This is a genomic window from Methylocaldum sp. GT1BB (assembly GCF_051027545.1).
Taxonomy (GTDB): Bacteria; Pseudomonadota; Gammaproteobacteria; order Methylococcales; family Methylococcaceae; genus Methylocaldum.
In genome coordinates this window covers 2,180,606-2,295,948 of sequence record NZ_CP194902.1, presented here as the reverse complement: position 1 = coordinate 2,295,948, position 115,343 = coordinate 2,180,606, and the positions used below count along the sequence as shown (strand labels likewise).

General features: G+C 58.1%; 99 protein-coding genes (2 of these 99 running past the window's edge). 66 read left to right on the top strand and 33 right to left on the bottom strand.

Going from position 1 to position 115,343, the window contains the following annotated elements:
- The 3 genes from ACR2TX_RS11570 to ACR2TX_RS11560 form a co-directional block, all read left to right on the top strand.
- Positions 1-1,050: the 3' portion of a heme biosynthesis HemY N-terminal domain-containing protein gene (locus tag ACR2TX_RS11570; RefSeq protein ID WP_077727917.1), read on the top strand. It extends 234 nt beyond the left edge of the window; only the last 1,050 of its 1,284 coding nucleotides appear in the window; its start codon lies off the left edge, out of view; it ends in the stop codon at positions 1,048-1,050.
- 446 nt (positions 1,051-1,496) lie between these two features.
- Positions 1,497-2,291, top strand: coding sequence for an FRG domain-containing protein (locus tag ACR2TX_RS11565; protein WP_077727916.1), 795 nt, complete (start codon positions 1,497-1,499; stop codon positions 2,289-2,291).
- Between the two features lie 90 nt (positions 2,292-2,381).
- Complete coding sequence (locus tag ACR2TX_RS11560; RefSeq protein WP_077727915.1) at positions 2,382-3,617, top strand: ABC transporter ATP-binding protein; 1,236 nt, start codon at positions 2,382-2,384, stop codon at positions 3,615-3,617.
- Positions 3,618-3,797: 180 nt separating this feature from the next.
- On the opposite strand, the gene ACR2TX_RS11555 is transcribed toward ACR2TX_RS11560, so the two are convergent.
- The 3 genes from ACR2TX_RS11555 to ACR2TX_RS11545 form a co-directional block, all read right to left on the bottom strand.
- Entirely contained in the window at positions 3,798-4,625 is an 828-nt protein-coding gene (locus tag ACR2TX_RS11555) for an endonuclease/exonuclease/phosphatase family protein (RefSeq protein WP_240502353.1), read from the bottom strand.
- Between the two features lie 65 nt (positions 4,626-4,690).
- Positions 4,691-5,338, bottom strand: coding sequence for a DsbA family protein (locus ACR2TX_RS11550; RefSeq protein ID WP_156879481.1), 648 nt, complete (start codon positions 5,336-5,338; stop codon positions 4,691-4,693).
- 157 nt (positions 5,339-5,495) lie between these two features.
- A complete protein-coding gene (locus ACR2TX_RS11545) occupies positions 5,496-6,224 on the bottom strand; it encodes a c-type cytochrome (RefSeq protein WP_434101741.1) in 729 nt (242 codons plus the stop codon).
- Here ACR2TX_RS11545 and yihA point away from each other — a divergent pair.
- On the top strand, positions 6,223-6,849 hold the full coding sequence (gene yihA, locus ACR2TX_RS11540; protein WP_086133070.1) for a ribosome biogenesis GTP-binding protein YihA/YsxC: 627 nt from the start codon (positions 6,223-6,225) through the stop codon (positions 6,847-6,849). The genes ACR2TX_RS11545 and yihA overlap by 2 nt on opposite strands.
- A 215-nt stretch (positions 6,850-7,064) precedes the next feature.
- Here yihA and polX read toward each other — a convergent pair whose 3' ends face one another.
- Together polX and rtcA are read right to left on the bottom strand one after the other, a co-directional pair.
- Positions 7,065-8,789 carry a DNA polymerase/3'-5' exonuclease PolX gene (polX, locus tag ACR2TX_RS11535; RefSeq protein WP_434132216.1) on the bottom strand — a complete coding sequence of 575 codons (1,725 nt, stop codon included), beginning with the start codon at positions 8,787-8,789 and terminating at the stop codon, positions 7,065-7,067.
- 9 nt (positions 8,790-8,798) lie between these two features.
- Positions 8,799-9,872, bottom strand: a complete 1,074-nt coding sequence (gene rtcA, locus ACR2TX_RS11530; RefSeq protein WP_077727910.1) for an RNA 3'-terminal phosphate cyclase — start codon at positions 9,870-9,872, stop codon at positions 8,799-8,801.
- Between the two features lie 387 nt (positions 9,873-10,259).
- Here rtcA and ACR2TX_RS11525 point away from each other — a divergent pair, with 387 nt between their 5' ends.
- The 3 genes from ACR2TX_RS11525 (at position 10,260) to ACR2TX_RS11515 (ending at position 12,065) form a co-directional block, all read left to right on the top strand.
- Positions 10,260-10,607, top strand: coding sequence for a hypothetical protein (locus ACR2TX_RS11525; RefSeq protein WP_240502352.1), 348 nt, complete (start codon positions 10,260-10,262; stop codon positions 10,605-10,607).
- A gap of 215 nt (positions 10,608-10,822) precedes the next feature.
- Positions 10,823-11,524: a TVP38/TMEM64 family protein gene (locus ACR2TX_RS11520; RefSeq protein WP_086133068.1), complete on the top strand. Its 702-nt coding sequence runs from the start codon at positions 10,823-10,825 to the stop codon at positions 11,522-11,524.
- 118 nt (positions 11,525-11,642) lie between these two features.
- On the top strand, positions 11,643-12,065 hold the full coding sequence (locus ACR2TX_RS11515; RefSeq protein ID WP_077727908.1) for a hypothetical protein: 423 nt from the start codon (positions 11,643-11,645) through the stop codon (positions 12,063-12,065).
- Positions 12,066-12,070: 5 nt separating this feature from the next.
- Here the strand turns inward: ACR2TX_RS11515 and ACR2TX_RS11510 are convergent, their stop codons facing one another.
- The 4 genes from ACR2TX_RS11510 to ACR2TX_RS11495 all read right to left on the bottom strand — a co-directional run bounded on the left by ACR2TX_RS11510 (position 12,071) and on the right by ACR2TX_RS11495 (position 18,575).
- The gene (locus ACR2TX_RS11510; RefSeq protein WP_434132213.1) at positions 12,071-13,084 is read right to left on the bottom strand and encodes an FAD:protein FMN transferase; all 1,014 of its coding nucleotides are present in this window, start codon (positions 13,082-13,084) and stop codon (positions 12,071-12,073) included.
- A gap of 32 nt (positions 13,085-13,116) precedes the next feature.
- Entirely contained in the window at positions 13,117-14,892 is a 1,776-nt protein-coding gene (locus ACR2TX_RS11505) for an SLC13 family permease (RefSeq protein ID WP_077727907.1), read from the bottom strand.
- A gap of 108 nt (positions 14,893-15,000) precedes the next feature.
- Positions 15,001-17,808, bottom strand: a complete 2,808-nt coding sequence (locus ACR2TX_RS11500; RefSeq protein WP_434132211.1) for a class I adenylate cyclase — start codon at positions 17,806-17,808, stop codon at positions 15,001-15,003.
- On the bottom strand, positions 17,805-18,575 hold the full coding sequence (locus tag ACR2TX_RS11495) for a GGDEF domain-containing protein (protein WP_434132208.1): 771 nt from the start codon (positions 18,573-18,575) through the stop codon (positions 17,805-17,807). Before ACR2TX_RS11495 ends, ACR2TX_RS11500 begins: the two co-directional genes overlap by 4 nt.
- 131 nt (positions 18,576-18,706) lie before the next feature.
- On the opposite strand from ACR2TX_RS11495, the gene ACR2TX_RS11490 reads away from it, so the two are divergent.
- Both ACR2TX_RS11490 and ACR2TX_RS11485 read left to right on the top strand, forming a co-directional pair.
- Complete coding sequence (locus ACR2TX_RS11490) at positions 18,707-19,093, top strand: DUF504 domain-containing protein (RefSeq protein ID WP_240502351.1); 387 nt, start codon at positions 18,707-18,709, stop codon at positions 19,091-19,093.
- 15 nt (positions 19,094-19,108) lie between these two features.
- Complete coding sequence (locus ACR2TX_RS11485; protein WP_434132206.1) at positions 19,109-19,501, top strand: DoxX family protein; 393 nt, start codon at positions 19,109-19,111, stop codon at positions 19,499-19,501.
- A gap of 21 nt (positions 19,502-19,522) precedes the next feature.
- On the opposite strand, the gene ACR2TX_RS11480 is transcribed toward ACR2TX_RS11485, so the two are convergent.
- The 4 genes from ACR2TX_RS11480 to ACR2TX_RS11465 form a co-directional block, all read right to left on the bottom strand.
- A complete protein-coding gene (locus ACR2TX_RS11480; protein ID WP_077727902.1) occupies positions 19,523-19,996 on the bottom strand; it encodes a DUF2231 domain-containing protein in 474 nt (157 codons plus the stop codon).
- Between the two features lie 114 nt (positions 19,997-20,110).
- On the bottom strand, positions 20,111-20,347 hold the full coding sequence (locus ACR2TX_RS11475) for a galactosyldiacylglycerol synthase (RefSeq protein ID WP_077727901.1): 237 nt from the start codon (positions 20,345-20,347) through the stop codon (positions 20,111-20,113).
- Positions 20,348-20,399: 52 nt separating this feature from the next.
- On the bottom strand, positions 20,400-21,011 hold the full coding sequence (gene wrbA, locus ACR2TX_RS11470) for an NAD(P)H:quinone oxidoreductase (protein ID WP_077727900.1): 612 nt from the start codon (positions 21,009-21,011) through the stop codon (positions 20,400-20,402).
- Positions 21,012-21,098: 87 nt separating this feature from the next.
- Positions 21,099-22,097 carry a ribonuclease Z gene (locus tag ACR2TX_RS11465; protein WP_077727899.1) on the bottom strand — a complete coding sequence of 333 codons (999 nt, stop codon included), beginning with the start codon at positions 22,095-22,097 and terminating at the stop codon, positions 21,099-21,101.
- Between the two features lie 90 nt (positions 22,098-22,187).
- Between ACR2TX_RS11465 and ACR2TX_RS11460 the strand changes: the two genes are divergently transcribed.
- From ACR2TX_RS11460 to ACR2TX_RS11410, 11 genes are all read left to right on the top strand, one after another.
- Positions 22,188-22,754, top strand: coding sequence for an IMPACT family protein (locus tag ACR2TX_RS11460; protein WP_347257401.1), 567 nt, complete (start codon positions 22,188-22,190; stop codon positions 22,752-22,754).
- Positions 22,755-22,768: 14 nt separating this feature from the next.
- Positions 22,769-23,176, top strand: coding sequence for a CoA-binding protein (locus tag ACR2TX_RS11455; protein ID WP_434132201.1), 408 nt, complete (start codon positions 22,769-22,771; stop codon positions 23,174-23,176).
- A gap of 166 nt (positions 23,177-23,342) precedes the next feature.
- On the top strand, positions 23,343-23,768 hold the full coding sequence (locus ACR2TX_RS11450; RefSeq protein WP_077727896.1) for a hypothetical protein: 426 nt from the start codon (positions 23,343-23,345) through the stop codon (positions 23,766-23,768).
- Positions 23,769-23,924: 156 nt separating this feature from the next.
- Positions 23,925-24,434, top strand: coding sequence for a small metal-binding protein SmbP (gene smbP / locus ACR2TX_RS11445; protein ID WP_077727895.1), 510 nt, complete (start codon positions 23,925-23,927; stop codon positions 24,432-24,434).
- A gap of 159 nt (positions 24,435-24,593) precedes the next feature.
- Positions 24,594-24,932, top strand: coding sequence for a small metal-binding protein SmbP (gene smbP / locus ACR2TX_RS11440; RefSeq protein ID WP_240506766.1), 339 nt, complete (start codon positions 24,594-24,596; stop codon positions 24,930-24,932).
- 742 nt (positions 24,933-25,674) lie between these two features.
- Positions 25,675-26,016 carry a hypothetical protein gene (locus ACR2TX_RS11435; protein WP_240502350.1) on the top strand — a complete coding sequence of 114 codons (342 nt, stop codon included), beginning with the start codon at positions 25,675-25,677 and terminating at the stop codon, positions 26,014-26,016.
- Positions 26,016-27,671, top strand: a complete 1,656-nt coding sequence (locus ACR2TX_RS11430) for a GAF domain-containing protein (protein ID WP_086133063.1) — start codon at positions 26,016-26,018, stop codon at positions 27,669-27,671. The genes ACR2TX_RS11435 and ACR2TX_RS11430 overlap by 1 nt, the downstream gene beginning before the upstream one ends.
- Complete coding sequence (locus ACR2TX_RS11425) at positions 27,668-28,288, top strand: response regulator (protein WP_434132198.1); 621 nt, start codon at positions 27,668-27,670, stop codon at positions 28,286-28,288. Before ACR2TX_RS11430 ends, ACR2TX_RS11425 begins: the two co-directional genes overlap by 4 nt.
- Positions 28,289-28,375: 87 nt before the next feature.
- Positions 28,376-29,860: a PAS domain S-box protein gene (locus ACR2TX_RS11420; RefSeq protein WP_434132196.1), complete on the top strand. Its 1,485-nt coding sequence runs from the start codon at positions 28,376-28,378 to the stop codon at positions 29,858-29,860.
- Entirely contained in the window at positions 29,857-30,321 is a 465-nt protein-coding gene (locus ACR2TX_RS11415; protein WP_086133062.1) for a response regulator, read from the top strand. Before ACR2TX_RS11420 ends, ACR2TX_RS11415 begins: the two co-directional genes overlap by 4 nt.
- On the top strand, positions 30,311-31,993 hold the full coding sequence (locus ACR2TX_RS11410) for an ATP-binding protein (protein WP_434132193.1): 1,683 nt from the start codon (positions 30,311-30,313) through the stop codon (positions 31,991-31,993). Before ACR2TX_RS11415 ends, ACR2TX_RS11410 begins: the two co-directional genes overlap by 11 nt.
- Positions 31,994-32,258: 265 nt before the next feature.
- On the opposite strand, the gene ACR2TX_RS11405 is transcribed toward ACR2TX_RS11410, so the two are convergent.
- Positions 32,259-32,918 (bottom strand): hypothetical protein, encoded by a 660-nt coding sequence (locus ACR2TX_RS11405; protein ID WP_205780626.1) that lies wholly within the window; start codon positions 32,916-32,918, stop codon positions 32,259-32,261.
- Positions 32,919-33,107: 189 nt separating this feature from the next.
- Between ACR2TX_RS11405 and ACR2TX_RS11400 the strand changes: the two genes are divergently transcribed.
- Positions 33,108-35,783, top strand: coding sequence for a cation-translocating P-type ATPase (locus tag ACR2TX_RS11400; RefSeq protein ID WP_434132191.1), 2,676 nt, complete (start codon positions 33,108-33,110; stop codon positions 35,781-35,783).
- Between the two features lie 292 nt (positions 35,784-36,075).
- On the opposite strand, the gene ACR2TX_RS11395 is transcribed toward ACR2TX_RS11400, so the two are convergent.
- From ACR2TX_RS11395 to ACR2TX_RS11375, 5 genes are all read right to left on the bottom strand, one after another.
- A complete protein-coding gene (locus ACR2TX_RS11395; RefSeq protein ID WP_077727889.1) occupies positions 36,076-36,270 on the bottom strand; it encodes a hypothetical protein in 195 nt (64 codons plus the stop codon).
- Positions 36,271-36,541: 271 nt separating this feature from the next.
- Entirely contained in the window at positions 36,542-38,050 is a 1,509-nt protein-coding gene (locus tag ACR2TX_RS11390) for a helicase HerA-like C-terminal domain-containing protein (RefSeq protein ID WP_077727888.1), read from the bottom strand.
- A 257-nt stretch (positions 38,051-38,307) separates the two neighbouring features.
- The gene (locus tag ACR2TX_RS11385) at positions 38,308-38,817 is read right to left on the bottom strand and encodes a TPM domain-containing protein (RefSeq protein WP_077727887.1); all 510 of its coding nucleotides are present in this window, start codon (positions 38,815-38,817) and stop codon (positions 38,308-38,310) included.
- A complete protein-coding gene (locus ACR2TX_RS11380; protein ID WP_205780625.1) occupies positions 38,817-39,656 on the bottom strand; it encodes a TPM domain-containing protein in 840 nt (279 codons plus the stop codon). The genes ACR2TX_RS11385 and ACR2TX_RS11380 overlap by 1 nt, the downstream gene beginning before the upstream one ends.
- A 25-nt stretch (positions 39,657-39,681) precedes the next feature.
- Positions 39,682-40,311, bottom strand: coding sequence for a LemA family protein (locus tag ACR2TX_RS11375; protein WP_077727885.1), 630 nt, complete (start codon positions 40,309-40,311; stop codon positions 39,682-39,684).
- Between the two features lie 442 nt (positions 40,312-40,753).
- Between ACR2TX_RS11375 and leuS the strand changes: the two genes are divergently transcribed.
- The 5 genes from leuS to nadD all read left to right on the top strand — a co-directional run bounded on the left by leuS (position 40,754) and on the right by nadD (position 46,960).
- Entirely contained in the window at positions 40,754-43,351 is a 2,598-nt protein-coding gene (gene leuS / locus ACR2TX_RS11370) for a leucine--tRNA ligase (protein ID WP_434132187.1), read from the top strand.
- A 3-nt stretch (positions 43,352-43,354) separates the two neighbouring features.
- Positions 43,355-43,879, top strand: a complete 525-nt coding sequence (gene lptE, locus ACR2TX_RS11365; RefSeq protein WP_077727883.1) for an LPS assembly lipoprotein LptE — start codon at positions 43,355-43,357, stop codon at positions 43,877-43,879.
- Positions 43,876-44,907: a DNA polymerase III subunit delta gene (holA, locus tag ACR2TX_RS11360; RefSeq protein WP_077727882.1), complete on the top strand. Its 1,032-nt coding sequence runs from the start codon at positions 43,876-43,878 to the stop codon at positions 44,905-44,907. Before lptE ends, holA begins: the two co-directional genes overlap by 4 nt.
- Positions 44,908-44,956: 49 nt before the next feature.
- On the top strand, positions 44,957-46,219 hold the full coding sequence (locus ACR2TX_RS11355; protein ID WP_077727881.1) for a glutamate-5-semialdehyde dehydrogenase: 1,263 nt from the start codon (positions 44,957-44,959) through the stop codon (positions 46,217-46,219).
- Between the two features lie 111 nt (positions 46,220-46,330).
- Positions 46,331-46,960 carry a nicotinate-nucleotide adenylyltransferase gene (gene nadD, locus ACR2TX_RS11350; protein ID WP_077727880.1) on the top strand — a complete coding sequence of 210 codons (630 nt, stop codon included), beginning with the start codon at positions 46,331-46,333 and terminating at the stop codon, positions 46,958-46,960.
- Here the strand turns inward: nadD and ACR2TX_RS11345 are convergent.
- Positions 46,951-47,082: a hypothetical protein gene (locus tag ACR2TX_RS11345; RefSeq protein WP_276205317.1), complete on the bottom strand. Its 132-nt coding sequence runs from the start codon at positions 47,080-47,082 to the stop codon at positions 46,951-46,953. The genes nadD and ACR2TX_RS11345 overlap by 10 nt on opposite strands.
- Positions 47,083-47,187: 105 nt before the next feature.
- A complete protein-coding gene (locus tag ACR2TX_RS11340; RefSeq protein WP_434132185.1) occupies positions 47,188-47,880 on the bottom strand; it encodes a VPLPA-CTERM sorting domain-containing protein in 693 nt (230 codons plus the stop codon).
- Positions 47,881-48,133: 253 nt separating this feature from the next.
- Between ACR2TX_RS11340 and ACR2TX_RS11335 the strand changes: the two genes are divergently transcribed.
- Positions 48,134-50,020, top strand: a complete 1,887-nt coding sequence (locus ACR2TX_RS11335) for a PhoX family protein (protein ID WP_168175304.1) — start codon at positions 48,134-48,136, stop codon at positions 50,018-50,020.
- Positions 50,021-50,197: 177 nt separating this feature from the next.
- Here ACR2TX_RS11335 and ACR2TX_RS11330 read toward each other — a convergent pair whose 3' ends face one another.
- The 5 genes from ACR2TX_RS11330 to ACR2TX_RS11310 all read right to left on the bottom strand — a co-directional run bounded on the left by ACR2TX_RS11330 (position 50,198) and on the right by ACR2TX_RS11310 (position 56,995).
- Positions 50,198-50,581: a hypothetical protein gene (locus ACR2TX_RS11330; RefSeq protein WP_077727876.1), complete on the bottom strand. Its 384-nt coding sequence runs from the start codon at positions 50,579-50,581 to the stop codon at positions 50,198-50,200.
- Between the two features lie 12 nt (positions 50,582-50,593).
- On the bottom strand, positions 50,594-52,264 hold the full coding sequence (locus ACR2TX_RS11325; protein ID WP_077727875.1) for a SulP family inorganic anion transporter: 1,671 nt from the start codon (positions 52,262-52,264) through the stop codon (positions 50,594-50,596).
- Positions 52,265-52,744: 480 nt separating this feature from the next.
- Positions 52,745-54,139 (bottom strand): sigma-54-dependent transcriptional regulator, encoded by a 1,395-nt coding sequence (locus ACR2TX_RS11320; RefSeq protein ID WP_077727874.1) that lies wholly within the window; start codon positions 54,137-54,139, stop codon positions 52,745-52,747.
- Between the two features lie 7 nt (positions 54,140-54,146).
- On the bottom strand, positions 54,147-55,592 hold the full coding sequence (locus ACR2TX_RS11315; protein ID WP_434132182.1) for a sensor histidine kinase: 1,446 nt from the start codon (positions 55,590-55,592) through the stop codon (positions 54,147-54,149).
- Between the two features lie 116 nt (positions 55,593-55,708).
- Positions 55,709-56,995, bottom strand: a complete 1,287-nt coding sequence (locus tag ACR2TX_RS11310) for an oligosaccharide flippase family protein (RefSeq protein WP_434132179.1) — start codon at positions 56,993-56,995, stop codon at positions 55,709-55,711.
- A gap of 345 nt (positions 56,996-57,340) precedes the next feature.
- Here ACR2TX_RS11310 and ACR2TX_RS11305 point away from each other — a divergent pair, with 345 nt between their 5' ends.
- The 5 genes from ACR2TX_RS11305 to ACR2TX_RS11285 all read left to right on the top strand — a co-directional run bounded on the left by ACR2TX_RS11305 (position 57,341) and on the right by ACR2TX_RS11285 (position 62,053).
- Entirely contained in the window at positions 57,341-57,691 is a 351-nt protein-coding gene (locus tag ACR2TX_RS11305) for a hypothetical protein (protein ID WP_143735027.1), read from the top strand.
- A 299-nt stretch (positions 57,692-57,990) separates the two neighbouring features.
- Positions 57,991-58,182, top strand: coding sequence for a YezD family protein (locus ACR2TX_RS11300; RefSeq protein ID WP_077727870.1), 192 nt, complete (start codon positions 57,991-57,993; stop codon positions 58,180-58,182).
- A 140-nt stretch (positions 58,183-58,322) separates the two neighbouring features.
- A complete protein-coding gene (locus tag ACR2TX_RS11295) occupies positions 58,323-59,894 on the top strand; it encodes an OprO/OprP family phosphate-selective porin (protein WP_086134948.1) in 1,572 nt (523 codons plus the stop codon).
- Positions 59,895-59,908: 14 nt separating this feature from the next.
- Positions 59,909-60,952 carry a sulfate ABC transporter substrate-binding protein gene (locus ACR2TX_RS11290; RefSeq protein ID WP_077727868.1) on the top strand — a complete coding sequence of 348 codons (1,044 nt, stop codon included), beginning with the start codon at positions 59,909-59,911 and terminating at the stop codon, positions 60,950-60,952.
- Between the two features lie 243 nt (positions 60,953-61,195).
- Entirely contained in the window at positions 61,196-62,053 is an 858-nt protein-coding gene (locus ACR2TX_RS11285) for an EAL domain-containing protein (protein WP_434132176.1), read from the top strand.
- On the opposite strand, the gene ACR2TX_RS11280 is transcribed toward ACR2TX_RS11285, so the two are convergent.
- The 4 genes from ACR2TX_RS11280 to ACR2TX_RS11265 form a co-directional block, all read right to left on the bottom strand.
- Positions 61,967-62,902 carry a hypothetical protein gene (locus ACR2TX_RS11280; protein WP_077727866.1) on the bottom strand — a complete coding sequence of 312 codons (936 nt, stop codon included), beginning with the start codon at positions 62,900-62,902 and terminating at the stop codon, positions 61,967-61,969. The two genes, ACR2TX_RS11285 and ACR2TX_RS11280, sit on opposite strands and share 87 nt — an antisense overlap.
- Before the next feature lie 79 nt (positions 62,903-62,981).
- Positions 62,982-67,037: a tetratricopeptide repeat protein gene (locus ACR2TX_RS11275; protein WP_077727865.1), complete on the bottom strand. Its 4,056-nt coding sequence runs from the start codon at positions 67,035-67,037 to the stop codon at positions 62,982-62,984.
- Positions 67,038-67,775: 738 nt separating this feature from the next.
- Positions 67,776-69,713, bottom strand: coding sequence for a polysaccharide deacetylase family protein (locus ACR2TX_RS11270; protein WP_166642502.1), 1,938 nt, complete (start codon positions 69,711-69,713; stop codon positions 67,776-67,778).
- Entirely contained in the window at positions 69,713-71,047 is a 1,335-nt protein-coding gene (locus tag ACR2TX_RS11265) for a glycosyltransferase family 2 protein (protein WP_077727863.1), read from the bottom strand. Before ACR2TX_RS11265 ends, ACR2TX_RS11270 begins: the two co-directional genes overlap by 1 nt.
- Positions 71,048-72,586: 1,539 nt before the next feature.
- Here ACR2TX_RS11265 and cysT point away from each other — a divergent pair.
- The 16 genes from cysT to ACR2TX_RS11185 all read left to right on the top strand — a co-directional run bounded on the left by cysT (position 72,587) and on the right by ACR2TX_RS11185 (position 86,905).
- A complete protein-coding gene (gene cysT, locus ACR2TX_RS11260) occupies positions 72,587-73,408 on the top strand; it encodes a sulfate ABC transporter permease subunit CysT (RefSeq protein ID WP_086134954.1) in 822 nt (273 codons plus the stop codon).
- A 19-nt stretch (positions 73,409-73,427) separates the two neighbouring features.
- Positions 73,428-74,306 (top strand): sulfate ABC transporter permease subunit CysW, encoded by an 879-nt coding sequence (cysW, locus tag ACR2TX_RS11255; RefSeq protein WP_077727861.1) that lies wholly within the window; start codon positions 73,428-73,430, stop codon positions 74,304-74,306.
- A gap of 106 nt (positions 74,307-74,412) precedes the next feature.
- Positions 74,413-75,507: a sulfate ABC transporter ATP-binding protein gene (locus tag ACR2TX_RS11250; protein WP_156881875.1), complete on the top strand. Its 1,095-nt coding sequence runs from the start codon at positions 74,413-74,415 to the stop codon at positions 75,505-75,507.
- Positions 75,508-75,520: 13 nt separating this feature from the next.
- Positions 75,521-76,111: an RBBP9/YdeN family alpha/beta hydrolase gene (locus tag ACR2TX_RS11245; protein WP_077727859.1), complete on the top strand. Its 591-nt coding sequence runs from the start codon at positions 75,521-75,523 to the stop codon at positions 76,109-76,111.
- Between the two features lie 290 nt (positions 76,112-76,401).
- Entirely contained in the window at positions 76,402-77,763 is a 1,362-nt protein-coding gene (gene chrA / locus ACR2TX_RS11240; protein WP_077727857.1) for a chromate efflux transporter, read from the top strand.
- Positions 77,764-78,200: 437 nt separating this feature from the next.
- Positions 78,201-78,986, top strand: a complete 786-nt coding sequence (locus ACR2TX_RS11235) for a ParA family protein (RefSeq protein ID WP_077727856.1) — start codon at positions 78,201-78,203, stop codon at positions 78,984-78,986.
- Positions 78,987-79,003: 17 nt separating this feature from the next.
- On the top strand, positions 79,004-79,408 hold the full coding sequence (locus ACR2TX_RS11230; protein WP_077727855.1) for a DUF1992 domain-containing protein: 405 nt from the start codon (positions 79,004-79,006) through the stop codon (positions 79,406-79,408).
- A 19-nt stretch (positions 79,409-79,427) separates the two neighbouring features.
- Complete coding sequence (locus ACR2TX_RS11225; protein WP_240502348.1) at positions 79,428-80,237, top strand: RMD1 family protein; 810 nt, start codon at positions 79,428-79,430, stop codon at positions 80,235-80,237.
- A gap of 167 nt (positions 80,238-80,404) precedes the next feature.
- Entirely contained in the window at positions 80,405-81,097 is a 693-nt protein-coding gene (locus tag ACR2TX_RS11220) for an RNA polymerase sigma factor (protein ID WP_205780624.1), read from the top strand.
- A gap of 10 nt (positions 81,098-81,107) precedes the next feature.
- Complete coding sequence (locus ACR2TX_RS11215; protein ID WP_077727854.1) at positions 81,108-81,539, top strand: hypothetical protein; 432 nt, start codon at positions 81,108-81,110, stop codon at positions 81,537-81,539.
- Positions 81,536-81,976, top strand: a complete 441-nt coding sequence (locus ACR2TX_RS11210) for a periplasmic heavy metal sensor (RefSeq protein WP_077727853.1) — start codon at positions 81,536-81,538, stop codon at positions 81,974-81,976. Before ACR2TX_RS11215 ends, ACR2TX_RS11210 begins: the two co-directional genes overlap by 4 nt.
- A 6-nt stretch (positions 81,977-81,982) precedes the next feature.
- Positions 81,983-83,503, top strand: coding sequence for a TolC family protein (locus ACR2TX_RS11205; protein ID WP_434132169.1), 1,521 nt, complete (start codon positions 81,983-81,985; stop codon positions 83,501-83,503).
- 36 nt (positions 83,504-83,539) lie between these two features.
- Entirely contained in the window at positions 83,540-84,673 is a 1,134-nt protein-coding gene (locus tag ACR2TX_RS11200; RefSeq protein WP_434132166.1) for an efflux RND transporter periplasmic adaptor subunit, read from the top strand.
- Positions 84,674-84,677: 4 nt separating this feature from the next.
- Positions 84,678-85,397: an ABC transporter ATP-binding protein gene (locus ACR2TX_RS11195; RefSeq protein WP_077727850.1), complete on the top strand. Its 720-nt coding sequence runs from the start codon at positions 84,678-84,680 to the stop codon at positions 85,395-85,397.
- Positions 85,397-86,617, top strand: coding sequence for an ABC transporter permease (locus ACR2TX_RS11190; RefSeq protein ID WP_086135004.1), 1,221 nt, complete (start codon positions 85,397-85,399; stop codon positions 86,615-86,617). Before ACR2TX_RS11195 ends, ACR2TX_RS11190 begins: the two co-directional genes overlap by 1 nt.
- 78 nt (positions 86,618-86,695) lie before the next feature.
- On the top strand, positions 86,696-86,905 hold the full coding sequence (locus tag ACR2TX_RS11185) for a type II toxin-antitoxin system HicB family antitoxin (RefSeq protein ID WP_077732749.1): 210 nt from the start codon (positions 86,696-86,698) through the stop codon (positions 86,903-86,905).
- 92 nt (positions 86,906-86,997) lie between these two features.
- Here ACR2TX_RS11185 and ACR2TX_RS11180 read toward each other — a convergent pair whose 3' ends face one another.
- Positions 86,998-87,387 (bottom strand): type II toxin-antitoxin system VapC family toxin, encoded by a 390-nt coding sequence (locus ACR2TX_RS11180; protein ID WP_086134956.1) that lies wholly within the window; start codon positions 87,385-87,387, stop codon positions 86,998-87,000.
- A complete protein-coding gene (locus ACR2TX_RS11175) occupies positions 87,374-87,637 on the bottom strand; it encodes an AbrB/MazE/SpoVT family DNA-binding domain-containing protein (RefSeq protein WP_086134957.1) in 264 nt (87 codons plus the stop codon). Before ACR2TX_RS11175 ends, ACR2TX_RS11180 begins: the two co-directional genes overlap by 14 nt.
- Before the next feature lie 430 nt (positions 87,638-88,067).
- Here ACR2TX_RS11175 and ACR2TX_RS11170 point away from each other — a divergent pair, with 430 nt between their 5' ends.
- From ACR2TX_RS11170 to ACR2TX_RS11125, 10 genes are all read left to right on the top strand, one after another.
- The gene (locus ACR2TX_RS11170) at positions 88,068-89,687 is read left to right on the top strand and encodes a B12-binding domain-containing radical SAM protein (RefSeq protein ID WP_086134958.1); all 1,620 of its coding nucleotides are present in this window, start codon (positions 88,068-88,070) and stop codon (positions 89,685-89,687) included.
- Positions 89,688-89,821: 134 nt separating this feature from the next.
- Positions 89,822-90,181 carry an exosortase system-associated protein, TIGR04073 family gene (locus ACR2TX_RS11165; RefSeq protein WP_077732753.1) on the top strand — a complete coding sequence of 120 codons (360 nt, stop codon included), beginning with the start codon at positions 89,822-89,824 and terminating at the stop codon, positions 90,179-90,181.
- Between the two features lie 243 nt (positions 90,182-90,424).
- Positions 90,425-91,594 carry an acyl-CoA dehydrogenase family protein gene (locus tag ACR2TX_RS11160; RefSeq protein ID WP_077732754.1) on the top strand — a complete coding sequence of 390 codons (1,170 nt, stop codon included), beginning with the start codon at positions 90,425-90,427 and terminating at the stop codon, positions 91,592-91,594.
- A 97-nt stretch (positions 91,595-91,691) separates the two neighbouring features.
- Complete coding sequence (locus tag ACR2TX_RS11155; RefSeq protein ID WP_240502680.1) at positions 91,692-92,540, top strand: class I SAM-dependent methyltransferase; 849 nt, start codon at positions 91,692-91,694, stop codon at positions 92,538-92,540.
- 1,270 nt (positions 92,541-93,810) lie between these two features.
- Positions 93,811-96,024, top strand: coding sequence for a GMC oxidoreductase (locus ACR2TX_RS11150; RefSeq protein ID WP_205780901.1), 2,214 nt, complete (start codon positions 93,811-93,813; stop codon positions 96,022-96,024).
- Between the two features lie 27 nt (positions 96,025-96,051).
- On the top strand, positions 96,052-97,080 hold the full coding sequence (locus ACR2TX_RS11145; protein WP_156879629.1) for an esterase/lipase family protein: 1,029 nt from the start codon (positions 96,052-96,054) through the stop codon (positions 97,078-97,080).
- Positions 97,081-97,103: 23 nt separating this feature from the next.
- Positions 97,104-97,997, top strand: a complete 894-nt coding sequence (locus ACR2TX_RS11140) for an acetoacetate decarboxylase family protein (RefSeq protein WP_077732756.1) — start codon at positions 97,104-97,106, stop codon at positions 97,995-97,997.
- 11 nt (positions 97,998-98,008) lie between these two features.
- Positions 98,009-99,502, top strand: coding sequence for a patatin-like phospholipase family protein (locus tag ACR2TX_RS11135; protein WP_434132161.1), 1,494 nt, complete (start codon positions 98,009-98,011; stop codon positions 99,500-99,502).
- Positions 99,503-99,590: 88 nt separating this feature from the next.
- On the top strand, positions 99,591-101,162 hold the full coding sequence (locus tag ACR2TX_RS11130) for a hypothetical protein (protein WP_434132159.1): 1,572 nt from the start codon (positions 99,591-99,593) through the stop codon (positions 101,160-101,162).
- Positions 101,163-101,694: 532 nt separating this feature from the next.
- Entirely contained in the window at positions 101,695-102,195 is a 501-nt protein-coding gene (locus tag ACR2TX_RS11125) for a hypothetical protein (protein ID WP_139841133.1), read from the top strand.
- A gap of 86 nt (positions 102,196-102,281) precedes the next feature.
- Here ACR2TX_RS11125 and ACR2TX_RS11120 read toward each other — a convergent pair whose 3' ends face one another.
- On the bottom strand, positions 102,282-102,803 hold the full coding sequence (locus ACR2TX_RS11120) for an REP-associated tyrosine transposase (protein WP_086134960.1): 522 nt from the start codon (positions 102,801-102,803) through the stop codon (positions 102,282-102,284).
- Positions 102,804-103,314: 511 nt separating this feature from the next.
- On the opposite strand from ACR2TX_RS11120, the gene ACR2TX_RS11115 reads away from it, so the two are divergent.
- The 8 genes from ACR2TX_RS11115 to glgA all read left to right on the top strand — a co-directional run.
- On the top strand, positions 103,315-105,672 hold the full coding sequence (locus tag ACR2TX_RS11115; protein ID WP_434132156.1) for a protein kinase domain-containing protein: 2,358 nt from the start codon (positions 103,315-103,317) through the stop codon (positions 105,670-105,672).
- A gap of 295 nt (positions 105,673-105,967) precedes the next feature.
- The gene (rapA, locus tag ACR2TX_RS11110) at positions 105,968-108,817 is read left to right on the top strand and encodes an RNA polymerase-associated protein RapA (protein WP_434132153.1); all 2,850 of its coding nucleotides are present in this window, start codon (positions 105,968-105,970) and stop codon (positions 108,815-108,817) included.
- 195 nt (positions 108,818-109,012) lie between these two features.
- Complete coding sequence (locus tag ACR2TX_RS11105; RefSeq protein WP_077730405.1) at positions 109,013-109,690, top strand: TIGR00730 family Rossman fold protein; 678 nt, start codon at positions 109,013-109,015, stop codon at positions 109,688-109,690.
- Positions 109,691-110,051: 361 nt separating this feature from the next.
- A complete protein-coding gene (locus ACR2TX_RS11100; RefSeq protein WP_434111646.1) occupies positions 110,052-110,969 on the top strand; it encodes an NAD(P)-dependent methylenetetrahydromethanopterin dehydrogenase in 918 nt (305 codons plus the stop codon).
- A gap of 193 nt (positions 110,970-111,162) precedes the next feature.
- A complete protein-coding gene (locus ACR2TX_RS11095) occupies positions 111,163-111,618 on the top strand; it encodes a globin (RefSeq protein WP_077730403.1) in 456 nt (151 codons plus the stop codon).
- 48 nt (positions 111,619-111,666) lie between these two features.
- The gene (locus tag ACR2TX_RS11090) at positions 111,667-112,572 is read left to right on the top strand and encodes an NAD(P)-dependent methylenetetrahydromethanopterin dehydrogenase (RefSeq protein ID WP_077730402.1); all 906 of its coding nucleotides are present in this window, start codon (positions 111,667-111,669) and stop codon (positions 112,570-112,572) included.
- Positions 112,573-113,213: 641 nt separating this feature from the next.
- Positions 113,214-114,476 carry an alpha-amylase family glycosyl hydrolase gene (locus tag ACR2TX_RS11085; protein ID WP_156879636.1) on the top strand — a complete coding sequence of 421 codons (1,263 nt, stop codon included), beginning with the start codon at positions 113,214-113,216 and terminating at the stop codon, positions 114,474-114,476.
- A gap of 509 nt (positions 114,477-114,985) precedes the next feature.
- On the top strand, positions 114,986-115,343 hold the 5' portion of the coding sequence (glgA, locus tag ACR2TX_RS11080; RefSeq protein WP_434132150.1) for a glycogen synthase GlgA. Its footprint extends 1,595 nt past the window's final position; the window shows 358 of its 1,953 coding nt (coding positions 1-358); it begins with the start codon at positions 114,986-114,988; its stop codon lies off the right edge, out of view.

The window sequence follows — 115,343 nt, the reverse complement described above, 5'->3', positions numbered from 1 at the left end:
AAAAAGCGCGGTGGCGAACTTCGTAACAAGCGTTCCCAGGAAGCCTTGATCACAGGGCTCATCGAAACGGCCGAGGGCAATTGGGAGAAGGCGGAGCGGAATCTGATCCGCCATGCCGCAGACAGCGGCGCGCCGCTCATCAACTATCTGACCGCCGCACGGGCCGCACATGCACGAGGCGCCGTCGAACAGCGGGACGAATATTTGAAGCTGGCCCGTGAAATCGCGCCCGAGTCGGAGCTAGCGGTCGGCCTGACCCGCGCGGAATTGCAGTTGTCCAACAAGCAATTCGAGGAAGCGTTGGAGTCTCTGACTCATCTGAACAAGATCGCCCCGAGCCACGCCGCTGTCTTGAGGCTGACTCACCAAGCCTATGCCCAAATGGAAGATTGGGAAAGTTTGCGCAGCCTGCTTCCCGCCTTGCACAAGAACAAGGTTTTGATGGAAGCGGAGGTCAAACTGCTCGAAACGGAAACCTACAGCGCTCTGATCAGACAAAAATCCGAATCTCGCGACGTTACCGCCTTGCGGGAGGTTTGGGCGACCGTTCCCGAGCACATTCGCGCATCCACGGGAATTCAGTCCCTCTATTTCGCCGCCATGATCGAAGCCGGTGCCGGCGAGGAAATCGAGGACGAGCTGCGCCGCGCTCTCGGCGACGAGTGGGACGAGACCCTTCTAGTTCTCTACGGTTGCATCCAGCTATCCGACCGGGAAAAGCAGCTCAAGCATGCGGAAACCTGGCTGGGACCGCATCCGAAAGATGCCGTTCTGTTCAGGGTACTGGGCAAACTCGCCATCCACTGCAAGCTTTGGAATAAGGCCAAAGACTACCTGGAAAAAAGCCTCAACGTGGAACCCAGCGTCGAAGCCTACCAGCTCTTGGGTGACGTGCTGCATCAGCAAAACGACTTCGCCGCCGCCTGCCATTACTATCGCAACGGATTGATGTTCGCTTCCAGCGAAGTGGTCGCTCAGATCGAGCAGAATCCGTCCGGGGAGGCTATGGAGCCGGTGGAGGAAGAGCTTGTTTCGAGCGCGGCTCAGTAAAAGAGATGTGTTTTGCGACCAACAGAGCAGCCATCCGGATTCCCCCCGTTGAGACACACGCATCTTGCTGCTTCGTAGAGTATACACAAGCGCGGCATGCTATTGTTCCGGCCGTTTAGTGGAATCCTGTTTTGTGCGGCTTTCCGCTTTCCAATGATGGCCGGTATAGGATGGGCTGGGCCTGCGAAGAACGATGCGTGTCCTGAGCCCTGTCGAAGCTGGTATAGGGCGGAGTAGCGTACTCGCGTATTCCGCCGCATGGGGAGCCGTCCCATTCGGCGCATTACGCTAAAGCTAATGCGCCCTACACCAAGGTGCCCTAAGCGATCTGCAAGATGGGCGTAAGGAAGTGTACCCCATAGTCGGTACATCGAACTAGAATGTGCTCTACGATACGAATCGATATCTCTTGACCATCGCCTGCTCCCCCCGACATGGAAAACGTCATGAACGACATTCGAGTTGCGAATTGGTCCGAGCTGATGCGGGCTCTGTACGACATCCCGAAAAATGCTCTTCAACGTTATCGATCGGATCTCGTCTACCGAGGCTTGGCCGACGCCTCTTGGGGACTCGAAAACAGCCTGTTGCGGCTCGGGGGTGATTACATCAACGTCGAGAAGCCGATGTTGCGGGGCTTCCGGAAATATGCGGAGCCCGGATCCATACCGGCGGAAACGCTCTGGGTGCAGTTGGCCGTTGCTCAGCACTACGGCTTACCGACCCGCCTTCTGGATTGGACCATTTCGCCTAAGGTCGCGGTGCATTTTGCCACTGCCGAGGAGCAATATTACGACCGGGATGCTGCGATCTGGTGCATCAATGTCGTCGAGGCCCGATCCCTGTTGCCGGAAAAGCTTCGCGAAGTGCTCAACCGCGAATCCGCATTTTTGTTCTCGGTCGAAATGCTGGAATTCATCCAGTCTCTAGACGAATTCGACCGCTTGGCCGAGAATGGCCGCTTCGTGCTGTTCTTCGAGCCGCCGTCGCTGGACGCCCGCATCGTCAACCAAGGCGCGATCATGTCGGCAATGCCCGGCGCAACCTTGGTCCTCAGCGAATTTCTTTTGAATCATCCAGCCCTTTATTACCGCATCATCATCCCGAAAGAAATTAAATGGGAAGTACGGGACAAACTCGATCAGGACAACGTCACCGAACGGATGCTCTTCCCCGGCCTCGACGGGTTGAGTCGATGGTTGAAACGCTATTACGGACCGGGTCCCTGCCGTACGCACTAAACGGACAGCCGGCTTAAGCATCGCGTTTACAGCCTTACATCAAGCCTTTAATCGCTGACGCCTTACTTGTTTTCACAATCCAGACCAACCGTGTCTCAGCCAGCAATTCTGTTCGATGGCGTCGGAAAAAAATTTCGCCGGTCACTGAAAGCCGATCTGCTCTATGGCTTCCAAGACGCATCCCGGAGCATGCTCCGCCTGAAACCGTTGGAGCGTTTGCGAAGCGAAGAGTTTTGGGCGTTACGCGATGTCTCCTTTGCCGGACGGGTCGGCGAATGCATCGGAATCATCGGCCCCAATGGAGCCGGAAAGAGCACGCTGCTGAAACTGGTGAATCGGGATTACCGGCCCGATCGAGGCCGCATAGCCATGCGCGGTAAGATCAAGTCCTTGATCCGCCTAGGCACGGGGCTTCAGCCCATGCTGACCGGCCGGGAAAACATTTATATCCAGTGTGCGCAACTGGGACTCGACAAACGGGAAACCGACGCCAAACTGGACGACATCGTAGCCTTTGCCGGACTGGAAAAGTCGATCGACGCGCCGGTCAAGCATTATTCCGACGGCATGTACGCACGACTCGAATTCTCGATCGCCACCTGCGTCCCGACCGATGTCCTGCTCGTCGATGAAGTCCTGGCCGTTGGCGACGTCGCCTTCCAGTTGCGTTGCCTGGAGCGGCTCAACAGCCTTAAATACAACGGGACGACGATTCTGTTCGTATCCCACTCGGAAATGAATATTCGGCATGTAGCCGACCGCTGCCTGCTCCTCTTCGATGGCGAGGCGCTGGCGTTCGGGGAAACCGACCAGCTGTTTCTCAAGTATTACGAATCGATAGGCTATCTCAATCGGCAACTCAAGCCGTTGGAAAACGCTCCCGAGATGCCGGCGGATTTTACCGGAGCGGCTTCGATACGAACGTTAGCAGTCAAAGGACAGGAAAACACGGACAGCGTGAAGGTTTTCACCGGGCAATCCGTGGATTTTGAACTGAGCTATGCTGCCGCGGTACCGGTGGAATCCGCCGGCTTAGTGCTCCAATTTTGGACCCAGACCGGCATATTGCTCGCTTCCATCTATTCCGAAATGGAGGGCAACCGGGGTTCACTTAAACCGGCTGGCGGACAGTTACGGCTAACGTTGCCGTTCCTGTCGCTGACGCCCGGAATTTACCGCGTCGCGGGCGGCTTCGCCTCGGCCGGAGGCTGGCTCGGCTATTGCGGGAGTCTGCTGACGCTGACCGTCACCCAGAAAGACGAGCGAGCTTACGAAGGACTATTTGTGATGAATGCGACAGTCTCGGGTGCGGATGGGATGGGCTAGTACAATTTTCGCCGCAGCGGTGCGAATTGAGAACTCGGCACGCCCCCCAGAAGTCAGGCCAAAATAAGTCGTAGGTCGGCAATCCTGTGCCGACAAACCTGCTGTCGACCTGCGGCTTACATCCAAAATGCACACATAGCCCGCAACAAGGGATTGCCGACCTACCTCCGGTGCGGCCTCTCAGGCAGCGACCGCCAACTGATCGGGCAATTCGACTTCCATCGCGATGGGCAGGTGATCCGAGCAGGCAAAATTGATCACCTGGACATTCGTCACTTGAAGACTCGGCGTTACCAAAATGTGATCGAGCATTTTATGCGGGCGCCAGCTCGGAAATGTCTTCAACTCACACATCGGGTCGCAGAGCTCGGTTGCGGAAGTTAAAAGATTGAGCTCCGGCGAATTCGGCTCACAGTTCAGATCTCCCATCAAAACGACATACGACAGATCGCGGATCAATTCGCTGATAAACGCGATCTGCTTGAGCCGGGCACGCCTGCTCAACGCCAGATGCAGAATACACAGATATAACGCATCGTCGCCCACCGCCCCGAAGCGGGCCAGCAAGGCGCCCCGACCGGGCAGGCCAGGGAGCTTATAGTCATGAATGAAGTCGGGCTTGATGCGGCTCAACAGCCCATTGCTGTGCAGGGCCAGATTGCCGATGCGTCGGTTGACCTGGTTGTGCCAATAGGCAAAACCGGCGGTTTCCGCGAGATATTGGGTTTGAACGATGTGATGGCTGCGTGCGCCGCCGCCGTCGACTTCCTGAAGACCAACGATATCGAAAGGCTTGAGAAGATGAGCGATTCGAATCAGATTCGGAAGTCTCTTCTGAGAGGGCCAGATGTGCCGCCAGCTTCCGGTGATATAGTCCCTATAACTGGACGTTGTGATGCCCGTTTGAATATTGAAACTTGCGAATCTGACACGCCGCTTGTTAATCGGCGCAGTAGCCTCCAAAGAACTCGCAACAGCCCGAGATGTCATGACAGTACTAAGTGACACGATACCCCCAACCTGCTCGCCGGTAACCCCGGCTGCATAATGTTGATTCTTTCATGTAAACACAATTATTGGGCACCCTTTGCCCCACTGGATTCCTTTTCGATTAAATCGTTCATAATAGCGATCATCCGAGGAAACGATTTGGCCTGCTGAGGAGCGATTCGGTATTTCCCGTTGACAATGACGTTGGGCGTTCCCGTCACACCGTAGCGCGCCGCCATGGTTTCGGCCTGCCTCATCTTCGTATCCACGGCAAACGATTTATAGGCCTTGCGAAAATCGCCGTCGGCGACGCCATGGTCGGCGAAGAACTTGGCCAACTCCGCCTCGCTCTCCAGAGCTTGCTTCTTGTTTTGGATGGCGTCGTACAAATCGGCATGGACCTTATCGAGTACCCCGAGCGCTTCGGCCGTATAGTATGCCTTGGCGTGAGCCGCCCAGCGTGCATTGAAAACGGCAGGTTGTCGAATAAAAACCACGTTATCCGGCTTCTTCTTCAGCCAGGCATTTAAATCCGGTTCGAAGTGATAGCAGTGGGGGCAGCCATACCAGAAGAACTCCATGACCTCGACCTTGGAGGGATCGACAGTTGTTTGCGGCGGATTCACCAACTCGTAATCGACGCCTTGTTTGAACTCCTCCGCCTTAGCCGCTCCAAAAGCCGTAGCCGAAAACAACACCAAGCAAGCCAGCAAACTCAACGCCGATTTCATTAAACAAGCTCCGCTCTGAAATGATCCGAACCGCAAAAATGATCGAGAATCGAGCCGAACTTTCGCCCGGACTCGCCCAATGGTAGGGATTTTAAACCGAAAACCATAAAAAATGTGCCGACAATACCGAAAAATGAGCGATTTCGACTGGCGGATCTCATCGTAATCCCGACGTATAACTGGACACAGCGGTAATTTCTTCGTCGCTCAACTTAGCCGCGATCGCGCGCATGATAGAATTTGCATCGTTGGCTCGAGCACCTGCCTTGAAATCACTCAAAGTCTTTTCGAGATAAGCGGCGTACTGGGCGCGCAGAGCAGGAAATTTCGCGGACGGATTGCCGGCGCCGTCCGGGCCATGGCAACCGGCGCAAGCCGGAACGCCGGACGAGGCATTGCCGGTGCGGTAAATCGTCTCTCCTAGCGGATTAGGCGCCTCTGCCTTTTCCAGCGTGGTCTTTTGCTGGGCATAGTAAGCGCTGATGTCGTCTATATCCGCGTCGGACAGAGGCTCAGCCATCGCGGTCATGGTCGGATTGGCTCTTTTCTCGCTTTTGAATTCGTGCAACTGCTTCGCAAGATATGAAGCATGCTGACCGGCCAACTTGGGAAATATAGGCGCATTGCTGTTTCCGTCGTCACCATGGCAACCGGCACAGGGCTCCGATTTTTCCTTTCCTGCCGCCGCATTTCCTTGAGCATAAGCGAGGGAATGACCACTCAACAAAATGAAACAAACCCATAATGCACACTTCCCCATCATTGACTCCTCGCTCTGGCAAACCAAATAAAGTTCTCTCACGCCGACCTGCGGCTCGTTTTTTAGAGCGCCAATCAAATACAGGTAGACTACAAAAGTCAACAGCTTTCCCGATTCGATTCTCATGAAAACCGCTTATCAAAATACCCGGTACCTGACGAGTGCGCCGAGCGTAAAAAATGCGCCGCCGGACGAAGGCTTCGAAATCGCCTTCGCGGGCCGCTCCAACGCCGGAAAATCGAGCGCGATCAATGTCATCACGCAGCAGAAATCGCTGGCGCGGGTCAGCAAAACGCCGGGGCGGACCCAGATGCTCAATTTTTTCCAAGTGGACGATCAGAGACGATTGGTCGATCTCCCCGGCTACGGCTATGCCCAGGTACCCGAGGCGATCCAGAAGAACTGGCGCCAGGCTCTGGAGTCTTATTTCAGCGAGCGCCGATCATTACGCGGGGTATTTCTGGTGATGGACATCCGCCATCCTCTGACGCCTTTCGATCACCGCATGATCGAGTGGTGCCATCACTGGAAGCTTCCGCTGCACATCGCCTTGACCAAGGCGGACAAACTCAGCCGGGGGGCTGCGCTCCAAACCTTGCGCAAGGTTGAAGCCGAATTGAACGCGCAAGAGGGATTAACGGTCAGCCTTCAGCTCTTTTCGGCACTCAAGCGGTTTGGATTGGAGGAAGCCTGGTCCGTGTTGGACCGCTGGCTGGAGATACCTCAATCGCAAGAGGCCAAAGCCCCATAAAAAGAAAAAGCTCCGAGGCAAATGGGGGGACATACCTCGGAGCGAAGTCCCGGCTTGGGGGGGATGCCGGGCGAATGACACTACTCAAAGGGAGGAGATGAGTAGTTCGCGTCGTTCCTGACACTTAATCGTTGTGACCGCCCCTATGGATAAAAGTTCAACCGCTTTGTCATGAGCTCTCACTTTTCGGGAGACGATGCGCCTCGTTTCGGACGCTAAAAGGTCTGGCGAAGCAGCAGACGCAGTTCCTTCAAGCTGCGGGAATTCAGCACGTCACGGGACTCCAGCCAGCCGCGTCGGGCCTGTCCGACGGCGTAGCGCAGATTCCTGAAGTCCAGGGTGCTGTGCGCGTCGGAGTTGAGACTGATCAGCACACCCTCGTCCTTGGCTAATTTGCAATGAGTATCGGCAAGATCGAGGCGCTCCGGATTAGCGTTGAGCTCGAGAAAACACCTTCGCTCTCTGGCCTTGCGGATGATGCGAAGCATGTCGACATCATAGGGCTCTCGGCGACCGATCAATCGCCCGGAGGGATGCGCCAGAATGGTGAAATAGGGATGATCCATCGCGCGAAGAATCCGCTCGGTCTGTTTGTTCCGGGGCAGATCGAATCGGCTGTGTACCGCACCGACGACGATATCGAGCCGGCTGAGCACATCGTCCGGCAAATCCAGATCGCCATCCTCCAATATGTCTACTTCGATGCCCTTGAGGAGAACGATGCCGTCCAAGGTTTCGTTCAGCCGATCGACCTCGTCCATATGCTTGAGCAAGCGGATCGGATCCAGCCCATGGGCTACCGTCAGCCGGCGGGAATGCTCGGTGATGGCGAGATATTCCAGGCCATGGCATCTCGCGGCTTCAGCCATCTCCGGGATAGTATTGTGGCCGTCCGATGCTTTGGTATGGGCGTGAAGATCGCCCTTGAGATCGGACAGTTCGACCAGCTTCGGCAAACGACCCGCTCGGGCCGCTTCGATTTCGCCCCGATCTTCCCGCAATTCCGCCGGGATAAAGGGCAATCCCACAGCGGCAAAGACCGATTCTTCGGTATCGCCCGCAACCCGCTCGTCGCCTCGAAACACCCCGTATTCGTTGATTTTTAGGCCTCTCTCCTGCCCCAAATGCCGAATGGCGATGTTATGCGCTTTGCCGCCGGTGAAATAATGCAGAGCCGCGCCGTAGCTTTCCGCCTGAACCACTCTGAAATCCACTTGCAGTCCGCCGCGCAGCAACACACTGGCGCGCGTGGGACCTTGTGACAAAACCTCCGCAACGTCCTCGTACTCGACGAAACGCTGCATTACGGGGCTTCCCGATTCCGCCGCCGCCAAGATGTCGAGATCGCCCACCGTCTCCTTGGCACGGCGATAGCTGCCGGCAATCACAACCCGCTCGACGCCGGGAACCCCGTTCAAATAATCGAGCAAAGGCGCCGCGTATTGCTCGGCGGCGACGCGCGTGTAACGCCCGGCTCCGCCACCATGAGCCTCCAGCGCGTCGGCGATGTGCATCTCGGTTTTTTCACCAAAGCCGGGAAGTGCCTGTATTCGATGATCGCGTACCGCACGCCGAAGCTGAGCCAGAGTTTGAATACCGAGTTCGCGGTAGAGCGCTCTGACTCGCTTTGGACCCAATCCGGGGATTTTCAAAAGTTCCGCGATGGCCGGCGGCAGCCGTTTGTGAAGCTCGTCCAGCGTCTTGCAGTGGCCAGTGTCGACGATTTCTTTGATCTTGCCGGCCAAGTCGGCGCCGATGCCCGGCAATTCGGTCAGGTCCTCGCCCTTTTGCACCATCGCGCGAACGTCCTTGCCCAATTCCTGGAGTATGCGGGCCGCGTTGTGATAGGCGCGGACCCGAAACACGTTCGCACCGTCGATTTCCAGAAGATCGGCGATTTCCTCGAAGATCGCGGCAATGTCGGCGTTACGGACGGGCATAGCGGGTACTCACGGATTCGGAAAGACGCGCACCAAACCGGCGGTGGCCGAGGTCGATATCAATTCGACTTCGGCGATACCGAAACGCTCCACCACCCACGCATTGGTCGAAAGATGCCGGGTCATCGGATCGACCGAAAAAACGGACTCGCCGTCGGCCAGAGCGCAAGGCAACACCAATTGATCCGCCAGATGCTCGTCCACCGAGGCATTCGTATGATGGTGCTCCAACAGTTTTGCGCAGGCATCTTCGGCGACTTGCTCCGCCGGCTTCCCCCGCTCGCCCAAGGCGCTGAAACCGGCCAGAGAACGCTCGTAGCGCGCGACGAGGAAAATCCCCGCCCCCGGACAGGCCGCCTGAACGGAAACTGCGTCGATCTCGCAAGACATGTTTTTTCGTCGCAGTATGGTCTCTGCTCGGTCCGCCATGCGTTTGACCACATGCTCGGGAAGATTGGCGGCAAGCGCCCGGCCGGAAATCTCGACGAGTTCGCCTCGATCCGGCACATTAAGAGAGTGCAGCCTCTTTCTCGTTCCTACTCCGGTTCCTCTCGTCTCCAGCAGCACTTCACCCTTTCCGACCGGGTACCAGCCGGATCGTTCCAGACTGAGTTCGGCGCGTACGCCCATGAGCTTCAAATAAGGGAGCCACACGTCATGAAGATAATCGAACGGCGGGCTCAAGGGCACGTGCGTTCCGCCCCGCAACTCGACCCGTGAGCCGCCTTCGGTCAACGCCAAAGGCAGCAGCACCGTTTGCAGTACCAGCGACACTGCTCCCGCGCTGCCGCCTTGCCTCGCTTTCGCGACATCGAAGAGATAGTCGCCGGCCTTTGGCTTTGTCCGCGGCGTGAACGTCAGAGTCCTGGAACCCAATTCGGTCCCGCTCAGCTCGGCATCGCAAAGCTTAGCCGCCGCAAACACCGCCGTCAGATGCTGGGCAGCCAATCCCGGCTTTTTCCGCCTCGCACGGATGTTTTCGATACGTACCGGACGGCCGGTAATGGTGGACAGGCAGAGCGTGGTCCTAAGAATTTGCCCGCCGCCTTCGCCGTAGGAACCGTCAATAACGATGCGATCCATGGTCTCAGTCATCTATTCCTCAAGAATTTTGATCAATAGAACGAGCGTTCATCATTGCAATGAAATACTCCTCGGTGGCTTAATTAAGATGCTAGGCAAGGCGCCGCATACTTCCCGAGACTGCCGAGCGAATGCTGCCCAGGATAGAAACCACCGGGGCGGTGGTGGTTTATTAATCAGGCCCGTAAATACCCTCCTGGTATTTCGGGCCGCCGCCCAGGCCGCGGTACACACCCGGCCTGGGCTCACGCGGCTTGTCGCCGCGCCGGGGCATCCCTGCCCCGGATTAACCCGGCCTATATTTATAGGCCGGGTTAATAAGTCTCTAGGAATGAGGGTCACCGACCGATTTGGCCCTCACCGGACAGAACCAAGGAGGATTTTCCCATGTCCACAAGAAACTTCGTTATTCCCTTCTTCGCCTGCTTGTTGATGAGCAGCCTGCCCTTCAACGCCTCCGCAGCAGCACCCAGCATGTGGTGGGATCACTTGGACGGAGGAACCATGAGTCAAGCCGATTGCGTCAACAAGGGCGAATCGATATTAAACGCCGAGAAAGCAGGCAGAATCAGCAAGGACGAGGACTCGGTCCGCTCATGGAGCGAACATATCACCGGAGTGGTTGAATGTTTGAAGACGGACGGCGGTTTGATGATCATGGTTTTGGTAGGCAGCGATAACACGGTTGCAGGCAATGCCCTGTTCAACGCGCTGAAAAACGGAATGAAGCGGTAATTTCACTTGCCGGCCTGCCCGACCGCCGGGCGGGCCGGCGGAAACACGGATACCATTCTTTTCGGCCATCGCGCCTGAAAAAGATGGTTCGCGAATACCCGTCGAGTTCAGTAGCGCTTCCTTGAAAACGGACTCGGCGAAGCAGTCTGTCGCCCAATTTTCGCGTTACTCCGACCGCCTGTATACTGACCTCGGCTTCCCCCGGAGAACGCGTCATGCCCGACCAACTAAAGCGCTTCTACGGCAGAATCGGACTGGTCCTGCTGTTCGTCGCCGTGCTGTCCGCCTTCTTCGCTCTCGGAGGAAATCAATGGTTTAGCCTCGAATTCATCAAGGAAAATCGTGATCGGCTCATAGAATTTACCGAGCGGCATTACCTACTCATGCTGCTCGCCTCGGCATCCCTCTACGTCGCTTCGACGGCATTCAGCATTCCGGGTGGAGCGATACTGTCGCTGACGATGGGTTTGCTGTTCGGACGTTGGCTGGGCACTTTGGTGACGGTGATCGCGTCGACCCTGGGCGCTTTGCTGGTGTTTTTGGCGGCACGCTTCGTTTTTGCCGACCTCGCCCGCGCCAAATTGTCGAAGTCTCCGATGGCTACGAAAATCGTGAAAGGATTCGAGGGCGACGCTTTCCGCTATTTGCTTTTCCTGAGACTGGTTCCGCTTTTTCCGTTCTGGCTGGTCAATCTGGCGCCGGCCGTAACCAACATTACTGCCCGCACCTATTTCCTCGCCACGCTGATCGGCGTCATTCCCGGCAGTTTCGTTTACGTCAACTTGGGACAGGCTTTGGGCGAAATCAGCGACATCAAAGATATCTGGTCGCCGGAAGTGATTCTCAGCTTTACGCTCCTCGGCCTCCTGATCGTGCTTCCCGCTCTATTACGAAAAAACCACACTGAACCCGAGTAAACGACGCGGCCGCAACGATACGGCAAACGTGGTTCCACCGTCTTGACAGGGTCGGGAACTCATCGCCTTCCCGCTCTCTCGAAGGAACGAGCCATTCAACAAGCGATCGGAAAAATCCATGAACCGCGCGATCACCCTCAATTTCCATTTTGCCGTCTGGTTGTCGATCCTGGGCGGTATCGCTGTCCTCGGCAATCTCAACCTCGTCATTCCGGAAGCGGAGGGATTCTACGGCCCTATGCGGAACAACCTATTCATCGTCGTCGGCTATCTATTGATCAGCCAGATAGTGCTGTGGTACTTCCGTTATCGCCGGGGGAGCCGCATCGAAGCGCTGCTCATGGGACTCATCTTTCTTCTGACCGCAGGCGGCGTCGAGCTGTACGCCATGCTCAACGACCTGCCCATCAGCCAGATTTTCGTCTTCGCCTTGGTTTACCTGGGCGCCTCGCACATCCTGTATTATTTCGGCGAGCACATGATGGCCGAACCGCGCACGGAACGTACTTCCGAACCGAAGCGGCGGGGCTCAGGGATCTAAAAAAACTAAGGCGCGGGAGCACTCATGAATTGGCTGCTCATATGCTCCTTGAGTTCCTGACCGTCCCGGTAAATGAACAGGGCTTTAAGTCCCTCCGTTTCGGCAATCCGGGCTCCCTCGATTTCACCCACGCATAACAGAGCCGTCGACCAGGCATCCGCCAAAGTCGGATCGTCATGCAGAACGGTGACGGACAGCAGATTGTGGGTCACGGGACGACCGGTCTTCGGATCGATGATATGGGAGTAAGCTTGCCCGCCCGACTCGAAAAAGTTTCGGTACGTACCGGACGTCATCACGGCCGCGCCGTTTTCCTGATGGATGTCCAGAATGCGCTGGACCTCCCGCACCAGCGGCGTGGGCTTTTCGATAGCCACCCGCCAAGCCGCCCCGTTGGCTTTGCGCCCCTTGACCTTCATCTCGCCGCCGATTTCCGCGAGATAATTGTGAATCCCCCGGCTTTCGAGCCGATCGGCCACGGCGGCCACGGTATAGCCCTGCGCGATGGACGACAAATCGATGGTGAGTTCGGGATCCGATTTGCGGATACGCCCGTTTTCCGCATCGATTTCCAATTTGCTCATGCCCACATGAGCCAAGGTCCGGTCGATTTCGCCCTGTTCCGGCACCCGGTTTTCGTGCTTGGAAAAACCCCACAGATCGAATAAGGGCTTTACCGTAAGATCGTAGCAGCCTGCCGAGCGCTGGTTGATCTCCTTCGCGATCGCCACCAGCCGGATGATTTCCGAAGAGACCGAAATCCAGTCGGTCGTTTTCTGCTGGTTCACTCGGGAAATTTCCGAGTCCTCGCGCCAATTCGACAGTTTTTCGTCGACCAGCTTGAATACGGCTTCGACGTCGGTCTTGACCTGTTCCGGCGTCGCCTCGACCTTATCCATCACCATCTTGATGTGGTAGGTCGTACCCTGAATCGCCCCGGAAAGCTCGGTTTCGGCCGCTCGTTCGCAGCCGGTAAAGCTTAAGATGATCAGCAGACAAGAGATGTATCGAAACGTCATGAGAAAAAACCGAATGAAACGTGCGGCCGGTGCTATGGATGAAACGGCCACACCCAGGGAATGATACTCAGCGCCACGATCCCCATCAGAATGTTCAAAGGAACGCCGAAGCGAACGAAATCGCTGAAATGATAACCGCCGGGACCGTAAACCATTAAGTTGGTCTGATAGCCGATCGGGGTAGAAAAGCCCATGGACGCCGCGACCATTACGGCAACGATGAACGGCCAAAAACTGACATCCAGTTTGTCGGCAATGGCCAAAGCCAGGGGAAACATCAATACCGCTACCGAATTATTGCTGAGCAGTTCGGTCAGCACGACGGTCAAGAAATAAAACAGCACCAGCACCAAAAGCGGATTGTCTCCGGCGAGATTCAGAAAACCCTGCGCGATTCCCGATGCCGCACCGGATACCTCCAGGGCTTTGCCGAGACCGAACGAAGCCGCTATGGCAAGCAACACCTGACCGTCCAGGCTTTTCCTGGCGGTCGGCACGGAGCAGCACCCCGTCAGCAGCATGGCGGCCGCACCGAGCAGGGCCGCTTTCAGCATGCTCAACCATTCGAAAGAAGCGCTCAGCACCACGGCGGCCAAAATCAACCAGGCCATGCCTGCACGCTCGTGACGAACCGGCAAATACTCGGATACCTGACTTATCAGAAGAAAATCGTTGGAATTCCGATGCCGCTCCAGGAAAGGCGGGCGGACATCGAGCAACAGCGTGTCCGCCGGCTCCAAGCGAATTTCGCCGATTTTACCGGAGATACGCTGACCGTTGCGCGCCACGGCGATCACCGAGCCGCCGTAGACCATGCGGAAACGGCCTTCCTTGATGGTTTTGCCTACCAGCGCGCATTGCGGCGAAACGACTACCTCCACCAATACGCGCTCGCGGTGCTTTCTGTCCTCCAGGGTAAACGACTTGTCGGCCGACGGGAGCAGACCCTTGATCCGCTGCAATTCCACCACCGAATCGCTCACGCCCGCGAAAACCAGTTGATCGCCGGGCTGGAGGCGCTCGTAAGGTCCGACCGCCGCCAACACTTCATCGCCACGTTCGATTTCGACCAGATAGAGCCCTTGTAAATGGCGAAGACCGGCCTCTTCGATGGTTTTACCCACCAAGGCTCCATTGTCCTCGACCGACATTTCGACCGTATATTCCTTGGGATTTTCGAACACGGCGCTGGCGGGTTTGCGCTCGGGCAACTGCTTGGGCGCCAACAACAAAATGTAGATCATCGTGAGAATCGAACACGGAATACCAACCCAGGCGATGTCGAACAATCCTAGCCCCGGCCTATTGCTGTGCAGTAGAAGCCCGTTGACGATCAGGTTGGTGCTGGTGCCGATCAAAGTGATCGTTCCGCCGACGACCGCCGCGTAACTCAGCGGAATCAGCAGTTTCGAAGGCGAGATTTGCAGGCGCTTGGCCCAGGTGAGAACGGCAGGCAGAAAAACAGCCACCAAGGGCGTATTGTTCATGAAGGCGCTAACCGACGTGACCGGCACGATCAGCCTCAGCAACGCCCCCCGCAGGGACTTCGGACGCCCGAGCACATGCTGGACCAGCATATCGACGCCACCGGTCTCCCGGATACCGGCCACCACCACGTACATCAGCGCGACGGTAATCATGCCTTCGTTGGAAAAACCGCTCAAGGCTTGATCCGGCGTCAGTACACCGGATACGAGTAGCATCACGACTCCGCCCAGCAGTATCAGCTCAGGCGCGGCGGACGTGAAAAGCATTAAGCTTAAGCACCCCAAAACCACGCCGACCGCGAGCCAAGCTTGTCCACCCATAACCGTTTTTTTGCCTCGGGAAAGATCGTTGCCGTTGAAAAACGGCCCATTTTAGACGGGATTCAAATTACAAAAAAGAATAGAAACACTTTTTTTTATAACAGATAATCAGGCATTCAAGCGTTCCTCGACCTTCTCTTTGAATTTGAGAAAGTGAACGGTTTGCAGCTCTTCCGGCGTGTCCACGCCCAGAATGGAAAGCGGCAAGTCGATGTCGGTGATATAGATGGGATAGCGTTCCCCGCTCTGACGAAGCCGCATGATATGGGCCGCCGCCATGGAAAATACGTCCTGTCCCGCATCCATGGAAGAAAACTCCGAGTCGTTGCAGAAAATCGTGTAGGCCACGCGGCCAGGCGCAGTCTCTTGAGCGAATACTCGAATTTCCAGCATGCGACTGTCCGGGTTGGGCTGGAAACCGGCGGATTTCACGCTGTATCCGCCGGACGCCTGATGTTCCACCACGTAATATTCGATCCCGCCGGCGGCCAGTACATAGCGCTGCAAGATGTCGCCGAGAAACGAGGCATAAGGCCCCAGCAAGAGTTGGGGTCCGACCGCCTCGTGGCTACGGTAGAACAACGAACCCCGCTCGTCCAGAATGTAAACCTTTACCTGCGAGGATTCCGGTTGGCAAAAGATTTGAATAACTCCCGGCCGATTATGAGCGTATATCAAAGGCAAAGGGTCATTTTCGAGGGCGGCGCGATCGAAAATGACCGGCGAAAACATAGATCGGGGAGCGGACAGCTCGCTATACAAGCGATCCACGTCGGGTACGCCCCAAAAACGGACGCTCGTTCCCTGATTATCGAATAGGTAGAATTCCGAACCGCCCCGCAGGATATAGCGCAGCGATCGGTCCGAACTCGAAAACGCCGCCCTCAAATCCCGATAAAGCTCCTGAACTCTCAGGGCGATGGTTCGGGCCCGCCCGGCAACGAAACAGAAGCACTCGACGTGCGATTCATTGGAAAGCGATTCGTTGATGAGATCCGCCAGACAATCGAGGAATCCGACCAAACCTTGGTAACGCTTGACCAGGGTTTCCCGCCACGACGTCAAAATGACGGCATCGACTTGATGAATCAGGTTCGTCCGCTCGTAGCCATAACTCAGCGCATCATGACGATCGCTGGCCAGTCTGATTCCGTCGCGGCGCTCGGCATCGACGTCGATCCCCAGGTTGACGAACAACGCTGCGGCAATCACGCGCGGGGCTCGGCCGTAGTCGTCCAGATGTTCCGGCTCGCTCTGGTGCGACGCGAGAAAACGGTTCAACGCACGCAAATTGTTCTTGAGTTCCAAAAGCGTCAATGCGCTTTCGACGGTTTCCAGAAAGAGGTTGGCGCTCCGATCGTAAAGTCCGTTGAACGACAGCCAGGCCAAAAGCTCGACCAGGCTGCGCGCCTTTTTCAGATATGGCGCCTTGCCCGCATCCGCAGATGCCACCCGTCCGGAGTATAAGATCCATCCCATTTCGCCGTCCGCCAGGCGGACTTCGTGCATTGAGAAATCTTTAGGTTCGATGCAGTCGCCGCTATCGAGGCTCAGCCTTTCCACTTTACCGGGTTTAAGCTCCAAAGCGGCTGAAAGTCTGCGCCCCAAAAGCTTGATTTCCTCTCCGGCCGGACCTCCGATCTCGGAATGCTCCGCCGCGAACTGCCTCACGGTTCGATAACTCCGGGTCAATTCGTGGCCGATGACTTTTTGCTCCTGCAAAGCCTTGACCACGGTCCAGTGACGCCGCTCGTCCAGATCCCGGATGCGTTGACGCGGCCATCCCCAGGCGTGGACCATGGCGGTCAAAATCTCTTGCCGACGGCGTTTCTCCGCTTCCGTGCCCCCGCCAAATCTCACCAATTCGTTGAGCTTGAGATAAAAGCATTGCCGCGCCAACTCCAGCCGCTCGCGCTCCCCCCCCGCCAAAAAATAACGCTCGACGTCCCGATACATGAGGATATATGAGTCGAGCTCGCGGTCATCCAGACTCCCCTCGTACACCGCCGCCTTCAACCGGGCGCAGAGCCATCGGGTGTGGGGATACTGGCTGGCGTAACTCTCCATCAGAAATAGCTTGAGCAATGACTTGTGCGGTGCATCGATCGCCTTGTGCAAATGCCACAGCGTGCCGCCGAGAAATTCGTCGGGCGGGATATATTCAAGCCCTCCGAAATCGATGAAATCGTTTTCGTTGACGAAGCGTTTTTCTCTCAAGTGGTTCAGATATTCTCCGTACCGCGCCTCCTGGTCGGGCGGCACCAGCCACCAGGCGGTGGCGCGACCGGCCAGCCAGACGCTGGTGCGGTAGAACTCTTCGAGCAACAGATGATGCTGCACGCTGCCGCAGCTTTCGGAAGAAATCGGGGTGCCGATGCCGAGACGGAACCGTTCGCTATCGATGAAGAAGATATGGGCCTCCAATCCAAGGGATTGGGCCCATTTTTCCACGCCGGCCGCTTTGCGACGCAATTCGTCCAGTTGACTTTCGTCCAACGAGCCCGAATGACACAGCCAGATATCGAGGTCGCTTTTCCTGGAATAGGCAACACTGCTGACACTGCCCATCAGGTATATGCCATGGATCGGATATTCGGTCAGCGCGCGCCGCTTGTATTCGAAACTCTTGGTTAGCCGCCTGACGGCGAGCAGCGTCCGGCGCGCGGGAACATAGTCCTGGATGCCGGCCGGCGTCTCGGACGAGACGTAACCGGGCAGCATCGGGTGATTGCAGTGAAACAAGAGCGGCAACAAATCGAGAAAATCCCGCTGACGCGGCGTTTGATATTCCTGAATGCGCTGCAACTGAAGCCGATGCAGGTTTTGGAAGCGCCGAACGATGGCGGCCAAACTCTTCCGATCGATTTCCTCGCCGGGTCCGCCGAGCCTTATCGCTCGCAAAGTGGTCGCTGTCACGATAATTTCGGTCCGTATGGCTCGGAATGAAGACGCTGCATGAGTTTTCGCGCGTCGTCTCCTTTTTGCCAGGAGGCGACCGCGCAATCGATCCGCCACATTTCCGCGCCGGCCAAGGCCACGCGTTCTGCGCCGAACTTGGTGGCAAGCGCTTCCGCATCGGTGCGGACGGTTTCGGGAAGAATCAAAAGGAAAGCCGTCTCATCGAGGCGGCCGATTTGGTCGGCCCATCGCAGCTGCGCATTGAATTCCTGAGCGAATTCGCGCAGCGTGGTTTCCGGCAGCGATGCGCCACGGGGCGGCTGCAGGGTGACGCGAATCACCGACAAGGCATTGCCATAGCGCCGGCTGCGGCTCACGTGACCTTCCAAAGCCTGAAGAATCGCGTTCCGGTTCAGAAGCCCCGTTTCCGAGTCCTTGGTGTGCAGGGTGTTGACCAATTCTTGAAGACGGCCGCGAGCCGTTTCGATCCGCACGTTTTCGGTCACATCCTGGAAAAAATAAGCCTCGCTGCCGTCGGCGAGAGCGGCGCACTCGCGCTGCAGCCAAAACTGCTCGCCACCGCGCGTGACGCAAAGCCTATCGTCGCCAGCGAACAGAACGGCCAGCCCGATATCCTCCGCAGTCTTCGGGGCCCATCCGTCCAAATGATGCGCCAATTCGAACCACTGGGCCAAACGTTCGTTCACCCATAAAATTCGCCGATCCCGCATAATCGCAACGCCCATCGGCGCCCGATCCAGCGCCTCGACCAAGGCTTTCTGCATGGGGTTACTCACTAAATTCGATTCAACAGGTTTAATTTTAATCGGCCGCGAAAGTTCTGCCCGCCACACGACCCGAGTAACGGTCTATTAACCCGGCCTATAAATATAGGCCGGGTTAATCCGGGGCAGGGATGCCCCGGCGCGGCGACAAGCCGCGTGAGCCCAGGCCGGGCGTGTACCGGGCCTGGGCGGCGGCCCGAAATACCAGGAGGGTATTTACGGGCCTGATTAATAAAGAGCGATCGAAACGACAGATTACGGCGATGCTTCCCATCCGAGATCTACTCAACCGCATCCGCTGGGATGAAGACTTCGCGCGGGCCGAATTCGCTATCGGCTACTACGACCGCATCGAAAAGACGATTGTGGTGACACCGTTAAAACGGATCGACTTTCCTGGGGATCGCCCCGGCGTATTCGAACTCACCGATTCCGAAGGTGAAACGCACACTATTCCACTCCACCGCATTAAAGTGGTATATCGAAACGGAGAGCTTATCTGGCAACGTACGCACTAATTCAAAGGGGGCCGCATGTCCGCGAATATGTCTCGTTACGCAGAACTTATCGGACGAATTTTCATGTCCATCATCTTTCTGTTGTCGGGCTTCAACAAGATCGGCGGTTTTGCCGGAACCCAAACCTACATGGAATCGATAGGGGTACCGGGCATGCTGCTGCCGCTGGTTATCGCATTGGAAATCGGAGGCGCGATAGCCATCATGATCGGCTGGTACACGCGGTGGTTTGCCCTAGCCCTCGCCGGTTTCTCCATCGCGGCGGCCTTGCTCTTCCACCTTAATTTCGGCGACAAGGTGCAAACCATCATGTTCTTGAAGAACATAGCGATCGCCGGAGGCTTCATGGTCATTTTTTCCCATGGCCCCGGCGATCTGAGTTTGGACAAGCGACAGGGCCGGTATTGAGATTTGCCCGGTCCCATCTGATCAGTGCGTTTTGTGCAGAGAGCTCGGCGCGTTCAGATCGGCGTCGTCGTCGACACCGACGCCCAGCCGGTCTACCAATTCGCCGCCCAGCCATCCGGTGATCAAGACCAATGCGAAACCAGCAAACGACAGAACGAAGGCCCAAGCTCCGGGGAAATCGATATTCCGCCGGAGCCACCAACTGGCGATGAAAAGCAGCAGTACCACCACATTGCCGACACCGTGCATCAGTCCGATATACTTGGCGCGGGTATTGGGCGGTATGGCCAGCCAGTCGATCAAGCCGAACGGCGCAGCAATCAGCCCGCCTATGATTCCTGCCGCGATCATCCAGAAGGCGACCGTCACAAAACTCGGCGAACCCGTCATCAGATAAATGATGTCGAAGACAACACCTGTGGACAGCAACCCGAGCGGAAATACGATCAGTATCGGATGGGCCGGGTGGCCGAGAATCTTAGCTTTGCTTTGCATACTGCCTCCTTGGAACTGGAACACCAGTCGCACGATTTGATGAGTTGAAAAGTCACCGCGGCAATCGCAGCCGTATCGAAGGCGGCTTGCGATACGCCTAAGCGACCCCTCGATTCATGATTTCCCCCAAACGATCTCCATGCCTTCCCTGTTACCCAAAGCCGTCCGCAGCAGACCGATCAACGCTCTATCGAGTCCCTGTTCCTCCAAAAACTCCAGCTGGGCTCGATTGACGAAATAGTCCCTGTCGATCGAGCTTTCTTCCTCCAATACATCCATCAACTGTTGAAGCTGTTGGTCGCTGATTTCTCCGACGAACGCGCCGGTTTCCTTGTCGTGAAGCTTCACCATGGCTGTTTCTCCAACCGCTCGCTGAGCCATTTAACCGGCTCCGGTCGGCTTACTACTGTTTTTGACCAGCAAGGAACTGCGCCGTTACCGCGACCACGCGCCTGCCCTGAAATTTTGCCGCGGCCATGGCCACATCGTCCGGCTTGAGCTGCCCGTTGTTGCTCGTGAACGATACACCGTAAGGATTCCCGGCTTGGAACTGTATGGGATCGATGTAGCCCGGCGCGACGATGATGGCGCCCCAGTGATAGAAGGTATTGTTGAGGGCGACGATCGTCGTTTCCTGCCCGCCGTGAGGCGTCGCGGTACTGGTAAACGAGGAGACGATCTTGTTCACCAATTGTCCTTGAGTCCACAAAGGTCCCGTCCTGTCGATGAACTGCTTGAGTTGAGCGGTAGGCAGTCCGTAGCGGGTCGGTGTCCCGAAAACAATGGCATCGGCCCACACCAGATCGTCCAGGCTCGCCTCCTCCACATCCCGAGCTTCCTGCCGGTGCTCGGCCCAAAGAGGGTTGGACGCAATGGCATCCTCGGGAGCGAGCTCCTGCACCCTCCTAAAACGCACTTCGGCGCCCGATTGCTCAGCCCCTTCCTCGATACCGCGCGCCAATCGGTAAGTGGTTCCGGTGGCGCTGTAGTAAATGACCGCGAGCTTGACAGCCATGTTTCCTCCTTGACTGTGGGGTATATCCCTTAGAAACGAGGCGGGCCGGAGAGTTTAAGGAACTTGTTTCAAAAAGGGTGAATAGGTCTAGCCACGAAACGCCCGCTCGAACTCCTCCCTGAGTTCGTACTCGCGGTCGTGGTAGATCGGCGAGAAATGGAACGGCACGGGAAACTTGACCCCGGCGCGCTGAGCCAGGCTGCCTGCTTGGCGGGCGGTCAGGTGGTATTTCTGCGCGGCGCGCTCGACGAGTTCTTCGCCGAAAACCGCTTCGATGAAGAACTGGTCGGCGCCCTTGGCCAGTTGAACGATGCGCTCGGCATTGGCGTCGTGATAGACGGCATCGGTCACGTAAGCAATTTTCTGTCCGGTCGAGATGTGGGCGATGGTTCCGGCCAGATAGTCCAGGCGGAACGTAATTTCGCCCCGTCCGCGCCGCCGGGCGGTGATCGGCGTATCGCCGGGCAATCCGTCGAGCACCGAGCGCTTGAAACTTTGAAGCCAGGGCCCTGGCTCGAGATCCAGATCGTCGAGGCGGTTCTTCCAGATATTGACGTGCAGCTTTTCCTGGAGCGCAAAAGCGAGACACGGGATCTTATGATCCAACAGGCCAAACCGGACGGTGTGGTTCTCCTCGTCGAGCAAAACGCCGTCCCTGATAGTCCATTCGTGCTCATTTTCGCGGCGAAATTCGGCCCGACAGCGGAAACGGGCGCTTCGCGCCTCGGTTTCGCTCAAGACCTCGGTCGCATCCAAGGTAAAATCGGTGTCGTAGTTTTCCACCAGATTCCAGGTATAACCCGCGAGCTTGGCTTCCACCTGGCCGAGAAAACCGGCCGGCCCGAACAACCGGATGCGGATTTCCCGCCCTAGGCACAGGCGCAGCAACCAATCGAAACCGAAGAAGTGATCCATGTGAGCATGGGAAACGAACACATCCCGAACCCTGAGGATTTTTCGCGTCGCCAGATTTCGCAAATCGCCCAGATCGAACAGCAGAGCACGCTTCTCGAACAGAAAATCGACATAAACCGCCGGATCGCCGAACACGTCGTTCACCAGCGCGGGATGAAACACCGGTTTCATGGAAGTCTCTCTGTTAAAGCTTTAAAGCCGGCTACGGTATGATGGGTTTGGGGCACGATATTAGACTCACCGGTTCGATCTTTCTCATCCATGTATCTCATCGAAAAAGGTTCGGAAGCCAGCTTCACCGTCAACCATTCGCGCTTCATCGGCTACGCCCTGCCCTGCGCCGACGAGTCGCAGCTGCGGTCGCGGCTGTACGAAATCGCATCGGCTCATCCGATGGCGCACCATCTCGCCTTCGCCTATCGGATCAAGACCGAGAACGGCATCATCGCCCATTTCAACGACGCCGGAGAGCCGAGCGGAACGGCCGGAAAGCCGATACTCGCGCATATGTCCGGCTTCGATCTCGTCAATGCGCTGGTCGCCGTCGTTCGTTATTTCGGCGGCATCAAGCTGGGAGCCGGCGGGTTGGTCCGCGCCTATGGCGGCACGGCCAAACTTGCCCTGGAGAAAGCCTCCCTCATGCCCTATGTTGAATATGCCGAACTCAAATTGAGGATCGATTATCCAAAACTTCAGCCGCTCGCTTATCATGTCGAGAAAGCCGGAGGAAAGATCGTCTCGCGCACATTCGGCGAAAAGATCGACGTGGTCGTGCGTTTGCCGGCTTCCGAAGCGCCTGCCATTGATCGGCAGTTTAATGATTCGTAATTTTCAGTGAGACAATGGCATTGTCACCCGACGCTCTGCTCGACCTTTTGGATGCACCGGACACCGTTATCGCCGTAGTAGGCGCGACGGACGACGAACGAAAATTCGGCCATGCCATCTATCGCGATCTGAAAGGCAAAGGATACAAAGCTTATGCGGTCAACCCGAATCGCGCGTCGGTGGATGGCGATCCCGCATATCCGGATCTTGCGCAACTTCCCAGCACACCGACCCTGGTCAATTTCGTCATACCGCCCGAGGCTACCTTGTCCGTCCTGAAGCAATGTCTCGAACTCGGTCTAAGGAACGTGTGGCTGCAACCCGGAGCGGAGAATGCCGAAGTCCTGAATTTCCTGGCCTCCAACGACTTCAGCTATCTGGCCAACACTTGCATCATGATCAAGAGCCACATCAAACGTTAAAGCCAGAAGGCTCTTACTTCATCTCGCCGAGTTTTCCGGAGTTACAGGATTAGCCCACGGTTCTTAGTAAATTTCCCTAGAGACTGGGAAACTGCCGTGTGTTAACAATGACTTTCCCGGTCGCGCCGGGAACATGGAACGAACTTTGGTGCAAAGGAGGCACGCCATGCGCTCGAAATTTCTAATCGGCTTACTTTTAGGCGCATTTATCTCATTGCTCGGCCTGAATCCGGCCCTTGCCGCGGACCGACCCATAGGGATCGCCGCCTACGTAAAGGCAGAATTCCAAAACGGCACCATGAAAGGCGATGTCATAGAGATCGTCAGAGAGGCGGCCGGACGGGAAGGGAACGATAACGGCCAATCGGGCGCCGGCAAGCGCCGGAATAACGAAAAAGGAATGTCCGGCACGGGCAAACGCAAGAATGGCGAACGCGGCACGCCGGAATCGGGCCAACGCCGAGGCACCGAGAGCGGAACCTCTGAACCGAGCCAACGCAAAACTCCCCAACGTCCGACGCCGGGTTCCGAGGAACCGTCGATGCCCGAAGAAATGCCCGAACCCGAAACCGGGAGCGGCGATTTCGAGTAAGCGCATCAGCCCTTGATTCCTGCCGCATTCCTTTCTCGTCCGAGAAAAGCGGCAACCGAGGGCTCCCCAATGACCGTGGAGTATAGGTATGGCCTGTGCCACGCCCGCTGATACGGCGATTTAGCCGTCCGAACATTTTTCACGGAGGAAAAAGCAATGTATTCCAAAATTTTGCTTTGTCTGCTTGCCGGCATAACTACGCAAACACTGAGTCCGGCTGCGGCCGCAGAACGATCCGGAGACAGCGCCGCATATTATGCGCAGTCGCAAACCGAAACCGGCCAAAGCGGAACAGGCGTTCGCGGGACGACCGGCGAAAGTAGCGGAGGCGGTCAACCCTATCCCGGCGGTACCGGGATGACCGGAACCGAAGGAAAAGGCAAGGCCGAAACGGAGGGTATGGAAAGCCATGTCAAGGAAGCGATGAAGCACGCAAAAGCCGCTGCCGACAGCGGCAAGAAGGGCGATGCCGCAGGCGTAGGCAAACACGCCGAAGCCGCAAAACCCCATGTCGAGGCCGCCATGCAGCAAAATCCCAATGAGCATCTGACCGCTGCGATGAAAAGTCTGGACAGCGCGATTCAGCACAGCCAAATGGGCCACGCCGATATGGCAGGGCAGGCCGCTGAGGAAGCGGTTACCCATCTCAAACAGGCCAAAAAATAGTTTTCATGCTGTCGCGACAAAACGGCAGACCGGATGGCATTCCATTCGTGGCTGCCGTTTTTCGTATTAACGATGGACTTGAAATTGACGTCGTGATATTTGTAACCCGCCCCATATTGGGGCATTCAAGAAGAACAACCCTTTAACGGAGAAATGGTTATGCGTGGAAAAATCTTGTCCGGATTACTCGCCGGCCTGTTCACATTGTCGCTAGGTTTCACCGCCGTTGCCGCCGAAGATCACAAAGGGGAAGCGATGAAGCATGCCCAAGCCGCCGTCGATAGCGGCAAACAGGGCGATGCCAAAGGTGTGGCCGAGCACGCGGAAGCCGCGAAAACTCACGCCACGGCGGCAAATCAAGCAAACCCCAATCCACACTTGGATGCGGCAATCAAAAGCCTGGACGGCGCGATCGAACACGGCAAGATGGGGCATGCCGATATAGCCGGAAAAGCGGCCGAAGAAGCGATGACCCATCTCAATGCCGTAAAACAGTAACAGCCACGCTTTCGTACTTTAAAGGAGCGGCAGCTATTTTCACTGCCGCTCCTTTTTTGCCCGATTGCTCCCGCCAACAACGCGGATTTTCTTTGATGATTCGACCTCTGATTCCAAGGTCGCTTTCGATAAAAAATTGGTTTTTGTAGGTTATTCGGCGGGTTACGCGGAGCCTGTCCTGAGCTTGTCGAAGGGCCTGTCCCGAGCGGAGCCGAGGGGCTAACCCGCCATCGATGGGTTTCGCTTCGCTCTACCCATCCTACGATGAATGTTCACTTGAATGTCGAATGGAATAAGCTCGACGTCTATTCATTCAGGCCGCTCAAAACCTCGTCGGATGTCAGTCGCCATTGGTCGCACTAAACTAAATTGCGAGAGCTCGATCCAAGCAAGATAGAAGACTCCGAGGCGGACACCGAACGATTATGAGTATTAACATCTGCCGTCACGGAACTGTTGATTGCCTCTCGTTAGCGATATTGTGGGTATTTAATATCGAAAAATCCTTCTTAGGCTCAAGGGATTCCTGAACGCTTCATCGGATGTTCATCCCGAAAATAGAAACCGAACCCCTTGCTTATTTTCACCCTATTCCTATTCGGCCCTGGAATGATGAAAGTTATCGATCCCGAAGATTTACGTTCTGGAGTCGCTGACTTAATCTAAGTCTCTTTAGACGGAAGGGGTGACTTTTCCGCGCTAGGAGTCTTATAACGGTTGACTAGCAAACAGAAGACCAGCAGTGCAAGACAATAAATTGACGACCAAATATACCCTGCGTGCTCGCATCAGAGAATTCAAGATTCCGCCCGTTCACGAAGGCTTGGTGTTGGGGCGCCGCGCTACCATAGGCTGCAAAGCCATCCGAAAATCCCTGGAGCTTTTAATGACTTATCCGTTCGCTCACCTCGAATTGGAGGACGAGGTCATCAGCGACATTCTGGTACGCGAAGCGGTTCTGCGGCGTGTCCCCAAGGAACAACTCATCGAATTCGTGCTCCAGCGAATCAAGCCCTTCATGGACGACACCGAAATTCTTCACCTCGATGTCGAAACGGAATTGCACCTAGAGGAAACGTTTTAGTGCAACCGACCATCCTGGACGCTTTGGCGGACGGGCTGATCAAAGTCACTGACGAAGAACGCCCCAGACTCGGCCCAACTTCTACGCCGGCCCTCTTCGCCGTCTTTTCCTCCGGAAACGACCGTTTTCTGGGCTTTGTAACCAGTGAAGAAATCGCCCAATCGCCTCACCGAATCTTTGCCGATCTACTCCCGAGAACGATACCGCCGGCCATCGGACGGGATACATCCATCGTCGCGGCGCTCGCTCTCATGGAACGGGAGAACCACTGGATCTTGCCGGTTACGGACGATAGCGGCGCCTTCGTCGGAGCGGTTACCCGTCCGCGTTTGCTCGAGTTGCTGCTCGATCACTATCAAAAGCTGTCGGCCGAACTCGAAGAGGAGCAGCGGCAGCTTCGCCTGTGGTCGACGCGACTCGGCGAACTGAATCAGGCGTCCCGCACGCTGATGGCTTTGATGGCCCATGTCGAAGGAGAGGAAAACATGGCGCAAAGCGGCATCAACGTGCTGGCGACTCTGCTGCGCGCACGGTACGGCGCCGTCGGGATTATTGACGAAAACGGAAAGCTGGACGGCTTTTTCGTCACCGGCGTCAGCCAGGAACAGATCGAACGAATCGGCCGCTGGCCGGAAGGGAAAGGACTGCTCGGCGTAGTGGTTCAAACAAACCAGTCGTTGCGGCTCGACGACCTGACCCGTGATCCGCGATCGGCGGGATTTCCGCCCGGCCATCCGCCGATGAAGAGCCTTCTCGCGGTGCCGATCGCCGACGATGGCAAGGTGTACGGCCGCGTTTATCTCTGTGACAAACTCAACGGGGAGCCCTTTTCCGAGGAGGACGAGGTTTTGGCCACCACTTTCGCGCATAGCCTGGCACTCGCTCTGATCCAGTCGCGCGAGCAAACGCAAAGGCGTAAAGCCGAGCAGGAAACCCGGCGGTTGCTGAATGAAAACCGCCAGCTGACCCGAAAATTGCTCAAGGCCCAGGAAGAGGAGCGCAAGAGAGTAGCGCGCGAACTGCACGACGAGCTTGGGCAATATTTGACTGCCATGCAGGCGGACCTCGCGATGATGTCCTCGCTCAGCGAACGAAGCCACCCGGAGATCCATCACAGCGCTCAAACCGTCGAAGCCTTGCTGATCCGCTTTCATGACACCGTCCGCAGCCTGATCGAGAATCTGCGTCCGCCCTTGCTCGATCAACTGGGACTGGCCGAAGCCCTCGAAGAATTAGTCAACGAATACCGATCGCATTATCGCGACATCAGTTGGAAACTGACCATCATCGGCGATCTCGGCGTCCTGGATGAAACGCTTAAGATTACGGTGTATCGAATCGTCCAGGAGTGCATGAATAACATCGGCAGGCATGCCCGGGCGACGCAAGCCGAAGTCATGGTCTGCGAGAGTATCGCGTGCCAGGGAGAATCGTGTCAGCGGCATTTTGGACCTGTGCCCGGCGAGTCGGTTTCCGTCCGCCTGTTGATCAAGGACAATGGCGTCGGTTTATCGTCCCGGGAAACGAAGCGGGGACTGGGATTGATGGGCGTCCGCGAACGGGTCGAGGCGCTTGGAGGACTCTTCAGCCTGGAGAGCCAGAGCGGACAGGGAACCTGCGTAGCGATCGAAATTCCTAGCCAAGCCAGACCATGATCTCCGTACTGCTAGTCGACGATCATCCGGTAGTGCGCAGCGGCTACCGGCGCCTATTGGAGCAAGCGCCCGATATCACCGTCCTGGCCGAAGCGGCAGACGGGGAAGATGCCTATCAGGCCTATCTGAAGCACCAGCCGGACATCGTCGTCATGGACGTGGCCCTTCCCGGCATCAGCGGACTCGAAGCAGCCCGCAAGATTCTGAAACGCGATTCCCGGGCGCGAATTCTGATGTTTTCCGCTTATGAAAGCGAAGTGCTCATCGAGCGCGCGCGGGAAACCGGCGTCCGGGGGTATATCGGCAAGCGGAGCGCGGCCAAATTGATCGTGGAAGCGACACGGATCGTCTTCAGCGGCGACTTTTTCTTCGACAAACATCTGAAACGAGCCGCGTCGACTCAATCGCAAAAGCCCGTAGAGCTCTTGACGCCGCGCGAATTCGAGGTTTTCCGCCATCTGGCCCAGGGTCGTTCCGTGGCGGAAATCGCCGAGCTCTTGCACACCAGCCCCAAGACCATCAGCGTGCATCAAACGCATCTCATGCGAAAACTCCGGCTTGCGAATGTCGTGCAACTCACCCATCTAGCCTTGCGCCACGGACTGATTACCCTTTAAAAAATAAGAATTTTCTTACTGCAACCGGCTTAAAATCACTTGATCGATTCACCGATCAAGGGTTTCTTACCATTTTCCGGGCATTTCATGATGGAATTCCTGCTGAAAAAAAAGAACTTCGGTGTATGGCTGGAGTCCTCTTTGGATGGCATGGCGATTACGGACATCAAGGGAAAAATCCTTTTTTCCAATCCCGCGCTGGAAAAACTTTTCGGCTATGCCCGCGAAGAACTGGCGGAACTCACGGTCGAAGACCTCATGCCGGAACGGTTTCGCGGGCGGCATCGAGAACAGCGTGCGGGTTACGCCGAACATCCCCGCTCCCGCCCCATGGGGGAAGGACTGGATCTTTTCGGCTTGCGCAAGGATGGAACCGAATTTCCAGCGGATATAAGCCTAATTCTCCTAGAGGCCGAGCAAGGTCGTTTCGTATTGGCTACGGTTCACGACATCAGTCGCCGCAAACTCGCCGAGAAAGCCTTGGCGAACCAGACGGTGCGCTTGCGCGCGATTCTCGAGACCGCCGTCGACGCCATCATCGTGATCGATGAGCGGGGGCTCATCGAGACCTTCAATCCCGCGGCCGAGCGCATGTTCGGGTACACCGAAGCGGAGGTGAAAGGTCAGAGCATTACTCTCCTGATGCCCTCCCCTTACCGCGACGAACACAACGCCTACATTGCCCGCTATCTCAGAACGGGGGAACGCCGGGTCATCGGCATCGGCCGCGAAGTCCTCGGGCTGCGTCGGGATGGATCCACTTTTCCCATCGAACTGACGGTCGCCGAAACCCCTCTGGGCAACCATCGCCTGTTCACCGGAATCATTCGCGATGTGACCGAACGCCGAAAAGCCCAGGAACAACAGGCTGCTCTCCTCGAACAGCTGACAGAAAAAAATGCGGAATTGGAGCGGTTCATTTACACCGCCTCGCACGATCTCAAGAGTCCCTTGATTACCATCCAGGGATTTTCAGGCATGCTGGAACAAAGCGCGACGCGGGGAGATTTCGAGCGTATGCGCGGAGACATCCGGCGGATCCGTGCGGCGGCGAGCCGAATGCAGACCTTGCTGGAAGATCTGCTGGAACTGTCCCGCATCGGCCGCGTCGCGAATCCGCCCGAAAAGGTCTCGATGCGCGCTCTCGTCCATGAGGCGGTCGAGCTTGTGAGGGACCGGCTTCCCGGGCGTAAACTGCGGACCGAGATCAGCCGCGGTCTGCCCGACGCGGTCGGCGATCCGAAGCGGATCTTCGAGGTGTGGCTCAACCTGATCGAAAACGCCGTCAAATTCATGGGTGACCAGGATGAACCCTTGATCGAGATCGGCGCGGAAGCAAGAGAAGGAGAAATCGTCTATTTTGTACGTGACAACGGTATCGGAATCGAGCCAAGCTACCATACGAAGATCTTCGGCCTGTTCGAGCGGCTCGATCCCAATACGGAGGGTACCGGAATCGGACTGGCGATCGTCAAGCGAATCGTCGAGGTGCACGGCGGAAGTCTCTGGGTAGACTCGGAAGGTCAAGGGCTGGGTTGCACGTTTTATTTTTCCCTGAGGGATCCAGCATGAAGGGAGAAGTCCTGAATATCCTGTTGGTCGAAGACAATCCGGATCATGCCGAACTGGTCATCCGCTGTTTTCAGGAACACCGCGTGGCGAACCGGATCTATCACGTCAGCCAGGGCGCGGAAGCCTTGGATTATCTGCTGCGACAGGGCGCGTATGCCGATCCGCAAACCAGCCCGAGGCCGCACGTCGTCCTGCTGGACCTCAACCTTCCCCGCATAAATGGCATTGAAGTCCTGGGTAGAATCAGGGCATCGCCGTCCATTGCTAATCTGCCGGTCGTCATTCTCACCACCTCACGAGCCGAGCAAGACATCGCCAGAGCTTACGGCCAGCATGCCAACAGCTATCTCGTCAAGCCCGTCGATTTCGAGAATTTCACCCGGATGATGGAAGATCTGGGCTTTTATTGGCTGGCCTGGAATCACTACCCCTGGTCCGACCGAACTGTTCATGAAACCTGAGCCATCCGCAGCTGCGCCGATAGCCGACACCATCCTTCACATCCTTTTGGCCGAGGATGATACTAGCCACGCCGAGCTCATACAGAGAGCATTCGAGGCTCAAGGCGAACCCGTTCGTCTGACGGTGGTACGCCATCTCCGCGAGGCGCGGGAGGCGCTTGCCGTCGCCCTACCGGATCTCGTGATCACCGATTTGCGGCTGCCCGACGGGAAAGGTACGGAGCTTTTGCCGCAGGAAGGCTCGAATACGTCTTATCCGGTCATCGTTATGACCTGCTACGGGAACGAGGCGATCGCAGTCGAGGCGATGAAGGCCGGGGCTCTGGATTATCTCGTCAAGTCCGAGGCCACCCTGTCCGCCATGCCGCATATCGTCAAGTGCACCTTGAGCAAATGGCATGAGATTATCGAGCGGAAGCGGGCTCAGGAAGCATTGCGCCAAGCTTACGCCGAACTGGAAACGCGGGTGCAGGAGCGCACCTCCGAACTGGTGCAAGCCAATGAAACCTTAAGGCGGGAGATCGTCCAGCGCGCGCGGGTGGAGCGGGCGCTGCGCGAAAGCAAGCAGCGATTCCGCGCCCTAGCCGAGACAGTGCCGGATATCGTCTTCACGGTTTGTCCGGATGGGCGGGTCGACTACACCAACCCGCGCTTTCATGAATTCACCGGACAGCCGTGCGACTCAGAAAAGGGCTTCAGCTGGATGCGGGCTCTGCATCCCGAAGAAGTGGAACCCGTCAATGAACGCCGAAAGCATTGCCTCCAGACCGGCGAACCTTACGAGATGAAGCATCGGCTCCGCCATCGAGACGGCGAGTACCGGTGGGTGATGTGTCGCGCCCAACCGATCCGCGACGAGGCCGACCACATCATCAAGTGGTTTGGCTCATGCTCGGATATCGACGATCTGATACAGGCCCAAACATCACTCCAAGAAGCCGACCACCGCAAGAACGAATTCTTGGCCATGCTGGCCCACGAACTGCGCAACCCCTTGGGCCCGATTCGAAATGCGGTGGAACTCCTGCGGCGGATCGGTCCGCAACATCCGCAACATCAATGGGCGGAGGATGTAATCGATCGGCAGACGGCCCATCTGGTCAGGTTGGTGGATGACCTTCTCGACGTTTCCCGCATCACGCGCGGCAAAGTGGAACTCAAAAAAGACACGATCGAGCTGAGCGATATCGTGGCCCGCGCCATCGAGGTCACGCGACCTCTCCTTGATGAACGGAAACACGCCTTCACCGTCACTCTCCCCTCCGCTCCCGTATACTTGGAGGGCGACAGCATCCGGCTGATCCAAGTCTTGGGCAATTTGCTGAACAATGCCGCCAAATACACGCCGAAAGGGGGCGCCCTCTGGCTCACCGCAAATCGGGACGGCTCCGACATCGAGCTTCGCGTGCGGGACACCGGTCTCGGCATACCGGCCGAGATACTGCCCCAGGTCTTCGATCTCTTCACCCAGGCCGAGCGCACGCTCGATCGATCCCAAGGCGGTCTCGGCATTGGTCTCACGATCGTCCGCCGCTTAGTGGAATTGCACGGAGGAAACGTGTGCGTCTCCAGTCCCGGTCCCGGCCAAGGCAGCGAATTTGTGGTCCGCTTGCCCGTGCTGCCGGAACTCTCACCTACCGACACGCTGCCCAAAAAGCCCATACGCTTGTAGGGACTCCCGCTTCCCGTATCCCTCTCTGGTCGGTGTCAGAGAGCCCGATAGGTAGGTCGGCAATCCCTTCCCAATCGCAAACGGTCGCTTTAGTCGCGACCCTTCCAATCGCGGCCTGCCCGTTTCAACAAGGTCCGAGCCGCGACCAAAAAGAAAACCGGCAGACGGCTCCGTCGAGCTCATCTGCCGGCTTCGGGAAAATCGCCGGGAGTCTTTAAAAAAGCTAAAGCACCCCGGCCGAAAGGCTAAAGTCGATTACGCCGCATTACTGCTGCGCCGGCTGCTGTTGGTCGGAGCTGCTGTCGGACGGAGATGCGCCGGAACCGGAAGGCACATGCTCGCCATGCCCGCCATGCCCACCACGGCTGACGCCGCCGCCGCTCTGGCCGGGACCCGCACCGCCGCCGCCCGCTGCCGCGCTCGCGCCTTGGCGCTGGCGCAAGCCGATCGCGCCGCCGGACGCCTTGGCGATGTTCGCTTCGGTCAAGCCGCCCAAGGTCATGGCCGAATCGACCACGATGGTGGTGACGTCGGTGATGTCCATACGGTCGGCTAGTGAACTGGTTACCACGGCCTTGACCGGACCGCGACCCGGCGCCGGATTGTTCGGAGTGGCGGTCAGCACGATGGGATACGCAGTGCCCGCGGGGACGGTAATCGAGTACTGGTTCGAGGTGCTCGTAACCTCCGTCGTCGTCACTAACTGACCGTTCTTGTCCCGCACTTCGATCTTGGCATCCGTAACAGGACCGTGTTGATCCTGAACGTTCCCGCTGATTTTCGCTTCAGACATGGCCGGCGCAGAAGAACTGCCGCCGGGACCGGCATCGCAGCCGGCCAATAGCCCAGCCACGGCGATAGAGAAGGCGCAAAAACCATTTCTCAGAACAGAAAAGCGAGTCTTATCGAATTGTTGATTGGTCATACTCTGTAAACCGACTGTTTAGTTTAAGTGGGTTCTAACTGTCCGCGTATTGAAACATCGGCGTGATAGCGCGGGGTTTATAGCATATAAGTTCTTTTTCTGTACATATTTCGGCCGCTTGACGAAAATCCGCGAAATTGCCTACGGCGGCCAAGGCGTTTGCTGGATCGGTTCACCCCAAAAGGCGGCATGAAAATCCATCATCTCCAACCCGATCAGGCCTTGACAAGCCTTCATACTCAACCCGAAGGGCTAAGTGAAACCGAAGCGGCCCGCCGGCTCCGTGAATATGGTGCCAACCGGCTTACGGAGTTCGAGCGGGAATCCGTCGCACTACGCTTCGCCAGGCAGTTCACTCACTTTTTCGCCCTGCTCCTCTGGCTTGCCGCGGCATTGGCGTTTTTCGGGGATTGGAAAGCGCCGGGGGAAGGCATGGAAACTCTGGGTTTCGCCATTATCGGCGTGATCCTCGTCAACGGGCTGTTTTCGTTCTGGCAGGAATACCGGGCCGAAAGAGCCATCGCCGCGCTGCAAAAGCTCCTGCCGCTGCAAATCAAGGTGATGCGCGAAGGCAGCGTGCGCCTTGCGGATGCTTCGGACATCGTGCCGGGCGATGTGATCCTGCTGCAGGAAGGCGACAACATACCCGCCGACTCCCGGGTTCTGGAGGCTTTTGCCCTGAGGGTGAACAACGCCACGGTAACCGGCGAAGCCTTACCCCAAGCCAGAGACGCGCAGCCCTCGGCGACGGACGAGCTCATTCACGCTCGCAATGTCCTGCTGGCGGGTACCGCCGTCGTCTCCGGCGAAGGACGGGCGGTGGTCTTCCACACCGGCATGCACACCGAATTCGGCAAGATCGCCCACCTCACTCAAACGGCTGGCGAACCCGTTTCCCCTCTCCAAAACGAAATCCTCCGCCTGAGCCGGATCGTCGGCATGCTCGCCGTCTCATTGGGCATCGTCTTTTTTTTCATCGGGCGAGCGGTCGGGCTGTCGTTTTGGCAGGATTTCATCTTCGCCATCGGCATCATCGTCGCAAATGTTCCGGAAGGCCTGCTGCCCACGGTTACCCTCTCCCTCGCCATGGCCACGCAGCGCATGGCCAAACGCAATGCCTTGGTACGCCATCTGCCTTCGGTCGAAACACTGGGCTCGGCTACCGTCATCTGCACGGACAAGACCGGCACCCTGACGCAAAACCGCATGGCGGCGAGACAAATCTTCTTCGGCAATGAGATTCGGCATCCGGAAGATATCGACGAACAACTCGCGGCGACATACCCGAGACTTTGGGAGTGCGCGCGCAACTGCCAGAACCTGAAGGAAACGAGCCGCGACGGAAAGCGGGAGCTACTCGGCGATCCCATGGAGATCGCGCTGGTGCGGATGGCGGAACGGTTCCTGAACGATACCGCCGCCTATCCGAAAATCGACGAGATCCCTTTCGATACGGACCGGAAGCGCCTTTCGATTTTGAGCCGCACGCCGGAGGGGAACCGGCTGTATGCCAAAGGCGCCCTGGAAACCGTGCTGCCGCTGTGCTCCGATGTTCAGATCGGCGAAGAAATCGTGCCGCTGACCGAGGAAATGCGCCGCCGGTTTGTCTATGCCCAAGAAACCATGGCGGAACGCGGGCTTCGCATTCTCGCCTTCGCCGATCGCGAAGTCCCCGGGACATACGAGCGCGAGCGGCTGGAAGAGCGGCTGACACTGACCGGCCTGGTGGGACTGGAAGATCCGCCCCGCCCAGAAGTACCGTCCGCCATCGAAAAATGCCTTCAGGCAGGCATCAAGGTCATCATGGTCACCGGCGATCACCCTCACACCGCCAAGGCGATCGCCCGGGAAATCGGTCTGCTCCGCGGCAATCACCCCCACGTGATCACCGGCGACGAATTGCGGCGGCTCTCCAACACGCAGCTACAGCTCGCGCTCGACAAAGAAGAAGTCATCTTCGCCCGGCTCGGCGCCGACCAGAAGATACGCATCGTCGACGCCCTGAAACGCAAACGGCACGTAGTGGCGGTGACCGGCGACGGAGTCAACGACGCCCCGGCGCTCAAGACCGCCGACATCGGCATCGCCATGGGCATTGCCGGAACCGACGTAGCCAAGGAATCCGCCGACATGATTCTCCTGGACGACAATTTCGCGAGCATCGTCAGCGCGATAGAGGAAGGGCGGGCGGTATTCGGCAATATCCGCAAGTTCATGTCCTACATACTCACGTCCAACATTCCCGAACTCGTGCCTTACCTCGCTTTCGCCCTATTCAGCATTCCGCTGCCCCTGACCATCATCCAGATTCTGGCGGTCGACCTCGGCACCGATATGGTGCCGGCCCTGGGACTCGGAGCGGACCGCCCGGACCCCGTCTGCATGAAAAAGCCGCCCCGATCGGCCAGGGAAAAACTGCTCACCTGGCCGTTGCTCACGCGCGCCTACCTGTTCCTCGGAGTTCTCGAAGCCCTCGCAGCCATGGCGGCTTTTTTCTACGTGCTCCATGGAGCCGGCTGGCAGTACGGCCAAACCTTGGCCCGAGACAACCCGATTTATCTCCGAGCCACCACGGCCTGTCTGTCGGCCATCATCGTCATGCAGGTGATGAACGTCTTTCTGTGCAAACATTCGGACCGCCCCCTGTTCCGCTCTCCCCTTTTCAACAACCGATTAATCCTGGTCGGCATTCTGCTGGAAATCGCCTTGATCCTGTTCATCGATTACACGCCTTGGGGCAACGACGTCTTCGGCACAGCGCCCATAGAGCTCGACGTCTGGCTGTTTACCCTGCCGTTTGCATTGGGAATGCTATTGATGGAGGAAATGCGGAAGGGACTGGCGAGTTTAATGGCGGCGCCCTAAACCGGTGGCAGAATCGTACATCGTTTCGAAAGCGCGCGGGTTAGGCATCGATCTTATTCCATTCGGCATTCGAGTGAACATTCATCGTAGGGTGGGTTAGCGAAGCGTAACCCACCGATTCGAGGTCGCTCGGTGGGTTACGGCCTCGCGGCCTAACCCACCATCGATGGGTTTCGCTTCGCTCTACCCATCCTACAAAATGAATGCCTTATTGAAAGCGATTTGGAATTAACCCACCAAACAGCCGCGGTCTCTGCGGCTCTGCGGAACGAAATGCCGATTGCCCGGTAAGTCAGAAATTCTTTCGTTGCCGTGAAGCGGTTTTTGCTCTACTGACTCTTTCGGAGCGATAGATGAAACGCATGCCCATAATGAATGCGCCGAGAACGATCAACAGTACGGCAAACGGTATCGCCAAGGCGGTCTGACTCATGACCACGGCGGCCCCGATCAGAATCAGCACCAAAGGCTTCACTTCGTAAAACATCTTAACTCCTCGTCAACTCTTCTATGGCCGCACGGATCACGCGGGTTCGTTCGGCGCCTCGCGAGAAGTCCCGGTCGGCCGAAACTGGCCGACCGGGACCCACATGTAAACTGAGCCGTCGTTAAGAATAGCCGCAAGCCGATATTTTTATTGCCGCCTGCCCGATAACGAGTTCGTAAGATGCACTGAGTGCCCGAAACGCATTGATCGCGAACGATGCGGTTCGTCCCTCACCGCATCCTACCTTTTGGTATACCTGATAACGTCCACCCTACCTTTTTCTTCCCGTCAAAGACCCCAGCACGCCCCTAAGAAGCTGCCGGCCGAGTTCGCTGCCTATGCTTCGGGCGGCGCTTTTGGCGAAGGCCTCCATCGCGGTTTGCCGTTGTTTGCCCTTACCGCGCGACGGAGTGCCCAGAATGCTCCCGAGCGTATCGAAAATGCCTCCGGCTGCCGAACCGGAAGCAGGACGACCGGCTTCTTCGGTCCTTTGCTGGAGATCCTCGGCGGCACGCGCTTTGAGCATTTCGTAGGCCGACTCCCGGTCCACGGCTTTTTCGTAATGGCCCGCGATGGGCGACTCGCCGATGAGTTGCTTTCGTTGAGCGGCATCGATGGGGCCGATCTTGCTTTGAGGCGGCAGGATGAAGGCCCGCTCGACGATATGCGGACGGCCTTTTTCGTCGAGTAATGAAACCAAGGCTTCGCCGACGCCCAACTCGGTAATGACGGTCTTCTCGTCCAGGTCCGGATTGTCGCGCATGGTTTCGGCCGCCGAACGAACCGCTTTCTGATCCCGCGGCGTAAAGGCCCGAAGCGCGTGCTGGATGCGATTGCCGAGCTGTCCCAAAACCTTGTCCGGAACGTCCAGAGGATTTTGCGTCACGAAATAAACGCCCACGCCCTTGGAGCGGATCAGGCGCACGACTTGCTCGATCTTGTCCAGCAAAATCTCCGGAGCGTCGTCGAATAGCAGATGCGCCTCGTCGAAGAAAAACACCAGCTTGGGTTTGTCGCGATCCCCCACTTCCGGCAGATGCTCGAACAGTTCGGACAACAGCCAGAGCAGAAAGGCTGCATAGACTTTCGGTGCCTGCATGAGCTTGTCGGCGGCCATGATATTGATTACGCCCTGCCCGTCCGGCGCGGTTTGCATCAGATCGTCGATGTTCAGGGAGGGCTCGCCGAACAGCCGGTCTCCGCCCTGGCTTTCCAAGGCCATCAAACCGCGCTGGATGGCGCCGATGCTGGCGGCGGAGACGTTGCCGTACGAGGTGGTGAATTGGCCCGCATTTTCGCCCACGAACTGAAGCATCGCGCGCAAGTCCTTCAGATCGAGCAGCAGCATTCCGCTGTCGTCCGCGATCTTGAAAACCAGGTGGAGCACGCCCTCCTGGGTTTCGTTCAGGTTGAGCATGCGCGAGAGCAGCAAGGGCCCCATCTCGGAAATGGTCGCCCGAGCGGGATGTCCCTGTTCGCCGAAAACATCCCAAAAGGTCACCGGAAATCCGGCGAATTCATGACCCTGGATGGCGAGCAACGATAGCCGCTCGGCCATCTTCGGGCTGGCCACGCCCGGCTGGCTCAAACCGGACAAATCGCCTTTGATGTCCGATAAAAACACCGGCACGCCGATGCGGCTGAAACGCTCCGCCAGAACTTGCAACGTAACGGTCTTGCCGGTGCCGGTCGCTCCGCTGATCAGGCCGTGGCGGTTGGCCATGGACGGCAGCAGTGAAAGCGAATCCCGGCCTTTGGCGATTAACAATGCGTCGGTCATGAGTGGTCTCCGGCAAATGAAGTGATCCGTTAATAGTAATCGGCAACTAGCCGGTTGACCGGAAAAAGTCCGTACCCGGCGCGGGACAATGCTGTTGAACTAAGCCGTCATACCGGCAGGGAGTGCCGGTATCCAGTCGACAAGGACGTTACTCCGCAAGTCGTCCCGAACGTCTGGGTTCCGGCATTCCCTGCCGGAACGACGAGCCTGAGCCTTAACTCAAAACAGTATCGGCCGGCGGGAGCGGCCGAGCAAACTCAACCATCAATAATGACCGGATGATTGGCGAGCTCGTCGCCGTGCAGATCCGGTCCCGCGAAGTGCTTTTCCAAATGAGAGCCCACGGCTTGAACCCCGGCCACGATACCCGCTTCGAAGTCGCCTTTCCGAAAAGCCGCTTCCATCTCATGGCAGATACGCTCCCAAGCTTCCGCTCCGACCAGCCGGTCGATACCGCGATCGGCGACGATCTCCACGTCCCTATCCGCGAGCAGCAGATAAATCAAAACGCCGTTGTTCCGTTCCGTATCCCAGATGCGGAGATCGGAAAACACTTCCAAGGCCCTTTCCCTCGGCGTCTCCCGCCGCAGCAATCTCCGCCAATCGAGCGAAATTTCCACGGCGACGCGGATTTCTCCGCCGTGCTTCGTCTCGCTTTCACGGATCTCCTCGGCGATGGCTTTAAGCGCGTGGCGCGGCAGGACCCGCCGAAGCCGCCAGGGTCCGTAACACAGATGCTTTAGGATACGACCGAAATGCTTGAACATCACCAGCGCCCCGAAGCTCCGCCGCCGCTGAAACCGCCGCCGCCCCCTCGGAAACCGCCACCTCCGGAGGAGCCGCCGAATCCACCGGGCCCGCCGTACCAGCCGCCCGGCCCTACCCGACCCATGCCTCCGAACACCGTCATGAACACGAAGAAGCCGACGAAAAGCGAAAACAGGATCGGCAGACCGAAAAAGGCGACCAGCAGTCCGGCGCCCGCGCCGGCAATGAGCCCGCCGAGAAAGGGGCCGAACAGAAACCGGAGTATCCGCCCACCGAAGATGCCGCCCAGAATCGAAAGCCCGAAAACGCCGCCCAGATCCTCATCCGGAACTCTTTCGCCATCGGCTGGCGCGGGCAGAGGCTCCCCGCGAATCAGGGCGAAAAGGCTATCGATGCCTTCGGACAGGCCGCCGTAGAAATCGCCTTGTTTGAAAAACGGGAGCATCACGTCTTCCACGATCCGGTTGGCGACGGCATCGGGGATCACGCCCTCGAGCCCGCGCCCCACTTCAATCCTAACGGTACGGTCCTGCTTGGCCAGGAGGATCAGGACGCCGTCGTCGATCCCCTTGCGGCCTAGCTTCCAGGCATCCGCCACCCGTATGGAATATTGCTCGATGGTCTCGGGCTCGGTGGTGGGCACCAGCAAGATCGCGATTTGGCTGCCCTTTTCAGCCTCGAAGGCTGACAGCCGGCTTTCGAGTCCCGCCTTTTCGTCCGGCTTCAAGGTCCCGGTCAGATCGGTCACTCGCGCCTGAAGCGGCGGCACCGCAACCTCGGCCCTAGCCTCGGACCCGACAAACGCCAGAAGGACGGCAAGAATCCAAACCGGAAGCATGTTCGGCATCGATATCGACGTTCGCCTACCGGGCCGGAGCGGGGGCCGGAGCGGGGGCCGGGGCCGGCGTGCCGAAATCGACCGTGGGCGGCCGAGAGATTTCGCGTTCGTTTTCCACCGTGAAATTCGGCTTGACCTCCATGCCGAAAATCCGCGCGGTAATGTTGGTGGGGAAGGAGCGGACCGTGACGTTATAGTCCTGAACCGCCGCGATGTAGCGATTGCGCGCCACGGTGATGCGGTTCTCCGTACCTTCCAGCTGCGCCTGCAGATCGCGGAACAAACTGTCTGCCTTGAGCTGCGGATAGTTCTCCGCCACCGCCATCAATCGCGACAAAGCGCCGGACAATTCGCCCTGAGCCGCCTGGAACTGGGAGAAGGCCTGCGGATCGTTCAACAGTTCCGGCGTGGCCTGAACGGACCCGACCCTGGAACGCGCCTCGGTCACCTGGGTCAACACCTCCCGTTCGTGTCCGGCGTAACCCTTCACCACGTTGACCAAATTGGGCACCAGGTCCGCCCGGCGCTGATATTGGTTTACGACCTCCGACCAGCTCGCCTTGATCTGCTCGTCTTGCTGCTGCAGGGTGTTGTATCCGCATCCGCTCAGCAAGAGCACGTGTAATAAGACCAAGCCCGCGATCAATGTGCGCATGTTTTTCTCCCGAAAAGGCTGTCGGACGATGTCCGGAAAACGAATCCATAAAGTGTGCTACGTACAACAGGCATAAGACAATCTGTCAAAAGGCTTATTCGGAGTATCCCGTTCAGGAGTCCCGGCAACTCGTGTTTGTTCCGAAGTACGGATTCGTAGGATGGGTTAGGCGCGCATCGCACCGAGTCCGCAAAGTTCCTTCGGTGTTTCCGCGCGCCGTAACCCACCGGGGGGGGCGTGGACCACACCTTTTGGTGGGTTACGGCGCGCTCGCGGCACAGTGACTAATACCAAATCTGTCGCTATGCGCGCCTAACCCACCCTACGAAATCCGGTTTTCAGGACAAAACGAGGATCGCCGACGAAGCCCGCGCCCATTTGCGGTACCGGCGAGTGCTTTAGTATCCTACAAGGTTTAATTCGGCGACCGAAATCCCCGCGTATGGAAGACATTTACAAGCCGCAGACCATCGAACAAGAAGCCCAGGACGCCTGGGAAGCCCAGGGCGTTTTCCGCGCCGTCGAAGACCCGGCCAGGGAAAAGTATTACTGCCTGTCCATGTTCCCCTACCCCAGCGGGCGGCTGCACATGGGCCATGTCCGCAACTATACCATCGGCGACGTGATCGCCCGCTATCAGCGCATGCGGGGCAAGAACGTGCTTCAGCCGATGGGCTGGGACGCCTTCGGACTGCCGGCGGAAAACGCCGCGATGCAGAACAAGGTCGCTCCGGCGGCGTGGACTTACGCCAATGCCGATTACATGCGCAAGCAACTCAAGTCGCTGGGGCTCGCCATCGACTGGAGCCGCGAGATCGCCACCTGCAAGCCCGATTATTATCGCTGGGAACAATGGCTGTTCACCAAGCTGTTCGAAAAAGGCCTGATCTACAAGAAGGTCGCCCCGGTGAACTGGGACCCCGTGGACCAGACCGTGCTGGCCAACGAACAAGTGATCGACGGCCGCGGCTGGCGGTCGGGCGCGCCGGTGGAAAAGCGCGACATCCCCATGTACTTCATGCGCATCACCGCCTACGCCGAGGAACTGCTCGCCGGGCTGGACCAGTTGCCGGGCTGGCCCGAGCAGGTGAAGACCATGCAGCGCAACTGGATCGGCAAGAGCCACGGCTGCGAAGTGCATTTTCCCTACGAGGACGGCAGCGACGTCCTCAAGGTTTACACCACCCGCCCCGACACCCTGATGGGCGCGACTTATGTCGCCGTGGCGGCGGAACATCCGCTGGCCCTGGCAGCCGCGGAAGGCCATCCGGAATTGGAAGCCTTCATCGAGGAATGCAAACACGGCGGCACGGCGGAAGCCGATCTCGCCACCATGGAAAAGAAAGGCATGGCCACAGGCCGCTTCGTCATTCATCCATTAACCGGCGAAAAACTGCCGGTTTGGGTCGCCAATTACGTATTGTGGGGCTACGGCGAAGGCGCGGTGATGGCGGTGCCGGCGCATGACGAGCGGGATTTCGAGTTTGCGCATAAATATGGACTGCCGATCAAAACCGTCATCGCGTCCAAATCGGACGCTTATGAGACGGTCGATCCGGAGGGCGAGTGGATAGACGACTATGCCGAGTACGGCGTGTGCGTGAATTCGGGAAAATACGATGGCCTCGATTTCCAGCAAGCCTTCGACGCCATCGCCGCCGATCTCGAGGCCAAGGGCCTCGGCCAGAAGCGCACCCAGTTCCGCCTGCGCGACTGGGGCATCTCCCGCCAGCGTTACTGGGGCTGCCCGATTCCCGTCATTCATTGTCCGAACTGCGGCGACGTGCCGGTACCCGAAGATCAGCTCCCCGTGGTATTGCCGGAAGACGTCAAGATCGATGTGGGCTCTCCGCTCAAGAAAATGCCCGAGTGGTATCAAACAACCTGCCCGAAATGCGGAGGCCCGGCTGAGCGCGAGACGGATACCATGGACACCTTCGTCGAATCGTCCTGGTACTACGCCCGCTATGCCTGCCCGGACAGCCACGACGCCATGCTGGATCAACGCGCCAAATACTGGCTGCCGGTGGATCAGTACATCGGCGGAATCGAGCACGCCATCCTGCATCTTCTGTACGCGCGCTTCTTCCATAAGCTGATGCGCGACGTGGGCCTGGTGGACAGCGACGAACCCTTCACCAATCTGCTCACCCAGGGCATGGTGGTGGCGCCGACCTTCTACCGGGAGCAGGCCGACGGCAAGAAGCACTACTACAACCCGGCCGAAGTGGACGTGCAATTGGACGAGCGGGGAAGGCCGCTGGGCGCGAGCTTGAAGGCCGATGGACAGCCGGTCACGATCGGCGGCACCGAAAAAATGTCCAAGTCCAAGAACAACGGCGTCGATCCGCAAGCGCTGATCGATCGTTACGGCGCGGACACGGCGCGCTTGTTCATGATGTTCGCGTCCCCGCCCGAGCAGTCGCTGGAATGGTCGGACAGCGGCGTGGAAGGTGGATTCCGGTTCCTGAGGCGCCTCTGGAAACAGGTCGCCGTCCATGTCGACCAAGGCCCCGCCCCTAGGCTCGACAAGACGGCGCTCGACGAGGCGCAAAAGGCCATGCGGCGCCAGACGCACGAGACCCTTCGCAAGGTCAGCGACGATATCGGCCGGCGTTACACCTTCAACACGGCGATCGCCGCCAACATGGAACTGCTCAACGCCTTGGCGAAGTTCGACGATGCGAGCGATCGGGGACGCGCGGTGCGCCAGGAAACGCTGGAGCTCGTGGTGCTGATGCTGTCTCCCATCGTGCCCCATATTTGCCACCGCTTGTGGCACGAGCTCGGACATCCCGAAACGGTCGCGACCATGGCATGGCCAAGAGTGGACGAATCGGCGCTGGTGCAAAACACCGTGGAGCTGGTGGTTCAGGTGAACGGCAAGCTGCGCGGCAAAATCACCGTGCCGGTGGATGCCGCCAACGACGCCGTCGAGGCCGCCGCGCTCGGCGATCCCAACGTGCAGCGCTTCGTCGAGGACAAACCGGTCAAAAAGGTTATCGTGGTTCCGCGCAAGCTGGTCAACATCGTGGTGTAGTCAATGACAAGACGGTCTCTCGCAAAAGCGGCGGTTTCGGCAATTTTCGCCCTATTGCTCTCGGCTTGCGGATTCCATCTCCGCGGCAGCTTGCCGGCCACGATGGTCGCTAAAACCTTCTACATCGACGGTTTGGGGCGCGGAGACCTGTTCGTTCAGGAGTTTTCGCAGATTTTGTCTTATTCCGGGGGCAACCTCGCGGCGGCTCCCAACCAGGCCGGCGCGGTGATCCACATCGTCCAGGCGAGACAGGACCGCCGCCCGATCGGTCTGAGCAAGCAAGGCCGGGCCAACCTGTTCGATTTGAGCTATCGGGTCGTCTACGAGGTCTCGACGCCACAGGGCGAGATACTGCTGCCGCGCCAGGAGCTCGAGCTGAAACGGGATTATTTCAACGATCAGACCTCCCCGCTCAGTCAAACCCAGGAGGAATACCAAATCCAACAGGAGATGCAGCGCGAGGCCGCCCAACTCCTGTTTCGCCGAGTCGCTTACGCACTGAGCCGCCCGCCTGCGGACAAGTCGTGAAACTATCCGCCGAGCAGCTGGGAGAGCAACTGAAGAAGCGTCTGGCTCCGGTTTATTTCCTGAGCGGAGACGAGCCCCTGCAGCTTGCGGAAGCGGCCGACGCGATACGGCAGGCGGCGCGTGCCGCCGGGTACGGCAGCCGTGAATTGTTCTACGCCGATACCGGCTTCGACTGGGGCAGCTTGCAGGAGGCCGCCGATTCGTTTTCTCTCTTCGGCGAAAAGCGCATTTTGGACCTGCGCCTTCCCGCGAAGCCGGACAAAGCGGCGGCGGCAGCCCTGGCGCGTTATGCCGAGCGGCCCGCGGAAGACGCAGTCCTCATCGTCAGCAGCGCGAAAATCGGGGGCGCCGAACAAAAAAGCCGCTGGTACCAGGCCATCGACCGCATCGGCGTGGTGGTCCAGGTCTGGCCCCTGGAGGGCGAGCAATTGCTGCGCTGGCTCGACCGGCGCTTGAACGCGAAAGGTCTGTTGGCCGACCGCTCGGGCATCCGCATATTGGCCGCCCGCGTCGAAGGCAATTTGCTGGCGGCCGCCCAGGAAATCGAAAAATTGCACATCTTGTACGGCAAGGGCAAGATCGACGACGACCAGATCGTCAAGGCCGTCGCCGACAGCGCCCGTTACGATGTTTTCGATCTGGCCGAGGAAGTCTTGCGCGGTCACACTCAGAAAGCCTACCGCGTACTCACGGGACTCAAGGCGGAAGGCGTGGCGCCTGCGGTCGCGCTATGGGCGCTCACCCGCGACGTTCGCCTGATCGGCAACATCATGGCTCTGGTCGCCCAAGGCACCCCGACCGAATCGGCATTGGCGAAATGCCAAGTGTGGGACAAACGAAAATCGGCCGTGCTCCAGGCACTGCAGCGCCTGAACCGCGACAGCATTCACCGGACCCTCTTGCTCAGCGCCAAGGCTGACAGAGTGATCAAAGGCATGGAAACGGGCGACCCCTGGGAAGAACTGTTGTCCGTCTGCGTAAGCCTCACGGCACCTTCGGGAACACGCATTACGGCGAAGCCTCATTGACGTTTCATAGCTCACCGCTTTCGATTATTCACCTTTCCTTGAACGACCCATGTTAAACGACCTTCAAACTTACATGCTTAGGGTGGGCGAGCAGGCTCGCGAGGCCGCCCGCTCGATGAGCCGTGCGGAGACTGCCGCAAAGAACAGCGCTCTCCTGGCCATCGCCGACGCGCTGAAAAGCGATGCGCAGGTGTTGATGGCGGAGAATCACAAGGATCTCGAAGTCGGCCGGCAGAGGGGACTCGACGGCGCGATGCTCGACCGGCTGGACCTCACCGAAAAGCGCATAGACGCCATGGCTCAAGGTCTACGCGAAGTGGCCGCGCTTTCCGATCCGGTGGGCGAAATCACCGGCCTCACCTATAGACCCTCCGGCATTCAGGTCGGCCGGATGCGGGTGCCTTTGGGCGTCATCGGGATCATCTACGAGTCCCGCCCCAACGTGACCGCGGACGCCGCGGCGCTTTGCCTCAAATCCGGCAACGCCTGCATCCTGCGGGGCGGGTCCGAAGCCATACATTCCAACAAGGCCATCGCCGACTGCATACGGGACGGTCTTGAGCAAGCGGGACTGCCCCGCGACGCCGTGCAACTGATCGAAACCACCGACCGGGCGGCGGTCGGCGAGCTGATCCGCATGGAACGCCACGTGGACGTGATCGTGCCGCGCGGCGGCAAGAGCCTCATCGAGCGCATCACGGAAGAATCCCGCATCCCGGTCATCAAACACCTGGACGGCATCTGCCACGTCTACATCGACGACCGCTGCGATTTCGACAAGGCCATCAAGATTGCTCTGAATGCCAAGACCCAGCGCTTCGGTGTCTGCAATGCGATGGAAACCTTGCTGATCGCTGCCCCGATTGCGCCCGTTCTCCTTCCGGACCTGGCGCACCTCTTTCGGGAAAAGGGCGTGGAGCTCCGCGGCTGCCCTAGAACCGTGCAAATCTTGCCGGACTGTACGCCGGCAACCGCGGAAGACTGGGACACCGAATATCTCGCGCCCATCCTGTCCATCCGCGTGGTCGAGGGCCTCGACGAGGCGCTGGATCATATCAATCGGCACGGATCGCAACACACGGACGCCATCGTGACCGAGGACTACACCCGCGCGCGCCGTTTTCTCCGGGAAGTGGATTCCAGCTCGGTAATGGTCAACGCCTCCACCCGGTTCGCCGACGGTTACGAATACGGCTTGGGCGCCGAAATCGGCATCAGCACCGACAAGCTGCACGCCCGCGGCCCGGTAGGACTGGAAGGATTGACCACCCAGAAATTCATCGTTCTGGGCGATGGGCATATCCGCGCCTGACTTGCAACACGTAGGGCGGATTAGTATCGTAGGTCGGCAATCCTTTGCCGACGAATATGTCGGGAAAGGGTTCCCGACCTACTGCTACGGCCTCTCCCCCCAAGAGCGCTCATGATCGGCATATACGGCGGAACCTTCGATCCCATCCACTACGGCCACCTGCGGACGGCCCTGGAAGTCAAAGAAGCGGTCGAACTGGACGAGGTCCGCTTCGTCCCCTGCCGTTTGCCGCCCCACCGCGCTGCGCCGGAGGCCGAACCCGATCATCGCCTTAAGATGCTGGAGCTGGCCCTGCACGACGCCGAGCCCGGCTTCCGTATCGATACACGGGAACTAGACCGGCCCGGGCCGTCCTACATGGTGGATACGCTTGCGTCCATTCGAGCGGAGATCGGCGCTCGGCCGTTGTGCCTGATCGTCGGGCTGGATGCCTTCCTCGGCTTTCCCCGCTGGCACCGCTGGCGGGAGCTGTTCGATCTCGCCCATATCGTCGTCATGCAACGGCCGGGCGCGGCGCCCGATTTTGCGGGCGATTTGGCATCGCGCATCGCAGAACGCCGTACCGAACAGCCAGGTGCCATACGCCCTCAGCCGGCGGGAGCAATCCATTTCGTCGAGGTCACCCAGCTCGATATTTCGGCGACCCGCATCAGGGAAGCCGTAAAAACCGGCAAGAGCGCCCGTTATTTGATTCCCGAGCCGGTCCGGCGATTCATCCAAAGCGAAGCACTTTACCGGTAGCCCAGAAACGGCAGTCCCGCGCGTCCGCAGGCGCGAGCAAGGATGATTTCAAGCATATCGAACGAAAGCGACCGCAGGTCCAATCCCTTTGCCTCGGTCGGCGTGTGGATCTTGCGATGCATTCCCGCATCGCGGCCAAGAGCGGAATGGGCCCGGCCCGCGCTACTTTTGGCCGAATTCCTCCGGTACCCAAGATACACGCGGCGCTTATCGGCCGATGATGTTTGTTATGCGTGTAAAAGCACGCTGCGGCGCTTCTTGGCGGCCGCCACGCCGCTCAAACCGGCGAGTCCGGAGGCCAAGAGCCACACGGCCGCGGGCAAAGGCACCGGGGCCGGTTCGCCGCCGGACAGAACCGCGCCGATGGTCACGCGGATCGCGTTCAGATCGATCCAGGCTTCACCCTGACTGCCCACCGGAACGGCCCCCAGCATCGTCGTCAAGAGGACGTCCAGTTCTTCGCTCCGGGCGATCGACTGCTCGAACAGCGTGGTCCAGCTGCCCGCCTTTTCGCCGCCGCTGCCGCCGAGGCGGAAGGATTTTTCACCCGAGTCGCGGAACAGTTCGTCGTTGGTAAAGTCGTCGAGCCGGAGCCGACTGCTGGCCGAAGCGCTGCTGTTCTTTCCGGCGAGTGCGTAGTCGCCGCCCTCGGCCAAGTGAAACTGATTGATCAGAAATCCGTCCTTGGCGATGACCTGAAATTCCATGGTTTCCCTTAGGCGCTGGGAAGCCGAGGCGGCAGAACGATCGGAAAAGGCGAAGCTCAGGGTATCGCCGTCGATGGACGGTGTCCCGAAGTAATCCAGGTCCTCGTCCGCAAACTGGAAATAAACCGATTGGCCTTCCAGCAGGGCGGCCTGCGCGGCAGTCCCGCCGAAAAAGAAAAGAATCCCTGTGATCACACCGATAAATGTCTTCATGAGCAATCTACTCCCTAATCAGTCGGTTAAAAAGGCGAATCAGACGGCTTGCCGAAGCAAGCCGCCGATTGTTACAAGCACGTTTCATTCCACATACCGGATCAGCCAGAAATCGCATGCGCAAACGGATTATGGCGCGCCTTTTGCGGGAAATGCCTGGACCATAGGGCAAATGCCTCACCTGTTCGGCGTATTGTCACAAGAATTTAACATTCGTCGACTAGGGTTAAATATTTTTCGAATAATGCCAAGAATGAACGCTTTCACCGTAGCCGTTTCGTCAGCGCTCTCGCTGCTGACTTTCGCCGGTTCGGCCGACGCCGCCCCAACCGTCAAATCGGTCGAATTCATCGGGATGCCTGCTCCCGTCACCGCCGACGAGAAAACGGACATTTACAGCAAAGCCCGGATGAAAGTGATTTACCGGAACGGCAAGAGCCGGACTTACGATCTGAGTTATCACGAACTGATGGGCACCGCCGATTCGATCGCCGGGCATACCGTGGGCGGCTTGTACGACTACCATGATCACCCGCTGGCCGACACCTACGGACAAATCGCCTCGGATTCGCCGGACGGCAACTCCCTGATGGCGATACCGGGCATGAAGGCCCACGATCCTCTTCGAAACGAAGCCCTGGCCCTGGTCACCCAGTACGAATACAAGGAACTGCCGCCCGCCGGGCAATCGGGACGCTTCTGGAGCAAGCTGCCGGCGACCGCGAGCTTTGCCAAGCTCGATCAAAACAAATCCACCGGCGCCCTGACGGTTGCGGATTACCACAACATCAGCTTCGGCAGCATGAACGGCCTTTGGATAGCCTGCGCCGCCTCGCTTTCGCCCTGGAACACGCATCTCGGCAGCGAAGAATACGAACCGGACGCCAAGGTTCGCGGCGGCGGCGCCAAGACCGAGGACAGCGACGACACCACAGACATCGACTCGTTCAGCCGGTATTACTTCGGCGATGCCGCACACGCCAATGCCTATCACTATGGTTTGGTGCCGGAGGTAAAGATCGACGCCAACGGAACCGCATCGGCCGTCAAGCACTACGTCCTGGGCCGGTTTTCGCGGGAATTGGCCGAAATAATGCCCGACCGGCGCACGGCTTACATGGGCGACGACGGCGTCAATACCGGGCTGTTCATGTTCATCGCCGACCACCCCGAGGATCTGTCGTCAGGCACGCTTTACGCCGCCAAATGGAAACAAACCACGGCGTCGAAAGGAGGAGCGGCGAAGCTGACCTGGATCAAGCTGGGCTCGGCCGCGGATGCCGAAATCAGGGCCCTGGTCGATAACGGCATCAAGTTCGCCGACATATTCGACGCCAGCAATACCGACCCCCATGAGCATGGCTACAAGAAAGTCACCACCTACACCGGCACCGAATGGCTGCGGCTCAAGCCCCATATGGAAAAAGCCGCGGCTTTTCTGGAAACCCGCCGTTACGCGGCCTATCTCGGAGCCACGACCGAATTCTCCAAAATGGAAGGCGTCGCCCACGATCCGAGCGGACGCAAGGCGTATGTCGCCATCTCGCGTATCGAAAAAGGCATGGCCGACGGCACCGGCGATATTCGCCTGCCTCAAAACGACGGCGGGGCGGTTTACGAGCTCAAGCTGACCGACGGCCATGAAGCCGGAATCGATAGCCGCTTCGTGGCGTCCGCCATGAGATCCGTGCCGGAACTCCTGGGCGGGTGGCTGGGCAAGAATGACAACGGCGAAGACAGAAAGGATGCCGAAGGCAACCGCTGCGAGCAGGACAAGGTTTGCGGACCGGACAATCTCAAGTTTTCGCCCGCGAGCCGCACGCTTTTTATCGGCGAAGACACCAGCCGCCGCAACAATAACTACGTCTGGGCCTACAACGTCGACAATCGCCGCTTGGCGCGCATCCTTTCCACGCCGATGGGCGCGGAAGCGGCCGGTTTACAGATCGTGGAAAATGCCCACGGCTTTTCCTACATCATGAGCAATTTCCAGCACGCCGGCGAGGAAGTAAATAAAAACTACACAGGGCACGACAAGGATCTCGTGATCGCGAAGCTGAACGAGAAGTGGCACGCCCTGCATCGCGCGGTGATCGGTTACATCGGCACTCGCAAAGGCGCATTGCCCGCGTTGAAATAAGAGACGCAATCGGAGCGTTTTTCCGGTCGGTGCGGCAGTAGGTCGGCAATGCTTTGCCGACACACTGGGTCGACGAGGGCTTTGTCGGCAAAGGATTGCCGACCCACGCATTTCCCAATCCGCACCGCTAAACCGCGGGGAAAAACTCTAGGGCGGGCGCTTACGAGCATCGGAGCCTCAAACAGCGGAAGTTCGATGACCTCGCTGACCGGGATCCGCTCCGGTCATGAACGATTCGCACCCTTTGATCCAGGTCTTTTCACGCAATCGCTCCAAACGGCTCACCAGTTCGTGAACCAGACACGGATACGGGTGAACGTAATGCCGGGGCACCAGCCAGGTTTCCGGAAGTTCGCGCTCCGCAAGCCGGAAAAATTCGTCGCAGAACGCCAAACTGGCATCGGTAAGCCCGGTGAAATCCAATTCGATCCTGCGTTGAGGACAGCGGCGCAGCGCCGCGATGATGCGTTCGGCCTGGTATTCGGTTTCCAGCGCCTTGGTAAGAGGCTCGGCGAACCGGACCAACGGAATCGATAGCGGAGCGAGGGGTATGGCGGTCATTTCGTTCCCGGATCAGCTGCTCTTGACGATCTTGAAGACGATCCGGCGCCCCATGGGCCGCCGCCTTCGCCGTGCGGCCAAGGGATGGTCGGCGTAGGGTTCGTGGTTTTCGAGACCGGCAAGATGGCATTCGCCGCCGCGGTCGCGATAGTCGCGGCGGAACTGGTCGAGGAACTCCATCACCGTGTGGTCGATGAGGTAAGCATCCGCCAGATCGAAGATCACTGTCTGACCGACGGGCAATTCCGCCGCCACGCGCTTGAGCGCCAGAAAATTGGAGAAGATCGCGGAGCCGCCGATCCTGATGTGATAAGTGTCGCGCGATGTTTGCTTCAACGCATAATCGAGCCTGGCCAGGTGCTTGAGTTCCACGCCGCGAAAGATGTGGATCATCAGCTTGGCGGCAATGCCGATTGCAACCCCCACCAATAGATCGGTCGTCAGAATGCCCACAATCGTGACGCAGAAGAGCGCCAACTGTTCCTTGCCGATGTCCATGGTCTTGGCGAACTGGCGGGGCGAAGCCAGGCGAAAGCCGGTGTACACCAGAAGCGCCGCCAAAGACGCCAGCGGAATCTCATGGATGACATGGGGAAAAAACACCACGAAGAGGCCCAGCAGGAGGCCGTGAAAAAAGTTGGCCCAGCCGGTCTTCGCCCCGTTGTTGATATTCGCCGACGAACGGACGATCTCGGCGATCATCGGGAGCCCGCCGATCAGTCCGGACAGCAGGTTCCCCACGCCTACCGCGGTCAAATCCCGGTTCAGGTCCGAACGGCGCTTGTAAGGATCGAGCTTGTCAACGGCCGTGGCGCTCAGGAGCGATTCGAGGCTTCCGATCAGGCCGATCGACATCACGGCTCCCCAGAACTCGACCGTCGCGATCTTCGAAAAGTCCGGAAAGTAAAAGCTCGCCAGAACGTCTTCCGGAATCGAGACCAGGAACCTCGGCCCTATCGTGTACTCGTGGTGCGGCAGGAACAGGAAGACATGTTCGTGCTCCAGGTCGAAATACCGGCCCAGGGCCATGCCGACGACGATGACGATCAGGGGGGCCGGGATCATCCTGAGATACGGATTTCTGACCCACGACCAGATCATCAAAATAACCAGCCCCAGCAATCCGATCAGGGCGATTTCAGGGTTGGCGGCCATCACGCTGCACGGAATCCCGGCGATCGCGGAGAGTATTTCGCCGTCTTCCGGTTTCACTCCGAGCATCACGTGGATTTGCTTGGCCATAATGATGATCCCGATGGCGGCCAGCATGCCGTGCACTACCGCGGCCGGGAAATAGGCGTTGAGCTTCCCGGCTTTCAAGAGGCCCATGAGAATTTGCAGAACGCTGGCCATCACAATGGCGGCGAGAGTGTAGCGGTAACCCGCCATGGCATCGCCTTGGCCCAAGGATTGGACCGCCGAGAGGATCACTACGATGAGTCCGGCGGCGGGACCGTTGACGGTGACGTGAGAGCCGTTGATCCTGGACACCACAACCCCGCCGATCACGGCACTGATGATCCCCGCCATGGGCGGAAATCCGGAGGCCATGGCGATGCCGAGGCACAGAGGCAAAGCGATGAGAAACACCAAAAAGCCGGATACGAGATCCGATCGCCAATGGTCTCTAAGCCCCGGCAGACCGGTTCGGGGCACCCGGCGCAAAGCTTGGATCGAAACCATAGTCGCACTCACAAAACTGCATTAACCGAGTCCGGTGAAGCGACTTCCATGCCAGATGCAGAAAAATTCTATCTTATTGATTTTTCATATAAATGACTTATTTGGCGAGGTATTTGAGTGTGGACTGGTTCAAGACCACCCGCTTAGGCGGTGTATTTGAACCGCATCCGGGTCACCGAATGAACTTCTCCCAGTCGTTCGGGGCGAGAGTTTTCATCATGCTTGTGCGGACACGGCAACGGGCGGGATGAAAACCATTCCGCCCGCCCTCTTTTGCACAGGGGAATCGAGAGGGATTCAAGACGCTTGCCGAAAGCCGGCACTACGTCGGCTCCCTCACCGTACAATCGAACTTAGAGTGCTCCGGCAAACCGGCCAGCAGAAACCGGAAACGGAACGAAAACCAGTCAAAAATGCGATGTCCTGTACCGGCACTGGGACGCGTTAGCCTCGTGCCGGTGCTGAAAGCCGATAGCCGGATCAGCTCGATTCTTTCAACCCGTACTTCCGGATGCGATAGCGCAGCGTTTCGCGGGTCGTGCCGAGGGCGCGGGCGGCGGCGGTGACGTTGCCGTCGTGGCGCTCCAGGGTGGTTCGGATGATGTAGCAATCCATATCGTCCAACGCCATGCTTCCGTCGAGCGGAATGAACAATCCGTCCGCGCTCGCGGCATCGATGCCCGGCATTCCTTTTTCGCCGTGCCGGCGCAGCTGCAACCATTCGACCGGCAACAGCGGCCCCTCGGCAAATAGCACGCAGCGCTCGATGACGTTCCGCAATTCCCGTACATTGCCGGGCCAGTCGTGCGCCCGCAATTCCGCCCAGGCCGCTTCCGGAACCACCTTGACGTGCTTGCCGGCCTTGGCGTTGAACTCGGCCACGAAAAGCTCCACCAAATCCTCCAAATCCTCCTTGATGTCCCTGAGGGGCGGCAGGGTGAGCTTGAACACGCTCAAGCGATGGTAAAGATCGCCGCGGAATTCGCCGCGCTTGACCATGTCCTCCAGATCCCTATGGCTTGCCGCGAGGATTTGCACATCGACCGAGATTTCCTTCTCCGAGCCCAGCCGGCGGATTTTCCGGTCCTCGATCGCCTTGAGGAGCTTGGACTGAAGATCCGGAGCCATCTCGCCAATCTCGTCGAGAAACAAGGTGCCGCCTTCGGCCTGTTCGATCAATCCCCGGTGCCGTGACAGGGCGCCCGTGAACGCACCGGCCTCGTGCCCGAACAATTCGGATTCCAGGAGCTCGCGCGGCAGCGCCGCGCAATTGAGTTCGATCAACGGGTTTTCCGCCCGTTTCCCGCCATAATGCAGGATGCGGGCCGCAAGGCCCTTGCCGGTGCCGGTTTCGCCGCCGATGATCAAGGCGCTGAAAGGCACTTGGGTCAAGCGCGTCAACATCTCGCGCACCCGCTGCGCCGCCCGGCTCTTGCCGACATAGGCTTCCGGCGAATAACGGCGATAGCGCTGGCGGACTTGCTGCGCCAGGCGCTTTTGGGCCTGGGCGCTGCGGGCGGCGGCGGCGATCACCAAGTCGAGCCGCGACATCTCGCACGGTTTTTCGAGGAAGTCGTACGCACCCAGGCGCAAAGCCCGCACCGAATCCGGCACGCTCCCGTACCCGGTGAGCAGCAGCCATTCGGTATTGGCGATCTGCCCTTGAAGCGATTCCATGAAATCCAGAGCGTTGCCGTCCGGCAGATTCATGTCGGACAGGATCAAGATCGGCTCGAATCCCTGTTCCAGCAGCAACTCCTTCGCATCCTTGAGGTCTTTGGCCCATTCCACTTCCCAACCCGCCTTGCGATAGTGGCGCGTCAGTTCGGAACCGAACAAGGCCTCGTCTTCGATGATCAGCAAGGTATTCAGCACGGCAAACTCAGACCCATTGACAAGGAAGCGTTAAACTCACCCGAGCTCCACGGGGCTCGACATTCGAAATATCCAGCTGCCCGCCCAGATCGCGCGTGAACCGCTGAACCATGGCCAGCCCGAGGCCGGTACCGCCGGGCCGCCCGGTTGCGAAAGGACGAATGCCGGTTTGCAGGATCTCCTCGGGAAACCCAGGCCCATCGTCGGTCACCGTGAGGAGAACGTGGTCATCCCCTCGACAGGCACAAATTTCTATCGTTCCGTTTTGATCTCCGATAGCCTGCGCCGAGTTCAGAATCAGATTGAGCAAGGTCTGGCGCAGACGGCATCCCGGCAGCCGGCAGACCAAATCGTTCGATGCGCTCCAATCGAGCCTGATGTTGGGCTGGATCTGATAACGGGTCAGTGTCACCAATTCGCGGATCAACACGCCGACGTCGCATTCGGCAACGGGCGCCGGGGTATGTCGGCCATTATCGAGCAGTTCGTTGAGGAGCCGTCCCATCCGCTTCAGCTCGGCGATGATCAAATCGACTCTCTCCGCCTGTTCGGTATCGTCGATCTCGTTGCGGAGATTGACGCAGGTCATCTGGATGCCGGCGAGAGGGTTGCGCAATTCGTGGGCGATACCGGCCGCCAGCTCGCCGACCGCCGCCAATCGTTCGGTACGGGACAGACTGGCCTGTTGCTCCAGCAAGGCCCGCGTGGCCGCGCGCACCTCCGCTTCGAGGGATTCCGCGTGGTGGCGCTTGACTTCCTCCAGTTCGGCCAGACGCTTGACCATATCGTTATAGCTATTGAACACCGGCAGCAAGAGCGGGTCGATCCGCGCGGTTTCGATCGGCGTGAAATCTTCGTGGGCGAGGCGCAGCAGCAGTTCCTTGAGGTTGTTCAGCGGCGCCAGGATTTGGCGGCGGAAGAACACTCCCCCGAACAGCAGAATGGCCGCCAGTACTCCGAATACCAGCGAGATTTCGGTACGGGTCGCCTGGCCGATCTCCTCCACCAATCTTTCCCGCTCCAGTGTCTCTTGGTCCAGCATGGCGCTGGTTATTTTGAGTGCGCGCAGCAAGAGCGCTTCCTGGCTCTCCGGAGGCAAGCGCTCCCGGCTGATTTCGACGATCAGTCCGCTGACTTCGGTCAGTTTGTTCGGCGTATCGGCCGCGACGTGATAATCATGCCGCGCCAGTTCCGCAAGCCGGGTGGAAAGCTCGGAAAGCTGTTGCGCATGCAAGCGGCGGTTTGACCCGGTCGTAAAGTACCCCGTCAGCGCGTCCTGCAACTTGAATGCGACCTCCTGAATATGATGGGTGTAGCCGACGTAGGCGCGCACGGTTTCAAACCGCTCCAGGTTGCGCCAAATCATGCCGCCGAGGAGGACGAGCACCAACAGCAAAAGGCCGAGCAGCGCCCAGCCCCTTACTTGGGCATAGCGATAGGAAAATGGTTTCACGGTCTGATTCTCAAAGGCGCGAAGATACCCATGCTCTGATTCTGTCCCCCGGCCCATGATTCGGCGGCAGCCGGTCGTTCAGGCTGCGTATTCTAGCCCAGAGAGCGAGGCTCGCTTCAAAAAGCGATCTGTCCGCCAACGGCATTCAAGTGTCGACGCGTCTGATAACGCAAGAGGACAAACAGAAAGCACATCGACAAGGAGTAGCCGTAAGCCGCGCCCACCGCGCCGAATCGCTCGGACAGATAAAAACCGAGTACCAGATTGATGACTACCGCATAACTGGTGGAAACGAATACGCTGCGGCTCTGCTTCATAAACTGTAGGTAATAGGGCGAATCCGAGAAAATGGCGTTGACCGAGGCGCCCACCGCAAGCACGCACAGCGCTTCGTAGCCATGGCTGAAATTGGGGCCGAACCAATCGAGAATGGTTTGTCCGAGCACCACGACGACGGTCAGAAAAGCGATCGCCAGCCCGCCCACCACCATTAGCCTGTGCCGCATCAAACGCCGCAAGGACAAGCCGTCCGCGCGCTCCATGAACATCGACGTCAGCGGCAGATAAAACCGGTTCGCCGTATTGGCCAGAAGCACGATGAAGGTGCCGGTCTGCGCGGCGACGGCATAGGTGCCCACGATCGCCTCGGACGGATAGAGCAGTTCCAAGACGATCACTCCCGATCCGGCCATCACGCTCAACATCCAACTGTTCAGCAACAGCGGCACCGCCCGCCGCACCCATTTGGCCCTCAAAAAGTCGGGCCGAGCCCGCCACGTATCTTCCGGCATCGTGAGCCGGGCCAACTGGTGTATCGCACTCAGGGTCCATAGCCAGGCCAAGCCATAACCGCAGGCGACGCCGACCGCCGTCATCGGCAAATCGAATAGAAAAATCAGGTAGACGAAAAAAAGAAAGCTGGTCGGCAAAAGCAAGCGGTAGATCATGACCGCCTCGATTTGCCTGCCGTTCGCCGTAACCACCTCGACCAGAAACAAGGCGGGGGCGATGGCGGGCAAGAACAGGACGAGAATGACCAGGGCGATGGGAGAATTCGCTCCCGAGGCGATGCCGAGCATCAACCCAATGAAGGCGAGGAGTAGGCTGAAAAGTACGATCGTACGCAGGGAAAAGGTCCAAAACCCCAAGCTGCGCGTCCAATCTCCTCTCTCCCGATAAACCGGAATGCAGCGCAATGCGTACTTGTCGAGTCCGAGCGTGGCCACGGTGGACAAAATGGTGATGGCGGACAGCGCTACGCTGAAATCGTCGAAATCCCGAACCGAAAGGTTGCGCGCCAGCGTGATATTGATCACGTAAAACAGCAGATAATTCACCAACGCAAGAACGCACAAGATCAGAGAGCCGGAATAATCAGCGCGCGATAAGGACTGAGTCAGCATGAATGCGAGTGTGGGTTATCGTGGAGTTCCGGCCAATCCGTTCGAGCCGATTTTGTTCTTGGTCATCGATGTGGATGTTTTGCTTGTTTTATGACCGACTGATGAAATTCGGCAATCGACTGCCCTAAAAGAGCCGCCTTGGCGCATGGTCTCCAGGTTTCTATTATGCCAGTGTCGGCTCGATAATTATTCGACATTCGACAAAATCATCGGGGCCTTCCCAAGTTTTCCCTAAAAGAACTTTTTCAAACATTCGTCAAAATCGAATCGCGCCGTTTCGGCGCCGTCTAAGTCAGGAAGACGTGATGAAACGACGCCGACATCCCCGAAAAACGGAGCATGATCATGAAACAGACAGGAAAAGCCCTGGCGATTATCCTGGGCTTGTGCGTCTTGAATCCACTCCTTCCGGCGGAAGAAAAACCGGCTCGACCGCAGGCGCGTTCGCCTGAAATCCAGGGAGGAGAACAACAGATAAAACGTCTGAAAGAGCGGCAAGAGTATCTATTGAAAATGCACGACCTGATGCACCAGATTCGAGATGCCAAGACTGACGAGGAGCGGGAGCGTCTCAAATTGGAGCACCTCAAACTCCTCCAGATTCGGACGTCCCCGCACGATCCGGATATGATGCAGGAACATATCCAAAAACTTATGGAACAAGGTACCGAGATGAAGGAGCGATCAAACAAATAATCAAAACCTCGCGGCCGATCTATTCGCCGGAAACGTTCGGCTCTTTGTTCCGTCTGCTTGCCTCATTTCCTCACATGCCTGCCTCGACTGCCGCCGTACAGCTTGGATTTTATTATTATTATAATTAGTTATAAGTTTTATATCTTTTATTCTTTTTAGTTTTAACCTTCGCTGTTAACATGCCTCCAACGACGATTCGGAAGCATGGCCTTGTCCCTCACAAAGCACACGGAATCAAGGCGCCCGAACGCGGAACCGTAGGATAAAGACTAAACAGGAAAATAGCCAAGGCTTGCGCTATGACGCTCAACAACCGTTTGCCTTATCAAGCTTCACAAACATCGCTGACAACCCAAAAGATCCTGGAAGCCTTGCAGGGGCTACGTTTTGGCTCGGTCGAGATCATCGTGCATGACGGACGCATCGTCCAGATCGAACGCAAGGAAAAGCTTCGCCTCAATCTCGCCTGTCCCGCCGCGTCCGCGGACTAAGACAGCGATCAGCAGTACACATTCTTTTTTCCATTATCGAAATCAGCCCACCGGTTCACCGGAGGTTCAACAAGAAAAATACGACTCGGCACGCTGACCGGATCACCGGAACTGCCTGAATGTGATAAGGGGTCACGATCATGCAAAACCGATGGTCTTTACTGTGGGCGGCGGGGGTGGGCAGCGCCTGGCTGGGGTTCGCACCCGAAGCTTCGGCCATTACTGCCGAACAGCGTTTCGAAAAGCTGGAACGCCACATCCTGGAACTCGAAAGACGACTCGAAGCCTCAGAGGCGGAAAACCAGAAGCTGCGTTCGAAGAAGCCCGCATCCACATCAACGGCATCCGAGCCGGACGTGAAAGCGCTCGATCAAAAGGTGAAAATTTTGGAACGCAAACTGGAAGTCGAACACGAGGTCACCGAAGCCAACGCCAAGAAAACGCCGCGGGTAGAAGCCGGTTCCGCCGGTTTCAGAATCACCTCGCCGGATGGGGACCACCAACTCAGGTTACGCGGCTACGTCCAGGCCGACGGCAATATCTTCATGGACGATTCCTCGGGCGATGCCATCGCGGACAAGTTCACCATCCGCCGAGCACGCTTGAACTTCGACGGCACCTTGTTCAAATACGCCGACTTCCGCATTGCGCCTGACTTCGGCGGAGGTCAATCCCGGCTCTTCGACGCCTACCTGGATCTCCATTACTTGCCTTTCGCCAGTCTCAACGTAGGCAAACAAAAAGCGCCGATCAGCTTGGAGCGTTTGCAGTCGGCCACCGCATTGACCTTCGCCGAACGCGCTTACCCCACGCAATTGGCACCGAACCGTGACGTCGGCGTTCTGCTGCACGGCGAATTCGCCAAACCCGGCTACACCACCCAGTATGGCGGTCCGCACAATTTCAACGACTTCATCACCTATCAGTTGGGCGTATTCAATGGCGCTCGCGACAATGGATTCATCGACACCGATTTGAATGACGATTTCGAGTTTCAAGGACGGGTGTTCGCCCATCCCTTCCAGCACAGCGGCATCGGACCTTTGGAAGGACTCGGTCTCGGCGTTGCCGGCAGTTGGGGACACCCGCGCAACGAAACAAGCATCCCCGGACTTACCAGCCCCGGACAGCAAAGAATCCTGAGGTATAGCGAAGCCAACAGCACGGCCACGGCCACCTCGGTAAACGGCTATCACTATCGGGTCTACCCGCAGCTGTACTGGTATTGGGGACCGTTCGGACTGCTCAGCGAATATGCCATCTCATCTCAGGAACTCCGCCGATCCACAATCACCGGCCCTACCATCAATGCGAAGACGAGGCAGGACAATACCGCTTGGCAGGTGGCGCTCTCCTATGTCCTGACCGGCGAGGACAGCAGCTTCAACGGCGTAAAGCCCCGCCATGCGTTTAATCCGTTCAACGGCCAATGGGGCGCGTGGCAAGTCGCGGGACGTTGGAGCGAGCTGGATGTTGATGACGATACCTTTCGCGATTTCGATCCGCGTGCGACCAGCACGCTCTTTTTCGCCAACCCGGCCCAATCCGTCAGCAAGGCGACCTCCTGGGCGCTGGGCTTGAACTGGTATTTGAACAATAACGTAAAAGTCATGGCCGATTACGAGCAGACCCATTTCGACGGCGGCGCAGCCGGCAACGGCGACCGGCCCACCGAAAAGATCTTTTTCACCCGATTCCAGTTCTCTTATTAAAAGGAGCCAGCCTCATGACACTCAAAAATTTAAGAAACACCTTGAACACCGCTCTGCTCGGCATGGCCTTGGCCGCTTCGTCCACCACCGAAGCCGCCGCCGTCAGCCTGCTTAATGTCTCCTACGACCCCACCCGCGAGTTTTACGAAGAATACAACGCGGCCTTCGCCAAGTACTGGCGCGAGAAGACCGGGGACACGGTTACCGTCAAACAATCCCACGGCGGCGGCGGCAAGCAGGCTCGCGCGGTAATCGACGGGCTGGACGCGGACGTGGTGACGCTGGCCCTGGCTTACGACATCGACCAGTTGTATCAAAAAGCCAAGCTGATTCCGGAAAACTGGCAGTCGCGTCTGCCCAATAACAGCGCCCCCTATACCTCCACCATGGTGTTCCTGGTGCGCGAGGGAAATCCCAAGGGCATCAAGGACTGGGACGACCTCGCCAAGCCCGGCGTTTCGGTGGTCACGCCCAATCCGAAAACATCGGGCGGCGCCCGCTGGATCTATCTCGCCGCCTGGGGCTACGGACTGAAAAAGCACGGAAACGAGGCAGCCGCCAAGGACCTGGTGCAGAAGATCTACAAGAATGCGGCGGTATTGGACACGGGAGCGCGCGGCTCGACCGTTACGTTCGCCGAGCGGGAAATCGGCGACGTACTGGTCACCTGGGAAAACGAAGCCCATTTGATACTCAAGGAATACAGCCGATCCAGCAGCACGGAATACGGCAGACAGAAGTTCGAGATCGTCACGCCGTCCCTCAGCATTCTGGCCGAACCGCCGGTTACGGTGGTGGATAAGGTGGCCAAGCGCCACGGCACGGAAGAGCTCGCAACAGCCTATCTGGAATATCTCTACAGCAAGGAGGGCCAGGATCTCGCCGCAAAGCATTTCTATCGGCCCGGCGATCCGGAGATCCTGGCCAAATACGGCAATCAATTCAAAAAGATCGAACTGTTCAGGATCTCCGACGTTTTCGGCGACTGGAACAAAGCCCAAAAGACACATTTCTCGGACGGTGGCGTGTTCGATCAGATTTACGGCTCAGGACGCTAAGCGTTTTCCGGTTTGCCTGAGTAGGTCGGCAATCCCTTGCCGACAACAGCGTCGGGAAAGGATTCCAGACCTACTTGCCGACCGCGGGAGCCTTAAACCCGCTGGCAGACCGGGACCGTCTGCCGCCTCTGTGGTTACTTTATGGAATCTCTGATTAAGTCCTTCGACAGGCCTGTCCTGAGCTTGTCGAACCATGAACGGAATCCACTTGTTCAGAGCTTCCTTATGCAAAGGAGCTTTCCCATGCCTCTGCGACAACTCGTGGAATATTTCAATCAGCGCTTCACCGAAGAGCAAGGACTTAACAGTCCGCCGCTCCGGCTTAAAGGTACGCGGGTCGAAGGATATCTCGGGGATCTGCATGTCGGCAGTATTCTCCAGCCGGTGCGGCTTGCCGAATCGCCGTCGCTGGTAATCGGCCACGACGCATCCTCGTTCATACCGGACGAGACGAATGGTTCGAATCGGCCGCTTCACGGCTCGGCCGCGGATGAAGCTCTCAACATCGTGAACCTCGACCGCCTGACCCGCACGGTTCACATGCTCAATTACCTGCCGGTCGCCCACCAGGACGGACACCTGTTCCTGCACGTGCACCCGCGCCATGTCCTCGCCGTGAAACGGGACCATGGCGCTTATTTCGAAGAGATCATCCGACGCTGCGGCCTCTCGACCCGCCGCGTGGTCATCACGCTGCAAGTCAGCCCGATCTACGACCGCCATCTGATTCTGTTGCTCGAAAGGCTGAGAAACTACCGCGACCGCGGCTACTCGACCGCGATCAAATTCGACGACCGCGCAGGCGAAAGCTTCCTCGAACGGTATTGCATCGAATTCCTCTACCGCTTCACGCCAGATTTCGTGCGGTTCGACACCCGATTTTTCCCGAAATTGGCCCGCGATGCCGAGAATTACCGACGGCGCTCTTCCCTGCTGTCGGCTGTTCGCCGCCTTGATACGCAGTTATTGATCGAGGGCGTCAACAGCGAGGCCGATGCCGATGTGGCGAAGCTGCTACAGGCCGATTTGGTCAAAGGAAGCTACTACGAACGGAATGCCGTTCGGGGGGTGGAGCGGAGCCTCGCCGATTGCACGGAATAGCGTCGTGCTCTCGTTGCGGTGGACGGCGTCGGCCATATCCTGTTTCTCGATCGCCTCGTAATGATCGAATCGGATATCCATGAAATCGGTACGGATGCCTGCATAACCCTCGTTCAGAAGCGGAGCGACCGGGGAGCCCGTATCTTCGACCTCGAGCACCTTGGTCCAGTCGGCCCCGAGTAGAGGATCATTCAGATAAAGCGCAATGATGACATTGCCGGCAGCATTGTCCGATATAACCGTTCTCAAACCAATCCATTGGTTGGTAGGAATAAGATTGGGTTTAGAAACGCGGTCATATCCCCCCTGATAGATCCCTACGGTTTTCAGCGTATAGTATTTCCCGTTGAGCTTTTTCTTGATTACCGCATAACCATCGACACGTATTCCGGCGTAATACAGATTATCGCCGTTCTGATATCGATGAAAAAACAATACTCCATTGGATTCGTTCCGATTCGGACTACCCGACGCATTGATCCGCTCGATATTGAAATAGACTTGTTGAGTAAAATTCTTGAATTTCGATCGTGTGACTAGGCGGAATATATTTTGTGGCCGATACCCATCATCGGTATCGACCGGATTGGTCGTGGCATACAGCAACCGCCACTGATCATCGTCGGCAAGCTTTCCCTGCACGGTCATTCCTATTCCGCCTGACCGGTAGAAATAGGCCCCGGAGTTCAGCCACCAATCGTTGTCGTTACTGTCGCTCATGTCGGCCGTCTCATAAAGCACGACATCGCTATCGAATCCGTCCGAAAATCCCGAGGCCGAAGGTGCAGCAATCATCCCGACCGCGGCAACGAACATGGTTAAAGGTTTGAACAAGCTCACTGCGTCCATGTCTGATTGATCCTATTCCTAGTCAATTGTCCCTTGAAGCCGATAAAAATCCTTCAGATACAGCCCGTCGGAATGAGTGTCAAAACTCGATCAAGGCGCCGGCGATGGCAGCAAAGTTAGAATAGGTCGCAGCCTCGTACCTCGAAGCCGTTACATACAAACTAAAGTTGTCGGCCACGTTCCATTTGACACTGCCACCCGCACTCAGCTGAAAACTAAAATCGGTGCCGGCTTCTTTGCCAACACCCGGAGCCACGGTGACCTCTGCGGAGACGGCATCGCCGAGCCGGGTTCTTAAGCTGAAAGGCGCCATCAATCCGAAATAGTTGTCCGGTGTCCAGAACAAGTCGCTCATTTTACGCGTATCGTCGAAGGTGAACTGTGCGCCTATGCTAAAGTCCGGATCTTTCCAAAACCTGTTTTCGATAAGAACTTCAGTCCGGTTACGCTCGTTGTTATCGCTATAAGAGAAGAAATAATGGTTGGCCGCTAAGCTGAGCGTATCCAAGGCCCTGAGCTTGAATCCGCCTACGGCCCTGAAAAACGAGATATGGTTGGCTATGGCGCCCGCCGTGTTGACATAGCTGTGATCGGCTCCGATCGAGAAATCGACGTTATCGCCTATGCCGGTATTGAAATGAATCGAGCCCAACGGGTAGGTCGGAGAGGAGTCTGGGGAACCGGCGGGAGACGATCGGCTCGAGAAACCGGCAGCCCCCGCCGAAAATGCGATCGCCGAACGCGGCCCCAGCTCGTTCAGCTCATACCGCAGTTTGCCCTCGAATTGGTGGCCTACCGCCTGAAAGTCCGTTTCCACCGGCGCTCCGCCCGTTCCTGACGGCCTCAAATCGACGGTCTGATCGAAATCGATGTATCTGTAATAGCCCCAGAAGGAAAGTCTGTCCGAAATACCGTAATTCACGGATGGCGCAATGCTGAAGTACGACCGATCCGAGTTGTCTTCAAAGTACAGTCCCTCGATTTGCATAATGGGTCTGAGACGGCGGTCTAGCTCGGCTAGCTCGTAGCGAATCACCGGGTCATTCGGACGAAGAACCGCCGCCTTCTCCAAACGCTCGCGAGCACCCGCATGATCTCCGCTCCACCGAAGCACTTTTCCCGTCCTGACGAGCAGTTCCGCATCGTCCATCGCCCCTTCCCGCCCTAACCGATCGAAGATCTCCATGGCTTGCGAATATCGGCCCGCACTGGCGTAAAGCAACGCCAACTCATTAGAGGTCGATGCGATAGGATCAATGGCCTTCAAGCGCGCAACAAGATCGTTTCCGGTGTACTCGCGCGGAACTTCAAACCGTGGGAGATAGAATCGAGGAGAATTCCTGGTCAGGAGATAGTCATTCTCCACGTGAAAGGCCATCCGAAAATATTTTTCCGGAAGCTCCCGGTTGAGCTTGAAAGCGGCAGGCTCATTGGACAGCGATTTATGTCCTTGGTCGCTGTAGGGAAACGAAAAGGCGATAATCTTCGAACCCGGCACTTCCCGACTCAGAACATCCCGGCAGTCGCGATAATCCGCTTCGATCCGAGCGGCGTACTCCTCATAGGTTTCCAGTCGGCCCTCCCCGTCCAGCCACATTCGGTTGACCAGAAACCTTCCCAAATGGCCGTCCTTATCGACGGGCACATAGTGCTGTCCTTCGGTACTGTGACATTGCATATCCCAACGTCCCGTCGCAAAGTAGCGCCTGATTTCCGGCCAGGCGACGGTATAGGCGCCGCGGGTGGCAACATCCGCCACCGGCACGAACATCGTTGCCTTGAATCCGGTCTCCGCGAGAACCGGATCCGCATTCCGAAAACTGTCCGAGCGAGCATCATCGAAGGTGATGAGTATCGGTTTAGGGGGCAGATTCACATCTTTTTTCTCGAGAAAATCGAGAAGCTGATCCATGGTGATGGATTGATAACCTTCCTTCTTGAGCGCGATCAGCTGGTCTCGGAATTGCCTCTGTGGCACCGTATCCTCTCGATTCGAGCCGGTGATACCGTGATAGAGAAGAACCGGAATGCTCGGCGATTCGGTGTTTTCATAAAGTGCGTTCAGCGCCTCCAATGCGCGGCCCTGTTCGCCGCTATAAAACGTCAACTTGGCCAGATTCTGCTGTAGGGTGACTTTGCCCGGATATAGCGGTTCCATCACTTCAAGCATATCGCGCGCGGCAGAAAAATCGCCCTGCCCCCAATACGCATTGACCAGCTGATGGAGCGTACGGCCAGAATTCGGATACTTCGCATGAAGCTGTTCGGCGAGCTCGACGGCCTCGGCGATCTGTCCCCGCAAACGTTTTGCCTCTATGAGCTCTATCGGCCCTCCGCTCTTGATCGGATCCAGTGCCACGGCATGCTCGAATTCCTGAAGCGCCACCGCGTAATGAATGGCAGAAGCCTCCTGCTTACCCTCTTTGTCGAGGCGCCCAGCCAGTTCAAGATGCAGATTTCCGAGCTGGATCAACCGGTCCGGAGATGGCGCGACGGCGGTCAGCCGCGTAAGCCAGCGAACGCCAGCCTCGGTGTCTCCGGAGTAGACGGCATCATCTGCAATCAGGCCTAAGGCATTTACATTGTCCGGTTCTTGCTCGAGGACCTGCTTGGCGAGCCGTACCGCGTCCTCATGACGCCCTGCCCAAACCAGAAGCCGAGCAAGCCTGATTGTCCATTTACTGTCTTCCGGATGCTTGGCAACGAGGAATCTCCACTCCGACTCCGCCCGCTCCCAATTACCGAGCGCGGTATAGTGCTCGGCGAGCCTCGCGCGGGCGACATCCTTCTCGGGATGGGCTGCCAAATAGCGTTTCAGGACTTCGACGGCTTCATCGTACCGATGCTCATTCCAATACGCGTGGGCAAGACCCAATGTCGCCAGATAATCGTCGGGCGAAGCCTGCAGACTCTGTTTCAGATAGGCAATCGACTCCTCATTTCTCCCGAGATCGGCCAATAGGGTGCCTAGGCGGCGCAAATGCTCGGGGGCGTGATCAAGTTCCACCAGCGATCGTAAAATGGCCTCCGCCTCCTTCCGATTTCCGGTAGAGGTCAAGTTCTCGACGAGAGCCAGTTTGGCTTCCACATTCTCGGGCGAGCGATCCAGGATGGACCTGATCTCTCGCTCGGCCGAAGCATAATCCTTCTGCGCCGAGAAAATCCTTGCTCTGCCGAGGTGCGCCGCTTCGTCCCCCGGTGCTTTTTGCACCACCTGCGCGTAATAATCGAGCGCCTGAGACAAAAGCTGGTCCTGCTCGCTAGCCCGGCCGAACGCCAAAAGAGTCGGTACGTCGCCCGGAAAATCCTTCAAAAGACCGCGCCAAATCTCATAGGCCCGCTGATGCTGTCCGAGCCGCCTAAGCTTTGAGCCCAACTGACGCCAACCCGCGACCAAATCATCGTCACGCTGAATCTGAAGACATTTTCTGTAATATTCGGCCGCTTCCTCATATCGGCCGAGCTCGGCCAGGGTGTGGCCAAGACGCCGCTGGTTTGCCGGCACCGGTTCCGCCTTTACCAAGGGTCTCAAGATCTCCTCGGCGTCTTTGTACCGCTGCTGGCCTATCAAGGCATCGGCAAGAAGCGAGCTCACTGCGGCATCCGCAGGAGCACGCTTCATCACGGCCCGAATCTCCCGCTCGGCAGGCTTATACGCTCGCTGGGCCAAAAAAATCCGCGCCCTTCCGAGATGAGCCTGTTCCTCTTCCGGATCGTTTTTCATTACCCGCGAATAATAATCAAGCGCCCGGTCCCAATGGCGATCCTGCTCACAGGCCTTGCCCAAAGCCAACAGAATCGACACATCGTCGGGAAAGGCCGCGAAAAGATCCGTCCAGATTTTATAAGCACGCGTCTTCTCGCCCAGCGCCCAATAGCTCCAAGCGAGCCCCCGCCAAGCCGCCACCGAGCCTTTATCGATCGCGATCGCCCGCTCGTACTCGCGGCGAGCGTCTTCATACTTCTTCTCGGAATAGAGCGCATCGGCACGGTTCAAAACCGTGTCGGCGGATTCGGAAGTCGACTCCTCTGCTGTAACTGCGGCCGCGAATACGAGGGCGATCAGGCTGAGCAATACACGTTCGAAGATGAGGCTTGCGGCCGACGGGCCGAAGAAATGACAGTTCCCTAACATCACACGCTGACTCTTCTTAGTTTGAATTCGTATCGAGCAACGGAGCCGGATTCACCGCGCGGATACAGCAAGCATCACACAGCGATGAAAAGCCAACGGCAATCCGGCCGTTGTCATTCGCTTGCGCATCCGCGACGGCTAGCCGCCGCGGATGCGCAAGCGCAGAGATGGACTTCACTGAATCCCGAGCGCTGAAGTCATACAAGATCGCCGGGGGGATCGTCGCCGGACGCTGGCAATCGATCCATGAGGCGCCGCCCGGCAAAAGTCCCCGGAAACCGGACGCGCAGCGGCAGGGGGCGTGCGCTGAGGCAGCACATTGCGTGCCCGCCCGGAGAATAAGAATGGTAATGATGAGACGCCGCGAGAGGCATCGCGGGCGAGGAGTATGGCGGCTGCGATAGGCGGCAGCCCCGCCAGCGGTAGATCGAGAATCGACAGTACTTTCCTTTTCCTCCTTGGCCTGCCTACTGCTCCAACCGAAGTCTTCCCCACAGTCATCGTCCTTAAGATCGACAAGCTTTTCATTATTTGACCTCCTCTTCTTGGATAGCCGACACCGCTACCCTCATCCACTCGTACCGACAGCCCGTGTCCAGCCGACTGCCTATCCGATTATAGCCATACTTTACCGCTGGCTGTCCAATACGATGAATCCGATGATTTGTTTCATCTGCTTGCCAAGATCTGTGCCATTGGAAATTTTCTGCGCCACGTTTCCCGTGGCTCCGACTGCCGTCACGGCACAGAAGCCACGGTATATTCATCTTCAGAGACTATGTTGCCCCCATCCTTCACCAGCACCAAGTCGTCGCGGCTGAGAGAGAATACGTCCTGCCCTATGTCGCCAACCATGGTGACGGCCAAGATCTTGCCCTTCGCCGCCATGCGCGCGTCGAGATTGGCGAGAAAGTCTTTCGATTGCCGATCCCCGGCGGTGGAGCGTTTCATGATGATGTTCAGGCCGTCGAATGCTGGGTCTGCCGCCCAATTCAATGCCTGCTCGGCCAGCGCGACGGTCTCGGATGACCGAATGTTGTCCTCAAGGATCAAGGCCGGCAAAAACTTGAGCCGATGATGGCGGGCGAAGATCTCCACGGCAAGGTCGCGATTCTCTACCTCTTTATGCGTGCCCCCGCTCGCCCAGGTGAAATACTTTGGGCTGAGCATGTAAAGATCATCGACTTCGCGGCGAAGCTTTGTCCAGGCGGCTGCCCCGGGTATCGCGGCCACGATCCCGTATTTTTGCGGCAACGGTTCTGCCTTTACCCAGTTCAGGCGCACGGATGCGCTGCCCGCGCCCGCCGGATCCTCATCGCTTTCGTTCCAGACCGCGAGCGTTAAGGGACCGTAATCGGATCCCGCAGGCATCTCGGCCGGCCGCTTTAACAGCGGACGTCCGTTTACCGATGCGACCACTCGGGAATCAACGACTCGCAACGCTAAGGTGATAGTCCCTGAAAGCACTTCCCGACTCGCGAGTTGATTGAAGCTACCGTCCTTATTGCGTGCCTGGAGCAGAGCCAGCCCCTCGGAAACGCCCAGCCGGACGAACGGCTCGCCTTGTCGTTGCCGCAAGGAAATCCAAAATTGACCTTGCGGTTGTCCCTCGAGTTGCACTTCCACGCCGGCATTTTGCCAATGCTCCGTGCCGCCGAGCATGACCAGCGCCCCCTGCTCTCCCTCCTTGCTGGCCACCCGAAGCGCGCCATCCTCGATGGCGATTTCGCCTCTGTCCACCACCCAGTCCGGGGCAGAACGAGCGGCTTGAAAGTGATCGATGAAAGGCTTCCGGCGCGGTGCATGGGCTTCGAGCCGAGCGAGCAGATCCGCTTCGCTCCACTCCTTCGACACCCGAATTCGTCTGAGACCGGACCAGGGGTCATCCCGGTAGTTGGCTCCCCAAAGACCGGTAACAAAACCCACGGAAAGAGACGCCGCTTTCAAGGTCTGGGGCCAGATGTCGGCTTCGCCGCTCTGATCCGCGTTCCAGGCACGCGAACAATCCGCGGCGATAATGGGCTGTCCGAGCCTCTGCTCCAGTACCTTGCGCTCTCGGGCGTATCTCTGCGCCAGAACTTCGGTCGATGTAAAGCCTCCAACACCGGAATCCTGACAGCCGGATACGCCCACTTCCCAGCGACCGCTCTTGACCAGCTGTTTGAGTCTGTGCCAAGAAACCATGTGGATATTGGCCTGATCCAGCAAGCTCGGATTGACGAATACGACTCCCGTCATGCCCACGGACGCGAACACCTCGTCCGCGGTCTCCAGGGTTTCCCTGTACGCTTCGTCGAATGTCAGCAACAGAGGTTTTTCCGGCAGCGCAGCCTCGTCATCAAGCTGCCACCGGCGCACTTGTGCGAGCCGCACCGTGGAATAACCGGCCTTTTTCAAAGCTGTCATATCAGCCCGGAATGACTCCGTCGGAATCGCGGAGTCGCGCGAGGAGCTGATCTTGCCGAACACCAGCGCGACGAACGCTTCTCTCTCCTGTCCAGCCATAATCGGGGCCGGCGGGGGTGAGGACGACGCGCTAGACATGTATTCCACACCTTGCAGAATCGCTGTCACCGTGACGGCCAAGGCTATCCACCAAAACAGATTGCGCCAATGTCCGACCGGGTGCGCGCTGCTGGGAAACTCGCTTACGACAACTGTTTGCTTCGTGGCCATCACCGCGTCCCCCATCCGTTGTTTCGCTGAGTGGCAATCGCATACGGCATCTGCCAAACCAAGAAGATCATGTAATAAATCGTAAAATAAAGGCCATAAATCCAGTTTCTATCGGATTTCCAGAAAAGGTAATAAGCCGAAAACATAAGCCCTATCATTACCGTGCCGAGAAAGTACACCATCGGCGATATGAAATCGTTATTGGCGATCGGCAGCCATAGACACATACGAAGTATCAGGATGGGAGCCACTATCGGGAACAGCAATTGGGCATAAAAAGCGACGGCTGCAAGCGGAGGTTTTTTCCACATAAAAGTCGCGGCGATTAAACTTTCTCGGAACCACGACTTTTTCCAGCGCAGCTGCTGTTTGAGAAATTTCCGATGCTTTTCGGGGACGATAGTCGTAGCAATCGCTTCTCCCGAGTAAATCACGCGATATTTGCGCAGCAGCATATTGGTCAAGCTGCGGTCATCTCCGAAGGTAGCGCGAACGCCGAGAAAATGCTGGTTGAGCCAGCGATCGAGAACCTCCATCACACAACTACGGCGGTAAGCGGAGAAACAACCGGGACAGCAGGTAACGGCGCCGAATATACTCTCAGCGGCCTTGATAACTCGGAATGCCACATAGTAGCGTGCCTGTTGCATCCGGGTGAGGCCATTTTCTGCGACGTTTGCGACCTCGGTATGTCCGGCTACCGCGGCGACCGTGGGATCGGCAAAGCCCTGGACGATTTTTTTTATCCCATCTCGCCGGACAAAACTGTCCGAGTCCACATAAACCAGGATTTCCCCGCTCGATACGCGGGCTCCGGCCGCCATCGCCTCGCGTTTCCCTTTATTGCGATCGAAGGACACCAGCGTGAGTTGCGGCCAGCGTTCTTGAGCGCGACTGACTTCCCTCAATGTACCGTCGGTCGATCCATCGTCGACGACAATCACTTCGAAATTCTCGGGCGGATAATCGACGGAATAACAGCATTCGACAGTTCGGTAAATCGCTTCTTCTTCGTTGAAAGCGGTAATGATGATACTGACTGTAGGCGCTATACCGACATCCTTCGGCGGTTTATAAAAAACGGAAAGCACGAAGCGCGAAATAATAAATACTCCAACCGTAATCGAGTAGGCATTCACGAACGGCTGGTACCAGTAATAGGTAAAATTGCTCCAGCGTACCCCCAATACGACCGCCATGCATAACGCTATCAATGCTATTGCGATCAGACGAATGAATGTGCGGTTAAATCCCGTAGATTCAGGATTAGTCGGGTGCTGAATATTCTGGTCGGGCAAACTTTCTAAAGACAGGAAATATTCCGTTGTTGACATTCGTTTTCTCCTTAAAACAGCTATTGACCGGCAGCAATAGCGGAATGTCGAAAGCCTCGATGTGGTGGGCCGAGGCCGATCAAAACCCGATCGGGAAATCGAGACAGCTTTTCAATAAGCTTGATTGAAACCTGGCGACGCTCGCGCTATTGAGGACCACCAGACTAGCCCGCATTTCTCACACCCTTTCGTCGCGAGGGCGTCGAGACGCCGCTGTGGCGCGCCGCACGGACTGAGCGACGGCGAAGGCGTAGCTGACACTACGTCGAGCCAGCGAGAGGGGCGAGGCGGAGAAGCCCATCCTCCGGTGAAGGATGGGCCCGCTGAGCGGGCGGCCAAGGAAGGCTGCCCTGGACTTTGTGCGCAGCCGGATGGCGTAGCGCAAAGACGGCGTGTCACAGTAAGTGGAAGGGTCGCGACTAAAGCGACCGTTTGCGATTGGGCGGCGTCCGCAGTAGGAAGGGTCGCTTCGGCGCTCCCGATGCGACCGTTTGCGATTGGAAGGGGCCGACTAAAGGCCCGTTTGCGATTGGAAGGGGTGTGAGAAATGCGGGCTAGTACTTTTCCTGCAATCGTTTTCATACGACATCATCCTTATCCTTGTCGGTATGTAGGCGTGAAGACAGCAAATGCCGATTATTTCGCCCGGCCGCGTCCTTGAGATCCGCGAGTCTCGCTCGACGAATGCCCCTCGCCGGGACGCAATCCTAATAAAAGATGAACGGCCGGATTGCGCACAAAGCGCCTTTTCCAGACGCTGCCACAGTTCAGTCAATTTTTGTGCCAGACATTCATCTATTTGTTCTTCAATACACTTTCTAGGTAACACGGAAATTGGCGCCGTAAAGTCCCTGAAACATCCGGATCCTTCGATGTTTCGTAGAAACCTGATATGCAGTTAGCTTTGAAAGCTCAGCCTTGCCAAAAACCTGACCTGATCTTTCGTAAAAGTTTGATTTTTCTTAATTTCGTGATAGCAAATGCGCTACCGGCGACCGGCCCATGACTTGTAAAATTTTCTGACACCGGGGCGGCGGAACCCTTGCTTTTTTTTATGATGCTTTGAAGACTCAGATCAATGCGCAAGCGGTGGCTCTTCCACCGCCGGTTCGCCTGTCACGAGAACATGCCCATAGGATCGTGCCGGTGGTGGAAGCAAACCAAGCCCGGACGGATCTACCGTCGGCACGAGGACCAGGCACCTGTGCCTGCGGTGACGAATCGCTCTCACCCGCTCGGTAGCGTGTCCCACACAACCGGCGGGCGAGATCATCGCGCTGCCAAGAATCTCTCATACGACCCATGCGGCTGCGTTGAGCCAAAACTGCTTCCGAAATTTCTGCGGCAAGGTGACACTCCAATTGCCGTGCGATCAGATAGCCAAGCCAGGTCGATTTCATTGAGTGACCTTGGCCGGTTGTACCTGCCCAATAATGACTTCTGGTTATAATAACAAGCATTTTTATTATTTTTGAGAATAACCGTGCGCTGTTATCGTACAAGCAAACAACCTCACACCTGATGGGAGCTCTCTTGGCGATGCTGAAAAAACATGGAGTATTGCCCGGTTTTTCGATAACCCTGGGATTCACGTTGACATACTTGAGTCTCATCGTGCTGGTGCCCCTCTCGGCAACGGTTCTGAAGAGCGCCACGCTGGGTTGGGACGGATTCTGGACAGTGATTACCGCCCCGCGGGTTTTGGCCTCTTACAAGCTGACTTTCGGGGCCGCGCTGGCCGGTGCCTGCATCAATGCCGTATTCGGGCTGCTGGTGGCCTGGGTTCTGGTCCGCTACGACTTCTTCGGCAAAAAGCTCGTGGACGCCTTCGTCGACTTGCCGTTTGCCTTGCCGACCGCCGTGGCCGGCATTGCGCTGGCGACACTTTATTCGAGCAAGGGCTGGATCGGCCAGATCTTTACTCCCTTGGGGATCAAGATCGCGTACACGCCGCTGGGCGTGATTCTCGCGTTGACCTTCATCGGCCTGCCCTTTGTCGTCCGCACGGTTCAGCCGATCCTGGAGGATTTCGAGACCGAATTGGAGGAAGCCGCGGCCAGCCTCGGCGCCAATCGCTGGCAGACCTTTCAAAAGGTTATCCTGCCGACGCTGCTGCCGGCGCTCCTGACCGGATTTGCCCTGGCCTTCGCCCGCGCCGTCGGCGAATACGGTTCGGTCATTTTCGTCGCCGGCAATATTCCTATGGTTTCGGAAATCACGCCGCTCCTCATCATCACCAAGCTGGAACAGTACGACTACGCCGGCGCCACGGCCTTGGCCGTGTCCATGCTGATCGTATCGTTCGGCCTGCTGCTGGCCATCAACGGGCTCCAGCGCTGGAGCCAACTGCGCCGCGCTTAACATTTGCAAGGAATACCAAATGTCTTCGATTGCCCTCCCTTCATCGATCAGCCGAACCCGCACCGCCAGCCGTACGAATCGCGAGCCGGCGCTCGTCCGCTGGCTGCTGACCGCTTTGGCCCTGGCTTTTCTGTTCGGCTTTCTGTTTTTGCCGCTGACCGTCGTATTCACCCAAGCCCTCGGCAAAGGCTGGGCTGCGTATGGAGCCGCGCTGATCGAGCCCAATGCGCTTTCCGCCATGTGGCTGACGGTCTTGGCGGCGGCCATCGCCGTGCCGCTGAACCTGGTGTTCGGCATCGCTGCCGCCTGGGCTATCGCCAAATTCGAATTTCCGGGAAAAAGCCTGTTGATGACCCTGATCGACCTACCGTTCTCGGTATCGCCGGTGGTCTCGGGACTGATCTACGTGCTGCTGTTCGGACTCCAGGGCTGGCTCGGCCCGTGGCTGCAAGAGCACGACATCAAGCTGATCTTCGCCGTCCCCGGCATTGTCCTGGCCACGATTTTCGTCACCTTTCCGTTCGTAGCCCGCGAACTCGTTCCGCTCATGCAGGCGCAGGGCACCGAGGAAGAGGAAGCCGCGATCGTCTTGGGCGCCTCCGGCTGGCAGGCCTTCTGGCGCGTCACCCTGCCCAACGTCAAATGGGGCCTGCTCTACGGCGTGATTCTCTGCAACGCGCGCGCCATGGGCGAATTCGGCGCGGTATCGGTGGTGTCCGGCCATATCCGGGGAATGACCAACACCATCCCGCTGCACGTGGAGATTCTGTACAACGAATACAACAGCGCCGCGGCGTTCGCGGTGGCTTCCGTGCTGGCGCTGCTGGCTTTGGTGACGCTGGCGGCCAAGAGCATTCTCGAATGGCGCATCAAACAGCAGACCGTCGATCGATCGTAGGTCGTAGGGCGGGTTAGCGCAGCGTAACCCGCCGAAAGCGTAACCCGCCGAATCAGAAGGTCCATCCCTGCTAAGCCGCTCTACAAAAATCCAGGAGCACTCCGATATGAGCATAGAAATCAACGACGTGGAAAAATCCTTCGGCCGATTCAAGGCTCTTAAGAACATTACCTTGAACATCGGCAGCGGCGAACTGGTGGCGCTCTTGGGGCCTTCCGGCTGCGGCAAGACGACCTTGCTGCGCATCATCGCGGGGCTGGAGGCACCCGATTCGGGCTCTATCCTGTTTTACGGCGAGGATGCGACCAACCGCCACGTACGGGAACGGCAAGTCGGATTCGTGTTTCAGCATTACGCCCTGTTCCGCCACATGACGGTATTCGAGAACATCGCCTTCGGTCTTCGGGTCCGGCCGCGAGGTCAGCGACCTTCGGAAAGCGAAATCCGGCGCAAGGTACACGACTTGCTGAACCTGGTGCAGCTGGATTGGCTGGCCGACCGTTATCCCGGCCAGTTGTCGGGCGGCCAGCGCCAGCGCATCGCCTTGGCCCGAGCCTTGGCGGTCGAACCCAAGGTGCTGCTCCTCGACGAACCGTTCGGCGCACTCGACGCCAAGGTCCGCAAGGATTTGCGCCGCTGGCTGCGACGTTTGCACGACGAATTGCACGTCACCAGCGTGTTCGTCACCCACGATCAGGAAGAGGCTCTGGAAGTGGCCGACCGCGTGGTGGTGCTGAACGAGGGCCGGGTCGAGCAGATCGGGACGCCCGACGAAGTTTATGACCACCCGGAAACGCCCTTCGTCTACCACTTTCTGGGCGACGTCAACCTGTTCCACGGCCGCATCCACGACGGCCATGCCCGTATCGGCGAAACCCAGGTGGACCTCACCGGCGGCTCCGATCATCCGGAATCGGCGATCTTCTACGTACGGCCCCATGAAATCGAGATCCTGCGAGACGGCGGCGGCACCTGCACCATCGCCGCCAAGATACGCGATATCCGTCCGCTGGGAGCCACCGTGCGCATCGAACTGGAACGCATCGACGATCGCGGGTCCGTGGAAGTCGAACTGACCCGCGACCAGTTCGGCCGCAAAGGCTTGAGCGAAGGCGATAAAGTTTACTTACAGCCGAAGCGCCTTAGGACATTCGACGGCAACACGAAGCGGGAAACGACGCTGGAAGCCGTCAATCGGTAGCCGGGGAATCGACATGGCTTATCGACCTGCGCCCATCCGACGAGACGTTGTACCGATAGTTGAGGTTCGCATTCAAAACCCGGTACTCATAGTTCCCGGTATCGGCAACTCCGGGTCCGAACACTGGCAAACCCGATGGGAAATCAAGCATCCCGAGTTCCGCCGGGTTCAACAAAAAGAATGGAATAATCCGGTTTGCGGCGACTGGATCGAGCAACTCGAAATCGCCGTATCGGAATCCGGACCGCACACCGTACTCGTTGCACACAGCTTGGGGTGTCTCCTCGTTGCCCACTGGGCCCAGCAGATGGGGCGTTCGATTCATGGCGCATTGCTGGTCGCACCTCCCGATCCCTCTTTGGCGACTTTTCCAAGTGGCGCCGTAGGCTTTTCGCCGGTGCCCCGCATGAACCTCCCATTCCCGAGTACGGTCGTCGCCAGTCCCGACGATCCCTACGGCAGCCCGGATTACGCTCGGCGCTGTGCGGCGGCTTGGGGCAGCCAACTTGTCGAGATCGCGCCGTGCGGACATATCAATGCATCGAGCGGCTTGGACGATTGGGAAGAAGGATTCGAACTGCTGCGCCGGTTGATTGACGGTTAAAATATGTCGCGGCCGTTATTGGGTCGCCCAAGGTTTCGGCACCAATAATCCTAGAAACGGCAGTTGACCGCTTCGATGCACCAGAAAAGCCCGATGAATCCTGAACGTCCCGCCCTGCATCAATCTCACCTTTTGGGTGAAGCCGCTACGCACCCGATTGCACGGCGGGCGGGCCACCTGGCGGCGTTGCTCCTTCTTGCGGGAGACTACCCCGCGGCGGCGTCGCGCCTTGCCAGGCGACCCGCCCGCCGCACACTCCGTCACGTCCAACTGCCGTTTCTCGGATAATAATGGATCAGCAAAACGGCCCGATCGAATACCTCGCTACAAACGAAAATCCCACCGTCAACTTCGGCGAAGCCTTGCGGTTCTGGCTGAAACTGGGCTTCATCAGCTTCGGGGGGCCAGCCGGGCAAATCGCCATCATGCACCAGGAACTGGTGGAACGGCGGCGCTGGATTTCGGAGCGGCGCTATCTTCATGCCCTCAACTACTGCATGCTCCTGCCGGGGCCGGAAGCCTTGCAACTGGCCACCTATATCGGCTGGCTGCTCCATGGCCTCAGAGGCGGAATCGCCGCCGGCGTCCTGTTCATCCTGCCCTCTCTGGCCATTCTGATCCTGCTGTCCTGGATTTACATGACTTTCGGCAGTCTGCCGGCGGTTGCCGGCGTGCTCTACGGCATCAAGCCGGCGGTGGTGGCGATCGTGGTTTTCGCCGCCTATCGCATCGGTTCACGGGCACTGAAAAACGGCGTCCTTTGGAGCATCGCCGTGCTGGCCTTTCTTGCCATTTCGGTGCTCTCCGTTCCTTTCCCCGCCATCATTCTGGCTGCGGCCCTGCTGGGTGCCCTGGGCGGACGTCTCGCACCGCGATTTTTCCGGGCCGCGGATGATCACGGCAACCCCGACAAGAACTTCGGTCCATCGATCATAGACGACCGCACGCCGACGCCGGATCACGCCAGGCTGTCCCGGCCGAGGCTGATGGCCCTGGCGATCGTCGGACTGATTTCGTGGGGAGGAATCCTGGCGCTCCTGGATCAGGATCGGGGCTGGCAGGGAGATGCCGTTCAGATGGGCTGGTTCTTCACCAAAACCGCCCTGCTGACTTTCGGCGGCGCCTACTCGGTGCTGCCTTACGTTTATCAAGGGGCGGTCGAGCATTACCACTGGCTGACCGCTCCCCAAATGATGGATGGGCTGGCATTGGGAGAAACCACGCCGGGTCCTTTGATTATGGTGGTTACCTTCGTGGGCTTCCTGGCCGGCTGGAGTAAGGATTTGATCGACGGCGCGCCCTTGCTCGGAGGTGCCGCCGGGGCGGTGATCGCGACCTATTTCACGTTTCTGCCGTCGTTTCTGCTCGTCCTGCTGGGCGGGCCGCTGGCGGAAGCGACCCATGGCAACATCAAGTTCACCGCGCCCCTGACCGGCATAACCGCCGCCATGGTGGGCGTGATATTGAATCTTGCCGTGTTCTTCGCTTATCACCTGTTCTGGCCCAACGGCCTGAACGGCCCTGTCGATTGGCTGTCCGTGGGAATCGCTCTAACCTCGGCGACGGCATTGCTCCGCTTCAAGCTGGGCGTTATTCCTCTGATCGGTATTTGTGCCATGGCGGGGCTCGTTTATCGGCTCGCGGTTCTTTGATCGGGTTTCGGCATTTCCGAGCGACCGTCTGCGATTGAAAAGGTGGCTCCGGCGCTCCTGGAAGGGTCGTTCTAGCGCTCCCAGAGAGCGTTTTCCGAATCGGTGTAAGGGATTCGGATATGTAGGTCGGCAATCCCTTGCCGACGTATCGGCTCGGCGAAGGGCTTTGTCGGAAGGGCAGCTCTGGCGCTCCCAGAGATGCCGTTTGCGATTGGAAGGGACCGACTAAAGGTCCGTTTGCGATTGGAAGGGACCGACTAAAGGTCCGTTTGCGATTGGAAGGGACCGACTAAAGGTCCGTTTGCGATTGGAAGGGTGCGAGACGCAGGCCGGACACAAACGGCTTCCTCATTTGTTCGGGGTTTCCCTAGCTATCGGATGCTATTGTTCTCTATACTTTTCTGGATATTTTTTACCCATCCATCAAGAGAACTTCTATGCGCCGCGTTATTTTCAATCAAAAGGGGGGCGTCGGTAAGTCCACGATTGCCTGCAATCTCGCCGCCATCAGCGCCGCCGAAGGCAAGAAAACCTTGGTTGTCGATCTCGATATCCAGGGCAACTCCACCCATTATTTGCTGGGCCAGAAGGTGGCCGATCCGGACGCCAGCATCGCCCACTTCTTCAAGGACACCTTAAGCCTGAACCTGTTCGGCAAGAGCCCGAACACCGGGCTGGATAGCGCCATACACGAAACGCCGTTCCCTAACCTCTATGTGGTGCCCTCGCATCCCGAATTGGAACCGCTGCAGAGCCGGCTCGAATCCCGTTATAAGATTTACAAGCTGCGCGAGGCGCTGGATGCTCTCGGCGAATTCGAGCGCATCTATATCGACACGCCGCCGGTACTCAACTTCTACAGCCGATCGGCCTTGATCGCCGCCCGGCGCTGCCTGATTCCCTTCGATTGCGACGCCTTTTCGCGGGAAGCGCTGTACAACCTGCTGGCCGTGATCGGCGAGATCAAGGCGGACCACAACGACGCGCTGGAAATCGAAGGCATCATCGTCAACCAGTTCCAGGGCCGCGCCAATTTGCCTCAGCAACTGGTCAACCAGCTGATCTCGGAAGGCCATCCGGTATTGCAGACCAAGCTTTCGCCCTCGGTGAAGGTGCGCGAATCCCATAGCGAATCCAAGCCGCTGATCCATTACGCGCCGGAGCACAAACTCTCCGAGGAATACAAGGCACTGCACCGGGAAATTCACGAGAGGCATCACTAAGGTTTTTCCATAGCCCCATGAGTACGCTCGCATTTCTCGATCGAATCGCGGAAGAAAAAATCCGGGAGGCCATCGCGCGCGGCGATTTGAACGATTTGCCCGGCGCCGGCAAACCCGTACCCGACGAAGAGGAACTGGCCCTGGTGCCTGCCGATCTGCGCATGGCGTACCGGGTTCTCAAGAACGCCGGCTATGTTCCCGAGGAAGTGCGTTTGCGGCGGGAGATCGAAGACGTCGGCCGACTGATCGAGCTGTGCGACGATTCATCGGCGCAATACCGGGAGGGTTTAAATCGGCTGCATCTGCTCGTGCAGCGGCTGGGAGAAATGCGCGGCGGCAACCTGGCGCTGCACGACCGTTATTACAAGCAGGTCGCCGAAAAATTCGGCGAGCGGCATACCGCTTCGAAACGCGATGAATAGCCTATAAGGACCAGAGCCGGTGCAAACGGAGGACATTCAAAAGGCGACCGAAGCCGCCCAACTTTTACGCGCACGGGCCTGGTTTCTCGGGACCCGCATCGATATTCGGGATCTGGAGCGCGGCAGCCGGCTCGCCGTGGGACCGCTGACCATGCTGGTGGGTCCAAGGGGTTACAGCCTCATTTTTCGCTTCGGCGTCGTCGTGCTCGTCGGTCTCACCCGATCCGAAGAAACGGAAATCCTCGAGCGCCTGGCACCGTCGGTCCAAAATCCGTTTGCGCACCCCGAATCGGACGAGGTAGACATCATCATCGATCCCGACCGGCCCGAGCGCTTCGATACAAATGGGCGATTGAGTCTTACCGAAGCGACTACGGGCCGGCTGCAAGTCGTCGCCCACGTGCTGGCGAAAAGCTGCGTGCTGGGTTATTACGAACGCAGCGTCGGAGAGGTCTTCGACCGCGTCGAGCGGCTGGCGGAACGCCTGAGCCAGGGCCTAGGCCCCGCCCGGGACAAGAAAGAGATACTCAACGAAATCGGCAACGTCTTGTTGATTTTGACCCGGACCGTGGGCCGCGTCGAAGTCACCGAAAAGCCGGAAATCACCTGGGAAGACATCGAACTCGACCGCCTTTATGAGAGGCTGGCCTACGAATACGAACTGCGTGATCGGGATCTGGCGCTATCGCGCAAGCTGGAACTGATCTCCCGCACCGCCGAAACCTATCTGGACCTGGTCAACAGCCGCCAGACGCTCCGCGTGGAGTGGTACATCGTCATTCTCATCGTGATGGAAGTCATCCTGTCTCTGCACGAGAAGTTCTTCTGACCGTCCTGCCCCCGTTTTCCGATATTTCAGCGCGCGCAGGTTTTTTCCCGTACCTGCGTATATAGAGATATGAAAGCGTTTTCGCGAATTTCCCCGGTACCAATCTCTTTTGGTAGGTCGGCAATCCTTTGCCGATACATGCGTCGGCAAAGGATTGCCGACCTACGATGCTCGCCTATCGGGGACGCCGATCCACTCACCGCCGTTCCGATCGAATCGGCGTACCTAAACAGCAACTGGTCGTGAACGATTTGTCCTGCTCGATCATGACATCCGGAACCGGATTTCAGTCCCGCCGACAGGAGCAGAACGGCGATACCGCATCGATCCGCGACGAAATCCTCATGAGTCGGGTCGCTCAAGGCGATCACGACGCATTTTCGTTGTTGGTCCATCGCCATACTCCCCGGATGTATGCGCTGGCGCGGCGGATCAGCGGAGTATCGGCCGAGGCCGAGGAAGTTGTGCAGGAAGCCTTTCTGCGGGTTTGGGTAAACGCCGCGGCGTGGTCCCCGCAAAAAGGCACTTTCGCCGTCTGGTTGGGACGGATTGTCGTCAATCTGTGCATCGATCGCCGCCGCAGGGACCGATACGAGCCCTGGGGCGACGACGAACCGCTTATCCAAGCCGCAGATTTGGAATCCGTGCTGACTCAGCAACAGCAGGCCGAACAGATCGCCTCGGCGGTCGAGGAACTGCCGATGCGCCAGAGGAGCGCCCTGGTTCTGTGTTATTACGAAGGGTTCAGCAATGCCGAAGCCGCCGAAATTCTCGAGATCTCGGTGGGCGCTTTGGAAGCTTTGCTGGTCCGGGCGCGCCGCACACTACGCGAACGTCTGGCCCCATTGATCCGAACTTAGGAGGAGTCCGATGCTATTGACCCGCCTCAAACATCATTTCGCCGCCTTCGGCGCCGATACCCGGCGTTGGCCGACAAAGCCGCATGGGATCTGGCGCCGGCTGGCGGGCTCTTCGCGCTTTCGAGCAGAACGCACCGAGGCCGAGCGCATCGACCGTCTGCTCGATCTCTGGCGCATCGAAACGCCATCCGAGCAGCTTGCGCAACATATCTGCCAACGAGCCCTCGCATTGCCGCAGCAGCCCGTTTCCGCTATCGCGCCGCCGACCGACATCGTCGTTTGGCCGTTTGCGTCGTATTGGCCGGGCGTGGCCACCTTCGGTCTCGCGCTCATCATGGGTTGTCTTTTGGGTTGGTACGGCGGAATCAACGGCACGACCTCCGAGGACTGGCTCAACACGGCTGCCCTTACCCCCATGCAAGAGGATTTCAGCGATCGATGAAGCCTTTCAGCTTGTCGTCCCGAACCACCGCCTGGATTCTTCTGGGCTCGCTCCTACTCAACGTGTTTCTGTCAGCCTGGCTCGGCGTCGGCACCTATAAACACACGCACCGGCGTCCGTGGTTGTCGATCGAATCTTTCGAAGAACGGTTCACGTCACGATTGCCGGAGCACGATGCCTCGACGTTCCGCAGCATCCTGGATGCGCAGCGGCCGGAACTCGTATCTCGCATCGAGGCGGTGCGCGCCTCCCGCGACGAGGTCAGACGGACGCTCCAAGCCGAGCCGTTCGACCGGCACCTTCTCGAAGCGGCATTGGAGCGAAGCGACCATGCTATGACCGCCCTGCAAACCACGCTGCACACGGTGATCTTGACGGCCGCGCCCGAATTATCGGGTGAGGGACGCCGGCGCTTGCTCGAAAAACCCGAACGCTAAGAACGCATGAATGCCAGACCACGCCCCGCGTCCGGGCTGAGATTCTTATTGTTGGCCGGCATGCTCTTGGCCGACGATTTGCCGGCGGCGGAACGTCCGCCGTTTCTCGAAGATCCCCTGGACACTCGCAAAGCCGTGGCGCCGACTCCGGCGCGATCGGTCCGGAAACCCGGACTGGGCGATCCCTGCCCGGCGGATGCACACGCCGGCCAAGCCTGGTCCTTGCTCGAAATCATCGACCAGGCGCTTTGCCACAATCCGCAAACCCGCCAAGCCTGGGCGAACGCACGGGTTCAGGCGGCCCAGTTCGGCGTGGCGGAAGCCGCCTACCTCCCTACCGTCAACCTGAACACCACGGCCTCATACGGCCAGACCGGCTCCGGAAGCGTATCCCAAAGCCAATTGCAAGGCTTCCCCCTGGGAACGGGGGTTAGTGGCGGAACCTTCGGGGGCAGGGAACAATTCCGGATCACGCCCTCGGTAAGCCTCAACTATCTGCTGTTCGATTTCGGCGGCCGATCCGCGCGACTGGAAAATGCGCGGGCGGCGCTCGATGCCGCCAACTGGAGCCACGCATCGACGCTGCAGAACGTGCTATTCACCGCAGTGCAAGCGTATTACCAGTTGTTCGCGGCCCGCTCGGCGCTCGAAGCCACCGAAGCTTCCGAACGGTCCAGCGAGGAAGCATTCGAGGCGGCGGCATTTCGTTACGAGGTCGGCGCGGCAGCTCTCGCCGACAAGCTGCAAGCTCAAACCGCCTACGCGCAAGCCAAACTCAACCGCCAGAGAGCCACCGGCGACGCGCAGAATGCCTTGGGAGTTCTGGCCAACGCCATGGGCCTCAAGCCCCATGCGTCATTGGACATCGAGCCGCCCGCCTTCATCGAGCCGGATGCGGAACGGGAACGCGACGTGCAAGCCTTGATCGAAGAAGCGAAAGCGTTGCGTCCGGATTTGGCTGCGGCCGAGGCCCAGGTCCGAGCGGCCGAGGCGAATGTGAGATCGGCGCGCTCGGGCAGCCTGCCGACTGTTTCGCTGGTGAGCAATTACGCCTACAGCGATTCCAGCATCTCGCAAAGCTTCCAAAGCTGGTCGGTCGGTCTGCAACTCAGCGTGCCGCTATTCACCGGATTCGCCAATACCTACCAGATTCGGAGCGCCGAGGAACAGGTATCGGTCCAGGAAGCCACCCGCGATCAATTGGATCAAACGATCGCTCTCGACGTGTGGCGCGCCTATTTCGATTTGAATACCACGCGGGAAACGCTGTCCAGCACGAACGATCTCTTGGCAAGCGCGACCCAGGCGGAAAAGGTAGCCTTGGGCCGTTATAAAGCCGGAGCGGGCAGCATTCTGGAACTTCTGAACGCCGAAGCCGATCTTGCCAATGCCCGCTTGCAGCACGTCCAGGCCCGCTATAACTGGCACATCGGCAAAGCCCGCCTCGCGCAGGCGATAGGCGCTCTGGATCCGACCGAGATCGGCGCCAGTTCGCGGGCGGTGGAAAAAAAGACCAATTTCCCTTAATCAAGGTTCATGATGTCGCGTTCGAAACTCTTAATCTTGTTGCTCATCTTGGCCCTGGTCGCCGGCGGATTCGTACTGTGGAACAAGAACCGGCATGCCGCCGATGCCTCCGCCTACCGCACGGCTCCGGTCGCCCGGGGCGATATCCAGCAAACCGTTTCCGCCAATGGAACCTTGAATCCCGTGGTGCTGGTCAACGTCGGCACCCAGGTGTCCGGTACGGTCCAGACGCTCCACGCCGACTTTAACGATCGAGTCCGCGAAGGCCAGGTGCTTGCCGAATTGGACCCGGCCCTGTTCCGCGCCCAGCTCGATCAGAGCCGCGCCAACGTGGCCAATGCCCGCGCATCTTTGCAGCTGGCGGAGGCCAACGAGCGGCGTGCTCGCGCCCTGTTCGGGCAGGACTATATCTCCCGCGCCGAATTGGATGCGGCGATACAGGCGTTGGGTGCGGCCAGGGCGCAAGTGGCCGCCGCCACCGCTCAGGTGCATCGCGACGAGACCAATCTGCGCTACAGCGTGATCGTCTCGCCGGTATCGGGCGTTGTGGTGTCGCGGAACGTGGATGTGGGCCAGACCGTAGCCGCGAGCTTCCAGACCCCTACCCTTTTCACCATCGCCCAGGACCTGAAGAAAATGCAGATCGACACCACGGTCGCCGAAGCGGACGTGGGCAAGGTGAGGGTCGGCCAAACCGTACATTTCGCGGTCGACGCGTTTCCGGGACGGGATTTCGTCGGAACCGTGCGCCAGATCCGTCTGAACTCGCAGGTTCTCCAAAACGTCGTGACCTATAACGTCGTGATCGACGTCGACAATCCCGAGGAAATCCTCATGCCCGGCATGACGGCCTTCGTCACCATCGTCGTCGACGAGCGCAAGAATGTACTCAGGCTGCCGGTGGCCGCGCTACGCTACGAGCCGACGGAAGGCGCGGAAGACACGAAAACCCCCAAGCCCAAGGGGAAGGCGGTTTATCGCTTGGAAGAAGGAAATCCGGTGGCCGTCCCGGTGCGCACGGGAATCACCGACGGCAAGTTCGTGGAACTGGTCGAAGGCGATCTCAAGGAAGACGATCCGCTGGTCACCGAAGACCAGCGAAAAGACGCTGCCGATTCGGGCCGAGGCAGCGGCGGTACCGGCGGCTCCTTTAGGGTCAGGATGCATTAAGGGTATGCCTCCGTCACTCATCGAAGTCGTCGATCTGGTCAAGACATATCCTGTCGGCGATTCCGGAACCGTACCCGTGCTGCATCGTCTGAACTTCACGATCGATGCCGGCGAGTTCGTCGCCATCATGGGGCCTTCGGGCTCCGGCAAATCGACCTTGATGAACATCCTGGGCTGCCTCGACATTCCGAGCGACGGCCGTTACGTGTTGAACGGCACCGATACCGCCCGACTCGGGCCGGATGAACTGGCCGCATTGCGCAACCGCACCATCGGCTTCGTCTTCCAGGGCTTCAACCTGCTGCCCCGGAAGACGGTCGAGGACAATGTCGCGTTGCCGCTTCTCTATGCCGGCGTGGGACGCGAAGAGCGCGAGGCGCGCGCGCGGAAGCTGCTCGAAGAAGTGGGCCTCGGCCACCGTGTCGGCCATCGGCCGCCGCAACTCTCGGGCGGACAGCAACAGCGGGTAGCCATCGCCCGCGCTTTGGCCAATTCGCCGAAGCTGATTCTGGCGGACGAGCCCACCGGCAATCTGGACACCCATACCAGCGAAGAAATCATGGCTTTATTCGAACGACTCAATCGAAACGAGGGCCTGACCATCGTCCTGGTGACGCACGAGCCCGACGTGGCGCGCCATGCCCAGCGCCTGATTCATGTCGTGGACGGACATATCGCCGAGGACGGTCCGGTGGAAGAGATTCTGGGAGGAGTACATTCATGATGTTCGGCACCTTACTGGAAGAAGCGCTGCAGGCGATGGGCGCCAACCGGCTGCGGAGCGCGCTCACCATGCTCGGCATGATCATCGGCGTCGGCGCCGTGGTGCTGATGATGGCGATCGGACAGGGCGCCCAGGCCATGGTGAGCGAAGCGATCGCCTCGATGGGCAGCAATCTTTTCATCATATTGACGGGCTCGTCGACCTCGGGCGGCGTGCGCATGGGCGGCGGAACCGTGCCCACCCTCACCGTCACCGATGCCCAGGCCATCGGCGAACTGCCCGAGATCGCCTCGGTCGCACCCGCCTATTCCAACATCGCGCAAGTGATCTACGGCCCCAACAACTGGGCAACTTCCATCATGGGCACCACCCCGGCCTATTTCGAAGTGCGCGACTGGCATCCGGTTTCCGGCACCGTCTTCACCGACAGCGACGTACGCTCGGCGACGCGGGTGATCGTGCTCGGGCAGACCGTCGTTCAAAACCTGTTCGGCAATGAGGACCCGGTCGGCAAGACGGTCCGCGTCAAGAACAGCCCGTTCCTCGTTGTCGGCGTCCTGGAACCCAAAGGGCAGAGTCTCGACGGACGCGATCAGGACGATACCTCGATGGTGCCCTTGACGACAGCGCAGCGCCAATTGTTCGGCAATCCGTTTCCGGGGATGGTCCGGTTCATCATGGCGAAAGCCCGCTCCAGCGAAGCGATGCCGCGCGCGGAGAAAAGCCTGATCGAACTCTTGCGCACCCGGCACCGCATCCGGCCGGGCCAGGAAGACGATTTCACGGTCCGCAACCTGACCGCCCTCGCCCAAACCGCCGCCGGAACCACCCGCACCATGTCGGTCATGCTGGGCGCCATTGCCTCGGTATCGCTCCTGGTGGGCGGCATCGGCATCATGAACATCATGCTGGTCTCGGTGACCGAACGGACCCGCGAAATCGGCATCCGCCTCGCCATCGGCGCGCGGCGGCAGGATATTCTGCTGCAATTCCTCCTGGAAGCCCTGATCATCTCCCTGGCCGGCAGCCTGATCGGCGCCGCCATCGGGTTCGCCGGGGCCTGGCTCGCCGCCAGCCTGGGCGGCATGACCGTGGTCGTCACCCTCTGGTCCATCCTGCTCGCCTTCACCGTCGCCGCGGCAGTGGGCATCTTCTTCGGGTTTTATCCCGCCCGCAAGGCGGCCGAACTTCGGCCGATCGAGGCGTTGCGGTATCAGTGATGAACGTGGGTAAACCGCCTTAATTTTCGCGATCTATAGTAGGACTAAGTTCAGTTACGTTTACCAACCGGAAAATCCATGAATTTCTGTATCGAACACGAGCAAGAAGAGGATGGCCGTTGGCTTGCCGAAGTTCCTGAATTGCCGGGCGTGCTCGCCTATGGCGCAAATGCCGAGGAGGCCATGGTCAAGGTTGAAGCTCTTGCCCTGCGCGTCATTGCCGAGCGCCTGGAACAAGGAGAAAGTCGCCCAATTCCGATTCATTTCTCGCTTGCTGCCAACGCATGAGTCAATGGCCGTTTTGCGGAACCCCAGCTTCACTCTGCGTTCGCGGCCTATAAAAACTGGGGCTTGTTTCTCTGACCCAGCCTACAGGCGAATCAGGGCTTTCCCACCAAGCAATCCGACAAGCCGCCAGCCTTCTTGATAAACCGCTCGTCGAATGTTTTCAGGGACGAATACCGCTCGCTATTCGCCAAGTGGAAAGCATCGGCGAAATCCAGACCGGCTTCGTGCCAGTTGATCACCCGCGCGACAAGCTGGGCATTGTTTACATGAACGTTTTTGAGCCCGAATAGCTTTTTGAATGCGGAGCAGATTTCCGCGGGTTTAAAGTCGTACGCATAACGCAGCACCCATTCGGTTTCCAGGATCACCGTATCGGGTATGAAGATCTCGGCCGTCCGGAAGAGCTGGTAGCTGGCCTGGTATTGAGCCTGATCGTCCCGGGTGAGAAGTCGTACGACAATATTGGCATCAATCGCTATCACGCCATTCCTTCCTTACGTGCTGGCGTATCGCTTGATCGATTTCTTCATCGCTCTTGGCTTTCCCTTCGAACCGCAAGCAGCCCGCAACCTCGTCGAGAACGGTTTCCTCGAAAGGCACTTTCGGTTTGAGCAGAATGCCGTCGCCAACCTCGATGGCAACCAGCTCCAGCCCTGCTTCCCAACCGTGGGCCGCTCGAAACCCTTTGGGAATGATCACTTGGCCTTTGCTCGAAAGTTTGGTGGTCTCCATGGCGCATACCCAATGTAAGACAAACGTAAGATTTTGTGCTTAAGAACATCATCCGTCAATAAGCCAACGAAAAGAGATTCTTGCTTTTTGCTCCGATTGGACGAGTCAGTCCGTCATCCAGAATGCAACCGTGCAGAATCCGAGCTCAAACCGGCATCTACAGACCTTGCGAATGTCGGTCTCGTTCGCCGCCCCACTCTACCGAAACGTTTTCCGGAGCTGAATCCTCCCACTCTACCCGGCTTGAACGCTTGTCAAGACAATGACGTGCGGGCGTTCTGTCTTGCTTTCAGCTGTAACACATGCCGGACAGAAAGCCACTTACGTCATGCGAACAGACCGAATCTGGACCTTGACAGGTATCTTTCAGAAGCGCACTGTTGGGTCAAATCCCACGCCCCCTGCTAATTTCCATGGATCGGAGAACATCATGAAGGAAGTGGCCTCCTGCAATGTTTTGATGATCTATCCGCGCTTCAAAGCGGAATCGTTCTGGAATTACCCCGAAGCCTGCGAATTGGTGGGCGCACGTTATCCGGCCGCTCCGCTTGGCTTGGTTACCGTAGCTTCATTGCTGCCTCGAGAATGGAATATCCGTCTCGTCAACCGGAACACCGAGGAGCTTAGCGACGAGGATATCGCCTGGTCCGATATGGTGATGACGGGGGGCATGATTACCCAGCAGCCCGATACGCTCGACTTGATCGAACGAGCCCACATCATGGGCACGCCCGTGGTCGTGGGCGGGCCGGATGCGACCTCGAGTCCGCACGTTTACCGTTCGGCGGACTTCCTGGTTCTCGGAGAAGCCGAGGGCATTATGCAGACGTTCGTGGATGCCTGGGAGAGTGGACAACGATCGGGGATGTTCACCGCCCCCAAGTTCCAGATCGATGTCACGAAGAGCCCGATCCCGCGTTTCGATTTGCTCAAATTCGAGCATTATCTTTACGTCGGTTTGCAGTTCTCACGGGGCTGTCCGTTCACCTGCGAGTTCTGCGACATCATCGAGCTTTACGGACGGGTGCCGCGCACCAAAACCGCGACGCAGGTGTTCGCCGAACTCGATGCACTCTATTCCATGGGTTACCGGGGGCACGTCGATTTCGTGGACGACAACCTGATCGGCAACAAGAAGGTGGTAAAGGCGTTCCTGGCCGAACTCATAACCTGGCAGGAAGCCCATGACTTTCCTTTCGAATTCTCGACCGAAGCCTCGATCAATCTCGCCGAAGACACCGAGCTTCTCGAACTCATGAAACGGGCGAACTTCTTCCTCGTCTTCATCGGCATCGAGAGTCCGGACCCGGAGACTCTGATCGCGACCAAGAAAAGGCAGAACACCCGCCGCGACTTGGTCGAGAGCATCCACAAGATTTACTCCTACGGCATGATGGTTACTGCCGGGTTCATCGTCGGATTCGACAGCGAAAAGGACTCGATCGCCGATGCCATGGCGGATTTCATCGAGGCGGCGGCGATTCCGGTGTGCATGGTGGGGCTTCTGTATGCATTGCCGAATACACAGCTGACCCGGCGGCTACAGCGGGAGGGGCGCCTCCATCCGGGCCATGACATCATGCCGGACGTGGACGCCGGCGACCAATGCACCAGTGGTTTGAATTTCGACACCTTGCGCCCGCTCCGGGATGTGCTTGACGACTACCGGCGCATTCTCCAGCGCGTGTATGACCCGGTCGCCTACGTCGGACGGATCAATCGGCTGGTCAGCCTGCTGGACCGATCCGATCGTCCTCGCGACTTACCTAAAGGGGACGCCCGGCGAAAAGTCGGCGCCGTCGAAACGGTCAACAAGGTTTTCAACAAATTGCCGGAATTGCGCGACGCATTCTGGCAGACCTTCATGAACTGCGCCAAAACCAACCCGCAGGCCTTGCGTCTCGCTGTCAGTCTCATGGCGATGTACCTGCATCTCGGCCCGTATTCGCGTTACGTCATCGGCGCCATCGATCGTCGGATTGACGAACTCGACCGGGACACGAACCAAAACTGGCTTCGGTATCAATCCAGCATATCGGCCGAAGGCTGAGCCCGGCCTTGCAAGCCTTTCGCACGAGGCGACCAGGCCGGTTGTCATGGCTGTTGACTTAAGCAATTCCGCCCCCCTACACTTTAGTTTCGTCACGAAACTATATAACAACAAGACTTGCTGAGGAAACAACCATGCGCAACGTAAAATCCCTTACCTTGACCGTAGCTCTTGCGATCGCCGCCCATGCACCGGCCGGTCACGCGGACGGCTACTTTTCCGAGGTAGGCGACAAGTTCACGAGGGGATTTGCAAATCTGTTTACCGGGATTGGGGAAGTTCCGAAAAATATCGTAGGCGCAAGCAAGAAGACCAATCCCGTCGTCGGGAGCGCTGGCGGCTTGATCATGGGTACGCTGGACACGCTCGGCAGGACCGCATCCGGCGTTTTCGACGTCATCACCAGTCCGATTCCGACCAAGAGCCTGGTCGAACCGGCCTATGTGTGGGAGAACTTCGAAAAATCCACCTCCTATGGTGACGCTTATTTGTAATTCGTAAGCGTTTCGAACGATCCGTCGTCCGACTTCCAGCCAAGAGTCGCGGGATGTGGGTGAAAAACGAGCCACATCCCGCGAACTTCACCGCCTCGCTCCGTCGCTCCTGATCGGCCACCGTTCCGCTCACCGAGGTACCGCCTTGCCGTCCGCCCTTTTACCCTTTGATATACTCCGGCGGCTCGGAGAAGCGGTCGATCCGCGCCCGCATTCGATAAGACGTAAACAGAGGAGGCGTTCATGCCCACAGTCGATTCCCTGCTGAAAACGGTTCGAGAGATCGAACCGATCATCCGCCAATATGCACAGGCGGCCGAACGCGAGCGCAAACTGGCAATACCGGTGGCGAAGGCGATGCAGGAGGCGGGCCTCTATCGATTGTGGCGGCCGAAGGCATTCGGCGGACTTGAGGTCGAGCCGATCTCTGCTTTTCGCGTAATAGAGGAAGTCTCCCGTATCGACAGTGCGGCGGGTTGGAATCTGCAAATCGCCGTTGCCCACGATATGTTCGCCCCATGGTTCGGCGACCAGGCCGCGCAGGAGATTTTTGGGTTCGAGGCAATTCCGGTCGGCTCCTTCAACCCTGCGCGCAAGGCCGTTCCGGTCGCGGGCGGCTATCGCATCTCGGGACGCACGACCTTCGTGAGCGGCGCACACCATGCGACGGCCTTTCTCGGCTTTGCGAATATCTACGATGATGGCGAACTGCGCGTGGCCGCCGATGGCAATCCGGAAATGCTGTTGATCGCGGTTCCCGCGCCCGAAGCCGAAATCGTCGACAACTGGAACACGATGGGCATGCGCGGCAGCGGCAGCCATGATGTCGAGATGCGGGACGTATTCATCCCCGAGCATTGGGCCGCGCCATGGCGACCGTTAGAGAAACCGGGCAGCGCCTATCAGGGATCTCTTTACCGGCTGACGGTCTGGCCGGCGATCGCCGCCCTCGTCCCGCCGGCGCTCGGTATCGCACGCGCGGCCATCGATGAAGCGGTCGAGCTCATCACCCGGAAGACGCCCGCGTATGGAACGAAGACGCTCAAGAATCAGGCCGTCGTTCAATCACAGCTCGCACGAGCCGAAGCCAAACTCGGTGCCGGCCGACTCTATTTCTACCAGGCGTTCGAGGAAGCTTGGAAAGAAGCCGTCGCTGCGAGATCCGTCACGATAGAGCTCAAAGCCAAAATGCAACTCGCGATGACCCACGCCGTTCTCGAATCCGCGGCAGCGGTGGACCTCATCCACGAGATCGTGGGAGCCTCGGGAATCCGAGAAGAATATGAGTTCTCGAAGCACTTCCGCGACATCCACGTCATCACCCAGCATGGCTTCATCAACGCGGGCAAGCTGGAGGCAGTCGGACAAATCATGCTCGGACTCGAACCCGAGTGGCCGTTTTTCCAGTTCTAGCGCCATTGCTGACATCAAGAGGCAACGCTCTCGGGACAAATCCCGAGCACGCCTGATATATTAGAATTCACTAATTAAATAACACCGGAGCATACGTATGGATCAGAGCATGGGCGAACTGATGAACCACACGGCCGACATGGGTCAGGCCCAGATGTTTTCGAAAGCCTGGTACAACGAATATTTTCGGCGTGCAGCCGAAAGCCCGACCCATTCGCGCTTCTGCGAGGCGGTTTACGGCCGGGACTTGTGCCAGCACGGCATGATGGACACGGACGAGATGGATTGCCTGGCTTCGCTGCTCAAGCCGGGTGAGAAGGTTCTGGAAGTCGGCTGCTCCAACGGATACATCACGGAGTATCTCCATCAGCGCACCGCCTGCACCATACGTGGAGTCGATTATTCGGATGTCGCCATCGCTCAGGCGCAACGCAGAACGCAGGGAAAAACGCCCGCGCTGGATTTCCGATGCGTCGACCTGATCCACGACGAGCTCCCCGGCGGGGATTACGACGTCATCCTGGCAATCGATTCCATTTATTTCATGGGCGATTACGGTGCCACGCTGGCGAAGCTCAACGCCAAACTGGCCCCCGGCGGCCGGATGATCGTCGCCGCCTTTCAGGCAAAGGAAGAAAACGATCCCGACACGATCTTGCTCCCCGGTCACACGCGCATGGCCGAAACCTTACAAGGCTTGTCGTTCCGCTATACCCAGCATGACTTCACCGCAAACATCCGAAATCATTGGATAAAGAACTACGAGTTCTCCCGGACACTGCAACCCGAGTTCGCTGCCGAAGGCAACGAATTCCTTTGCGAAGCCCGTATGGCCGAAAACGGTTGGTTCAAGGACCACGCCGAACGGGGAACCTTGGTCCGGTTCCTGTACGTTATCGACCATAACCCGAATCTGGCACCACCCGGACTGCAAAGCGCCCGATAATATGGTGCGGAATCGGTAAAGGGAGAAGCGAAAAAGTATAGTTGATGAAATTCCAATAGTATTTAAATATTCGTTTAAATACTAAATCACTAAGGTAAACACGGGCATAACAAACAGAAACTCGATCGAATTCGACGAGGTTAATTCCGTGTGAGCCATTACGGATTTAGGAGGCAATAGATCCCCTACCATTAGAACGAGACGAGTATTCGCCTCGCTTCCGGGACTTTTAAAGCACGATTGTTCAGGAAACTCGTTTCTTCAAAAAGGTGAACTGAGGATGCAGCGGCAATAAAGCCGCATTCCACGAATCTTGCCCCGCCGCGGGCAGTCCAAAACCAATTCCCGACGGTTTTGTGCTCACCCCGTCCCTGAGGCTCGTTCTTCGGACCGAACTCCGCACTTCCCAATTGACCAAAGCCGTCCCCGGCTTTGGCCCGCTAGGCAAACTTCGTTTGCCCCATTCGGCTCCCGACCGAATGGTTGCTCCTGGCAAATTTGTGGCGGACCAATCCGCCGGGAACGGATTTGCGCATTTTCCCAATGGGCGTAGGATAGTCCGGCGTGATTCCCTGCCGGCATGATGGCTTAACCTATTAATCAGGCCCGTAAATACCCTCCTGGTATTTCGGGCCGCCGCCCAGGCCGGTACACGCCCGGCCTGGGCTCACGCGGCTTGTCGCCGCGCCGGGGCATCCCTGCCCCGGATTAACCCGGCCTATATTTATAGGCCGGGTTAATAAAGGCATTGCCTCGGATCTAGGGAAGCAAATGCACGCCGGCGACCCCATCCTATCTCGAACAGCGCATCGCTAGCGGTTAGCTCTTGCGGGCTAGCCCGTGATCCGGTGCGCCTGCCAATCGCGGGCTGAAGCCTACTCACAAGCGTATAGCCCATTTAGCATGGAAGCGGCCGCAAGCCGACAGAATTCATGCGGCTCATAGATATGCCGCACTTTTCAGTGTTCCGCTCGCGCCAAACCGCTTCCGGCTGATATTTAATGTCTGGTGGGATAAGGGATAAAAAGCACTGGCACAAACCAAGGGTTCGTTGTTTACAAAGGCCTTTTGCCTTGTCAGGCCAATTATCTTCAATATTTAGATGTCGTTTTTCGTAAGCCGGACTATTATTCATTTTTTTCAGGAGAGTTTCGAATCGTAGATCGTGTGACGGACTCGGGGGTTAAATCGGATTACCCTTAATGCCGAAAAAGCATTTCCGGGCCGACCTATAACAATACATTCATCATCCATAACGAGAAGGAGAATAATGATGACGATCTTATCCTTGACCTTTAAGGAAACCATGTCGGGGTATTTTGCTTTGGGGGCGAGCGATACCGCGGAAGGCGCGCAGCGGGGAAAACAGGACGGGACCACTCTGGCCATGCACGCGGAGGTCGGTATCGACGATTTGGACCGTTTCGTCAGCGATCCCGATCATTTAGGCTCTCTGAAAGGCACCATCGATTTCCCGCCTCTCGGCATGGGCATCGAGGCGCCCACCGGGGTCTTCAACCTGTTCAAGCCCACCGACAATCCCGACATGACCTATATGGTCTACGAGCTGGCCTTCCATCATCAGGGCGAAGACTACTACCTCGCCGGCCATAAAGACGTCAGGGACGATTCCGGTTTCGATCTGTGGTCCGACACCACGACCCTCTATACCACGCTGCATCAGGGCAAGGACAAGACCGCCCCGGTCATAGGCGCGGGCATTCTGACCTTGGGCATCAAACAGTTGGCCGACCTGTTGTCGACCATCGAAGTGCCGAACGCCGAAAACCTGGCCGAAAAGGCCGCCGCGGTCGAAAAGTTCGGCCGATTCTTCGCCGGCAAGCTGTGGGATGCCTACGTCATCCCGAAATTCGGTAGGCAGGTCTTCGACAAGAATGTCGACGACACTTTGCATTACGATGTGATCGTGATCGGCAGCGGCTTCGGCGGCGCGGTCACCGCCTGCCGTCTGGCGGAAAAAGGCATGAAGGTCTGCATTCTGGAACGCGGCCGCCGCTGGGATGTGAAGGATTATCCGCGCGGGCCGAAAGATGCTTGGTGGTGGTCCCACGAAGAACCCGAAAAGGACAACGGCTGGATCGACATCCGATTCTACAAGCACATGGCCGTAGCCCAGGGCTGCGGCGTCGGCGGCGGCTCGCTGATTTACGCGAATATCTTCGTCGAGGCCGAACCGTTCGCGTTCGAATCAGGCTGGCCGGCGGAAATCACTTACGACGCACTGAAGCCCTATTACGAAAAAACCGGCAAGATGCTCAACGTCCAGGAAGTGCCGGACAATCAATGGCCGCCGAAAATGAAGCTCATGAAAGAAGCGGCGGAAAATTGCGGCTATAGGGCGCGTTTTCGCAAAATGCCGCTGGCCGTCAATTTCGATCCCGAGTTCAGCTACGACAAGCCCGACGCCTTCGACGACAAGCACTCGAAATCGCACGTCAACGCATTCGGCCTGGAACAGGGGACCTGCGTTCACTGCGGCAATTGCGACATCGGCTGTCAGGTCAAGGCCCGCAACACACTGGACCTGAACTACATCCCTCTCGCCGAAAAGCACGGCGCGGAGGTCAAGCCCCTGCACCTGGTTCAGCGCATCACCCCCCTGCACGGCAACACGGGCTACCGGGTCGACTTCGACGTGATCGACACGAAGAAGAAAAAACTGGTTCCCGGCCATTTGAACGCAAAGAAAGTGATCGTCGCGGCCGGTACCATGGGCAGCAACGAGCTTTTGCTGCGCTGCCGCGATCAGTACGGCACCCTGCCCGAGCTGAGCCCGATGCTCGGTGTCGGCTGGAGTTCCAACGGCGATTTTCTGACTCCGGCAATTTATGAGAACCGCCAAATTTCGCCGACCCGCGGCCCCACCATCACCAGCGCCATCGATTTCCTGGACGGCTTTTTCCGTAAACAACGCTTCTGGGTGCAGGATGGCGGTTTCCCCAACCTGCTCAAGGATTCCCTTCAGGATTTGAGCAAGGATCACCACTTTGGCCATTTCTTCTCGGTTCTGAAATCCCTCAACAAAGGCAGCGATCCGCTGTCTGCGGTCATGCCCTGGTTCGGCCAGGCGGTCGACGCCTCGGACGGTGTGCTGAAACTTTCCCGCAGCTGGATTCCGCCGTTCCGCCACAAGATGGACCTGGAATGGAACATCAAGAAATCGGAGGGCGCGGTTCAGGCGCTGATCGACATGCACAAGACGCTGTCGGAAGCCACCGGGGGCACGGCCATAGTCCCGGCGACCTGGGAAATCCTAAAAGATCTCATTACGCCGCATCCTTTGGGGGGTTGCCGCATGGGCACCAGCATCGCCGACGGCGTGGTCGACCACAAGGGCGAGGTATTCGGCTATCCGGGGCTGTACGTAGCCGACGGCGCCATCATTCCGAGGGCGGTGGGCCTCAACCCGTCCCGCACGATTGCCGCGCTGGCCGAACGCATCGCGGATTTCATCCAACCCTGAACCCCGCCTTCGGGGAAGGAGCGTCCCATGTCTTTGACGGAACGCATCGTACCGTTCACGGCCGGCGACGGGCTGGCCCTCAACCTCATCAACGTCCGCTCGGCGGACCGGGCTCCCACGCGGGAGCCCGTCATCGTGGTGCATGGCGCAGGGGTGCGGGCGAACATTTTCCGCGCGCCCGGCCAGACCACCGTCGTCGATGCGCTGGTGGAAGCCGGATATGACGTCTGGCTGGAAAATTGGCGCGCCAGCATCGACTTCCCTCCCAACGAATGGACTCTGGATCACGCCGCCCTCTACGACCACCCTCACGCGGTGCGCAAGATCCTGGAAGAGACCGGGCAGCGGAAAGTCAAGGCCATCATCCACTGCCAAGGCTCGACCACTTTTACCATGTCCGCTATCGCCGGACTGGTGCCGGAAGTCACCACCATCGTCAGCAACGCCGTGTCGCTGCATCCGGTGGTCCCGGACTGGTCGGAATTCAAGCTGAATTTCGCCGTGCCCGTGGTCAACGCACTAACCCCTTACGTCAATCCGCATTGGGGCGTCGAGGCGCCGACCCTGATCGCCAAAACCATTACCGGCCTGGTGAAGCTGGTCCACCACGAGTGCGACAGCACCGTGTGCAAGATGGTCAGCTTCACCTACGGCAGCGGATTTCCCGCACTGTGGCGGCACGAAAACCTGACCGACCTGGTCCACGAGGATTGGATCAATCAGGAGTTCGGCAACGTGCCGCTACGCTTTTTCAAGCAAATGGCCCGTTGCGTCAAAAAAGGCAACCTGGTCTCGGTCGACGGCCTGCCGGATTTGCCGTCGGATTTCGCCGCTTCACCGCCGAAAACCGACGCGCGCTTCGTATTCTTCGCCGGCGAGAAGAACCGCTGTTTCCTGCCGGAAAGCCAGAGAAAATCCTGGCAATACTTCGACGCGCTGCGGCCGGGTTTTCACGCGCTGCACGTGCTGCCCGAATACAGCCATTTGGATGTTTTCATGGGCAAGAACGCCGCCACCGACGTATTTCCTCTAATGATTCAAGAACTAGCCAAATAACGAACAACAACAAGGTAATCACAATGGGTATTCCAAAACGCATCAAAGCCATCTCGGGGCAACACTCCCTGGTCGACAACATCCCTTTCCAACTGCCCGTTCAATGTGCGCCCTCGCCCGTCCTCATGGCGGTCTTTCCGATCAACCCGGACAAGGCGAAGGCTCTGCTGCCGGCGGAAGTCCATCCGCTGCGGGTGGGCAGCAAGGGCTTTTTGGTCGTCACCGTCATCAATTATCTCGGCACCAATATCGGCACCTACGTCGAATACAGCATAGGCATCGCCTGCACCCACGGTCTCAAACCCGCGCCGTCGCTGTTGCCGCTGCTGTTCATGAACTGGTTCGGCAGCGGGCAGTACGTGGTCGACTTGCCGGTATCCACCAAGATTTCGGTAAAGGGCGGCAAGGGAATCTGGGGCATGCCGAAACATCAGGCCAACCTCGATTTCAAGATCGGCGACGACACCGTCAGCAGCCAGTACGATCTCGACGGCAAACTGGTGACCTATATCGAAATCGGCCGGCCCTCGTCTACGCCCCTCCCGCTGAACATGAACACGGTCAATTACTGCGCGTTCCGCGGCATGCTGATGAAGTCCTACATCTATTTCCAGGGTAAAGCGGGCCTATGCCTGTTCAACTGGGCCAAAGCCCGACTGGTGCTGGGCGACCATCCGCGTGCGGAACCCTTGAAAACCCTGGAAATCGCAGACAAGCCGCTGATGACGGCGTTCATCCCCAATGCCGTCGGCACTCTGGACGATCATATGGATTGCTGGTTCTTGCACCAAGACCAGCCGCCGACGACCGCACCCGAGGGTATGGAAAGCGTCATCAACCTGCCCCTGGACGAAACCTGGCCGCCCGCCCCCACCGCTCCCATCGTCGGACAGACCTTCGGCAACCTGAACCGCTGAGGAGGCCGGCCATGAACTCAGCCAACACGGTTCCGCTAACCGCCCCCTTGAAGTCCGGACAGCCGAAACGGGCACTGGTCCTTCCGGGCGGCGGTCTTCGATTGTCTTATCAGGCGGGCATCCTGCTCGCTCTGGAAGAGGCGGGCCTGGAGTTTCAGTACTTCGACGGCACGTCCGGCGGCAGCCTGAACATGTCCATGCTGCTGTCCGGACTGAAGCCGGCCGAAATCTGCCAGCGCTGGCGCACGCTCAATCTCAAGGACACCATCGCCTTCCTGCCGCTCAAGGATTATCTGAATGTGGAAAACCTGGAAGGACTGGGGGATTCGAAAGGGTTTCGCACCAAAGTGCTGCCACATTTCGGCATCGATACCGCCCGTATCCGCGCCGTCGACTCGCTCTCCGCCAGCTATAACGTCCTGGATTACGCGAACAAGGCGGTCAAGGTGATATCCCACCGGGACATCGACGAAGACATGATCATTGCCGGCATGTCCCTGCCCGGCGTTTTTCCCCCGGTGCGGAAGGACGGCGGCATCTACCTGGATACCGGCTTCGTGCAGGACGCGAACCTGACGGAAACGGTGAAAAACGGCGCGGAGGAAATCTGGGTCTTGTGGGGTTTGGGCAATACCGGCACCTATCGGGGCGGCCCCTTGCATCTGTACGTCCAGATGCTGGAAATGAGCGCCAACGCCGCCCTGAACAGCCAGTTGGAGGCCGTCCGAGAGATCAACCGGCGGATCGAACACGGCGACAGCCCCTACGGCCAAACCCGTGCGATCCGGGTTCATGTCGTCAAGCCGGAATATCCCTTGCCGCTCGACCCGGACCTATATCTCGGCAAGATCGACCACGCCACTTTGATCGAAATGGGCTATGCCGACGGAAAATCCTATCTGCGCGCGATACCCGGAACGACCGCCGAAGCGCAGAGCAATCCCTCGCGCATGAAAGATCCCGTGCCCGGAATCCGCTTCCGGAAGTGTTTTCAGGGAAAAATCTCCTTGGCGCAGCAACCGGAATCGAAACAGGATTTGAAGATCGAACTGTGCATCCACATCGCCGACCTCGAGGCTTTTCTCGCCGATCCCGAGCATGCCGCGCGGATCACCGGCCATCTGAGCAGCCCCGCTTTCGGGCCGACGGTGTTGCTTGCCGATAGCCGCTTTTCCCTGACCAGCCTGCCGAATCGAACCCGGCGCATCGGTTACGAACTCCGCTTCGAGAGCGAAAACCAGCGTTACGGGCTAGTTGCGGAGCAGATTCTGCACGACGATCCGGGTCCCGACATGTGGCGGGATTTGTCCACCGTTTCCGCGCACCTGTTTGCGGCGGACGGGAGTCCGCTCGGCGCCGGGACGCTGTGCTTGTCGATGGGCGGCGTCAAGGATTGGCTCGGCGGCATCCGGGCGACGGAAACCCAAACCGTGACCGACGAACTCAAGGTCGTCGCCCGCTTCGCCCGGTTCGTTCTCGGCGAATTGTACGACGTGTACGGATAGCCCCGAACCGCTCCGCCCGCGCCAGGGAAAGCCAGGGCCATCCCTCAGGGACTGAAAACGAATAACAACAAACCCCGGAGGACCGATCATGAGCCAATCCGAAGCGCTCGAATTCTTTCACGAAATCGATATCAGCGACCCGAACAGGCCGAACCGCCTGTGCGTCTGCATCAGCGACGTGCATTTCACCGACGGCACGGTGGGCGTGCAAAGCCGCGACGACTGGGACGATTTCTTCGGTGAGATCACTCTCCTGTGCGAAGACCGAGGAATCGAGGAACTGGTGTTCGTCCTGGATGGCGACGTGGTGGACATGATCCGCACCAAGCACTGGGCGGAGCGAGGAGTCTACCCCTGGGAACGCGATCATCCGGAATTTCCCGCCATTGTCAAAACGATCATGCAAGGAATCGTCGACCAGCACGACGGGCATGCCGGCGGGCATTGCAAGTTTTTCCGAATGCTCCAGGAATTGCCGGCCACGCTCACGGCCAAAGGCGTCAAAAAGGTCGACGTCCTGGTGCTGCTCGGCAATCACGACAAGGAAATCCTGTCCGCGCCCGAAGCGCTCAAGCTCTTTTACGAAGAATGCCTGGGCTGGACGCTGAAAGACATTCCGGCAGACTATCGACTGAAGGTCGGACGGATGTACGGCGACGAAAACCTGTTCAAGAGTCCCGACAGCGCCCCCTGGTTTCCGTTCTACTATGCGGACCTCGGCTTCCGCCTGTTCGTCACCCACGGCCAGTGGCGCGATGGGGACAATTGCCGCGCCCTTCCGGAATGGTCCATCGAGAACGGCTGGCAGATCGAGACCTGGCGGCAACTCCGCTATCGGCCGTTCACCGATCCCTGCTTCGGCGATACGGTCGCGGCGGGCGTTCTGTCCGGGTTCATCTGGAAAGCGAAGCAAGCCTTGGCCGAGGAGGACAGGAAACGCATAGCACGGGCGGAAGCGAAAAGCCTCGGGGTGACCCGTTTGGAACAAGTCCTCGACGAACTCGATCTTTACCGGCCGAGCTATGCGGCGGTTTCACGCATCATCGAAGAAACCCGGAAGCTCAAGGAGCGGCCCGACCTCGCCGGCACCATAGAAAAGCTCCTGCAAGACTCGGTATCCGAGTGGCTGAGCTGGGACTTCACCTATGAAAGCTCCCCCCGGAAACGGCGCATCGGCCTGAAATTTCTGCGCTGGTGGCTAGGTGTCGCGAGCAAGCTGCACCGCACGCTCGAACTCAAGGCGATCGAATGGTTCATGAAAATACTCGCCTGGTTCCGCAGCCACCACCGGGAAGAGGCGGTCACTTTCGAAGAGATGAAGAAATTCCCGGCTTTCCTGCCCGAAAATCGAATCTACGGATTCCACATCCACGGCGAAGGCCACACCCATAATCCCCTGGAAGAAGAACCGGATGTCGACAAGGGCCGAAACTATACCTACATCAATTTCGGCACCTGGCGCGACCAGGTCGTGGAAAAGAACGCCGGACATTGGCTCCTCAAGCTCCTGAGAAGAACCAAACCCAGCTACCGCCGCCGCAGCGTCGGCCGCGCCCTGTTCGTCCTCGACCTCAAACCCGCCCCCGGCGACGACAAAAGGATTTTCGGCTATTGGGTCGACGACAACCTGACCTGGAGCGACAAGCTGGATTGGAAGTGAATCATTCGGCGGAAGGGGCATCCAGGCGCTCCCTGGATGCCCGTTTGCGATTGGAAGGGGCGCTTCGGCGCTCCCGAAGCGACCGTTTGCGATTGGAATACGCGGGTAGGCTATTCCGCCTTACTAAGTACATTCCGCAAATATTTGCGGGATCTCGACAGATTGGCTTGACTGGCGGGGTTGTCCTGCAGGTTGCCTATGCCGCAAGACTTCCCTGAATGTACTTAGAGCGTTTTTCATCCCGGTGTACGGATTTGTGTAGGGCGGGAAGAACGTAGGTCGGCAATCCCTTGCCGACAAAGCCCTTTGCCGAGCCGGTACTTGAATCATCGTCTGTCGTTGTCGAGTGGATTGGCACTAACCCATTCGTTCATAACGATCCACGGTATGCCCCGGTAGGTAACTACATGTTCACTACTGTAGATGAGTGGGTCAGACGAGATGCCTAACACTTCGCTCGAGAGGGACGCTCCGCCAGCAAGCTTCGCTTGCTGTCTCCGCGCCCCTCAACTCAAACGTTGGGCATCACTGAATGCGCTGTGATACTTACAACGATCTGCATCAGGTAGTCGCTGCTAGGACGGCTTCTGCAACCGGCGTTGTCGTGATTGATGGTGCCAGTTGTTCGGGAAAATCTACGGCCACCATGCATCTGGCACGTGACCTAAACGGATTCCGAGTGAGTGCGGACAGCTATGTCGAAGCGGGACGAGGTGGTTCCTTCGTCGGTCGGCTGGCGCTCGAATTCTTAAGAGACGATATCGAGCGACTCCAGAAGTACTTTCGTCTCGTATTCTTCGAGGGGATCTGTGCGCGAGATATTCTTGGCGAAATAGGCGTTAAGCCAATAATGTCGATCTACGTTCAGACGATCGCAACCAGCGGTCTTTGGCATTTCCAGTTCCATCTTGAGGACTTCATGAACGGGGCTGAAAATCGAGAAGAGGAGCCCTCCCGCAGTGACTACGAATATCACGCCCGAGTGCGGCCTTACGAGAACGCGGATGTAACGTATGTGCGCGTGGCTGACTGATGTGACGCCCAATCGGGTAACCGGGGGTTTCTAACCCCCAGCTTGTGTATGCTGCATGAGATTTAGCGTAATGCGCCGAATGGGTTTCAAACCCGCTCGCCCACATCGATATCGGATTCCACCCCACCCGCCCAATTTAACGGATACACACCTCGTTCGACGTACCGGTGAAACGTCGAATACGGCCACTCCGACACGCATTGGACATAACCGTGTTTCACCGGATTGATGTGGCAATAATCCACATGCGCCGCATAATCCGCGTCATCGCGAATGGCGTGCTCCCAAAACCGGCGTTGCCATATCCCACGTTCGCCACGGGCAATGCGGACCTTTGAGCGCCGTTCGGTCGATGGCAAGGCTTTAGAGAAGCCTTGTTTGATCAACCGCCATCGATTGGTGAAATCGTCATCGCCGGGCGGCAGCGTCCACACGCCGTGCAGGTGATCCGGCAAGACTACCCAGGCGTCGATATGGAATGGCCGCTTGATCCGAACCTCCCGCACCACGGTTCGAAGCACGTCGATATGCCGGACGAGCCGATCATTCGGGTAACGTTCGAGCAGATTGACGGTGAAGAAATAGGTTCCGCCGGGTACGCGGTCAATTCCGTTAAGTTAAGCCGTCATTCCGGCAGGGATTGCCGGAATCCAGAGCACAGGGAAGTGACACGCCTCTGCCATCCATGGCTTCTGGACCCCGGCATTCCCTGCCGGGGTGGCGTCATTCGCCTTAACTTAACGGCATTGGGTACGCGGTAGCGTCGATAATCAGGCATCGGGATTCATCATCCGAAAAGCCAATAACCCAGGGAACAATAGCAGACCGTGGGAACATCGGATTTACGATGGCTTTTCCAATCATCGCTTCTGCGGCGCAATAGGCGGGACCGCTATTGCGCCCTACTCGCCGGCGTTTGAGACACAACGGAGAACGGGCTGTACGCCACGCCACACTTGACTTTTCGCCATTCCGGGTTGCCTTATCTTTTTCCAATCGGCACAATGTAAAACCCGACGATTCCGGGGGCTACTCGATTTACTCGCCCGCCATCCTCGTCTCACGCCTCGCAAGAAGCCGCTTAGCCCCGCTTTCGTCTGCACTGCTATGCCACAGAATATGCGCCAGAATGCACTCAATCCAGGCTATCGCCTGCAGTGGTTTTCCATAGAACAAGTTCTGGGTCAGGGCAACTTCGGAATCACCTATCTCGCCCACGACTCCATTCTTGAGCGTCACGTTGCCATCAAAGAATATCTCCCGGTAAAGCTTGCCGTTCGAGACGGCGCCGCTTTGATCCGGCCGGCCACGGAGGATTGCGGCGAGCAGTATCTCGCGGGACTGGAGCTTTTCATCAACGAGGCGCGCATGCTGGCGAAGGTGGAGCATCCCAACATCGTCCGGGTGCTCAACGTTTTCGTCGCCAATAATTCCGCCTACATGGTGATGAGCTACGAGGAGGGCGAAAGCCTGCACGCCGTCCTCGAGCGCCGCAGGACCCTGGAGCAAGGCGAACTCCTCAGGTTCTTGATCCCTATCCTGAATGGCCTGGAGAAAATACATAACGCCGGCTTTATCCATTGCGACATCACGCCGGCCAATATCTTGCTCCGGAAGGACGGGAGTCCCGTGCTGCTGGACTTCGGGTCTGCGCGTCAGTCGCTGGGAGAAAAAACACAGGCCCTCCCCAGCATGCTTTCCCCCGGCTACGCCGCCATTGAACAGTACTATGGGAAAGGCGATCAGCTGGGGCCATGGACCGATATCTACGGCCTTGGTGCGACGCTCTATCGGAGCATCGCGGGCATTGCCCCGCCCGATGCGCTCGAACGCAGCCAGAGCATCATCTTGGCCTCGAAAGAAATTTTCGTTTCCGCCAAACAGGTCGGCGGACCTCGCTACAGCGAAGGCTTGCTTCGCGCAGTCGACCACGCCCTGAGCTTGAATCCGCCTAAGCGCCCGCAGAGTATCGCCGCATGGCGGCGGGAATTTTCCCTGGCGCCGGAGCTTCCCGTCGAAGATGCGCCTGCGCCTAAGCAGCCGGAGGTGAAAGCCGAAACCGTGGCCGCCAACCCGGCCGATGCGCCGGCGCGCCGGCCGACATCCGATGCCGCTCGCTCGCGCATTCCGGCCATCTCGGCAATCGTGCTGATCGTCGCCGCCGGACTCGTTTGGCTGAGTCGCGGCCTATTCTCGGAGCACGAGCAAGCAACCGCATCGTCGGACGCCGAGCAAACCGTTCGCGAAAACGATCCGGCCGGTATTGATCAATCCGCGGAAACCGCGCCGCAAGAAATCGCTCCGGCCACTCCGCCTTCGCCGCCCGAAGGATCGGCCGTCGAAAAAAATGCCGGTGCCCAAGCGGGCTCCGAGCAGCACGCGGCTGAGATCGACGCGCTGTTCGAGCTATTGGCTCGGGCCGGCGAGGACATCAGGGCGGGCCGCCTCATCAGCCCCAAAGACAACAATGCCCTCGCCAAATATCGCTCGGTGCTCGCGTTAGATCCCAACCAGCCGCAGGCAAAGCAAGGCATCCAAGAAATCGTCGATCGGTTCGCCCAGCCGGCCCGCGAAGCCATGGACCGCCGGGACTGGAAGCTTGCGCAGACGCGTATCGACGAAGTCGCCATTGTTCTGCCGGAAGCCGAAAGCTTGCGCCAAGAGCTCGACACCCGCAGAGCCGAAGCCGAAAAGGGGCGTTCCAAAGCCAGTGCCGAACAAAAGTCCGCCGAGCAGACTGCGGCGATTTCTCCCGATCACAAGCAAGCCGCTCAATCGCCGAGTGCTCCAAAAACCCCTGAAGCACAGGGTGATGCCGAGATATCCGACGCGGAGGAAAGCGACCGGCGCAAGCAAACCGCCGGCAGAACCGTCGGACGCGCATGGCGAGCCCTCAATCGAGAAGAATGGGATAAGGCGCAAGTCTATATCGATCAAGCCGCGGCGACGCTGGGCGATACCGAAGAGGTGCAAACCCTCAGGCGACAACTGATTTCGCGCAAAGCCCAGGCCGCCCAAGCAAAAGAGACCACGGCGGAGGGTGCTCAGGCGACGAATGCAGGAGCAGCCGAACAACCGGCTCCGGTAGCGGATAAAACAGCGGTCAAGATCGAAAGCGCCAGGTCGGCTCCACATCAGGTCAGCCCCGGCGAACGGGTGGAATTCATCACGACGTATGAGTTGACGCTTCCCGCCGGCACCCGTGATGCGGAAGTCGAACTCGGCTGGGTGCTGAAGGCGGGCGGCAGGCAAATCGGCCAGGAAGGCTCCGATTTCAAGCTGGCCAGAACCGGTACCAACACGGCCACGAATGAACTGACCGTCCCTTCGTATATGAAGTCCGGCACCTACACGGTCGAACATAGAGTGCGCGCCGGCGATAGCAGGGCCATCGCCAGGTCGCACTTTTCCGTCGTTCGCAAGCCTCGACAACGGTCGGACGAAGCCGCGCCAAGCGATGCCCAGCAAGGCGAGTAGGAGGGGCCGGCCGGCTGCCCTCACGGTAAGAACATCCGAATCGAACAACAAAAGCCCCGCCCTTCACGCTATTTCCGTTCACGATCTCCGAAAAAGCGTCCGCCGCGGCCAGAACGACCTTCGGTCACTCGCTCACGGCCGCTTCGGGTCGCCGTCGTCAAACTCCGAAACTTGTCGGAAACTTGGGCACCCGTTCCCGCTCATATTGGAGGCAGGAGCCGTAACCGGCAATTCGGACCGCCCTGTTACAATCCTATAATTGTGATTCCGTGTTACGCCTTGAGGAGAAATAACGTTGCCGACTTTCGTCCCTGGACAGCGCTGGATTAGCGAGACCGAGCCCGAGCTGGGCTTGGGCATCGTGTTGAACGTCGAAAACAACCGTGTGACTCTGCTCTTTATCGCCAGCAGCGAACGCCGCACTTATGCGGTCGACAACTCGCCGTTGACGCGGGTGAGATTTTCCAAGGGCGATTCCATCGAAAGCGCGGACGGCTGGAAACTCAAGGTTACGGAAGTACGGGAAAAAAATGGCCTGATCACGTACGAAGGCGTGACCGAGGACGGCACATCGCGAACCTTGGACGAAGTCGATCTCAACCATTTCATGCAGTTCAACAAGCCTCAGGATCGGCTTTTCACCGGCCAACTCGACCCTTCCGGGCTGTTTCGATTGCGCTATGAAACGCTGCGAAGAATCGGCCAACTCGAACAGTCTCCGGTGCGAGGCTTGTTCGGCGGGCGCACCAGCATCATTCCGCACCAGATCTACATCGCCCACGAAGTCGCTCATCGCCAGGCTCCGCGCGTATTGCTGGCCGACGAAGTCGGGCTCGGCAAAACCATCGAAGCCGGATTGATCACCCACCATCAGCTATTGACCGGACGCGCCGAGCGCATCCTCATCATCGTGCCGGAGCCCTTGCTGCATCAATGGCTGGTGGAGATGCTGAGGCGCTTCAATTTGCGCTTCGCCCTGTTCGACGAGGAACGTTTCTGGCAAGTCGAAGACGGCAATCCCTTTCTGAGCGAACAACTGGTACTGTGCAGCCTCGATTTCTTCATGGACGACGAGGAGCGCCAGGAAGCCGCGCTCGCCGCCGGGTGGGACATGTGCGTGGTCGACGAGGCGCACCACCTGCAATGGTCGGAACAGAAAGCCAGTCCGGAATATCAGTTCGTCGAGCAATTGGGCCGATCGGTGCCGAGCCTCCTGCTCTTGACGGCGACCCCGGAACAGCTCGGCAAGCGCAGCCATTTCGCCCGCTTGCGCCTGCTCGACCCCGATCGCTTCTACAGCTACGACCGGTTCCAATTCGAGGAAATGCAGTACGAATCGCTGGCCGACGTGATCAACCATCTGCTGGACGATCCGGAGCTGGACCGGGAGACCCTAAGCCAACTGAAATCCCTTATCTCGCAGGATCTGGCGGACGATTTACTGGACAGGCTGGACGATCCGGAACGCACGGAGAATGCGCGTCGCGAGCTGATTCAGCTCCTTCTGGACCGCCACGGCACGGGCCGGGTCCTGTTCCGCAATACCAGAGCCACGGTCAAGGGTTTTCCCGGGCGGGAGCTGATCGCTCATCCCCTGCCGCTGCCCGAGACCTACAGCCAGCTGCTGACCGAGACTCAACCCCAGATCGAGGACCTTCTGCACCCGGAAACCCTGTACGCCCGGTGTCGCAAGGATGACGCCGAGTGGTGGCGTCTGGACAGCCGGGTGGAGTGGCTGATCGAAACCATAAAGAATCTCAAGTCGGCCAAGGTGCTGGTAATTTGCGCAAAAGCCAAAACCGCGACCGATTTGGAGGACGCGCTTCGAGTCCGGGGCGTGCGCGCGGCGGTTTTCCACGAACAGATGAGCATCGTCGCCCGCGACCGGGCAGCGGCGTGGTTCGCCGATACCGAGAACGGCGCTCAGGCGCTGGTATGCTCGGAAATCGGCAGCGAAGGACGAAATTTTCAATTCGCCCATCATCTGGTGATGTTCGATTTGCCGCTCAACCCCGATCTGCTGGAGCAGCGAATCGGCCGCCTCGACCGCATTGGGCAGTCCGAAACCATTCGCATACACGTCGCGTATTTCGAGCGCAGCGCTCAAAGCGTCTTGTTCCGCTGGTATAACGAGGGACTGAATGCGTTCAGCCAGCCCAGCCCGGCGGGACTTCCCGTATTCGGCCGACTCGGAGGACAGCTTGCCGCCTTGTTGCAGGCGCCCGATCCCGAAGGCGAAATGAAACTTGTCGAGCGGGCTCGGAAGCTGGCCGATGCGATTCAGGAGGAATTGCATCAGGGCCGTGATCGGCTTCTGGAACTGAACTCGTGCCGCAGGGACGCCGCGGAGCGGCTGGTCCGGCTCATCGAAGAAACGGATCGCGAAAACGATCTCTGGCCTTATTTGGAAGATGTGTTCGACGCTTACGGGGTTGCCGTCGAGGAACATTCGGATCATTGCCACATCCTCAGGCCCGGCGAGCACATGCGCACCCAGTTCCCGGAATTGCCCGAAGACGGGGTGACGGTCACGCTGGACCGGAGTATCGGTCTGGCGCGAGAGGACATGCTGTTCCTGACTTGGGAGCACCCGATGGTTCGGGGCGCCATGGACCTCATCCTCAACAGCGAGCACGGCAACGCCGCGCTGAGTCTGGTCCGGAACCCCGAACTGGAGGCCGGGCAACTGCTGCTCGAAACCGTCTATCTGGTCGAATGCACCGCACCGAAGCGCTTGCAGATCGGCCGATTCTTTCCGCCCACGGTGCTGCGCTTCCTGTTCGACCAGGACGGCAACGATCTCAGTGTCCTACCCTTCGAAAGTCTTGCCGAACAGCCCCAGCAGTTCGATCGCGAACACGCGCTGGGACTGGTTAAAAGCCGACAAAAGCTCATCAATCGGTTAATCCAGAATGCCGAAAAGAAGGCGCGAGCGCAGATGCCCGGCGTCATCGGCGAAAGTGCAAAAAGAATGCTCGATACGATGACGACCGAGCTCAAGCGCCTTGCAGCCCTGCGGCGGGTCAATCCGAACGTGCGCCAGGAAGAGCTGGATCAGCTCAAGGAGAACGCCATCGAGATGAACAATTGCATCCAAGGAGCGCATTTGCGCTTGGATTCCGTACGCCTTCTGATCACGGTCTGAGGGCTTTGGCCGGATGCGCCGCTAATCAACGGAAAAAGCCTCCGCATTCGGCCTTCGCTCGGACCGAAACCTTCCATCGCGACAAGCACTTGCACGAAAATCCCGGCTGATGCCTGCTATGGGATATCGGTGAAATTTCGCCATTCGCTGCCATACTTCTAAAGCCCCATCCCTTTTCAATTCCAGGACAGGTTTATGATCGAAGATCTCAAAGGCAGCGAATCGTGGCGCATGTTCAGAATCATCAGCGAGTTCACCGAAGGCTTCGACAAGCTTTCCGACATTCGCTTTGCCGTATCGATTTTCGGCTCCACCCGCATCAAGCCGAGCAGCCCGTACTATCAGGCCGCACAAACCGTGGCCGAGGTTCTCGCGAGCCACGGCTACGCGATCATCAGCGGCGGCGGACTGGGCATCATGGAGGCTGCCAATAAAGGCGCCCGTCTCAAGAAAGCGCGCTCGATCGGACTCAACATCGCCGGCGAAGAGAAATCGAATTCTTATCAAAACCTCAGGCTGGAATTTCGCTACTTTTTCGTGCGTAAACTCATGTTCGTGAAACATTCCATGGGCTATGTCTGCTTTCCCGGCGGATTCAATACCCTGGACGAACTGTTCGAAGCGCTCACTCTGATGCAAACGCACAAAATCCATCCCGTGCCTTTGATTTTGTTCGGTTCGGATTATTGGAAAGGACTGATCGATTGGATCAATAACACGGTCCTCGCCAATCAACTGGTCGACAAAGCCGATTTGACCCAAATCTCGATTACTGACGATCCCCTGGAAGTCGTCGACATCATGAACAAGCACCGCGAATGGAAGCTCAAAAAGATTGTCGAGGCGACATCCGCCGCGTCTCCGGAAAGCTGACGCCAGCGTCGTTATCGCTCTTGCCGGTCATTTGTTTGCGCCCGAAAGAAATAGACCGAAACACCTGTTTTGCCGCTAACGACCTAAGCGTGGAACTGTCAACGGCGTTATCGCCGGAAATACGCCAAGGGGCAATTTTACGCGTCCTGCCCGCCCAGCCGCATAACCGTCGCCCGGACCGCAGCAGTACATGCGCAGTTGCTGAAATACCGCTAGCCCGCACCTCTTAGGCCCCATCGCCCGACGACGGTTTCCCGACGCCTGAACTGTGTTATGCTGGCGCGGCCAGTCCGCGCCCGTCTCGGCGAGACATTTAAGACCGAACCTTTGTCTCACTAAAAAAATTACAGAGGACCCACGCATGGAAAAACCGTTCATCTTGCATATGTTCACCCCCGAAAAGAATCTCAGCCCGTTCGACGTCAATATGGCTTTGGACGCCGGCTGGATTTCCGCCATTCCGTACCTCCATATCGAACTGGGCGAAGTCACCGCCCTCGTGCAAGATGCGATTTTCTCCAGAAGTCCGAGCGGCGTGAAACGAACCGGCATTTTCATCGGCGGAAGAGATGTAAAAATGGCCATGGACATGCTCCGCACCGCTCAGAAGTCCATGGTTCCGCCCTTCGTGATCTCCGTGTTTGCAGACCCTAGCGGCGCCTTCACCACGGCCGCAGCCATGGTCGCCATGGCGGAGCGGGAACTGGAAAAGCGCCATCAAACCAACTTGCAGGGCAAGAATGTACTCGCTTTGGGAGGCACGGGTCCGGTCGGACAGATTGCCGCGGTGTTGGCCGCCAAGGCCGGAGCCAACGTAAAAATCATCGGCCGCCAGCTGGAAAGAGCCCAGAAGATCGCGGAACTATGCAATGCCGAATTCGGTAACGGTCAAACCGATATTCAAGGCGATGCAGACGCCAACAAACCGGAGCTGATCAAAACCGCCGATGTGGTATTTGCTACCGCCGCAGCCGGAATTGAAGTGCTGAGCGCGGAATTGGTCGCCTCTGCTCCGCAACTCAAAGTCGCCGCCGATGTCAATGCGGTTCCGCCGTCGGGAATCGCCGGTCTCGGCCCTCACCACAAGGGCACGGAAATTGAGGGTTCCCGTAGCGGCGCCGTCGGCGTTGGAGCCTTGGCTATCGGTAACGTGAAATACCAAACCCAGCACAAACTGCTGAATATAATGCGCTTTCAGTTGCGACAATCGGATAAGCCGGTTTTCCTAGATTATAACGATGCTTTCGAAGTGGCTCGGGAATACGCAAAGAAGCTTTAAAGCGTCAAAGCAGAAATTCATTAATATGCTATTTCTTACTATGGATTCAATGGCCACATACTGAGTGGCCATTATCCGGTTGGTAATTAATTATTCGACCATCCGATGGCTAGGGACAATTATCGGGTTCGAGGGTATTTAATTATCCATATAAAAACAATAGTTAACTGGATCAGCCAAGAGGAGCATAATAATGAATAATACCGCCGAAGCCATTAAAATCACGGATGCCGATAATGATCGATTGCTCAAGGAAATGGTGGACAAAAGCTATACACGATGCCGACTAACCGGGACCTTTATAGATGACTTTTATAATGCCTTTATCGCAACATCGCCCAGAATTGCGGAAAAATTTCGGAAAGCCGACTGGGAAGCTCAGAGGCGTTTGCTGGATCACGGCATCAGGCATTTGATTCTGTTTTTTCACGAGCCTAGCCCCGTCACGGCGGAAAAGATGATTCAGCTCGGTGAATCCCATTCCAGAAGCAGACTTAATATAGAACCTGATCTTTATGATTTTTGGGTTTCTGCCCTGATATCGACCGTCGCCGAAAGCGATCCAAAATTCAATCCCGAACTCGAAGCAGCCTGGAAAACGGTTGTCGAGCGCGGCATTGCCGTCATGAAATCCATGCATGACGACTAAGCTACCTAAGACCAAGTATCTTTATTACTGACGTAGAGAAACCAACACATGTCCAAACGCAGTGTTTTATACATGCTCGATCCGATGCCCCATAACAGCCCGTTCGATATCAACATGGCGGTCGATGCGGATTTCGACATGATTATTCCGCTCAACAACGTAAAGCTCGAGGAAATCAACGGCCTTACGCAAGACGCCATCTTTTCGCGCGGACCGGAAGGCGTAAAAAGAACGGGCATGTTTATCGGCGGACGCGATATCGGTTTGGCCGTGAGTATGTTGGAAGCTACCCAAAAGGCCATGGTGCCGCCCTTCCAGTTTTCCGTCCTGGCCGACCCCAGCGGAGGTTTTACCACGGCGGCGGCTTTGGTCGCAGTGGCTGAAAAACAGCTCAAGGAGAAACACGGCATGGAGCTGAAAGGGTGCAATGCCGTGGTGTTCGGCGGCACCGGCCCGGTAGGCATAGCCACCGGGGTTATTGCCGCTTTGTGCGGAGCGGAAACGACGATCATCGATCACGCGTCGCTCGACAATGCACTGGAAAAGGCCGATACCTACGGGCGCCTGTTCCAAACTCGCCTGGAAGGCACATGTGCGGCATCCGAGGCCGACAAGGCCCACTTGCTTCACAAGGCGGATGTCGTGTTCTGCACGGCCAAGGCCGGAGTGCAGGTTCTAAAAGCCAGCGCCCTGGCGGAAGCGAACCAACTCAAGGTTGCGGCGGATGTGAACGCGGTTCCGCCATTGGGTATCGAGGGCGTCAAGCGGACCGATTTGGGCACTCCGCTCAAGCATGCAGTCAACTCTCCGGGTGCCGTCGGCATCGGTGCATTGGCGGTCGGCGATTACAAGTACAAGCTGCAACAGCATTTGCTCCGCTCGCTCCTGACCCAGGAAGAGCCCGTTTTTTACGATTTCCGCGAGGCATTCAAAATCGCCCGGACCATGGTCTGACGCGTCGGCTCCGCCGCTTTCCCGAAGTCGAGCAAACCGCCACAAGGGATGCCAATCGGCATCCCTTTTCTAAGCCGACATTCGAAAGTTATCGAAGCTTGTCCGACGTTCCTTTAGAGCGCGTTCATCTCGCTCATACGGCATAACGGGCTTGGCGGAAGTCGTTGGCGCTTTCGGCTAGGGTAAATCGACTCAAGTATTTGTAGGTCGGCAATCCTTTGCCGACGAACCCGTTGCCCTAACGGCGGCGTCGGGAAGGGCGGCTTCGGCGCTCCAATCGCAAACGGTCATCCCAGGAGCGCTGGGATGACCCTTCCAATCGCAAACGGCCTAGCCGGGAGCGCCGGCCAGCCCCTTCCCGAAGACGCCGTTTGCGATTGGAAGAGTCGCGACTATAGCGACGTTTGCGATTGGGAAGGGATTCCCGACCTACTCGCGAGTTCCCGTACGGTAGAGTAGATATGAAAATGCTTTAGTTTTTCCAAACCCGGCGACCGAAACCGCAGCAAAAGGGCTTCCGGGAAGTCCCGAGCCTGGGAGGGTGGATGAACCCCGCTGCGTTTACCGCGGTCTATTCGATATAGGGCCATCCGCCCCCGACCTAGATTATTTACCTCGCGCCGAGCAATTCTCCAAAACGCATGAAAATCTATAACCTCTTCCCGCGGCTCGCGGGTCCTTTGAATCGTTGGAAGCCGCATCTGGAAAGAGCGGCGGATATGGGATTCAACTGGATCTTCGTCAATCCCGTCCAGAAGCTCGGACGATCCCGCAGCCTTTATTCCATCAAGGACTATTTTCAAATCGATCCGTGGTTGCTGAATGCCCGCTCTTCCAAATCGCCGGAAGAACAACTGCGCGAGATCGCAAGTCAAGCCGAAAGCCTGGGGCTCGGCATGATCGTCGATTTGGTCATCAATCATTGTGCCTATGATTCGGCTTTGCTCAAGCAGCATCCGGAGTGGTTCGTCAAACAAGGCAGGCGCATCGCCCACCCGTTCTGTATGCATGAAGGAGAAAAGGTCGTCTGGCGCGATCTCGCGCAATTCGATCATCAGCATACGTCCGATCCGGAAGGTCTGTACCGTTACTGCCGCGAAATCGTCGAATACCTGGTCGGCCTGGGCTTTAAGGGACTGCGCTGCGATGCGGCTTACCAGTTACCCAGCCGTTTCTGGGCACGGCTCATCGAAGAAACCAAACGGGCGCACCCCGAAACCGTATTCCTGGCCGAGACCTTGGGCTGTAGTGCCGATCAAACCCGGGAAACCGCGCAAGCCGGTTTCGACTTTATCTTCAACAGCTCGAAATGGTGGGATTTTTCCGGCTCCTGGCTGATGGATCAATACCGGCTCACACGTGAAATCGTACCGTCCGTCAGTTTCCCCGAAAGCCACGATACGGCGCGCGCATTCGCGGAGTTCCAGCAGAATGTCGATGCGGTCAAACAGCGCTATTTCTTCTCGGCGCTGTTTTCCGCCGGTGTGATGATACCCATGGGATTCGAATTCGGCTTCCGAAAGCCGCTCCACGTCGTCGATACCACGCCTGATGACTGGGAAAAAACGGATATCGATTTGACCGGCTACATCAAACAGATCAATGGAATCAAGAGTCGGCATCAGATATTCGATGAGGAGAGCGCCACGCAAGTGCTCGACCATTCCAATCCGGAAATCTTGCTGATGCGAAAAACCGCCAGCCGGAAGCGTAGCGAGGCATTGATCATTATGAACAAGGACGCTTGGAATCGGCAGAATTTCTTCTCCGACAATCTGTACCATCTTGTTCAAAGCGAACCGCCGCTGTTCGATGTCTCGCCGGAATGGCCCCTGGATTACTTGCCGACGCCTTTCCAGTTCGAGCTGACACCGGGAATGGGACGGGTCCTGGTAACGCAGTGACGCTCTCTGCCCGCATCGAAAGTGCAACCAAAGTAACGCAAAATGCGGGCTGACCGGTGGAGAGGCCGATCTTCGGCAATCATTCCATCCAATAATCCGTGGCCGTCATCACCCCGATTTCGCGACGCACAGGCCACCCGAGTAAATAGGCTAACTCCTAACTTGAGCCGACATGGCGTTTTTTTCGAAACCCTGGATCGCTTAAACTAGCCTTGTCGAGTTCATGTTAGGCAACCGGACGCAACCTCATGACCCAAAAGACCCCGCCTCAAGATAAGAAAGTAAACGCTTCCGAGTCCCAAAAAGGAAAACCCGGAAAAGCCATGGAGAAGCCCGCGACAAAGGAAAAATCCCAAGCCAAGGCCACTCGATCCAAAGCTGCAAACGCGCGTTCGCCGTCGGAGACCTCCGTTGTTCGCGCGAAGCCTTCTACGAGGTCCAAGACTCCGGCATCCGAGAAAGCAGTTCGCCACGAGCCGGAGAAAGAAACCGTTTCCCTCGCGGCAGCCATGGCGCCGGCCGAAAAAATCGCGCCCAAAGCTTCAGGGAAAAAGCCGGAAAAAGCCGAACCGGAAGTGAAGCTGGTTAGCGCGAAGCTCGGTCGGGCGGATCAAAAGAAGCCGGTCGGACTCGCTTCAGCCGAATCTCCCGCGAAAGTTACGGAAGCTGAGGCATGGTCACGACATTCAAAGAAATCAGAGGACTCTGACGAAATACCGCCCGCTCCGATTTCTGCCGCCGATTCGCTGTCAGCACCTGAGCCGATAGCCCCCGAACGCCTAGAGACTGCGGAGCTATTGCCCTCAGAGACAGCTAGTGCAATTCCGGCTCCGACGCCGACGCCAGAAGAGTTCCGTCCCTTGGAGA

Coding starts and splice junctions, on each gene's coding strand:
- ACR2TX_RS11565 (WP_077727916.1), top strand. CDS start 1,497: ATGAACGACATTCGAGTTGCGAATTGGTCCGAGCTGATGCGGGCTCTG.
- ACR2TX_RS11550 (WP_156879481.1), bottom strand. CDS start 5,338: ATGAAATCGGCGTTGAGTTTGCTGGCTTGCTTGGTGTTGTTTTCGGCT.
- yihA (WP_086133070.1), top strand. CDS start 6,223: ATGAAAACCGCTTATCAAAATACCCGGTACCTGACGAGTGCGCCGAGC.
- ACR2TX_RS11545 (WP_434101741.1), bottom strand. CDS start 6,224: ATGAGAATCGAATCGGGAAAGCTGTTGACTTTTGTAGTCTACCTGTAT.
- polX (WP_434132216.1), bottom strand. CDS start 8,789: ATGCCCGTCCGTAACGCCGACATTGCCGCGATCTTCGAGGAAATCGCC.
- rtcA (WP_077727910.1), bottom strand. CDS start 9,872: ATGGATCGCATCGTTATTGACGGTTCCTACGGCGAAGGCGGCGGGCAA.
- ACR2TX_RS11525 (WP_240502352.1), top strand. CDS start 10,260: ATGTCCACAAGAAACTTCGTTATTCCCTTCTTCGCCTGCTTGTTGATG.
- ACR2TX_RS11520 (WP_086133068.1), top strand. CDS start 10,823: ATGCCCGACCAACTAAAGCGCTTCTACGGCAGAATCGGACTGGTCCTG.
- ACR2TX_RS11515 (WP_077727908.1), top strand. CDS start 11,643: ATGAACCGCGCGATCACCCTCAATTTCCATTTTGCCGTCTGGTTGTCG.
- ACR2TX_RS11510 (WP_434132213.1), bottom strand. CDS start 13,084: ATGACGTTTCGATACATCTCTTGTCTGCTGATCATCTTAAGCTTTACC.
- ACR2TX_RS11505 (WP_077727907.1), bottom strand. CDS start 14,892: ATGGGTGGACAAGCTTGGCTCGCGGTCGGCGTGGTTTTGGGGTGCTTA.
- ACR2TX_RS11495 (WP_434132208.1), bottom strand. CDS start 18,575: ATGCAGAAAGCCTTGGTCGAGGCGCTGGATCGGGCGCCGATGGGCGTT.
- ACR2TX_RS11490 (WP_240502351.1), top strand. CDS start 18,707: ATGCCCCGGCGCGGCGACAAGCCGCGTGAGCCCAGGCCGGGCGTGTAC.
- ACR2TX_RS11485 (WP_434132206.1), top strand. CDS start 19,109: ATGTCCGCGAATATGTCTCGTTACGCAGAACTTATCGGACGAATTTTC.
- ACR2TX_RS11480 (WP_077727902.1), bottom strand. CDS start 19,996: ATGCAAAGCAAAGCTAAGATTCTCGGCCACCCGGCCCATCCGATACTG.
- ACR2TX_RS11475 (WP_077727901.1), bottom strand. CDS start 20,347: ATGGTGAAGCTTCACGACAAGGAAACCGGCGCGTTCGTCGGAGAAATC.
- wrbA (WP_077727900.1), bottom strand. CDS start 21,011: ATGGCTGTCAAGCTCGCGGTCATTTACTACAGCGCCACCGGAACCACT.
- ACR2TX_RS11465 (WP_077727899.1), bottom strand. CDS start 22,097: ATGAAACCGGTGTTTCATCCCGCGCTGGTGAACGACGTGTTCGGCGAT.
- ACR2TX_RS11460 (WP_347257401.1), top strand. CDS start 22,188: ATGTATCTCATCGAAAAAGGTTCGGAAGCCAGCTTCACCGTCAACCAT.
- ACR2TX_RS11455 (WP_434132201.1), top strand. CDS start 22,769: ATGGCATTGTCACCCGACGCTCTGCTCGACCTTTTGGATGCACCGGAC.
- ACR2TX_RS11450 (WP_077727896.1), top strand. CDS start 23,343: ATGCGCTCGAAATTTCTAATCGGCTTACTTTTAGGCGCATTTATCTCA.
- smbP (WP_077727895.1), top strand. CDS start 23,925: ATGTATTCCAAAATTTTGCTTTGTCTGCTTGCCGGCATAACTACGCAA.
- smbP (WP_240506766.1), top strand. CDS start 24,594: ATGCGTGGAAAAATCTTGTCCGGATTACTCGCCGGCCTGTTCACATTG.
- ACR2TX_RS11425 (WP_434132198.1), top strand. CDS start 27,668: ATGATCTCCGTACTGCTAGTCGACGATCATCCGGTAGTGCGCAGCGGC.
- ACR2TX_RS11420 (WP_434132196.1), top strand. CDS start 28,376: ATGATGGAATTCCTGCTGAAAAAAAAGAACTTCGGTGTATGGCTGGAG.
- ACR2TX_RS11415 (WP_086133062.1), top strand. CDS start 29,857: ATGAAGGGAGAAGTCCTGAATATCCTGTTGGTCGAAGACAATCCGGAT.
- ACR2TX_RS11410 (WP_434132193.1), top strand. CDS start 30,311: ATGAAACCTGAGCCATCCGCAGCTGCGCCGATAGCCGACACCATCCTT.
- ACR2TX_RS11405 (WP_205780626.1), bottom strand. CDS start 32,918: ATGACCAATCAACAATTCGATAAGACTCGCTTTTCTGTTCTGAGAAAT.
- ACR2TX_RS11400 (WP_434132191.1), top strand. CDS start 33,108: ATGAAAATCCATCATCTCCAACCCGATCAGGCCTTGACAAGCCTTCAT.
- ACR2TX_RS11395 (WP_077727889.1), bottom strand. CDS start 36,270: ATGTTTTACGAAGTGAAGCCTTTGGTGCTGATTCTGATCGGGGCCGCC.
- ACR2TX_RS11390 (WP_077727888.1), bottom strand. CDS start 38,050: ATGACCGACGCATTGTTAATCGCCAAAGGCCGGGATTCGCTTTCACTG.
- ACR2TX_RS11385 (WP_077727887.1), bottom strand. CDS start 38,817: ATGTTCAAGCATTTCGGTCGTATCCTAAAGCATCTGTGTTACGGACCC.
- ACR2TX_RS11380 (WP_205780625.1), bottom strand. CDS start 39,656: ATGCTTCCGGTTTGGATTCTTGCCGTCCTTCTGGCGTTTGTCGGGTCC.
- ACR2TX_RS11375 (WP_077727885.1), bottom strand. CDS start 40,311: ATGCGCACATTGATCGCGGGCTTGGTCTTATTACACGTGCTCTTGCTG.
- leuS (WP_434132187.1), top strand. CDS start 40,754: ATGGAAGACATTTACAAGCCGCAGACCATCGAACAAGAAGCCCAGGAC.
- lptE (WP_077727883.1), top strand. CDS start 43,355: ATGACAAGACGGTCTCTCGCAAAAGCGGCGGTTTCGGCAATTTTCGCC.
- ACR2TX_RS11355 (WP_077727881.1), top strand. CDS start 44,957: ATGTTAAACGACCTTCAAACTTACATGCTTAGGGTGGGCGAGCAGGCT.
- nadD (WP_077727880.1), top strand. CDS start 46,331: ATGATCGGCATATACGGCGGAACCTTCGATCCCATCCACTACGGCCAC.
- ACR2TX_RS11345 (WP_276205317.1), bottom strand. CDS start 47,082: ATGCATCGCAAGATCCACACGCCGACCGAGGCAAAGGGATTGGACCTG.
- ACR2TX_RS11340 (WP_434132185.1), bottom strand. CDS start 47,880: ATGAAGACATTTATCGGTGTGATCACAGGGATTCTTTTCTTTTTCGGC.
- ACR2TX_RS11335 (WP_168175304.1), top strand. CDS start 48,134: ATGAACGCTTTCACCGTAGCCGTTTCGTCAGCGCTCTCGCTGCTGACT.
- ACR2TX_RS11330 (WP_077727876.1), bottom strand. CDS start 50,581: ATGACCGCCATACCCCTCGCTCCGCTATCGATTCCGTTGGTCCGGTTC.
- ACR2TX_RS11325 (WP_077727875.1), bottom strand. CDS start 52,264: ATGGTTTCGATCCAAGCTTTGCGCCGGGTGCCCCGAACCGGTCTGCCG.
- ACR2TX_RS11310 (WP_434132179.1), bottom strand. CDS start 56,995: ATGCTGACTCAGTCCTTATCGCGCGCTGATTATTCCGGCTCTCTGATC.
- ACR2TX_RS11305 (WP_143735027.1), top strand. CDS start 57,341: ATGAAACAGACAGGAAAAGCCCTGGCGATTATCCTGGGCTTGTGCGTC.
- ACR2TX_RS11300 (WP_077727870.1), top strand. CDS start 57,991: ATGACGCTCAACAACCGTTTGCCTTATCAAGCTTCACAAACATCGCTG.
- ACR2TX_RS11295 (WP_086134948.1), top strand. CDS start 58,323: ATGCAAAACCGATGGTCTTTACTGTGGGCGGCGGGGGTGGGCAGCGCC.
- ACR2TX_RS11290 (WP_077727868.1), top strand. CDS start 59,909: ATGACACTCAAAAATTTAAGAAACACCTTGAACACCGCTCTGCTCGGC.
- ACR2TX_RS11285 (WP_434132176.1), top strand. CDS start 61,196: ATGCCTCTGCGACAACTCGTGGAATATTTCAATCAGCGCTTCACCGAA.
- ACR2TX_RS11280 (WP_077727866.1), bottom strand. CDS start 62,902: ATGGACGCAGTGAGCTTGTTCAAACCTTTAACCATGTTCGTTGCCGCG.
- ACR2TX_RS11275 (WP_077727865.1), bottom strand. CDS start 67,037: ATGTTAGGGAACTGTCATTTCTTCGGCCCGTCGGCCGCAAGCCTCATC.
- ACR2TX_RS11270 (WP_166642502.1), bottom strand. CDS start 69,713: ATGGCCACGAAGCAAACAGTTGTCGTAAGCGAGTTTCCCAGCAGCGCG.
- ACR2TX_RS11265 (WP_077727863.1), bottom strand. CDS start 71,047: ATGTCAACAACGGAATATTTCCTGTCTTTAGAAAGTTTGCCCGACCAG.
- cysT (WP_086134954.1), top strand. CDS start 72,587: ATGCTGAAAAAACATGGAGTATTGCCCGGTTTTTCGATAACCCTGGGA.
- cysW (WP_077727861.1), top strand. CDS start 73,428: ATGTCTTCGATTGCCCTCCCTTCATCGATCAGCCGAACCCGCACCGCC.
- ACR2TX_RS11250 (WP_156881875.1), top strand. CDS start 74,413: ATGAGCATAGAAATCAACGACGTGGAAAAATCCTTCGGCCGATTCAAG.
- ACR2TX_RS11245 (WP_077727859.1), top strand. CDS start 75,521: ATGGCTTATCGACCTGCGCCCATCCGACGAGACGTTGTACCGATAGTT.
- chrA (WP_077727857.1), top strand. CDS start 76,402: ATGGATCAGCAAAACGGCCCGATCGAATACCTCGCTACAAACGAAAAT.
- ACR2TX_RS11235 (WP_077727856.1), top strand. CDS start 78,201: ATGCGCCGCGTTATTTTCAATCAAAAGGGGGGCGTCGGTAAGTCCACG.
- ACR2TX_RS11230 (WP_077727855.1), top strand. CDS start 79,004: ATGAGTACGCTCGCATTTCTCGATCGAATCGCGGAAGAAAAAATCCGG.
- ACR2TX_RS11220 (WP_205780624.1), top strand. CDS start 80,405: ATGCTCGCCTATCGGGGACGCCGATCCACTCACCGCCGTTCCGATCGA.
- ACR2TX_RS11215 (WP_077727854.1), top strand. CDS start 81,108: ATGCTATTGACCCGCCTCAAACATCATTTCGCCGCCTTCGGCGCCGAT.
- ACR2TX_RS11210 (WP_077727853.1), top strand. CDS start 81,536: ATGAAGCCTTTCAGCTTGTCGTCCCGAACCACCGCCTGGATTCTTCTG.
- ACR2TX_RS11205 (WP_434132169.1), top strand. CDS start 81,983: ATGAATGCCAGACCACGCCCCGCGTCCGGGCTGAGATTCTTATTGTTG.
- ACR2TX_RS11195 (WP_077727850.1), top strand. CDS start 84,678: ATGCCTCCGTCACTCATCGAAGTCGTCGATCTGGTCAAGACATATCCT.
- ACR2TX_RS11190 (WP_086135004.1), top strand. CDS start 85,397: ATGTTCGGCACCTTACTGGAAGAAGCGCTGCAGGCGATGGGCGCCAAC.
- ACR2TX_RS11185 (WP_077732749.1), top strand. CDS start 86,696: ATGAATTTCTGTATCGAACACGAGCAAGAAGAGGATGGCCGTTGGCTT.
- ACR2TX_RS11175 (WP_086134957.1), bottom strand. CDS start 87,637: ATGGAGACCACCAAACTTTCGAGCAAAGGCCAAGTGATCATTCCCAAA.
- ACR2TX_RS11170 (WP_086134958.1), top strand. CDS start 88,068: ATGAAGGAAGTGGCCTCCTGCAATGTTTTGATGATCTATCCGCGCTTC.
- ACR2TX_RS11165 (WP_077732753.1), top strand. CDS start 89,822: ATGCGCAACGTAAAATCCCTTACCTTGACCGTAGCTCTTGCGATCGCC.
- ACR2TX_RS11160 (WP_077732754.1), top strand. CDS start 90,425: ATGCCCACAGTCGATTCCCTGCTGAAAACGGTTCGAGAGATCGAACCG.
- ACR2TX_RS11155 (WP_240502680.1), top strand. CDS start 91,692: ATGGATCAGAGCATGGGCGAACTGATGAACCACACGGCCGACATGGGT.
- ACR2TX_RS11150 (WP_205780901.1), top strand. CDS start 93,811: ATGATGACGATCTTATCCTTGACCTTTAAGGAAACCATGTCGGGGTAT.
- ACR2TX_RS11145 (WP_156879629.1), top strand. CDS start 96,052: ATGTCTTTGACGGAACGCATCGTACCGTTCACGGCCGGCGACGGGCTG.
- ACR2TX_RS11140 (WP_077732756.1), top strand. CDS start 97,104: ATGGGTATTCCAAAACGCATCAAAGCCATCTCGGGGCAACACTCCCTG.
- ACR2TX_RS11135 (WP_434132161.1), top strand. CDS start 98,009: ATGAACTCAGCCAACACGGTTCCGCTAACCGCCCCCTTGAAGTCCGGA.
- ACR2TX_RS11130 (WP_434132159.1), top strand. CDS start 99,591: ATGAGCCAATCCGAAGCGCTCGAATTCTTTCACGAAATCGATATCAGC.
- ACR2TX_RS11125 (WP_139841133.1), top strand. CDS start 101,695: ATGCGCTGTGATACTTACAACGATCTGCATCAGGTAGTCGCTGCTAGG.
- ACR2TX_RS11115 (WP_434132156.1), top strand. CDS start 103,315: ATGCGCCAGAATGCACTCAATCCAGGCTATCGCCTGCAGTGGTTTTCC.
- ACR2TX_RS11105 (WP_077730405.1), top strand. CDS start 109,013: ATGATCGAAGATCTCAAAGGCAGCGAATCGTGGCGCATGTTCAGAATC.
- ACR2TX_RS11100 (WP_434111646.1), top strand. CDS start 110,052: ATGGAAAAACCGTTCATCTTGCATATGTTCACCCCCGAAAAGAATCTC.
- ACR2TX_RS11095 (WP_077730403.1), top strand. CDS start 111,163: ATGAATAATACCGCCGAAGCCATTAAAATCACGGATGCCGATAATGAT.
- ACR2TX_RS11090 (WP_077730402.1), top strand. CDS start 111,667: ATGTCCAAACGCAGTGTTTTATACATGCTCGATCCGATGCCCCATAAC.
- ACR2TX_RS11085 (WP_156879636.1), top strand. CDS start 113,214: ATGAAAATCTATAACCTCTTCCCGCGGCTCGCGGGTCCTTTGAATCGT.